We start from the raw sequence: 115,343 nt of genomic DNA, 5'->3' as shown, positions 1-115,343 counted from the left end.
TCTTTTTACAGATAGGTTGTAGTTATAGTTAACACCACCTTTGTTGTCTGCATGACCAACTATAGACACGTTGTATGAAGCATCTTTAGTCATATCTGTAGTTAATTGATCTAAGATTATTTTAGCATTTAAATCAAGCTCTGCACTATCATAAGCAAAATATACTTTTCTTTCGCCTTGAATAGGGTTAGCCACTGGCTTAACGTCTTTAACAACAACAGGACAACCGTTATCTGTACCTTTTACCTCAGGACAGTTATCTTTATTATCAGGGAAACCGTCACCATCAGTATCTGGACAGCCACCAAATTCAACAAGACCTTTTACTTCAGGACATAAATCGTCTTTATCAGCAACACCATCACCATCTGTATCAGGACATCCACCAAGACTAGCTAATCCTGCAACTTCTGGACAAACATCATACTCGTTTGGTACACCATCTCCATCACTATCATTATTCACTTCTTCCTTAGCGTTTCCATTTCCTAATTTATACACGATACCTAAGCTATGTGCAAAATGTTTTGGTAAGTAATCTTTAAACGCATGCTTGTAAGTGGTTTGTAAGTTTAATCCAAAATCATCATTGATACTATATTTTAAACCAACTGCACCATTAACAGTACCTGCACCAACTAAATCTGAACCGTTAGCTGCATAAGATGTATTATAAGGACCTTCTTCAATCCAAGTATAACCACCACCAACTGCTAAAAATGGTTGTAAATCGTTTTTACCAAATGCATAGTTAATCATACCATCTAAACCGTAATACTTAAGGTTATCTACTAAAACACTTTCATCTGCACTACCTAAATCACCCCATTTAGTTAACTCATTTAAAGTCCCTCTTGCAGTAATAGATAAGTTTTTATTGAAATTTTTAGTTACACCAACATATACACCTAAATTCCAGTGATCGTTAAGGTTAAAAAATTCGTCAAAATAATCACCTTGTGGCGCATTTTCTCCAACAGGATAAACATCAATAGCACTTACACCAGTTTCAAAAGACCAACGTTTGTCGTTTTTAGAATCTGTAACTGACATGTCAGCACTGTTTTCTTCCTTAATAGTATCTTGATTTAAGCTATAAACTAAACCTAAACTGTGTGCCCAATGTTTAGTTAAATAGTCCTCAAATGAGTGTTTATATGAAGTCTGTAAGTTAATACCAAATCTATTAGAAACGTTATAACGTAATCCTAAAGCTCCATTTACAGTACCAGCACCAACTAAGTCTGATCCGTTAGCAGCAAAAGAAGTGTTGTATGGACCTTCTTCAATCCAAGTGTAACCACCACCAACTGCTAAAAAAGGTTGTAATTTACCTTTACCAAAAGCATAATTGATCATAGCGTCTAAACCATAATATTTAAGGTTATCCACTAATACACTTTCATCAGCAGCACCTAAATCACCCCATTTGCTAATTTCGCTAAAAGTACCTCTAGCAGAAAGTGATAAGTTATTATTAAAGTTTCTAGTAATCCCAACATAAACACCGTAATTCCAGTGATCGTTAAGATTTAAAAATTCGTCTAAATAATCTCCTTGAGGAAAATCTTCTCCTACAGGATAAACATCAATTGCAGTAAAACCAGTTTCAAAAGACCAAGTCTTTTCTGTGTTTTGTGCAAAAGAAAATTGCATACTAAATACTAGTATAAGTGTTAATGATAAAATGTTGTAATACTGTTTCATATTCAAATTATTTTTTATTTTAAAAATTAATTAAGCCGGCAAATTAACAACAATTGAAATCAATAAAAGACAAAAATTTTAATGAAATAATTAGCTGTCAAAACCCACAATTATCGAAATAATAATGTTTTTGAATTAGAGTATAGAATCGTTAATTAATTATGTTTAAATATGGTTTAAGTCCAATGTTTTTAGTGCTTAGCTAGTAAATGCATAAAAGTTAAATTACTCATAAAACCGAAAAAAAGTGTTTGCATTATTAGTAGGAAATTCCATTCAAACGATTAACAGTAAAAAAGTCCGTTGTAGTAAAAATCTTATCAAATTTAAAATATATTTTTTTGATTAAAATTTAATTTTTGACTGTGTAAAACGTTTAAAAATATCAGTTTTAGTATTTCAAAATCTGTTAAAAAACTATATTCGCAGCATGTGGATGTATTTAGGTTTATTAGCAGCTCTTTTTTTAGGATTACATAATTTGTGTAAAAAGCATGCAGTACAAGGTAATGAGGTTTTTCCCGTACTTTTAGGTACTATTGGCTCTGGCTTTTTATTTATTCTTCCGTTTTTTATTGGTTCTGTTTTTTTTCCAGAGGAAACCAAAAACTTAGGATTTTATATTACTAGTATTCCTTGGCAAACGCATGGTTTTATATTTATCAAATCAATGATTATGGCTGCGTCATGGATATTAGCCTATCAAGCGTTAAAACACCTACCCATAACTATTGTTACACCAATCCGATCCGCAGGTCCTTTTTTTACTTTTATTGGTGCCATAATTATTTATAACGAAACGCCTAAGTTTTTACAATGGATAGGTTTTTTCTTATCATATTTTCTGTTATCCTCTACTCTAGAATTGGTAAAAAAGAAGGTATTATATTTAAAAGAAACAAATGGATCTTTGCTATTATTGGAGCAACATTTTTAGGTGCTTCTAGCGGTTTATATGATAAATTTTTGATCCAGAGTTTAAGCCTTAACCCTCAAACGTTGCAATTTTGGTTTTGTTGGTATACCATCCTAATTTTAATAGTTATTTTATCTATTACGTGGTTTCCGTATAAAGCTAAACGACAAGCGTTTAAATGGCGTTGGACTATTATTGCTGTTGGTATTTTATTACAAGCAGCAGATTATTTTTACTTTAAAGCACTACAAGATCCTGATGCATTAATCATGTTATTATCTGCTATAAAAAGAAGTCAACTTATAATTGCAGTTGTAATTGGAGGTATTGTTTTTAAAGAACATAATAAACGCAAAAAACTAGTTCCTTTATTTGGGATATTATTAGGGGTCTTTTTGATTTTATATTCTTAAAACCAAAAGTGGTTTATAAAAACACAATGGTATTAAATAGATTTTATAGCTGCTTGTATTTGTATTCTAGCCATATCATAAACTAACTTAGAGCTTGAGGTATTAATAACAGATAACTCTGTGCATGCTAAAACTACAATTCCATTTTTGGTATACTTATTAAGCAAATCATTAAAAATATTTAATTGCTTAGGATTTGCATCACCATTATAAACAGCAATTCTTATATTATCTATTAGTTGCATATCTGCATCAGTAGCCTTAATAATATTAATGTTTCGCGCAGTAAATTGAGATGTTACGTAGTTGGACTGCATGGTATATAATGTGCCAAAAATGGTGGCATTAACATGATTACTTCTAGTAATTTTGGAAATTGTTTCTTGTATAGCGTGTATTACATTGGTTTTAATTTGTAGCCTATCTATAGTTTCATGTAAGGTAATATTTGGAACTATAATATTGTCTACTTTTAAAGCTTCAATTGTATTTAAATGCGTTTTTACAATAGTATCTAAGGTATTGGACGTATTTGGTAACAGCTTATTTATTGCATCAAAATCTACATTTAACAGTGTAAAAGGACATGTGCTAAATTCACCATATTTTTTGTTATACATAGCATTAAGCGTTTTTATGTAAAACAATGTAGAATAACTTCCAAGTCCCAATACGCCTAATGTGCTCATTCTATTTCAAGGATGTAGTTAGCAAAATAGTTGTTACTATCGCTTAATTTATTTTTTATAATGAATTGAGTATTGGTGATAATATTATTTAGAATTTCATCATTATATTTTCTCGAAATTTCTAAATGAATTTTTTCGTTTTTAACAAAGCTGAACGTTTTATTTATCGCTTTAATATGGACGTCTTGATTTATGGTACTTGTTATGTAGCTTTTGGCAATACCTTCTTTTTCATTATAAGTTGGTGTGTGTATAAAGTTGTTTCTGTTAAAATCGGCATCTAATTCTTTATTAATTCGGTCTAATAAATTTAAATTAAAAGCTGCTGTTACACCTTGACTGTCATTATAAGCAGGCAAAACAATGTCTTGAGATTTAATTAAATCTACTCCTAAAAAAAGTTTGTCTCCTAGGTTTAGATTAGCGCTTAGGTTTTGCATAAAAATTGATGCAATAGCATCATTCATATTACCAATATTAGATCCTAAAAATAGAATTACCTTAGGATGTTTACTATGCTTTAAAGACTCTAAAACCTCAAAATAATCACCTTGTTTTGTCTTAACAGAAACAGCAGGTAATTCTGTTTTTAGGGTACTTTCTAAATTATCTAATGCGTTTTGAGAAATATCAATAGGAAGATAACTGTAATCAAAACCTTCTTGACTTAGCAATTTAAGGAGCTCTTTAGTTTTTGTACCATCTCCAGCACCTAACTCTATCAATTCAAAATAAGTGTCTTTCTTTAATTTTAAAGATGCTATAATATTAGACGTTTGGTTTTTAAAAATATCATGCTCTGCTCTAGTCAGATAATATTCTGGCAAACCCATAATTTGGACAAAAAGGGCATCACCTTTTTTATCATAAAAATATTTTGAAGGTAAGTTTTTATGTTGTGCGCTTAAACCGTTGTTTACTGCGTCTTTAAATTGTTGTATCATGTATTATTTTACTAATCTAATTCCTGTGTATTGCCAACGCTCTAGTGGGTTGAAAAAATTTCTATACGTATTCCTGCTATGGTTTTGAGATGTCGCTACAGATGCGCCACGTAATACCATTTTGTTACTCATAAATTTTCCGTTATACTCACCTACTGCTCCATTTGCTTTTTCAAAATTAGGATATGGTAAATAGGCACTTGCTGTCCATTCCCAACGTTTTCCCCAATGCAATGTGTTAGACGCTACTTCCCATTCAAACTCTGTTGGTAATCGCATCCCTTTCCATTCTGCGTAAGCATTAGCTTCATAAAAATTAATGTGACCTAAAATAGCATTTTTGTCTACTGGTTGTAAACCTGCTAAAGTATAGTAATGCCAAATTTCATCTATTTTAAACCAATATAAAGGTGCGTTTATGTTGTTTTTGTTTACCCATGACCAACCTTCATCCAACCAAAGGTTGAAATCGGAATAACCTCCAGCTTCCATAAATGCTATATAATCACCATTTGTGACTAAAAAATTATTTATTTCAAAATCATTAATAAACACTTTATGTACTCCTAGTTCGTTATCATAACAAAAATCCTGTCCTTGGTAACCAACTTGATAGATTCCTTCATTAATTTTGGTTGTGTCCAAAGCTATATTATGATCTTTTAAAAGATTATAATCTTTTTTATAAACCGGAAATAGTGGATTGTGACCAAACATATATTTTACATCAGTAATCAGTAATTCTTGATGTTGCTGCTCATGATTTAATCCCAAAACAATTAAATCTGTTAATTCCTTATTAGAGTTTTGATCTAAAAGTTTTAATACATTTTTATCTACATAATTCCTGTAATCTAAAATATCGCTAGTAACTGGTCTAGACATATTACCTCGATTAGACTGCAAAACACGTGTGCCTAATGTATTGTAGTAACTATTAAATAGAAAGCCATAATTAGCGTCAAACGTTTTATAATTGGGTAAAAAAGGTTTTAAAATAAACTCTTCAAAAAACCAAGTCGTATGTGCTAAGTGCCATTTTGGAGGACTAGCAAATGCTACAACTTGAATTGAATAGTCCTCAACATTTAAATGACTACAAAACGATACTGTTTGCGATCTGACCTGTTTAAAATGTGCTGTAATACTCATATATATTTAATACATCATGATGTTTTGAATTGTGCTTTTGGTGTCTACTATATTTTAAATTAGTGCATTAAAGTCTTACCATGATACTCAAATTTAAATAAAATGATTGTAACAGACTATTTATAATATGGACATTATGACTTATTAACTGTGGTTAAGTCGACTTTAGCGTTATTACTTACACACTATTTGAATTTTAACTATTATTTTTAAACGCTTTAATTATGGAAAGTGTAGATTTATGTGGTCTTCCGGAAGCTTTAGCGTAATCTGAAGACACGTTGTAAGCATCATTTAATATGCCTTCATAAATTCCTGCAATAACAGTTCCTATAAAGTTACCTAATGCTGCTTTTCTTTCTTTAGCATAATCTTCAACTGTAACAGAGTTAAATATAAGATTTGTGCCATAAACTTGGTTTATATATGTTGCCAATTGACTTTGTGTGATAGCCTCTCCAACAAGATTGTAAATTTTATTATTATGCTTGTCTTGGGTTAACATTTTTGCATAAGCAAACCCTAGCTCATCCCTACTGGTATACGTGCACTTGCCAGACGCTGCACAATTAGTAATTTTGCCTTCTTTTGCATAAGTATCGATATATTCTAAATCGGGCTCAATGTAAATTCCGTTTCTACCAATAACCCAATCCAAACCTGAGTTTTGCACATCTGTTTCTGTTTGTCTATTAGTTTGTACTATAGGACTAAAAGCATTTCCAGTTTCTGCACCAACAATACTTGTGTAAACAATTTTTTTAACACCATTTTGTTTTGCTGCTTCAATAACATTTTGGTGCTGAATTATACGTTTTTCTGGTGCATCCATACCAGAAACTAACAATAAAACATCTATACCTTTTAAGGCATTTACAAATTGTTTTTGATTGTTGTAATCTCCTTCTCTGATTGGTACACCTAAAAATTTTGCTTTTTCTGGTGTTCTTGCAATACCTACAATATTGTCCTTTCCTATTAATTGAATAAGATTTTTAATTATTGAAGTCCCTAACTTACCACTTGCGCTTGTTACTGCTATTTTCATTATAAATTTATTTTGCTACCACTTTCTAATATTTTACTACTTGAAATAATAACTACGTGCTAATTTTAATGTTTTACAACTACTTTTTTAAATATTAGTACATGGTATTATTGTGAGCCGATTTTTCTGGTATTTGCTGAATGCTATCCCAATGCTCCACGATCTTTCCTTCAGGATTAAATCTAAAAAAATCCATAGTGACGTATTGGTCATTATCTGGCCAAATTTGATGCGTATGTAAAGCTACTAAATCCCCTTCAGCAACACTTCTGACAAAATCCATAGACTTTACAGGATATTCTTTTTGCATGCGATTAAAATAATCAATAAATGCTTGAGGTCCATCTGCAACCATAGGATTATGTTGTATATACTGTTCTCCAACATACAGTTCTACTGCTTTTGTTGGATTGCCTTCATATGCCATTTTATAGAAAGCAATAGCATTCTCTTTGTTTTTTTGAATATCCATAAGTTGTTTAGTTTTTAAATTTTAATGCTTCTATCTCTTTTTGTAAAGCTTCTGCTTTATCCTTAAATTTTTGCATTGCTTTTTTAAGTTGCTCTATTTTTTTAAAAGCATCCTCATCTTGAACTGCTTCATACAATTCAACAGTTTCTTTAACTTTATATTTTGCTTTTGCACCACAAGTTGGGCATATTTTTATGTCTGACATTAGATTTTTTTTAATTATTAATAGATTTAATTTATTTAAATAATAAAAGGCCACCATAGGTAACCTTTTATATTTGCTATCAATCATTTTTTATTACTTTACTAAGTAACGAGACATTTTCATAGTGCTACCATCAATCATGTTTGCAAATTTTGCTACAGATTCATCTTTCATAAATTTTGTCATAGAAGCTTCTGCATCTTTCATTGACTTCCATTTGGCTACGACCAAAAACGTTTTTGTTTCTTCGTTGTATGCACTTTCTCTACTTATATAACCAGGTTGTTTACTTGTGTAATTAGTGTCTACTTTTGCGTCTTCAATCCAGTAGTTTTCTGTACTTACTGAGGCTTTAATTTTATAAGTTGTTACTTCAATAACATAAGAATTTTTGTCGTTTTCTTTTTTTGAAAAACTTAATAAGGTAAAGCTTGTTAATAGAATTAATAGATATTTCATAATTTTGTTATTTTTTGGTTCTTACTTGTTTACAGGTCTTTATGTGAACAAATTTAAGATTTAACAAGATTATGTTAAAGATGAATATGAGTGTAAAAATGGTAAATATCGAACCTAAAATTACAAATAGTTCTTTTTGAATTTATTTGGTGTAAACCCTGTATGCTTCTTGAAGTATTTTACAAAGTTTGTAGACTCTTCAAAGCCCAATGAATAAGCTAATTCTGTACTTTTTATTTCAGAGTTTATAAGTAATCGTTTAGCTTCTAACACCACAAATTGATCTATAAATTGCTTTGCAGTAATAGCTATTGTAGCTTTACATATAGTATTTAAGTGTTTGTAGGTAATATTAAGCTTTTCTGCGTAAAAATCTGCATTTCTACTAGTTTTAAAATGAAGGTCTAAAAGAGATTTGAAATCTAAAAAAGTATTAAGCTGTTTAGATTGTTTTAAATGAATTGTTTGATATTGTTTTAAGCGTTCTAATTTTGAAAAAATTATATTATGAAGGGATTTGTACGTGTTTTCTTGATTATAATCTTCTTTCTGATTATGGTATTCTTCAAATAATAATTCAATATAATGAACCACATTAGAGTCTTTTGGTACTTGAATAATTGGAGAAAACAAGTGCGCATTAAATAATCTAATTAATTCATTTTTTGGTAACGCATTAATTTGTTTTAAAAGATAATCTTCAGTAAACAACAAGATGTAACCTTTAAGATTTTTAGTAAACTGAAAGGCATTAATTTGACCTTTAGATATATGTATTATCGTATTTTTTTTAACCGTGTGCCATACAAAATCCACCAATTGTTTACTTTCTCCTGCAGTATACACTACAATCATATTAAAAGCTACTTGGTGTGCTTTTTCCGGATGATGACTTACAACTTGATCTTTTCTATTAGCAAGGTTTTCAATAGATAAAATTTCAATTCCGCTATTATTTGGTTTTTTAGAATTAAAAACAATTTGAGGAATATCCTTTGGCATTACATTTTAGTATTAAAATTTTCTAATGCTTTTCTAATATGTTCGCTGTCCCAATGGTTATCAAAATCTACAATACCTCTTTTAAAATCTGCATCTAACAATTCTTCTTGTTCTTTAAGCTCTTTTCTTGCTTTAAATATATAATCTTCATCACGTTTAGGTCCTTTTGCCAAGCGTCTTAAACTGGTTTCGTCGTATTTAATAAAGTTTTTAACCTGTCTATTAAGGGTGTATTTTCTAAATCCTAGCTTATGCAATACATCACTAGCTAATGATAAAGAAGTGTCCAGTGATTCTCTATAAAAATTTTCAAGTCCAAGGTTTAACAATTCGTACGCATCTTCTCTATTTTTAGTACGAATCATGAGCTGTATATGTGGATATTTTTCGTTTACAATTTTACTAATAGCCTTAGTTACACTTAATTTGTTGGTAGCAATAATTAATATTTTAGCCTCCGCAATTCCTGCAGATTCTAATAAATCTAAACGTGTTGCATCTCCATAATACACTTCAAATCCCATTTTACGTAAAAAATCAACACGATTTGAATCCTGATCTAATACTGTAGCTTCCACACCATGTGACCTTAAAAAGCGACCAACTGTACTTCCAAAATTACCAAACCCAACTAAAATTATTTTTTGAGATTTTGCAATATGGTCCATAGGTCGTTTAATTGATTCTTTAGTACCTACTTTTGGGAGTATAAAGCGCTCGTTAATTATACTTAAAATTGGTGTTAATCCCATACTTAGAGCTGTAATAACTAAGAGCATATCCATTTGTTGTTGCTCCAAAATATTAAGTCCAAAAGCAAAAGATAACAATACAAAAGCAAATTCTCCAACTTGTGCTAAACTGAAAGTTAAAAGTAACTTTTGATCTATTTTTAGATTAAAAACACGACCTGTAATAAATAAAACGACAGCTTTTAATACCACAATTGCTATTAAAACGCCTCCAATAGTAAGCGGACTTTTTGCTATTACTATAAAATTAATAGAAGCTCCAACTGCCATAAAAAATAAACCTAATAGTAAGTTTTTAAAAGGTTCTAATGTACTTTCTAATTCATGTTTAAATTCACTGTTAGATAGTACTACTCCACCTAAAAAAGCACCTAAAGCAGGACTAATACCTACTAACTCCATAATAAAAGATATACCAAAAACAATTAAGAATGCTGCAGCTATAAGTAATTCTCTTACTTCCGTTTTAGCAACTTTTCTTAACATGGGCACAATTATATAGCGTCCTAAAGCAATAATAACAACTACCGATAGAATAATAGCTATTGTTTGCAACCCAAGTGGTAAACTCTCTATTAGGCTTAAAGATTCACTGTGATTATTGGTTTGTGCTTCTGTTTTAGAATTAGATAATAAAGGCATTGCACCAATCATAAAAATCACGATTATATCTTGAAATAATAAAATAGAAAATGCGGAAGTCCCAAAGGTAGTATCCATCAATCCTTTTTCTTTTATGGTTTGCATAGCAATAGCTGTGGACGATAATGCTACAGCCATAGCAATTACTAATGCGACTTCCCATTTATATCCTAAAAAGGTGAATAGTAAATAGGTTAACAACATGGTGCCACCTACTTGTATTCCTCCCATTCCGAGTATGGTTTTACGCATATTCCAGAAGTTTTTAGGTTCAATTTCTAACCCAATAAGAAATAGCATCATTACGACACCAAATTCTGCGAAATGTAAAATATCTTGACCTTCTTCTCCAATAAAACCTAATACATAAGGTCCAATTAATACACCTGCTAATAAATAACCAATAACAGAACTTAACCCTAATCGTTTAGCAATAGACACGCATATAATCGCTCCTGCTAAAAACACTATGGCTTCAAAAAGTAAACTTCCAGTCATATTTTAAGTGATTTTAAGTTGTGGAATGTCATTAATAAATGATTTTTTCTCAAAATCATGTAGCGTTAAATCGGCTTGAAGCAAATCTATTAATTTACCATAATTAATTTTGTAATCATTTAATTTTTCATCGGAAAGATTATGAGTTCCCATTACTGCAAATGGCGGTAAATAGGACATGCCACATAAATTTGCAGTTTGCTCAAAGGGTCTTAAAAATTGCTCAACCGTGAAGCTGTTATATCCTGCTGAACAATACACTTCTTTGGATCCACCAGTTGTTATGGCATTTAAACACGTTTTATTGTGCAAAGCTTTTCCTTCTGGACCATAAGCCCAATTAAATTCTAAAACCATATCAATCCATTGTTTCATTAAAGGCGGACAACTATACCAATAAAACGGATGATGCCATATAATAATGTCGTGATCTTGTAAAAGTCTCTGCTCTCTAGGTACATCTATATGAAAATCGGGATACTCATCATACAAATCATGAAGCGTCACATTTTCTTTATCTTTTATATGGTTGATTAAAGCCAAATTAGCTCTAGATTTTTCAAATTTTGGATGAGCAAAAAGAATTAGAATTTTTTTCATATTTTGAAATAACTTCAATTTAAGATTTAAAATTACAGTTTTAGTATATTTTAGGTAATTAAATTGAAAGACAACTTTATACCTTGAATAATCATACCTGTTCCTATTATAGCTATAATTAATCCCATAATTTTTCCAATAACAGAAATTACATTATTACCAAAAATTTTGACAATTATATCACTTAACCTAAAAGTGAAATAAGTTAATAAACTCATTAAACCAAAAATAGAAATCACTAATATTATATGTACAGTTTCTACATTTGCGACAAAATTCATAGCAGTTACAATAGTTCCTGGTCCAGCTAATATTGGAATTGCTAATGGTGAAACAGCTATGTTTTCATCTATATCTACATTATCTATGGTTTTTACATTGGATGTTTTAGATTGTAACATATCAAAACCTATGAAAAAAATTAATATGCCTCCAGTAATTTTAAAAGCAGGAATACTAATATTGAATAACTCGAAAATATACTTACCTAAAAGTACAAAAACAGCAACTATAATAAATGCTATAAAATTTGAACGTCTGTTTATATCATGCTTTGTTTTTTTATCTGCACCTTGAGTTAAGGATAAAAAAACCGTCATGTTTGAAATTGGGTTTGTTATTGCAAAAAATGCTGTAAAAACAGCAATAGAAAAGGTAATTAGGTTATCCATTTAGTTTGAAATTAATCGTACAAGAACTAGAATATCTTTTAACAAAAAAATAAATTTTCTATAATTTAACAATTAAATTTAACTTTTAAACCAAACTGTTGGTTATATCTAACAAGGTTTCAATTTTAGCCTCATCATAAGCATCTGGATGTGCTGAAGCAAAATGACCAATACTTTCACCTTTATCATTATCAAAATACTTACCAGAAGCGTCCTTATAAGCATCAGATGTTGCTAAATCGTATAAAATATTCACACCTTTTTCTGCTGGAGACCAATGTTGGCCATAAGCTTCTTTTGCCATTTTAGTGTTTAATAACGATCCTGGATTTACAGCAATTGTTGTAATATTTGGGTGTTGTTTTGCAAAATGGAAACTCCACATGGTTAATGCTAATTTACTTTGCGCATAAGAATCGCTTGCGTTAATAGAAACCTCTCCTGTTAAAATACCTTTCTTCACTGTGGATTGAGCAGCAGAACTTAAATTTACCATTCTTGTTTCTGTTCCTTTTTCTAAAACTGGTAAAATATTTTCAGTTAATACATAAGGCGCCAAATAATTAACAGCCATTCTAATATCTAAACCAGCATCTGTTTTCACTGAAGCGGTTTTAAAAATTCCTGCATTGTTAATTAAAATATCCAAACTTGGGACTTCGCTTTTAATTTGTTCAGCAAGTTGTTTTACAGCATTTAAATCTGAAAAATCTGCAACAAATCCTTTTACATTCTCGTTGTTTGATGCTTCTTTAATTTCTGCAACTACGTTGTTAACTTTAGCTTCACTTCTACCGTGAATATAAACTGTATTGCCTTCTTTGGCTAATTTTAGAGCGGTTAGTTTACCTATTCCGTCTGTACTTCCTGTGATTAATATTTGTTTATTCATGATGTTTATATTTTTTTATTGATAAGAATTCTTATTCTATCTTTTTTCTATTACAAAGTTACTATGAATTTGATTGCTTTATAAGTAGTAAAAATGGTTGTTTAGGTAATTTTCAAGGTTTGTTTTATAATAACAAAAAAAATGCCTCTAAAAAGAGGCATTTTAAACTACTAACCAACTAAATGGATTTTATAAAAACCCATAAATTTTTTAATTCTCAACGACTACTTTTCCAATAGCTTTTCCGCTTGCTAAATGTGCATAAGCATCGCCAACTTGTTCTAATGAAAATTGATTTTCATCTACAATTGGAGTTAAGTGACCTTCGTTAGAAATTTTAGCTAATTTTTCTAAAATATTACCATGATTTTCTCTATTGAAGTTATGTAACATTGGAATTAACATAAACACCACGTGTAACGATGCACCTTTAAAATGCAACGGAGTTAAATCTATTTCTAATAAAGAAACTGTTGTAGAAATGTGTCCGTTTAAGGCAACCGCCTCCATAGAGTTAGTCAGGTTTGGACCACCAACTGTGTCAAAAACCACATCAAAACCACCATCTGTATATTTAGCAGTATAATCTGCTACTTTTTCAGTCATGTAATCAATAAACGTAGCACCAAATTTTTCAACGATTGCTTTTTGATTATCTCCAGTTCCTGTTGCAAAAACTTCTGCTCCAAAGTACTTCGCTAATTGCACTGCTAAGTGACCAACACCACCAGAACCACCATGTACTAATACTTTTTGTCCTGCTTTAACTCCTGCTCTAGTTAACCCTTCATAAGCTGTAATCGCTACTAACGGTAAAGCTGCAGTTTCACGCATAGTCAAGTCTTTTGGTTTGTGACCAATTAAACTACTATCTGCAACAATGTATTCTGTTAATGTACCAGGTAAATCTGCTAATCCACCAGCACAACCGTACACTTCGTCTCCAACTTTATAACCCTCTACTCCTTCTCCAACAGCTTCTACTGTTCCTGAGAAATCCATACCTAATAAGGCTGGTGCAGCTGGTGATAATGGTAAATCTGATCCCATATTTTTAATCATCATGTCAATAGTATTCACACTAGATGCTGCTATTTTTACTAATACGTGATTTGCTTTTACTTCTGGTTTTGCTATTTCTGATACTTCGAAATTTCCGTTTTCTCCGTAGTTGTTTATAAGCATTGCTTTCATATCTATCTTCTTTTATTTATTATAATTTTTATTAATTTACTGCTTGAATATCTATTACCATTTGTTCCCAATTCTTTTGGTTCTCATGGTCAAATTGCGCACCATTATCATCTGCATATTGAAAACGTTTTACAGCTGGTGTTTTACTTGTCGCTTGAAATAATTGATACGCTTCTTCTTTTAAAGCTTCTTTAATTGGTAAATCTATAGATGCGTATACTGCACGTTTAGAAGCTGCAATAGAATCTGCTGGAAATTGAGAAATACGTTGTGCTAAAGCATCTACATAAGCACCAATTTCATCAGCATCTAAAGCTTTGTTTATGGTACCGAATTTTTCAGCTTCATCTGCATCCCAATCTCTTGCACCTAAAATAATTTCTAGTGCTTTTCCTAAACCTGCTTGTCTTGCCATACGAGAAGCTCCACCACCACAAGGTAAAATGCCCATACCTACTTCCATTTGCATAAACTTCGCTTTTCCTCTAGCTGCAAAACGCATATCTAAGGCTAATGCCATTTCGTGTCCACCACCTCTTGCAAAACCTTCAATTTTTGCTATGGTTGCTTGGGGTACATTGCTTAATCTTTCTAATATAGCTTGTAAGTCTAATAACTGAATTTCGTTTCTTGGAACTGCTTCTGTAGATAAATCTTTTAATAAATCGGTATCATAATGACATACCCAATATCCTGGATTAGACGATTCAAAAACTACAACTTTTACGCTTCTATCACGCTCTAATCGTAAACATAAGCTGCTTAAATCGGCTAACATTTCTTGTCCCTGTACGTTTACTGGTCCGAAGTTAATGTCAACTGTTAAAATTCCTCCGTTTTGTTTTGCTGTAAATGTTTGAAAGTTCTTGTAGTCCATAATATCTTATTTTAAATTGTTTTGTGTGTGTATTAATTACACTGCAAATTTAAAATAGAGATCAAGGTTTTATTTGGTAGAAAACGAAGCGGTATTAGTAAAAAATAAGGTTTCTGTATGAAATTATACTAAACTTGCCCTAAAAGCACTTAAACCTGTGCCTTTATAGCTTTGAAAGGTTTTGTTTAAATGGCTAGAATCTGTAAAACCAAGTTCTGATGCGATTTCAGAATATTGCAAATCGGTATATTTTAATCTAGTTTCAACAAGCTTTAATTTATAATTGATGATGTACTTTTTTAAAGAAACATCTGTATGTTTTTTAAAGTATTCACTGATGTAATTATCTGCCATATGAAATTCTTCTGCCAAACTTTTAGTAGATAGTAAGTCAGAATTATAGATATTAGAATGGATATAATTGATGATTTGTTGAATTTTAGAAGATTTTATTTCTTTTACAGAATCTGATCCATTGATAAACTGAATATTTCGTGCAATTAAATGTAAAATAACGGACAATGAATTCTGAATAATAAAAATATCGAAAGAGTGTTTGTTTAAATATTCGGTAGCCACCATATTTACTAAAGCGACTAGATGCGAACGATCTGCTTCGGTTTCAAACTGCATTTCACGAAGTTCGTGACTTTCACTATTTAAGATTTCTTCTATTTTACGAAACCAATCGTTCACAGGAAGTGTTTCGTTTTGTGAAGTCGTATTTCTGAAAAAACTCTTTAAAAACTTAATAGCTACAGTTGTTGTTGCTGTTTCGGGATTAACAATATAAATATCATCAGGAATAAATACAAAAATGCTATTGGCTGAATAATTTACCGTTTTACCATTAATTTTTATGGTTCCTGATCCTTTTTCAAAATAAACAATTTCAAAAAAACGAATGGTTGTGTATTTACAAAACTCAAAAAAAGTTTGTTCCTGATATTTCGCAATCACAATGTTTTCGATAATCGTTCTGGCCATAATATTTTTATTATAAAGTTACAACTTATTTAAAATAGAAAAAGCCACAGTTTATCGTGGCTTTTTCCTGCTATTAATCAATAATTAGGGATTCAATTATTAATATATTTATTATCTAAATGAAACACCTTCAGCAATTGGTTTAAACCTAAAAATATAAAAAGGTTTTGTAGATAAATCTTTACCATCATTAAAAGGAGCTCCTCTGTTTACTTGCGCTGCAGAAACGTACATATAGCCATCAACATGGTTGTAACTTACACCGTCTGGCCATACCATATTTTTATCTTGTACCATTGTTTTTACACTACGGTCTTTGGCTAAAACTACAGCAACACTTTTGGTTTCTAAAGCAGTTAAATATAAGTTACCTTCTTTATCGATAGACATTCCGCCATTGTTTGGTTTGTCTGAGTAGGTTTCAATTTTGCTATCTAAATCAGCATCTGTGAAATCTTCATTTACTAAATCCAATGTTTTAATTCTATAGATTTTTGGTCCGTTTAACGGTCCGTAATAAATGTATTCAAAATCTTTATCTGCTGTAATTCCGTCATTACCAACCAATAAATCCTTACCGTTTACTGCCAAATGCTTACCATCAATTATTGTTGGTGTGTTTTCTGGTAGTGTAGATCTTGTGCCTTCTAAAACACGACGCGTTTTACCGGTTTTCATATCTACGATAATAAAAGCTGCTTTGCTCCCATCACCACCATTACCAATACCTTCATCTGCAATAATAAAATAACCATTCTTGGTATCTACCACCATATCATTAGGTTGCGCAATGGCTGGCACACTAGATTCTGGTAAGTAATATATGCGCTCTAATTTGTCGGTTTTTGTATTCCAACCTACAATTTTAGGCGTTACGTTATTACGCTGCGCCATATCTATCATCCAGATTACACCATTTTCATCATTACGAATTCCTAAAACATTACTCAAGTAATTATCGTCGGTATCTCTAGGTGTGTTCCATTGCAAATTAGGGAAAGGTCTAGTTATATTTGTCTTTTTATCAAACTTTACTACTCTAATTTCTGGTCCAAAAAATGGATGATGACTGTACACTAAATCGCCATCATTGGTGAAAGCAATATTACCTACTGCTTGGTCTACGGTTGTATACGTTTCTACTTCCGTTAACGTATTTTGTGCTTGTATTGCCATAACCGAAGTGATTAAGCTAAGTAGTAAACTTATCCTTTTCATAATTACTTGACTTTAAAATCTCCGTTACTACGAATGTAAATCACAGTTTCTTGATCTGTAGTAATAATAGATTTAGAATCTTCTTCGACTCCAAAATAAGATCCAGGCGCTAATTCATTTTTATCTCCTTTTTTAGAAAACTGGTGTGTTAATCCTCCAGAAATAACAACAGCTCTAAAATTTGGACTCAAATTTTTAATTTTTCCTTTAAAACCTGCTGGTAATCTTAAAAGCGTTGCACGCAGTTGATTCTTTTCGTGACTTCCCCATAAAAAAGCAGTTTCTACATTACTTTTTGAAGCTACCCATTCTATATCGTTGGCATTTAACCAAACCATATTCGATTTATCTACATTTACTGGACGCTCTCCATTATCAAAAGCTTCTGAAGTTGGTTGTACCAAATACGGTCCTTCTTGAATATCTAAAAACGCCATATTTTCCTGATCATCTGCAGCAGTTATATGTGCTTCACCTGCTGGTTGTTGCCAATAGGATCCTGCTGGCAACCATTGTTTTTCGGCTTGTTCATCATCATTATGTAATAAACCGTGAATTACTACTCCACGATAGGTAATGTTGTGAATGTGTGGTGGCGAAGAAAATCCTTTGTTGAATTTCACTAAAAAACCCGCAGGTTCGTTTTTGGTACGATCTCCCCAAAGTTTTCCGGCAGCTGGACTTTTATCGCCTCGTAGCGGATTTAACCAACCCCATTCCACATTGTCTGCGGTTACTACTTCGTTGACAGATTTAATATCGTCTGTTGTTGGTGTCTGCGCGTTTGCAAAAATTCCAGTGACTAATGCTAATGCGAGTAAGATATTTTTTTTCATTTTGTTCTATGTTTAAATTAATGATGTCAGTTCGAGTGAAATTCTTTTTCAGAATTTTGTATCGAGAATTTTTGATTTTATGACTTCTCGATACAAATTTCTTATATCTTCAATCAAAATATATTTTGATTTTCAATAACTCAAAATTCACTCGAAGTGACGCGCTAATCTTGTTTTTCTGTCTTTTTTAAATAATCTGGTAGCTCTTTAGATAACCAATCTTCACGCACAGGAACGTGCACATCTAAATCTACAGTTTCTTCTAAAGCCCAAAATTCGTGAGGTACATTTTCAGGAAAAACAATCACTTCTCCTGCTCCAACTTCTACAAATGTTTCTTTTCCGTCAATAATGGTTTTTATTTTAACCTTACCAGACATAATATAAGTAATTTGCTCGTTTGGGTGTTTGTGCCAAGGAATATGTGCGTCTTTTTCTAAATTGAAAATCGTCATTTGTCCTTTTTCTCCGTGAAACCATTTGCGTTTTATGCCTTTCCCTATGGTTTCCGATGCCATATCGTCAAAATTGAAATGTTGCACTTTTGAAGTGGCTACAGAATCTATTGTATTTACTTGTGCATTTGCAGTATTACTGGCAAATATTGCAGTTACAGCTAGTGCTGCTAGTGTGTTTTTCATTTTTATATTTATTAAATACGTCAGTTCAAAAGATTTTTTTAAAGTCATTAGTCTCGAAAAGCAAGCGTGTACCTAAGTTCTCGATACATTTTTATTTCCATTCTATTTCAATAAAAACACTCGAAGTGACATTGTTATTTATTGATAGTTAGTTTGTCAGTTCGAGTGAAATTCTATTTTCAGAATTTTGTATCGAGAACCATTTTTATCTATTAGGCTTCTCGATACAAATTTCTCGTACCTCAAAATTCACTCGAAGTGACGTAACATTGTTATTTGACTCATAGAGCCTAGAATCCTTCTAAAACAATTTTACCTTTAGCTTTTCCTGTTTCTAAAAAAGCGTGTGCTTTTCTAAGGTTTTCAGCATTGATTGTTCCGAAGTTTTCACCTAGGGTTGTTTTAATGGTTCCGTTATCAATTAATTGGGAAGCTTTGTTTAAGATATTGTGTTGCTCAATCATGTCCTCCGTTTGAAACATAGCACGTGTAAACATTAACTCAATATGCGTAGAAACTGCTTTACCTTTGAAAGGCATCACGTTTAACGATTTTGGATCGTCAATAAATCCAAATTTACCTTGTGGTTTAATCAGCTTTACAATTTCATCTACATGATGCTCTGTAGCATTTAAACTAACAACATATTCTGGTGCAGGAAGGTTGTATTTCTCAAACTCTTCGCTCAACTTATTTCTGTGATTGATTACAGTATCTGCACCCAATTCTTTTAACCAAGACGTCGTTTCTTCACGAGAAGCCGTACCAATAATGTTTAATTTTGTCAGCTTTTTAGCTAATTGTACTAAGATAGAACCAACTCCACCAGCAGCACCAATTACTAAAATAGATTTGTTGGCATCGTCTTTAGACACTTGCAATCTATCAAACAACATTTCGTATGCTGTAAGTGTGGTTAATGGTAAAGCAGCAGCTTCAGCATAGGACAAGCTTGAAGGTTTTTTGCCAACAATACGCTCATCTACAACTTGAAATTCTGCATAACTCCCTTGACGTGTAAAATCTCCTGCATACCAAACTTCATCTCCAACATTAAACAAAGTAACATCTTCACCAACTTCCTTTACAACTCCAGTAGCATCCCAACCAATTACTTTCCAATCATCACCTTCTACAGGCATATTGGCACGTACTTTATAATCTGCTGGATTTACAGAAATCGCTTTAATTTCAACAAGAATATCTCTTCCTGTAGCTTTTGGTGTTTCTAATGCTATGTCTTGTAAAGAATTTACATTATCTATTGGTAAATTCTCTTTATATCCTATTGCTTTCATCTGACAAAAAATTTGAAATTATATTATTGTGAAAGTTTCGCTTTCTGGTAATCTAGATTTTGGTGTTTTATCCGTAGCATTGAAATCAGATTCTGCATGATATCCTAAAGACACAGCGACTAATGATGTATATCCTTTTTCTCTTAATCCGAATTCTTCATCTAACGCTTTTACATCGATTCCTTCCATTGGTGTCGCATCAATTCCTAAACTAGCAACACCTAATAAAAAACTACCAATATTTAAATACACCTGTTTTTCCATCCAATGTTGTAGGTCTTTTAAATCATACTTGTGAATACCTGCAAAAGTTTTGACAGCACCTAGAAAACCATTTTTGATATCTTCATTAGGGAATCTACCATCCTTATCTTCCCTATCTGCAATATGTTGGTAATACTCATCATCTGCATCAATTTTTGAACAAAATAAAACTACAGCTGAAGCATTAGTTACTTTAGGTTCGTTAAAACTGAAAAAGCCTTGTGTTCCTTTTGCAACACGCGCTTTACCTTCTGTCGTTTCAGCAACTATAAAGTGCCAAGGTTGTAAGTTGACGCTTGAAGGACTCATTCTTAGTAGGTTTTTGATTTCAGCCATATCTGCATCAGATATCTTTTTGGTTGCATCGTACTCCTTAGTTGTGTATCTCCAGTTTAAAATTTCTTTTAAATTCATTTGTATGTGTTTTTATGAGTTGATTAATAATTACTCTGCAAAGGTATATACACATACTTCTTTTTTTAGTGTACAAAAAAAGGTAATACAGGTACAAAAAGAGGTTTTTTAAGGGTTTTTTCTTAAAATTTTCATAAAACGGGTAATAAACAAGGTTTTTTTACGCTTAAACGTACATTAAGTAAATGTTAAACCTTTATTAATACAATGTTTAAAAATTTTAAACAATCCACCTGAATGTAAGATTTATCCTAGGTGATATTTGTTTTGCTGTTTTTGGAATTTTATGTTTCCAATTTTCTTGTGTAGCGCCTTGCATTAATAGTAAACTGCCATTTGCCAAAGGAATATCTACACGTTTTAAATCCTTACGAGAGACGTGTTTTAGCTGAAAAGGTCTTGTTGCACCAAAAGTGACAGAAGCAATAACAGTATTTTTACGTTGGGCTCCTTTATAATCTTGATGCCAATCTACACTGTCTTTTCCGTCACGATAATAATTAAGCAAACAACGTGTAAATTTGATGTCGACTTCTTTTTCAATTCGGTTTTTTATGAATAACAAATCGTCATTCCATAAGTGCATTTTACTTTTGGTGTTGGTGTACTTAATGTCTTTACTAATATCACCATACCAAGCGGTAAGCCTTGGATAATCTACCAATTTACCGTGAATCGTAATCTGTTCTTGTTGCCAAGGTGTGTTTTTCAGTAAATTTTTATATAACGTATTGCTTTCTTCTATACTGAAGAAATTTTCGAATAAAATAACATCTGCTCCAGGTAAATCGTATACTCTTTTATGGACTTCTTCTGTAGAAAATAAATTTGTTTGATTGAATAAATCCATAATAATCTTATTCTAAATTATTAGCTTTTAGTCGTTTTTTCCTTAAATCCTGTATAAAAAAGCCAAACATAATAATGATAAAAAATGAAAACGGTAAGGACGTTATAATTAATAAACGCTGCACAGCCTCTAGAACATTGACATTGGCTTTAATGTTTCCTAAAAGGATTAAAGCAATGGTTGCTAATAAAATGAAAACAGACCAAATAACACGATGTGTTTTACTTGGATTTTTAGAGCCTTTATCTGTAAACATACTCAACACAAATACAGCAGAATCGACCGAAGTGATTAAAAAACTAATTAATAAAAATATAGAAGTGATGTTTAAAAATGTAGCAAATGGATACTGCTCGAAAAACACAAAAATAGATGAGAATACATTCCCGAATTCGTTATTATATGTTCCCCAAGTTTCAATTAAATTGAATGCTGAAGCGCCAAAAACAGAAAACCAAAAGAAGGTTCCGATAGACGGAATAATTAAAACACCTAATAACAATTGCCTAATAGTTCTTCCTTTAGAAATACGTGCAATAAAAATGCCTGTAAAAGGTGCCCAAGCTAACCAAAATGCCCAATAATAAAAGGTCCAACCGGTTAAAAACTCTAAACCAGGATTGTAATCTCCAAGCGCCAAACTAATTGGTACAAAGTCAATAATATAATGGTATGTTACTGTAAAAAAGGAAACCAAAATACCTTTAACATCACTAGTAAAAAAGATGAAAAACAGAATAACCAAAGTGACAATAATATTTAATTTTGAAAATATTTTAATCCCTTTATTTACACCTTGCCAAGCAGAATAACAGGCAATTGTTGCGATTAAAACACAGAGAATTATGGTTGTAGTTATCCCAAAATTAGCATTAAAAACATGATTTAATCCGCCATTAATTTGTGTGGTTCCTAAGCCAATTGCTGCTATTAATCCAAAAATTGTGGTGATAATCGTTATAATATCTACACTTGCTTTTAAGGGTTTATTTTTAATACGATCTTCGATGGTGGCACTAATTCTGACTTTCTTTTTTTAACATGCAAAGCATAACCAACAATAACTGCAAATAGTCCGTAAAATGCCCAAGCTGTAATTCCCCATTGATAGAATGTAAATTCTAGCGCAAGCGTTTCATTAGGTAAATTGGATTTAAAAGGTGGGTTTTGTTGCATAAAAACAGGCTCTTGCACTGCTCGTAACAAAATACCAGATCCCATTCCTGCACTGTATAACATGGCAATCCAAGACCAAAGCGAGTATTCTGGTTTGGTGTTTGGTTTACCTAGTTTTATTTTTCCGTATTTAGAAAAAGCAACCAATAACAATGCTAAAACACAACCAAAACCTAAGTATAAATAGAAATATCCAAAATAATTTCTAACCCATAATGAAGCGGTTTCAATTGCATGATAACTTGCTTCTGTAGCAAAAAACACAATTAAAGTGCAAATAAAAATGATACCTACAGAAATAGATAAAATAGAATGTTTTTGAATGTATTTTAAAAACAAATGGATATTTTTTTGTAAAAATAGACATTTCTAGGTGAAATCGATTCTAGAAATTCAAGGTTTTAAGGTAGATAAAAAGGAAAATTATGTATCTAAAAAGGTTTGAATAGTGAATTAATAGTTTTTAAATCAATAATTCTCTAGATTTGTACTTGATTATCCATAAAACATATCATTATGCAAGTATTAGAAGCCTATAAACCTTTTGAAATACAAGAAATAGAATTAACAGAATGGAAACAACGTCCTGTTAAAAACAACTTTTTTGAATTGGTTTTAATTAAAGATGGCGAAGGTACGCAGTGTATTAATTACAACGATTACAACTATACAAAAAACAGCATGTTTTTGTTACCACCATTAAAATGCCATTCTTTTACTATTGAAAAACCGACACGTTTTGTGTTTTTAAAATTTACAGATTCGTTTTTTAAAAATGTAAACAGAATTACTATTGATAGAAACGAATGGTTTAAAGAAGCTGCTTACATACTCTCTAATTACAACCAATTACCAGGAGATATTATTAAAAATGAAATGGACAGGAACCATTTAAACAGCCTAGTAACTATGATTTTACAAGAATCTAGAAATTATGGTGAAGAATCTGTTAACCTAGTAACTAGTTTAATGACAAGTGTTTTAGAGTTGTTAATACGAAATATAAAAAAAGGAAGTTATTTTGAAGTTCCTAAAAATAATTCGGATGATAGGATTACAAAAATGCTAACTTATATTAATGAAAACATTGATAAAACTGAATTGCTTAAAGTTGAAAATTTAGCCGATGTTTTTATGATGTCTTCTACTTACGTAAGTGAATATTTTAAGAAACAAGTAAATATGTCTTTAAGAGAATATATTATTAAAGCGAAGCTGAAATTAGTTGAAATACGCTTGTTAAATTCAGATTTCACATTAACACAAATTGCAGACGAGCTTGGTTTTACAGATGTTAGCCACTTATCTAAAACGTTTAAGCGTTACGCAGGTACTTCTATACGTGAGTTTAAAAATAATGGTGAGTATATGTTGTTAAAACGCGGTAGTTGCGCGCCAACTATTAGAGCCTAACGAGTAGTTAAGCTATTAATTCCATTTTTTTAGATTCGCGTATTAAAGCAGCAGCCAAAACGGTTGTTGCATCAATAATTAAGCTGTCTTCAATTTTTTGATATTGAATAGCAAGCGGAATTTCAGTACATCCTAAAATTACAGCTTGTGCGCCTTTTCTAGATAAATAAGTTGCTGCCATACTTAGGTTTTCTTTTGCTTTTTCGTTTACCGGATTTGAAAATGCTTTAATTCCGTAAGATGTATCATAAATTGAAGGATGCACAAATAAATCCTGAATATCTTCGGAAGGTTGAATGACTTCAATATTGTATTTTGCTAGAACTTCAGGATAGACTTTTGCTAAAATAGTTCCTGTAGTTCCTAAAACACCAACTTTGGTAATTTCTGGATGCTTTGTAGAAATATGAAGCCCAACTTCTTCTATTAAATTAACTAAAACACAAGATTCTGGTATACTTTTTTCAATTAAACTTAAAATTGGTTTAGCGTGTGCTGTATTGCACGGAATAGCAATAATAGACGATCCACTAGCGATTAAAGACGCAATAATTTCTGCTATAGCAATACCAGGATTTATTTCAGTTTCGCCTAAAAGATATTTAGTTCTGTCAATAATTTTATGAGGCACAGAGAGCATTGACACTGGTAAATGATCTTGATCTGAAGTCGCTTCGGTTAAATCGTATACCTTTTTAATTAAGTCAATACCAGCGTAACTACCTACACCACCAACTATACCAATCATTTTGTTTATCATCATAAGTTCTTCTTATAAATTATAAAAGAATAAGACGCCAAATTAAAGCTGTTTAAATCAAATTTTATCTAAAATAAATATTAAACTTTAAATTTATTTAGTTTTAGACTGATTATAAATTAACAAAACAGGTATATGTTGATAATCATTTAATTATATTTGAATGTAATCTATTACATTTTGTAATGTTTAAAATTAAACCTTCTTTTTTTGACATCCTTTTTTTATTGCTGTAATAGCAGTATTGATTATGAGTGTCTCACTTACATCTAAAAAAGATTTGATTTATATCTCTCCTATAGTTATTCTAATTTTAATTTGTAAATATGTAAGTGTTACTAAAAAGAAAGCCGATCCTAAATTTTTACTAGCTTTACTGGCTTTTCTGGTTTTAAATATAATTAGTTTTTACGCTTTTAATAAATATTTTAATACCATTAGCTTATTAACTTCAGGATACCTTATACTTTTTACCTTGATTTTAAAAAAGTATTTAATAAAAAGTAAATTAAAATCTTATCTGTCATTATCTGTTATACTTGGCGTTTTTTTAGTTGGATATGTAATTTATGCAGTGGTAGATTTATTGATTGATCAAATCCCGAATTACAACATAATATTCATGTTTATTTGTGCGTTGTGCTTATTTATTTATGCGATCACTTTTGCTATGATTTATATTAGTGATAATTACCCTACTGGTACAATTTTGTTAGCCTCAGGTGTAGCCACAATTTTCAACCTTGGCTTATCTCCAATCAATGAATATTTTCTTTATAACGAAATTTTCACCTTATTAATATTGTTTTGTCATTACTTGTCGCTTTATCTTTTTATGACATTTATTTTAAAAACTAAAGTTGTCAAAGACAATGATATTTCTAGTAAATATTTTTAATTATAAACAACTGTTTTTAAAACTATTACACAATCCTACTTAACTAATCACTTAATATAATCGAACTTGTGAAAACAGTAGTTTTTAATCAGGTTTTCAACATAATTTATCTCTTATATTTTTATAAATTTTAACGTATTTTAATATTTTGGTATAGCTTTATGCTATACATTTGCCGACTTAAATAAATTATCAAGAATCTCAATAAAAGGAGATAGCAACCTGCAATAACAAGCAAGGTGCTAAATAGATAAGCCAAGTATTTGGAACAAATGTTAAATCATATGTCTTTTATTTGCTGCTATTTCCTTTTAAAAATGAAAAGGAAACATGGCAAAGTCAAAATCAATTACTCCAAAATTTTCAGCATTAATACCATTATTCGTATTTGTATTTACGTTTTTAGGTGTTGGAATTTATCAAAACGATTTTTACGCATTACCAGCTCCAATTGCTGTTATAGTAGGTATAATTGTGGCATTTTTAATGTTTAAACAATCCATAACCTCTAAAATAAATACGCTGCTTAAAGGTTGTGGTGATGATAAAATATTAACCATGTGCCTAATCTATTTATTGGCTGGTGCATTTGCAACTATAACTAAAGCTACTGGAAGTGTAGACGCTATTGTAAATCTTGGATTGGATTATATTGCTATACAATACATCTATTTTGGCGTGTTTATAATAGCAGGTTTTTTATCTGTATCTACAGGTACATCTGTTGGTGCAATAGTTGCATTAGCTCCAATTGTGATTGGTTTTGCAGATAAAAGCAATGTAGATTTAGGGATATTATGTGGTGCATTACTTGGTGGTAGTATGTTTGGAGATAATCTTTCGGTAATATCAGACACAACTATTGCAGCAACACAGTCATTAGGTTGTAAAATGAGTGACAAGTTTAAGCAAAATATTAAAATCGCTTTGCCTGCAGCTTTAATCACTATAGGTATTTTAATTATACAAGGTTTTGGATTAAAAGCTGTACCGACAGATGCTATTACCTACACCTACTCCATTATAAAAATCACGCCTTATCTATTGGTTATCCTACTTTCTATTATTGGTATAAATGTATTTGTAACGTTGCTATTAGGCGTTATTGCTGGTGGACTATTAGGAATTATTTATGGAGATTTCACATTAATAGAGTCTACTAAAATCGCATACAACGGTTTTACCAGTATGACTGAAATCTTTTTGTTATCTCTATTAACAGGTGGATTAGCTGCTTTAGTGGACAAAAATGGAGGGATAAACTATATTCTTAGTAAAATTAAAACTTTAATTCAAAGTAAACGTTCTGCACAACTAGGTATTGCTGCATTGGTTGGTACAATTAATATGGCAATTGCTAATAATACAGTTTCTATTATAATAGCTGGTCCAATCGCAAAAACAATCAACGATCAATATCATTTGGACAACAAAAAAACTGCTTCTATTTTAGATATTTTTGCTTGTATTATTCAAGGAATCTTGCCTTATGGCGCACAAGTCTTAATGATACTTAGTTTTGCAAATGGTAAAATTGATTATCTAGATTTAGTTGCAAACACCTGGTATTTAGCGTTGTTATTCATTTACACAATCATTTATATTAGCTTTAAGCCTTTACGTTTACGCTAGTGTTACTATGATTTGATCTTTTGGTTTTATACTTAAATCATCATAAATTAAATCTTTGTTAAAAAAAGAATGAACATTCATTTTTGCATATCTTTGCACAAGAATTTAAACAGAAATGGCAAAACTTCAAAAAAGTATAGATAAACGTAACGCATTGGTAAAGGCGACAATCGAGTTGGTTAACAACAATGGTTTTCATGCGACACCAATGAGTAAAATAGCAAAAATGGCTAATGTCTCACCTGCTACAATCTATTTGTATTTTGAAAATAAACAAGATTTAGTAAATAAGACTTACGTCGAAGTTAAAGCAGACTACACAAAATATGCTTTTGAGACTTATAAAGAAGATATGCCTATTGAAGCTGGCTTTAAACTAATTTGGAACCGTATTGCAGACTTTAAATTAAAAGAAAGTGAAAACGCAATGTTTTTAGCACAATGTGATAACACTCCAATGATTGACGAGATAAGCAGACAAGAAGGTATAAAACACTTACAACCACTGCTGGACCTTTGGGAACGCGGAAGACAAGAAGGTATTATTAAACCTTTATCTGATTATTTACTGTACGCCTATGCTATAAATCCATTATCGTTTTTAATGATTACCCAAAAACGTGGTGTTTTTCAATTAGATAAAGCCCATTTAGAAGAAGCCTATCAATCTGCTTGGAGCAGCATAAAAGTTTGTAATTAAAATGAAAAAAACAGCAATTATATTAGGTGCAACAGGTTTAACTGGAGGTATTTTACTTCAAAAATTAATTGAAGACAAAGACTACTCCAGCATAAAATTGTTTTCACGATCTAAAATAAAAGGATTACCTAGTAAGGTAACTCAATACATTGGAGATTTATTAAAACTAGAAGATTTTAAAGACGATTTTACTGCACATCAAGTGTTTTGTTGCATTGGTACAACTAAAAGTAAAACACCAGATAAATCACTTTACAAAAAAATAGATTACGGGATTCCGGTTGCTGCTGCAAAGCTTGCTAAAGCTAATGGTATAGATACATTTGTAGTTATATCTGCAATGGGAGCCAATGCAAAAAGTAACATATTTTATAATAAAATTAAAGGCGAAATGGAGCAAGATGTCCTAAATCAAGACATCAACCGAACCTTTATTTTAAGACCTTCATTAATTGGAGGCCAACGAGAAGAAAGACGTACGCTTGAAAAAATAGGAATCTCAATTTTTGAAGCATTAAAACCGCTATTTATAGGTTCCTTAAAAAAATATAAAATTATTGAACCAGAAACTATTGCTCAAGCCATGTTAAACCTAGCTAATAGCACCAATCATGCTAATACTATTATAGCATCAGATGCAATACAACGCATTACTAAAAACAACTAAAACAAACATTGAATATATGGAATTATTAGATAAATTAAATTGGAGATACGCAGCTAAAGCCATGAATGGCGAAAAAGTAGCAGAAGATAAAATAGAACGTATTTTAGAGGCTGCACGCTTGGCTCCCACGTCTTCAGGATTACAACCTTTTGAAATATTTGTGGTAAAAAACCAAGATATTAAAGAGCAAATTAGACCAATTGCTTGGAATCAATCTGTAATTACAGACTGTTCTCACCTTTTAGTATTTGCTGCTTGGGACCATTATACACCAGAGCGTATTAATTATATGTTTGATTTAACCAATGATATTCGTGGTTTTAAAAACGAAGGTTGGGAAAATTACCGACAAATGTTATTAGGTATGTATCCTCAAAAAGATCCAGAAGAAAACTTTATTCACGCATCAAAACAAGCTTACATTGCATTTACTGAAGCGTTAACTGCTGCAGCTTTTGAAGGTGTGGACGCAACGCCTTTAGAAGGTTTTGAGCCAGATGCTGTAGACAAAATTTTAGGCTTACGCGAAAAAGGATTACGTAGTGCTGTTTTATTACCAATTGGTTACAGAAAAGAAGAGGAAGATTGGTTAGTAAATCTGGTTAAGGTTAGACGACCTATGGATGAGATTGTAACCGTTATTGAATAATATAAAACTTAAATGAAATTGAATATGAAAACGATAGTATTAAAAAGCAGACCTGAGGGACAACCTACACTTTCTAATTTTGAATTTGTCCAAGACGATAAATCGTTAACCATAGCTGATGGAGAGATTTTATTAGAAGCAGCTTATGTTTCGGTAGATCCTTATTTAAGAGGACGAATGAATGATGCAAAATCTTACGTTCCACCTTTCAAATTAAACGAGCCTGTACACTCTGGTGTTGTGGCTAAAGTTTTAGATTCTAAAAACAAAAAATTCCAAGTTGGAGATTACGTTTCTGGCATGCTAAATTGGTCAACACAACAAGTGTCTAATGGTGAAGGTTTAAATAAAGTAGATCCTGAAAAAGCTCCTTTAAGTACCTATTTAGGTATTTTAGGTATGACAGGTTTAACTGCTTATTTAGGATTAACCGAAATAGGAAAGCCTAAAGCAGGCGAAACCATAGTAGTCTCAGGAGCTGCAGGTGCTGTTGGTAGTGTTGTTGGACAAATAGCAAAAATATTAGGCTTACGCGTTATTGGAATTGCTGGTACAGATGAAAAAATCGAAATGCTAAAAAGTAAATTCGGTTTTGATGAAGGTATCAATTACAACACCACAAAAGACATGAAATCTGCAATTGCTGAAGCTGCACCAAACGGAGTGGATGTGTATTTTGATAATGTTGGAGGACCAATTTCGGATGCGGTTTTATTCAGTATAAATCAATTTGCAAGAATTATAATTTGTGGTGCCATTTCGGTTTACAATGAAACCGAATTACCTACTAGCTTAAGCGTACAGCCATTTTTAGTAAAAAACAGTGCCTTAATGCAAGGTTTCATTGTGTCTAATTATGCCGAAAAATTCCCAGAAGCCATCCAAAAATTATCAGGTTGGTTAGGTGAAGAAAAATTAACCTATACCGAAACTATCGTTGATGGTTTTGATAATATTCCTCAAGCTTTTATCGATTTATTCGAAGGTAAAAACAAAGGAAAAATGATAGTAAAAATATAATAACCAAAAGAAAAAGAAGATGAACAATTTTGAATTTAAAAACCCAACCAAAATTATTTTTGGAAAGGATACGATAGAACAATTAAAAAATGAAATTCCTTCAGACGCAAAAGTATTATTACTTTATGGTGGAGGAAGTATTAAGAAAAACGGAATTTACGATCAAGTAAAAACTGCTTTAGCAGACGTTAATGTTACTGAGTTTGGAGGTATTCCTGCAAATCCAGAATACGCAACATTAATGGACGCTTTAAAAGTTATTAAAGATCAAGACATTACGTATTTACTAGCAGTTGGTGGTGGATCTGTAATTGACGGAACTAAATTTTTATCTGCAGCTGCTGTTTACGATGGTGATACACCTTGGGATATTTTAACTAAAAATATCAGAACTGAAAAAGGAATGCCATTTGGAACTGTGTTAACCTTACCAGCAACAGGATCCGAAATGAATTCTGGAGCAGTAATTACACGTGAAGAAACTAAAGAAAAATTAGCAATGGGAGGACCTGGTTTATTTCCAGTGTTTTCAATATTAGATCCACAAGTAATAACGTCTATTCCAGAACGTCAATTAGCAAATGGTTTAACAGATGCTTTCACACACGTTTTAGAACAGTATATGACGTATCCAATTGGAGCGTTATTACAAGATCGTTTTGCAGAAAGTATATTACAAACTTTAGTAGAGGTTGCTCCAACAGTACTAAAAGATCCTACAAATTACCAAGCAGCATCTAACTTTATGTGGAGTTGTACTATGGCATTAAACGGACTTATACAAAAAGGAGTACCAGGAGATTGGGCAATCCACATGATGGGTCACGAGTTAACAGCTTTATTCGGAATTGATCATGCACGTACGTTAGCTGTAATTACTCCAAGTCATTACAAATATAATTTTGAAGCTAAAAAAGAAAAATTAGCACAATATGGAGAACGTGTTTGGAATATTACTGAAGGTAGTACAGACGATAAAGCCTATGAAGCTATTGCTAAAACCGAAGCATTTTTCCATCAGTTAGGTATTGATACTAAATTATCTGACTATACTAAAGACTATGAAGGTACTGCTGAAGAAGTTGCTAAACGTTTTAAAGCTAGAGGTTGGAAATTAGGCGAGCGTCAAGCTTTAATGCCTGAAGATGCAGAAAAAATTGTAAAAATGGCATATTAAACATACTATCATTTTTGGGTGTAGTTAAAGTGCTATAACAGCAAAAATTCTAAGGTTTTTAACTGCACTCAAACTGATATTATTATTATTATTAAATATACTCAGTAATATTAAAATGAATTTAATAAAAACATTAGCCTTAACGCTAACCATTGTTACAGCAACTAGCTGTAAGGATAAAACAGCTTCTAAAAGCGTTTTAGAAGTAAAAACAGAAACTAAAAAAGAAAAAACTATGAACGTATTATTTGTATTAACATCTCACGATAAATTAGGAGATACAGGAAAAAAAACAGGATTTTGGGTTGAAGAATTCGCAAATCCATATTACACATTAGTAGACAAAGGTGCTAAAATTACTATTGCTACTCCAAATGGAGGTGCAGCTCCAATAGATCCAAGTAGTGACTCACCAGATGCTGCTACTGAAGATACTGAGCGTTATAACAAAGATGAAGCAACACAAGCATTAATTGCTAATACACATAAATTATCAGACATGAATGCTGACGATTTTGATGCTGTATTTTATCCAGGAGGTCATGGACCATTATGGGATTTAGCAAACGATAAAACGTCAATCGCTTTAATCGAAAAATTTAACACACAAGAGAAGCCTGTAGCATTTGTATGCCACGCTCCTGCTGCATTAAAAGATGTAAAAGGAACAGATGGAGAACCATTAGTAAAAGGTAAAAAAGTAACAGGATTTACAAATACAGAAGAAGATGCTGTTGGTTTAACAGAGGTTGTTCCATTTTTAGTGGAAGACATGCTAAGTAAAAATGGTGGAATCTACTCTAAAAAAGAAGATTGGGCAGCTTACGCTATTCAGGATGGTAATTTAATTACTGGACAAAATCCAGCATCATCTGAGTTAGTTGCTGAAAAATTATTAGAAAGCTTAAAATAAGCTTCGCTTTAAATATTAATAAAAAAGGTTGTCCATTTGGACAACCTTTTTTTGTTTGTAATTTTATGCCAAAATAAATCTATTAGATAACTTAACCTTTTCAGTCCTTTGTTTAAATAGATCTTAAATTTAGCGCATAAAAAAAGGCTGCCTTTTTAGGCAACCTTTTTCTTGAATTGTACTGAATATATATCTTAGATAACTTTTACGTTAACTGCGTTTAATCCTTTGTTTCCTTCTTGTAAGTCAAATTCAACCTCATCACCTTCTCTAATCTCATCGATTAATCCAGAAATGTGTACAAAATGATCTTTGTCTACTCCTTCTTCAGTAATAAAACCAAATCCTTTTGTGTCGTTGAAAAACTTTACTGTACCTCTACTCATTGTAATGTAATTTATTTATTAATACTTAATATTATGCAAGTATAGTGCCATTAATTAGATAATGAGTTATAATTCTCATTTATTATTTGATTTTCAATGAAATAAAAATTAATATTTATGTAAAAAAACGAAATAACTAATCGTCATCTTCATCAAAACCAGGCAATTCCAAAGCTTTTACAGATTGTATTGCATTTCCAGCAATACCTTTAATAGAGCCATACATATCTATGGTATTGGTCACTACTTTCTCGATTTGCTTCTCTCTTTGCTTCCAAATACGTTGCATCGATCGTTTTTCACTCTCTAAATCAGACTTCATTTGTGTAAAACCTTCCACAATTGCTTCAATTTGCATTCTAAAGGTGTTACTAGTTAGGTAATCATATAGTAAATCCATTTTATCACCTTTATTTTCTTGTGTGATAATGGCGTTATTAACTTGTAAAATCCCTTCTCTTAACACAGCACACAACCCTTTAAACTCGTCGTAATTACAAATCCAAATACCATCCTTTAAACCCATTCGGTCCATATCTGATGGCATGACCTCAGTCACTAATACACCAATATTGGCTCCTCGATCTCTAATGTCTGCTTTAAATTTTTCTATCCAGCTAGGCTGAAAATCTTTTGTACGTTTACTCTCGTAGTAAATAGTACCACAGTTTTGTTCTGTTCTAGTATGTACAATTTGGATACAATCTCCACCTCTGGCACCTTTTTTAATTTCCTCGATAGTATCTAACGGAAACTGAGCTGCTAACCACTCCTCTATTGCTAACTCTTGCACTTCACCTTGCAGTTGCATAGAGCCTTGCTCCTGCTTACGTTTCATTTCTTCGGTTAGCTTTTTCTGGTCTTCCAATTGCTTTTGCATTTCTTTAAAACGCAATTCGTTTTTGTCTTCCTCAGATTTTTTAATCTTCTCTTTTTCAGCTACTAGAATTTCGTTCAGCTTTTTTTGTGCTTCCGCCTCAGCAGCTTCTTTAAGTTCGCCTTTTTCTCTTTTAAGCTTTTCAATTTCTGCTTTAGATCGGTTTAACTCTTTAACCTGCTCAGACTTTTCGTTTAATTCCTTTTGTAAAGCTGCAAACTGGTCAGATTGCTCTTCCTTTAACTTAAGCTTTAGCTTTGCTTCAATTTCTTTTTTATCTTCTTTAAGCTGATTTTCTAAACGTTCTTGAAATAACACGTTCTCGCGCTTTTTCTTTTGTTCAAAATCTAATTTTTCTTGTTTTAATTGCTCTTGCTGACTCTCGTATCGTTTTTTCTCGGCAGCAATTTGCGACTGATACTTTTGTTTTATTTCCTCTTCTAATTGATGCGATAAAATATCTTGAACATCTATGGAAGTCCCACAATTAGGACATTTTATTTGATTTTCGTTTTTCATTTTAATTCAATTTTTCTCTTAAAATAGAAGTATATAGAGATTTTTTTCTACTTATAAACCACTAAAAAAGACTATAATTATGATACAATAAGAACTACAATAATTATAGTTGTTTAGAAAAATTAAAACTACAAAATACATAGGGATTTAAACAAAAAGGATTGAATTAAATTTTAAACTAATTCCTTCTGATTTTTAAATGTGAGTGATTCATGTTATCCAAAATTTCACATTAAACCAAAAAAAAGACCAAGCTTTTCAACTTGATCTTTAGTATACAATAGCTGTAACGCTATTATAATTTATTTGCTATTATTCAACATTATAGATTTAGAATTTACAAACTCTCTGATACCAAATCCACCATGTTCACGTCCATAACCAGAGTCTTTAATTCCTCCAAATGGCATGTTTGGATGTGCTAATCCGTAAGAGTTAATGTTTATCATTCCAGTATCAAAATGGTCTTTTGCTAATTGGATGGCTTTGTCTTCATCTTTACTAAAAATTCCGCCTCCAAGTCCAAAACGACTGTCGTTAGCTATGCGCATAGCATCTTCGTTATCTTTTGCTTTAATTAGTGAAGCAACAGGTCCAAATAGCTCGTCACTATATGCTGGTTGTCCTGGTTTTACGTCACCTAAAACGGTTGAAGGATAATAATATCCTGTAACCTCAGGTATTGTACCACCACATAAAATGGTTGCTCCATTAGTAACACTGTCTTCTACTTGTTGGTGAATTTTGTCTCTTAAATCTTTTCTAGCCATAGGTCCTAATTTTGAGTCTTTGTCCATAGGATCGCCAAAATTAATGTCTTTCATTCCTTTAACAAACGCGTCTTTAAACTGGTCGTACACCTTGTCTACCACCACAAAACGTTTTGCTGCTACACAAGTTTCTCCGTTGTTATACGTACGTCCTTGTATGCTTGTTTGTACTGCTAAATCAATATCGGCATCGTCTAATACTAAATAGGCATCATTACTACCCAACTCCAAGACTGTCTTTTTTAATGCTTTGGCTGCTTTTTGTGCTACGTACTCACCAGCTTTAGAACTTCCTGTTAGCGTTACACCTCTAACTGCTTTATGTTCGATAATTTTATCAGATGTTTCGTGATCTATAATTAAGACTGTAAATAGGTTTTTTGGTAATCCTGCTTTTTCAAAAACGTCTTTAAGTTTTAGTGCAGAACCAGTCACGTTTTTAGCGTGTTTTAACAACACTCCGTTTCCTGCCATAAGATTAACTATCGCATAACGAATGGCTTGATATAATGGAAAATTCCATGGTTGAATACCATAAATAACGCCTAAAGGTGCTTGTTGGATGATTCCTTTTCCACCATTTTCCATGGTACGTACTTCATCTTGTAATTGTTTGATACCTTCAGTTGCTGTGTATTCACAAATTCCAGCACAAAGCTCGATTTCGTCATGACTTTGGCTAACTAATTTACCCATTTCTTGAGTCATTAATTCGGCATATTCATCTTTAACCTCCAATAGCGTTTTACCAACTGCTTTAATAATGGTTGAACGATCTTCTAACGATTTTAGTTTCCAATCTAAAAAAGCTTCATAACAATTGTCCACAGCTTTAATAGCTTGGTCTGCTGTCATGTATTCGTAATGTTTTATTGTTTGTTCTGTTGCTGGATTAATCGTTTTAAATCCTTTATCTGTGGTATTACTCATGTAAATTTATATTTAAGTTAGTGATACGCTTAGCAATGTCCAAGTCGGACTGTAATATGAATAAGCGTGCTTTTAAAATGCCTTTAATAAAAGGCTAATCGTGTTGTAGGATTATTTTTTTAATCCTAAGGTTTTAGGCTTCTCCTCTAGCAGGATAATCTGCTTTTAGTATGTAGTCAATACCACCTAAAACATCATTAAAACTTGGTCTTCCAAATGGCATGGATTGGATAGATTCCCAATACACGGTTTGATCTGGAGTTATTAAAAATAGTCCAGGTTCTGTAAATAATTCTGGTTCGTCTTTAATTCCTGAAGAAATAAATAATCCCCATTTTCTAGCTTCGTCAATTGAAAAATCGTAGCCTAACGGAATGTTTGAAATGTCCCATTCTTTATGTGTTGCTTTTGCGACGTCCTCTGTATCCGAACTAATGGCAATAACATTAACACCACGATCCGTAAACTTGTCTAATTTTTTTTGAAGTTCTTCTAACTGACTTTTACAAACAGGACAATGTTTACCTCTATAAAATAATACTAACGTGAAATTTTCTGGCGACTGATCGCTTAATTTCCATGCTGTATTGTTTACTAATTTGATTTGTAATTCTGGTGCTTTTTCTCTTGGTTTAATCACAGCTTTTATGTTTTTATATTAATTAAATAGTGATGTGTTTTAAACACTAATTTTTAATTAATGGTTTGCATTTGTTTTACACAAAGGTCAGAAAAAAGGTAGCTTTACTTGTTACACAATTATTGTTGTCCTTTACAATATTGACACATTAGTCCACTATTACGCACCTAATATTAATCCTTAATAAAGGTATTAGCATAGGTTTTTGTAAAATGTGCACCATACAATAGTATTAAGCTAGTATAAGACACCCAAAGCATAATTAATATTATAGAACCTGCTGCTCCATAGGTGGATCCTGGTTGCATGGTATTAAAATATATAGCTAAAAGATATTTACCTAATAAGAATAGTAGTGTGGTTAACAATGCACCTACCCTAACCGACTTCCAAGAAATGGTTGCAGATGGTAAAAACTTAAACATAGCAGCAAATAATACGTAAATGAATCCAATAGAAATTATAAAGTCAAAAGCAAACAGGTATTCCACGACATTATCCGGAAGAAAGCGTTGTAATTGATTGCTAAACGTACTTAATAATGAGGTTAGTAAAAAACTAGTTAGCAGTAAAAAACCAATAATTAATATAAACCCAAAGCTTTTAAGACGACTAATAAGGGTTGCTATAAACCCATTGGCATAATCCGCTTCATTATCCCAAATTTTGTCAAAAGCAGCTTGAAGCTGAAAAAACACTCCTGTTGCACCATATAATAAGGTTGCAATACCAACAACTGTTGTAAACAACGATGTGGTTTCATTACCACGACCAACTATCATTAGTCGAATAGTTTCGGCAGTGTCAGGACCTATGGCTTTAGCGATTTCATCTAACAATTCACCTTGTACAATATCACGTCCCCAAACAGATCCAACTAAATTTAATATGATTATAATTAAAGCTGGTAAGGATAAAATGGCGTAATACGCAACGATTGCGCTACGTTGGAAGGGTTCGCTTTTATACCAAGACTTAGCTGTGGTAAACAACAGTTTTGGTAAACTTGCAAGTTTAAATGTTTTTGTGGTTGTCATGATGGTATTTGGTTATAAAACTACAAAAGCCCAACATGGTTAGTTGGGCTTTATTAACTATAGGCAATACTAATTTATGATTGTTCCGTTTGCTCTAAACTCGACATCCTTATTTTTACCTTTTTGTTTAAACTCTACGTCATAGAATTCGCCTTTTGACGCACTATCAACATGCTCTACTTCGGTAATGTCTTCACTACCATATTCGTTTTTAATAATGTCTCTGATAGCTTTAGGCAAGTCGTCTTTTTTAATACTAGATTCGGTTTCAATCCAATTTCCGCTAGGACTAAAATCTGCTCTATATTTTTCGCCATTTTGTTTAAATTGAGCTTCATAGTTTCCGTTAGCATCAACCTCCCAATCTGGATTATTTTCGTTTGGATACTTAGCTTCAAATGCTTGTTTAACAACCTCTGGAGTTTGTCCTTTAACTGTATTTTGACAACTAAACGCGATAAGTGCGATTAGGGCAAATTTTATGTTTTTAAATGCTTTCATAATTTATTGGTTTATTAGGTTAATAGATACGACTTCAATTTCGCTGTAGATGTTATCCTCTGTACTTTGTTTTACAGTTAAATTAAAGGCTTTACCAACGTGTTTATTGGCTTCTAGATTATAATTATTTAAGGTTTTACTTGCGTTAATATCTTCAATAATAATTGTGTTATCTTTTATATCTGTGAAGTAAAAAATTCTTCCATCATAGCCATCATAAACGACTTGTTTTGTAATACCTCTATCATCAATAGTATTAACAGCATTAGAGTTTACTACTATTGTGGAAGCAAAAAATAGACTGAATAATATGCTTATTAGCTTCATAATTTTAGTGTTGAATGGGTTACTAATTGTTATACTACAAAGATTGATATAAACACCACTTAATCCATTATACAATTATCTTAGACCTTTACAATATTTACATATACAGTAATTGTAAAGCATAAAAAAAGCACAATGATTACATTGTGCTTTTAAGTACTATATACAGTGAGTGGTTATATTTTGTTTCCGTATATATCCAATTGTACCACAGGTTTCCCTAATTTTTTAACTTCCTCAAATTGAGTGGCTTTGTCACCAACTACTAGATATACCATTTCAGACTCGTTTAAATATTGGTCTATAATTGCTTGGTAGTTTTCCAAACTCATAGATAATAATTCGTCTTGATCTGTGTCTAAAAAATTGTCGTCTTTATTGTATTTACTAATGCGTCTTAAAATACCTAATTGTGCGCCTAAACTTTCATAAGCTCTAGTATTACCTTTAAGAATTTTGTTTTTGGTTAACTCGACTTCAGTGTCTGTGAAGCTATCTTTATAATCTTTAACCATGTTTTTAATGATTTCTAGAGACTTTAAAGTTGCATTGGCACGAACACTAGATCTAATAGCAAAAGGACTAACAGCTTCACGATTTGTAATACCAGAATACGCACCATAAGTATAACCCTTACCTATCCTTAGGGTCTGAAATAAGCGACCACTTGATCCACCACCTAAGATTTCGTTTGCAAAATCAAGATTGTTAGCGTTTTCGTCTTTTCCAGATAACGCTAATTTACCAATATATAATACCGATTGTTTAGCATCAGGAACGTCTACAAAATATAGTGTTCCGCCTGTATTAGTTGATTGAACCGCTAATGTTGGTACATTTATAGTCTCTCCTTCCCATGCTTTTAAAGGACTTAAAGCAGCTATGGTTTGCGTTTTGTTAATCGCTCCAGCAATATGGAATGATGCCTTTTTAGGAGATAAATTTTTATAATAAGCTTTTAAATCCTCCATTGTAATGTCCTTGGTACTTTGTAAAGTTCCAGAACTATTAATTCCAAAACGGTTATCCTTACCATACATTAATTGGTCAAATATATTAGATGCAATTGCATTTGGATTGGCTTCGCTACCTTTTAAACTGGTTTCTAACGCTTGTTTTAGTCTACTAAACTCACTAGCATCCCAACGAGGTTCTAAAATAATCTCTTTAACTAGTTTTATAGTCTCGTCTAAATTTTTAGTTAAACACGATCCTGTAATATGAAAATCCTCATTTGCACTATACATATTAATATTAGCACCTAATAAACCAATAGCCTCTTCTAAATCTGCAGCAGTTTTTGTTTTTGTCCCTTGCATCATCAAATCGCTAAATAAATTAGACACACCTTCTTTTCCTTGTGGATCTAATAATTGTCCACCAGGAATTGTAATATCAAACTGCACTAAAGGGACTTCGTTATTTTCTATACCATATAAAGCCATTCCGTTTTCTAACTCACCTTTCCAAATAGCAGGTGCTTTAAATACCGGAAGTTTACCAAAATCAGGTTCGCTTCTATCAAATTTACTAGGCGTTTTCTCGTAAACCGCTTCTTCACCTTGACTCACCTCCTCGTTAGCGACGTCTTGTTTAACCTCTTCAATCCAAACCGTTGCTTCTTTACTTTCAGCTACAGCTAAATCTAATTGCCCTTTAGGTACAACGCTAGTCATTACAGCATGTTTACCTTTTAAGTACGTATTGTACACACGCATAATATCTGCTTCTGTAACAGCATTAGTTAATTTGGCACGTTCTGTAATAAAACTAGGATCACCATTAAACTCGTTATCCTGAACTAATTGAAATGCTTTATTTAACACAGTACTTACACCTTGATATAAATCTGTTTCTAATTGAGCTTTGATGCGTTTTAAATCTGCCGAATTTACTCCGTTAGTTTCAAAGCGTTTTAAACCATCATCAATAGCAGACTTAACTTGATCTAAATCTGTTCCTGCATTAGCACGTACTCTAAAAACAAACTCGCCTGCTAATTCACTGCTATTTTGATAAGTGCCAACGTTAGGTGCTAATTTTTGTTCTTGAACAATCACATTATATAAAGGTGATTTTTTACTTCCGCTAAGTAATTGACCTAAAATATCCAATGCATAAGTGTCTTCATGATAGTTTTTAACTGTAGGATACACTAGTCTTATTTCTGGTAGTTTAGCAAAATTGTCTTCAAAGTATAACGACTTAGTTTCGTTTAATACAACAGGTTCAAAGTTTTGCTCTTCAACTTCTGGTCCACTTGGGATTTCGCCAAACCATTGTTCAACCAATTTTTTAGTTTCGGCAACATCAATATCTCCTGCAATAACTAAAGAGGCATTTTTTGCACCATAATACTGTTGGTAAAAGGCTTTAACATCATCGATAGTTGCTGCTTGCAAATCTGGTAAAGCACCAATAACTGTCCAACTATAAGGATGTCCATCTGGATATAGGTTTTTTCTAATAATCTCGTCTGTATAACCGTAAGCTGCATTATCAACACGCTGACGTTTTTCGTTTTTAACCACTTGCTTTTCGCGCTCTAAAGCAGCTTCTGTCACAGTGTTAATCATATAACCAAAACGATCTGAATCAATCCACATGATTTTTTCAAATGCGTCTTTAGGAACAACTTCATAATATACAGTATAATCATTAGAAGTTCCACCATTACGACTTCCTCCCCATTCTGGTATCATTTTACGATTGGCTCCAACAGGAACATTCTCTGAGTCGTTAAAAGACATGTGCTCAAAAAAGTGAGCAAATCCTGTTTTACCTGGTTTTTCTCGGTTAGAACCTACATGCATTAAGGTAGCAACAGCTACAATTGGGTCAGAATGGTCTTCATGAAGGATTACTTCTAAACCATTTTTTAAAGTAAATTTTTCATAATTGATTTTAAAACCTTCGGTTTTTGTAGTTTCAGTGGTACCTGAATCTTTGCAAGAGATTACTGTTAAGGACATTAGCAGTAAAGCAATTTTAATTGTACGCATTATTTAAAGTTTTTTTGATTGTGGTTTAAAGATAATCAATAATTTTTTGTCTTAAATTTTTAATAAATTAAATGGAAATGAAATTGAATTTAATTATCTTTAAGTAATCTTAAAATCTAAATATATGGATATCAATTTTGAATATGACAAGGTAAAAGCAAGTGAGGCTTTAGAGGAATTTACCACTGAAAAAATCCAAAAACTTTTTAATAAATATGAATTTATAGTACGTGCTGATGTATTTTTTAAATTAGAAAATACTAATGACGATAAATCTGGTAAAATTGCAGGTATTAGACTTAGTGCTCCTGGTCCTAGATTATTTGCTGAAGAAAGCAAAGAGACTTTGCACAAAAGTGTTAGTGAAGTTGTCAATCAATTAGAAAGACAATTAGCCAAACGTAAAGGAAAAATGAATACGCATTAATTAATGCTAAAATGTATATAAAAAAAAGCGACTTAATAAAGTCGCTTTTTTTATGCATTATTATTAAACAGATAACTGTTTAAACTTAATACCTAAAGTTGTTTCTACCTTTTTAAGATCATTATGCTCATTACCTAAAATTAAGGCAATAGATTCTCCTTTTTTACCAGCACGTGCTGTACGACCACTTCTGTGTGTGTAATACTCAGTATGTTCTGGTAATTGATGATGAATTACAAATGCTAAATCATTAACATCAATACCTCTAGCAGATACATCTGTAGAAATTAATAATTGTAAGGTTGTATTTTTAAAAGCACGCATGACTTTATCACGCTCTTTTTGTTGCATATCACCTTCTAAAGCACCAACGTTAAATCCTTCGGTTTCTAATTGATGTCTTAGTGCTTGTGCACCAGCTTTTGTTTTTGTAAAAATTATTCCACGTTGGTTTTCTCTGTCTTCTAAAAGTCTAATTAATGTAGAAGATTTTTCGTGCAACGTCGTTTCAACAAAATAATGAGATATATTTTGGTTTACTACACTACTTCTGTCTATCTCTAGTCGTATAGCTTCGTCAGCTATGTAACGCTTAACAATATCCTTTAAATCGTTAGACATTGTAGCACTAAATAACCATGTGTTTTTTTGACCAGTAACGCCTTTTAAAATAGTAGTTAAATCATTTTTAAACCCCATGCTTAGCATTTCATCTGCTTCGTCTAAAACAATTGTTTTAACTTGAGATAAATCTACAGCCTCACGCGTCATTAAATCTACTAATCTACCTGGAGTAGCCACTATAATGTGTGTGGTTCTAGCAACGTTACGTAACTGAATGTCTATTTTTTCACCACCATATACACCTTCCAAAAATATTTTAGAGTTGTTATACTTGGTGAATTTAAATAGTTGTTTTTTAATTTGCTGAACCAATTCTCTAGTAGGCGCAATTATTAACGCTTGTACAGCATCTTTTTTGGGATTAATTTTATGTAGTAATGGCAGTCCAAAAGCAGCTGTCTTTCCTGTTCCTGTTTGTGCTAAACCAATAAAATCGGTTGATGATTTTAATAACATAGGAATCGCTTGTGCCTGAATTTCGGTTGGCGATTTAATCCCTAATTCCTTAAGAGATTTTATATAGTTTTTATCTAAACCAAGGTCTTTAAAAGTCATAATTAAATAGTAATTAGTCTGTGTTATTAATATGTTTTTACAAAAGTAAGCAACTGCAAACTGCGACTGAATACTGTTACATTTAAGATTTAATCTTCTGGTGGAAAACCATTGATTTCTTCAAAAATCTCATCAAAATTAGTACGTAAATAGGCGTTTAATTTTTTACGATAATCGTCTTTTAACCATTCTACAAAGTTAAACGTACTTTTACTAATACACTTAGTATATCTAGAAATACGGTAATCTATATCGTCACCCAATAATTTAGCTAAAGCTAATGCATCCCATAAATCCTCACTATTTTCTGTACAAATATGTGCGTGATGTTGGATGGAGCGCTCTAATACAACTTTAGAGCTTTCTCCTGCTCTAATACTATCAATGTAGCATTTTTTAATATCAAAATACACATGGTCAGATTTTTTAAATTGCTCGCGCAAATCCTCTGGCATTTCATATCTAAAATTGTTTTCAAGTTCTTCATCACTTAAAATACCATCTAAATAATAATTTGGAGAACGGAAAATTTTGTGCCAATCTAAGTCACTTCCCCAAGGTCCAAATCTGTGTAAGTTGTTACCTAAATCGATAACTATAAACTTATTTTTATTTTTTAATATACGCGATCCACGACCAATCATTTGGTAGTATAATGTCAACGACTTGGTTGCTCTGTTAAGCATGATACAGTCTACTGTTGGCTCATCAAAACCAGTGGTTAAGATACTTACCGATGTTAGTATGGCATCTGGCGTTTCTTTAAACCATTTAAGTATGGCTTTACGCTCTTTTTTAGTATTATTATTATCTAAATGTGCTACAGGATATCCAGCACGTCTAAAGGTATCATATACGTGTAATGATGTATTAATACCATTATTAAATATTAATGTTTTTTTACCTTTACAACGTTCTTCATAAGCTTGTATTAGCTTAGTTAGCATATCTGTATTGGTATATAAATCTTCTGATGATTTTACGGTATAATCACCATTAGCTCCAACCACTAAAGAGGTTAATCCAACGTTGTATGAAAATATTTCGGCACGTGCTAAAAATTCATTCTCAATTAAAGATTGGATGGTTTCTCCAACGATTAGCTCGTTATAATTATCCTTCATTGGAAGGTTAATATTACTACTTAAAGGTGTCGCAGTTACACCAAGAATAAACGATTTTTCAAAAAACTTAAATAACTTAGTAAAACTATTGTAATGTGCCTCATCAATAATTACTAGTCCAATGTCTGAAATATCTAGCTTATTATCTGTTAAACGATTATTAAGTGTCTCCACCATTGCTACAAAGCAATTAAAATCACCTTGATCACTTAAATCTGCTTTACTATCTACAATTTTATTACTTACACCAAATTCTGAAAGCATATTTGATGTTTGCTTACATAATTCTATCCTATGTGTCATTACTAACACTTGTTTTTTGTGGTGTTTTAAGTATTGTCTTACAATTTCAGAGAAAATAACTGTTTTTCCACCACCTGTAGGTAGTTGATATAATAGATGATAATCTTCAGGCGCTTCTTCAAAACATTTAAAAATCTTATCGATTGCTCCTTTTTGGTAACTATAAAGACTTTTTCCTTCTGTACGTTCTTGTAATTCTAGAGTTTTAGTAGACATTAATTAATTGCAATTTTTAAATTTTAAGATGTGCAAAAATACAACGATTTAAAGGGTTTCAACGACTATTCTTCAAAAAAATTATTATACCTATTTTTACACAACCATATGAGCGATAAAACCGATAACTTTCAGGCCCAATTTAGTGGCTTTTTTAATACACCACATTTATTTTTTTCTGAAATAAATACTATGCAACCTTTTGTTAAGCAATTAGATAGATCTTTTGTTTTTAATAGAAAGGTTAGACCTAATATTAGGTTAGGACAACGTGTAGAACAATTTGTGTTTGAGGAGTTAAAGCATTTTGATGACATTTCTGTTTTGTCAGAAAATATCCAAATACAGGAAAATGTTAACCAGACTATTGGCGAATTGGACTGCATAATATTAAATAATTCGGAACCAATACATTTAGAAATTCAGTTTAAATACTATCTATATGATGCCAGTTTAGGAAGCACTGAAATAGACTGTTTAATTGGACCTATGCGTCGAGATAGTTTAATTGAAAAATTAAATAAACTTAAATTAAAACAACTACCACTACTCTATAATACTGCTACAAAACCTTACTTAGATAAATTACAATTAAATGTCGATACCATAAAACAGCAAATATATTTTAAGGCGCAAATTTTTGTGCCTTATGGAAGTAACATTACGTTTAAAACGTTAAACAACACCTGTATTTATGGCTTCTATTTTAATTATAAAGATCTAATTTTGTTTAAGGATTGTAAATTTTATAAGCCTCAAAAAACCGATTGGTTATTAGACGTGAATAGTCATGTTAATTGGTTGACTCTAGATCAAATAGAGCCACAATTAATCATATATCAATCCGAAAAATATTCACCTTTATTATGGCTAAAGTTTCCTAATGGTCAAATAACAAAATGCTTTGTGGTCGCATGGTAATTTGATTTATTAGAGTAGTTTTGTAGCCTTAAATCTTTTTCCCTAACTAATATTAGTAATTAATCCGGTTTCTTATTTTTTGAAAACACACAAATACATCAGGCTTTTAACAGTTGCTTTGTTATTACTTATTCAGATTGTTTTTTTATCCATGATAATTAAAGAACAATACACAGCAAATAATGTATTGATTAGTACTGCAATTATAGTAGTTATCCTATCTACCTTTTTTGGTTACCGCTATTTAGATTTACATCATCACAAGTATAATTATGAAAGGTTGTCTGTTGTAATTTGGGTTCCGATAGGTGCATTACTGTGTTATATAATTAATATATACCTTGGTTTGGGTAGTGTATTGGCAGCAGGAATTATTGGTGTTTTAGCCTCATTTACACCAAAAATAAATAGCCAATCCAATTATCTAAAAAAACTACCAACAGTAATATATTGTGGTGCTTTTGTTGGCATGTCCAGCGCACAAATAACACCATCTATAAGTTTTGTAATTGCTGCAGGTAGCATTACTGGGTTGTTATATATGCTGTCTAAAAACTTGTTTCTTGGAATTGGAGGTAAACTTGGTGCTTTAGCTTTTGCAGGTGTCATTATTGTATCATTAATACACTGGTTATATTTATGAATGTTATACTTATAATATTAGCTAGTATATTAGGAGCTACTGTAACGTTTTACGTAAGCGAACAGTTAAAACAAGGTCCAGTCAGGGCGTCTGCCTTATTATCTTTAATAATTGGTTTGTTTTTTTACTGCTTTCCTAATGTATTAAATGTGTATCTCACTCAAAATATTCCGTTAGTATTTATTGGAGCCTCATTTATTGGAATGGCTTCTCCAAAAGGTAAAAACAACTATTTATTGTTAGCTTTTGCTGGCCTTTTATTTAGTATAGTTTTCATAAATAAAAGCGCTTTTTTTAAAGGTTATGGTGGTGCTTTAGGCACATTAGCTTTTATTGCATTAATAACAACACTGTTCTTTGCACATTTGCTTACTCATAAATCTAAAATGCTATCTAAATTTAAATGGATGAAAAATAAAGTGTTTAAAAATGAAAATAATTAATTGTTTTACGCAATCGTCTTATTAATCACACGCACTTATTAAATAGTCTTTTAATTTTATTACATTGTAGGTCATTAATGTTTTAATTGAAATTTTAAATAATGAAAAAACTAGTATTCTTTACTCTTTCCTTACTACTGCTAGCGTCATGTAAAACAAATCAAAACGGAAGTAGCGAAACAACACAAGTTGCCTATCAAAAATCCCGTTTGTATGATCAGGAAAATAATAGAATAAGTGAATCTAAATTTTACAATCAACTATTAAAAAACCAAGATTTATCATGGGCTTATGTGTCCAATAAAACAAAATTTGATAAACAATTAGTACCTGCTCAAAAACATGGTGTAATATCAAATAAAGCAACTATAATAAAGCAATTAAACAATACATTAAATATTGATATTGCTAGTGACAAACCTATAGTGATTATTTATTACCCAGGAAAAGACCCTTGTAATTCTAGTGGGTCTGCAACAAAACAAACAAGAGCAAAAGCACAACAAGACTTTGAAGATAAATTACACACATTAGCACAAATAAAACCTATCTATTTGTATAAAAGTATTGATGGTTTAGCGGATAAATATGATCTATCTAAATGGCATCAAGATCCAGATGGTTTAATCGAAAATTTATTTTTTGAATACCATTATCCATGTTCTAGTTATTTAGTGATTTCAAAAGATGGCGAATTTACAAGTAACTTTGGAGAAATTATTTATTCTGAAATATTAGCAACAACCAAAAGGCTTAATCAATAGTTAATAACTACTAACAAAACCCTTTTATTTAGTTAACTTATTCACTTATTTTGCGACTTTAAAAACTGAAAATTAAAGCCTAATTTTGGCGCTTTAATATATTAGCGCAATACACTAATCCTTTGCGCTTTAATAACTAATAGACCTTATAAAATGAAAGTCTGTATTGCCGAAAAACCATCTGTAGCTAGAGAAATAGCTCAAGTATTAGGTGCCAACTCTAAACGTGATGGTTATTATGAAGGTAATGGCTATGCAGTAACCTATACTTTTGGTCACCTTTGTACCTTAAAAGAACCAAACGATTATAAACCGTATTGGAAAAGTTGGGATTTAAACAACTTACCAATGTTACCAGAAAAATTTGAAACTAAAGTCACCAAAGATTCTGGGATACAAAAGCAATTTAAAATTGTTAAAAGCCTTTTTGACAAAGCAGATGTGGTTATAAACTGTGGTGATGCAGGAACAGAAGGAGAATTAATCCAACGTTGGGTTATTGATCAAGCTAAGTATAAAGGCGAAGTACAGCGTTTATGGATTAGCTCTCTTACAACCGAAGCAATAAAAGAAGGTTTTGAAAAACTAGAACCAAGCAAAAAATACGACAATCTATATTACGCAGGTTTTTCGCGTGCTATTGGAGACTGGCTACTTGGTATGAATGCTACCAGACTATATACAGTCAAATATGGTGGTTACAAGCAAGTATTAAGTGTTGGACGTGTACAAACACCAACTTTAGCAATGGTTGTAAACCGTTGGAAAGAAATTGAAAACTTTAAGCCTCAACCCTATTGGGAACTGCAAACCATGTATCGCGATACCTTGTTTAGCTATGAGGAAGGTCGTTTTTTAAAAATGGAAGATGGAGAAAAGTTAGCTAATATTGTAAAAGCACATGACTTTGAAATCGTCTCTATTACCAAGAAAAAAGGTAATGAATATGCGCCAAAATTATTTGACTTAACAGGATTACAAGTGTATTGTAATACCAAATTTGGATTTTCTGCAGATGAAACCCTTAAAATTGTTCAAAAACTGTATGAAATGAAGGTGGTTACCTATCCTAGAGTAGATACAACCTACTTACCCAACGATATTTATCCAAAAGTACCAGGTATTTTAAAAAACCTAACACAATACGCGACTTTAACAGCTCCTGTTTTAGCTAAAAAAATTAAAAAATCTAAAAAGGTTTTTGATGACGCCAAGGTTACAGATCACCATGCCATAATCCCAACTGGTGTACAAAGTAATTTACAATATAACCAACAACAGGTATATGATATTATTACACGACGTTTTATTGCTGTGTTTTACGACGATTGTAAAGTGGCTAATACCACAGTCATAGGAAAAGCCGAAACCGTAAACTTTAAAACCACTGGTAAAGAAATACTTGAAAAAGGATGGCGTGTTGTATTTGAAACTAAAAATAGCACAACAAAAGAGCAAGGTCTATTACCTACTTTTGTTAAAGGTGAAAAAGGACCACATGAACCTAGTTTTTTAGAAAAGCAAACCAAACCGCCTAATCAGTTTACAGAGGCAACACTACTTCGTGCTATGGAAACTGCAGGAAAGCAAGTGGACGATGACGAGCTGCGTGATTTAATGAAAGAAAACGGTATTGGTAGACCATCCACACGTGCAAATATTATTGAAACACTGTTTAGACGTAAGTACATAAAACGTAATAAAAAACAAGTATTACCAACCATTACAGGCATCCAATTAATAGATATTATTAGTAACGATTTGCTTAAATCAGCCGAGTTGACTGGTCTTTGGGAGAAACAATTAAAGGATATTGAAAAAGGCGAATATTCTGCTGCTGCTTTTATTAAAAACATGAAGCATATGGTAGATCAATTAGTCTATGAAGTACGAAGCGAAAAACTTGAAGCTAAAATAAGCTACACTAACAATAAATCAGAAAAATCCACCAAAACAAAATCTAAAACCAAAACTGGTACTAAAGGTATTGTTGGTAAAGCTTGTCCTAAATGCAAACAAGGACAAATTTTAAAAGGAAAAAAGGCTTATGGGTGTACCAATTATGGTAAAACATGTGATTTTGTATTACATTTTAGTTTTGGTGAAAAGAATATATCCGAAAACCAATACAAACGTTTATTGGACAAAGGATCTACCGTTAATTTAAAAGGTTTTAAAGTCGAAGGTGCAACTGTTGAAGGTTTGCTGCGTTTTGATGATAATTTTAAACTTAAATTAGAACCTAAGCAAAAAAAGCCTGCAAAAACAAATACAGCTTCAGAGACTAATCCATGTCCTAAATGTAAAAAAGGAACGATTATAAAAGGAAAAACAGCTTATGGTTGTAGTGATTATAAATCGGGTTGTGATTTTAGATTTAGCTATGACTTAATTCGCGAAAAAGCTAATGGACAACAACTTACAAAGGATTTAGTTTTCAAAATTTTATATGGACACTAAGCACAAACACTTTAAAATATACAAACCTTATAGAATGCTAAGTCAGTTTTCTAGCAATGCTGCTAAAGAACAGAAAAAGCGATTTTTAGGAGAATTGGGTGATTTTCCGGAAGGCATTATGCCTATTGGTCGTTTGGACGAAAAAAGTGAAGGTCTACTCCTACTTACCACAGACGGTAAACTAAGTGACCATGTTAACCAATCCGGAATTGAAAAAGAATACTACGCCTTAGTAGATGGCGACATTTCCGCGAAAGCGATACAACAATTATCCGAAGGTGTAGAAATAGGATTTAACGGTAAAAAATATATTACAAAACCTTGTAAAGTCACAAAATTAAAGGAATTACCTGAGTTACCAGAACGTTCCAAAAAAATAAGAGATGCTAGACATGGTCCAACATCATGGGTCTCAATAACTTTAACGGAAGGTAAATTTAGACAAGTCCGCAAAATGACTAGTGCTGTAAATTGTCCAACCCTACGTTTGGTGCGTGTTAGAGTTGGAAATATCACTCTTGACAACATGCAAGTTGCAGATGTTTTGGCAATTAAAAATCTAAACCAACTACTTTAACGTATCTTTAGTTTTTATAGCAAGAGTAATTGTTAAAAACATAGTACTTTTGTTTTAAATATTAACCTATTTCATGATACAATACGCACATTTTTTTTACGATTATTTTAGAGATTTAGGACTAACTAGAGTTACATCTAAGTACTTAAATATGTTGGTGTTATTGATTTTAACACTAATCTTTATTTTAATTTTAGATCTATTAGTTAGAAAGGTTTTAAGGCTGATTTCGGCTAAAATTGCATCACGAACAAAATCAAATTTTGACGACTTATTAATTACTAATCGTGTCCCTAGAAATATAGCGCATATTCCAGCTTTATATACTGCAATAAAAAGTATTCCGCTAGTATTTAATGACTTTGCTAATCTGCATTTGCTTTTTGAAAAATGTATGCAAGTGGCAGGAATCGTTTTAGGGCTTTGGATTGTAAGAAGTATACTTAACACTTTAAAAAATTACTTTAAAACTTTACCTAGTTTAAGGGATAAACCAATAGATAGTTACATACAAGTTTTTATGATATTTGCATGGATACTTGGTGCTGGATTGGCTATGACTGTTCTGGTTGGAGGAGATTCTCTATGGAAGTTTATCACTGGTTTTGGAGCTGCAACTGCTATTATATTATTAATATTTAAGGATACCATTTTAGGTTTTGTAGCAAGTATACAAGTGTCTATAAATGATATGGTTCGTATTGGTGACTGGATTACTTTTGAAAAATTTGGTGCAGATGGAGATGTTATTGAAATTAATTTAGCAACGGTTAAGGTTCAGAATTTTGATAATACGATTACGACTATACCAACGTATGCTTTAATATCAGACTCGTTTAAAAACTGGAGAGGAATGACAAACTCTGATGGTAGACGTATCAAACGACATATGTTAATCAAGCAAACGTCTATCAAATATCTAAATAATGAAGATATTGAACGTTTAAAAGAAATTGAAATCATATCCACTTATCTAAGTACCATGCAAGACAAGATTAATAATTTTAATACATCTCATGGTATAGATAAATCTTCATTAATTAACGGTCGCAATATGACTAATATTGGTGTTTTTAGAAAATTTATACAGACGTATTTAGAGCAACATTCTGCTATTAATAATAACATGTTGTTAATGGCAAGACAACTACAACCTACCTCTCAAGGTGTGCCTCTAGAGATTTACTGTTTTAGTAAAGACAAACGTTGGGAAAGTTATGAGTACGTTATGAGTGACCTTTTTGACCACTTCCTTGCTGCTGTACCTTACTTTGATTTAGAACTTTTTGAATTGCCTAGCAACAGTACTTTTAAGTAAATTACTTTTATAATTTTTAGAAAAAGTTAATAAATAGTTAATGTGATTTCATTTGTAATAGTATTACTATTATCTTTGCAATCAAATAATTATTTATGCATAGTTTACTTTCAAATTTAAAAATTAATATAAACGACAAAATTTACCTTAAAGATCCAGAATCTTCTGATTTAGGTAAGCGTATTGTTGAAAACAGTATCCAATTAATTGATGAGATTGGATTTGACTTATTTACGTTTAAAAAATTAGGTACTAAAATTGGATCTAACGAGAGTAGCATTTATCGTTATTTTGAAAGCAAACACAAACTACTAATCTATCTTACCTCTTGGTATTGGAGCTGGTTAGAGTATCAATTGGTTTTTGCTACTAATAGTATTGCAAATCCAAAACAAAAAATTGAAAAAGCTATTGAGGTCCTAGCACAATCTGCAACTTTAGACTCTAATTTCTCTCATATTGATGAGGTACTTTTAAAACGTATCGTAATTAACGAATACTCTAAATCATACCTAACTAAAGAGGTTGATAACGAAAATAAGGAAGGTTATTTTCTAGTATATAAAAGACTGGTTACACGACTGCATGATATGGTATTAACCATTGATAAGGATTATCCTTATGCCTTTAGTTTATCAAGTACTGTTATTGATGGTGCATTGCATCAGCATTTTTTAAAAGACCATTTTACAACTATATCTGATCTTAAAAAATCAGACGATCCAACTAACTATTTTAAAGATTTAGTTTTCAAAACCCTTAACATCTCAACAAATGAGTAAAAAAATCTTAACTGCTTGGCAACGCTTTATTAGCCTACTTAAATTAGACAAAAAAGACGTCAGACAAGTGTTTTTCTATGCCATTTTTGCAGGATTAGTAAACCTATCGTTACCGCTTGGAATACAAGCTATTATTAATTTATTACAGGCAGCTCAAGTTAGCACATCATGGATAGTATTAGTCGTATTAGTGACTTTAGGTGTTGTTTTTGTTGGTGTACTACAATTAATGCAAATAAGAATTATAGAAAATATTCAACAAAAAATATTTACAAGAGCCTCTTTTGAGTTTGCTTACCGTTTTCCTAAAATGAAAATGAGCGAATTAAATGGTTATTATCCACCAGAATTAGCTAATCGTTTTTTTGACACAATAAATGTGCAAAAAGGTATTGCCAAAGTAATGATAGATTTTCCGGCTGCAGTATTACAAATTGTATTTGGATTAATGTTATTATCCTTTTATCATCCCTTTTTTATAATTTATGGCGCTTTACTTTTAATCTTAATTTACGTAGTATTCAAGTTTACTGCAGAAAAAGGGCTAAGAACAAGTATCGACGAGTCTAATCATAAATACAAAGTAGCACATTGGTTACAAGAGATTGCTAGATCTATTGTTAGTTTTAAATTATCTGGTAAAACAAGTTTAGCACTTAATAAAAATGACAAATTAGTTACTAATTATTTAGAAGCTCGTGAGAGTCATTTTAAGATATTGGTCGTGCAATTCATTCAGTTAATTGGTTTTAAAGTTCTAGTAACTGCAGGATTATTAATGATTGGTGGTGCTTTAGTACTTAACCAACAAATGAATATTGGTCAATTTGTTGCTGCAGAAATTATTATTCTATTAGTAATTAATTCTGTTGAAAAACTAATATTAGGACTAGAAACTTTTTATGATGTTTTGACTTCTATTGAAAAATTAGGTAAAGTCGTTGATAAAGAATTAGAACCTCAGGATGGCGAAATTTTGGACGTAGACCATAATGACTTTAATATAGAATTAGATAATGTGTCTTACAGTGTTAAGGACAGAAAAAAGCCAATTTTACAAGATGTTTCTCTAAAAATTAATGCAAAAGACCGCATCTTAATTCAAGGTAATAGTGGTTCTGGCAAATCTAGTTTGTTAAAATTAATAGCTGGAGTAATTAGTCCAACAAATGGTAGTGTTTATGTCTGTGACAAATCGCTGACTAGCTTAAATATAAATAGTTACAGACAAAATATTGGTCAAACTCTAGTTGAAGAGACCCCATTTGAAGGCACCCTTTTACAAAACATAACCTTTGGAGATACAGACATTACAAGCCAACAGTTGGATTGGGCTATACAAAATGTAGGCTTAAAAGACTTTGTAAAACAGTTACCAAATGGTTTAAATACAATGATTTATCCAGAAGGAAAAGGCGTATCCTTTACCATATCTAAAAAAATCATGTTAGCTAGAAGCATCGTTAAAAACCCTAAATTACTAATGCTAAAAGAGCCTCTTGATCAATTTGAAGCTAAAGAAGCACAACAACTAGTCAATTTTTTAAGTCAACCAGAACATCCTTGGACACTTATAGTAGTTAGTCAAAATAATATTTGGCATTCTAAATTAGACAAAGTTATCATTTTAGAAAAAGGTCAAATAATTAACACAAAATAGCATGTTAAATATTTCAACAAATAGCGTCAATAAAAATGTTGACATCAGTCGATATACTTCGGTACAAAGGGCATTAACCAGAAGACATTACAAGCATTTTAATCGTTTACTTATCATCTTTGGAGTAATTGGTATCATTATATTGTTTCTTCCTTGGACCCAAAATATAACAGCTTCAGGTTTAGTAACCACTTTAACGCCTGACCAACGTCCTCAAACCATACAATCACCTATTCCTGGACGTATTGAAAAATGGTTTGTTAAAGAAGGGGACTTTGTAGCTAAAGGTGATACGATTTTATTTATTTCGGAAATAAAAAACGAATATTTTGATCCTAACTTGGTTGAAAGAACAAGTCAGCAAATAAAAGCTAAATCATCATCAGTACAATCTTATGTTGGTAAAGTCAATGCTTTAAACAATCAGATTTCGGCTTTAGCCAATGAAAGAAAATTAAAACTTGAACAAGCCGAAAATAAGTTGTTACAATCTAAATTAAAAGTAAAAAGTGATAGTATAGATTTTGAAGCTTCTAAAACTAATTTAGGCATCGCACAAAAGCAATTTGAACGTACACAGCAATTGCAAACCGAAGGTTTAAAAGCAGTTACAGACGTAGAAGAAAAACGTTTAAAATTACAAGAAACTCAGGCTAAATTAATTTCGCAAGAAAACAAATACTTAGCTGCTCAAAACGAGATTATTAACGCTAAAGTAGAGTTAAATCGTATTAGTGCTGAGTATTCTGATAAAATATCAAAAGCACAAAGCGATAAATTTACTGCAGAATCAAGCGGTTTTGATGCAGAAGCACAAGTCACAAAATTAGAAAACGATTTTACTAATTACTCGATGCGTAATGATATGTATTATATTAAAGCTCCTCAAGATGGCTACATAAACAAAGCTATTAAAGCTGGTATTGGTGAAACATTTAAGGAAGGCGAACAATTGGTTGGTATATCACCTTCAAATTTTGATATTGCTATTGAGACGTTTATAAACCCAATAGATTTACCTCTAGTACACGAAGGCGAAGTTTTTAGGGTTCAGTTTGACGGTTGGCCTGCAATTATATTTAGTGGCTGGCCTAACGTGTCCTACGGAACATATGGTGCAAAAGTTGTAGCAATAGAGCGTTTTATTAGTCCTAACGGGAAATTTAGAGTGCTTTTAGCTCCTGTTGAAAATGAGCACAAATGGCCTGAAGCTATTCGCGTTGGTTCTGGTGCCAGAGCTATTGGATTATTAGAAGATGTGCCAATTTGGTTTGAATTATGGAGACAATTAAATGGCTTCCCTCCTAACTATTATCAACCAACTGATAATAAAACAGCTAAAGCAGACAAAAAATAAATATGAAAAAAGTTATTTTATACATAACAATTATTATCCCATTTGTACTGCATTCTCAAACGTTGGATAGTTTAAGTTATACCGAATTTTTAGGCTATGTTAAGCAATATCATCCTGTTGCTAAACAAGCCGATTTATTACTTGATAGTGGTCAAGCTTCTTTAATGAAAGCACGAGGTGGTTTTGACCCAAAGCTTGAAGCCGATTTTAATGAAAAAGATTATAAAAACACCGAATATTATGAGCGTTTAAATGCAACATTTAAAGTCCCAACTTGGTACGGAATAGAACTTAAAGCTAACTTTGAGGAAAACACAGGCTATTATCTAAACCCAGAAAACACAGTCCCTGAGGATGGATTATTTAGCGCAGGAATTGGATTTTCTTTAGGACAAGGGTTATTGATAAACAAGAGAATGGCTGACGTTAAAAAAGCTAAGTTTTTTAAAGAGCAAACTCAAGCAGAACGTAAATTACAAGTAAATCAAGTCCTTTATGACGCATCAATAGCTTATTTTGATTGGTTACAAGCTTATAATGAAACTAAAATTTACGAGCGTTTTTTAGCTAATGCTAGCATAAGATTTAATGGTATACGATCAAGCGTTTTAGCAGGAGACAAAGCAGGTATTGATAGTTTAGAAGCTGGTATTGTTGTTAAAAACAGAAAGCTTGAACTTGAACAAGCAAAAGTAAAATTATTAAAATCGCGTTTGGAGGCTTCTAACTTTATTTGGTTAAACAATACGCCTGTTGATATTAATCAAACCGTAAGTCCTGTGACCACTTTGGAAGCAGATATTGACCTAGTTTTAGGCATCAACACTATCCAAGGTTACAATTTAGATAACCATCCAAAATTATTAGCTTTAGGTAGTAAAATAGATGGTTTAGATGTGGATAGACGATTAAAAGCTAACAAACTTTTACCGGTTATTGATGCTCAATATAATTTTTTGTCAGAAACTCCAGATCAAGTAAATACGTTTAATGCTGCATCATATAAAGCAACGATAAATGTTGCATTTCCTTTATTTTTAAGAAAGGAACGTGGTGATTTAAAATTATCTAAACTAAAATTACAAGATGCCCAATTTACATTTGCAGACACCCAACTTCAAATAAAAAACAAAATTGAAGCTATTACGCAAGAGTTAGAGTCTTACAAGACTCAAAACCAATTAATTAAAACAATAGTTGCGGATTACAAAACGTTGCTTAACGCAGAAGAACGTAAATTTAGCTTTGGTGAAAGTTCAGTGTTTTTAATAAATAGTAGAGAAAATAAATTGATTGAATCTCAAGTAAAAGCAATACAATTAAACAATAAATTTTATGCTACAAAAGCTAAATTATTTAATAGTTTAGGTCTAGTACCTAATTAAATTATTCGTCGTTTTTTGGATTTGGATCAGCTTCAGATTTGTCTTCTACCTGAGATTTTAACTTAAGCACACTACCCTCTTCTTTAACAACAACAATGGATGCTTTAACACCTGTTGCTAGATTCCATTGGTTTGAAACAATAACATTCCCATCTTTATCCAACACCTGAAACTCTGCTGTATTTGGTCCAGAAGTTCCTTGGTTTAAAGCCTGGAAATCTATTTTATTAATACCTTCATCTAAAGATATTAATAAGCCATTAAACCCTGAAGTTAATGTCACACTTGGTACCATAATATCATCATTTAAAAAGACACGTATAGCATCGCCATCAGGATATTGATGATCTCTGTAGATTATGTTAACAACTTTAGCTGATGTTTTATATTCTCCTAAAAATTGATTAACTAAGCTTCCATTATTAGATTTTTCGTCGTCTTCCTTAAACTTAAGTTGCTTTTTTAATTGTTTATTAAACAATTCTGCTGGATTTCTAAAGTTATTATCCTCTTCAATCATCGAGAACTCTTTTTTAGGCTTAACAGCAGTTTGCACCTCTTTAGGCGCAATAATTTCATTGTTATTTGCAGCATCAGGTTTAACTGTTTCTGCTTCTGGAGCAGGCTCTATAATTAATTCTGGATCATCTTTAGGGTCTTCAGATTCTATTGCAGGAATGGCAAAACCATTACTCTCACTATCTATTTGGGCATAACCCAATAGTGAAACGCTAAAAAGAATAAAAAAGAAATGTAAAATTTCATGGTATTATTATCTATTATTCATCGAAAATAAACCAAAAATCATACCTAAATGCTAAAAATATATTAATACTCTAATAATTTTAGTAATTCACCTTCAAATTTATCTCTAGAAAGGTATTGATCTTCTAATTGATTTATAAATGGTATTGGTGTATCTAAACTAGCGACACGCTTAACAGGAGCGTCTAATTGCTCAAAACAATGCTCCATGATTAGTGCAGATATATCACTTGCTATTCCACCAAATAACGAGTCTTCTTGTAATATAATAGCTCTACCTGTCTTTTTAACTGACGCATAAATAGTATCTGTATCTAAAGGTTGTAAAGTTCTTAAATCAATAACATCTGCTTTGATATTTGGATGTTTTTCTAGTGTATTTAATGCCCAATGTACTGCTGCACCATAAGCTATTACAGTAACATCGTTTCCTGATTGTAAGGTTGCAGCTTTACCAAACGGAATTGTAAAATAATCGGTTGGAACCTGTTGTCTAATACTTCTATATAATGCTTTATGTTCAAAAAACAAGACAGGATTTGGATCGTTAATAGCAGTAGCTAAAAGTCCTTTAGCATCATACGGAAACGCTGGATACACCACTTTTAAACCAGGTGTTTTTGTAAACCAAGCTTCATTTGTTTGACTATGAGAATGGTCCTGCTGCAACACCTGCACCACATGGCATTCTTAAAACTACATCTGCATTTTGGTTCCAACGGTAATGTGATTTTGCTAAATAATTAACTACAGGATTAAAACCTGAGGTCACAAAGTCACTAAACTGCAACTCCACCACACTTTTAATTCCTGCAATACTTAAGCCCATTGCAGTTTCGATAATAGCAGATTCACAAATTGGAGTATTACGTACTCTGTCTTTTCCAAATTGCGCTACAAAACCATCCGTTATTTTAAACACACCACCATATTCGGCAACATCCTGACCCATAATTACTAAATCATCATGACGCTCCATAGATTGTTTTAATCCTTCAGATATAGCATCAATTAACCGTAATTCTTCAGTATTACTATTTTCTTTAAATTCTTGATATTCAAATTTTTGAAACACATCATTTAATTCATTGCTTTCAATAGGCGTGATTGGAGTTTCCGCGTAAGCGATATCTAAATTATCATTAATTTCTTTAATTATTTCTTCTTTTAAATCTGCAATAATTGTGTCATTTAAAAGCGATTGTTGTATTAAATACTCTTGAAAATTCTCGATAGGATCTTTAGCTGCCCATTGATCCATTAAGTCTTGTGGCACATATTTGGTACCACTAGCCTCCTCATGTCCACGCATTCTAAAAGTTTTAAACTCGATTAAAACAGGACGCGGATTTTTACGCATACTTGTTACAATTTCATTTAATTTAGTATAAACTTCTAAGATATTATTACCATCAATTATATGGCTTTCCATACCGTAACCAATAGCTCTGTCTGCTAAATCTTTACAATTATATTGCTCTGTGGTTGGTGTAGATAAACCGTATCCATTATTTTCTATACAAAATAATACTGGTAATTGCCAAACAGAAGCTACGTTTAACGCTTCATGTATATCACCTTCACTTGTTCCGCCTTCTCCTGTAAATACAGCAGTAACTTGATTTTTATTTTTAAGTTTTGATGCTAATGCAATCCCATCTGCAACGCCAAATTGAGGTCCTAAATGGCTAATCATTCCCACAATATTAAACTCTTGTGTTCCAAAATGAAAGCTTCTGTCACGACCTTTAGTAAAACCATTAGCTTTTCCTTGCCACTGCGAAAATAATCTGTGTAATGGAATGTCTCTAGTCGTAAAAACACCAAGATTTCTGTGCATTGGTAAGATGTATTCTTCCTGATCCAAAACCGAGGTTACACCAACAGATATTGCTTCTTGACCAATACCAGAAAACCATTTACTAACCTTACCTTGACGTAATAAAATTAGCATTTTTTCTTCTATTAATCTTGGTTTTAGCATACGCTTGTAAAGGTTTAAAAGCGTAGTGTTATCTAGAGTTTTTTTATCAAAAGTCATTATGGTCTTTTCTAATACTGCTGTTTTCATAAATAGCGTTTGTCAAATATAGAATAATTGCTTAAAAATAAATGAGCACTTTAAAAAAATATGACTATCATTTTTCCAATGTTTTCGCTACATTTGTATATATTACACTTATAAAATAATAAAGATGAATAGCATACCTAGCGTTAATTTAAAGGATTTTACATCTGGAGATCCTGTTAGAAAACAAAAATTTGTTGCTGAGATAGGGAAAGCCTATGAAGAAATTGGGTTTGTAGCCTTAAAAGGACATTTACTTGATGAAGCCTTAGTTGACGATTTATATAAAGAAATAAAAAACTTTTTCTCTTTACCATTAGAAACCAAACACAACTACGAAATTCCTGGAATTGGAGGACAACGTGGTTACGTGTCTTTTGGAAAAGAAAGTGCAAAAGGTAAAAAAGAAGGAGATTTAAAAGAGTTTTGGCATTTTGGACAATATGTTGAAGATGATGCTGAACGTGCAAAGGAATATCCTGAAAATGTTACGGTTAATGAGTTGGCTCATTTTAATGAAGTCGGTAAAAAAGCCTACCAAAAATTAGAAGAAACTGCTAAATACGTGTTACGTGCTTTAGCGTTATACTTAGGTTTAGAAGAAACGTATTTTGATAATTATATCCACAACGGAAACTCAATTTTACGTCCTATCCACTATCCTCCTATTACACAAGAGCCTGATAATGCTGTACGTGCTGCTGCACATGGTGATATTAATTTAATCACATTATTAATGGGTGCACAAGGTCGTGGATTACAAGTGCAAAACCATAAAGGCGAATGGATTGATGCTATTGCAGAACCAGACGAATTAATGATTAATGTTGGTGATATGTTATCTAGACATACCAACAACAAATTAAAATCTACAATACACCGAGTAATTAATCCGCCAAGAGAACTTTGGGGAACTTCACGTTATTCAATTCCTTTTTTCATGCATCCTATTAGCGAAATGAAACTAGATGTTTTAGATAGTTGTGTAGATGATGCTAATCCAAAACAATTTGAAGATATTACTGCTGGAGAATTTTTAGACGAACGTTTAAGAGAACTTGGGCTTAAAAAATAAGTTAACAGGCATTAGACTTTAGTTGATAATCATTGACTAAAGTCTACATATCTGTAAACGGAATACTACTACAATGGATTTAAAAGATCAATTAAAAAATCTTTTTCCAGATCACGAGTCGGAAAATATCGAAGAACAAGAAGACAATAGTGCTATCTGGCTACAAGACGACCCTATACTTTGTAAATACGAAAAACGTAAAGGTAAACCTATTACAATTTTGGAAGGGTATACTGGAGCTACAGAAGATTTTAAACTTTTGGCCAAAGAGCTAAAACAAACTTTAAGTGTTGGTGGAAGTTTTAAGGATGATAAAATTATTATCCAAGGTGATTATCGCGATAAAATAATGGCTATTCTAAAAGATAAAGGCTTTAATGTTAAACGAGTTGGAGGTTAAAATGAGTCAAACTAGTCTACATATTACCAATGGATCTAATGTTACAGATGTCCTTAAAAAATTAAATTTTGAAGGCGACATGTTGACTTGGCACGAAATGCTGTGTGAAGGTCCTACCCTAAAAGACTTTGACACACCTAAGTTTTTTGAAATTAGACAAACGTTTCTAGAAAACACCTATGATGTCGAGTATGATATAGATAGTATCAAGACTGAGTTTAATAAACTAAACGATGTCTCTAACTACAGCCAAATTATTTTATGGTTTGAATATGACCTATTTTGTCATATTAACTTAATAGCTGCTATTAGTTTAATTAAACAAAAAGGAATAAAGTTACCTTTATATTTAGTTTGTAGTGGTCGTATTGAAGGCGAAAAGGACCTAAAAGGACTTGCGCAATTATCTGAAAAACAACTATTAAAAGAGTTTGAAAATAAAATCAAATTAAATGTTGATGATATTGCAACTGCACAAAAAGCATGGCGAATATATTGTGAGGAAGACCATAATTTATTAAAAGAGTTAATTGTTAGACCTTCTAGTTTTAAATATTTAAGCAATTGCTTAAAAGCACATTTACGTCGTTTTCCGGATACAAGAAGTGGTTTAAATACCTTAGAGTACAATACTTTAAAATTAATTAAAGAATACAAAATTAAATCACGCCATCACCTGCTTGGATACTGTTTACATTATCAAGGCTATTATGGTTTTGGGGATTTACAATTAGAACGTATGATTGATAGGTTACACCTATTTTATGACGAAACTGAAGAGACATTGACGCTTAATAGAAATGGGCATTTAGCATTAGAGCATCAAAAAAACTTCTTTAAAATAATTGATACCAATTTTAGATTTGGAGGCGTTAATAAAGCGGACTACCAATACAATAAAACAGAAAATAAATTAATACATACCATATAAATGGCTATACAAGAATCAGAATTAATTTTAAATCCTGATGGTAGTGTTTACCATCTTAATTTAAAACCAGAGCATATTGCAGATACAATTATTACTGTAGGTGATCCTGATCGTGTTTCTGGAGTAACAAAATACTTTGATTCGGTTGAGTTTACAACTCGTAAAAGAGAGTTTCATACTCAAACTGGAATGTATAAAGGTAAACGTATAACCGTTATATCAACTGGAATTGGAACTGATAATATCGATATTGTGTTTAATGAGTTAGATGCATTGGTTAATATAGATTTAAAAACCAGAACCATAAATAAAACACACAAGTCTTTAGATATTATTCGTATTGGTACCTCTGGTTCTATTCAAAAAGACATTGCTATTGATACCTTTGTAATAAGCGAAAAAGCTTGTGGATTTGATAGTTTACTTCATTTTTATAATAGTAAACACATACAACAAACTGATGTAGCAGATGCTTTAGTTGCGCATACAAATTGGGCTTCAGAAAAATCAAAACCCTATGTCGTAGCAGTAGATAAAGACTTAGCTGCAAAATTAGAATCTGATCAAACCACTAAAGGCTTTACAGCAACAAATGTTGGTTTTTATGGACCACAAGGTCGTGTATTAAGATTATCCATTCAGGATAACGATTTAAACAATAAACTTGCTAGTTTTAATTTTAACAATCAACCCATTACTAATTTAGAAATGGAAACTGCCGGAATTTACGGTTTATCTAAATTATTAGGTCATCGTGCAGTATCTATGAATGCTATTATAGCCAATCGTGCTACAGGAGAATTTAGTAAAGATCCTAAAAAAGTAGTAGATCAATTAATTACATATACGTTAGATAAAATAGTTAGTTAAGATGAAACAAATTAATATTGGTGGTGTACCAGAACATTTTAATCTAGCTTGGTATTTAGGTTTAAAAAATGGCGAATTTAAAGAGCAAGATATCAACTTACGTTGGAAAGACTATTTTGGAGGTACTGGAGCCATGTGTAAAGGCTTAAGAGATGGTGACATTGATATGGCAGTAATCCTGACAGAAGGAATTATTAAAGATATTATTGATGGCAATAAGTCTAAAATTGTACAAGTTTTTGTAAAAACACCATTAATATGGGGAATTCATGTTGCTGCAAACTCTGACTATAATAAGATTGAAGATTTAAAAGGAACTAAAGCTGCTATAAGCAGATATGGTTCTGGATCGCATTTAATGGCATACATTAATGCAGAAAATAACGGTTGGGATTTAGAAAAAGATTTAGATTTTGAAGTTATAAAAAACCTTGAAGGTGCTGTAGAGGGTTTAACCCAAGGTAAAGCAGATTACTTTATGTGGGAAAAATTTACCACAAAACCATTAGTAGATAATGGTACATTTAGACGTGTTGACAACTGTCCTTCACCTTGGCCTTGTTTTGTTATAGCTGTTAGAGAAGAGTTTTTGAAAACCAATAAAGACGATGTGAAGGCTATTTTAGACATAGTTAATGCTACAACCCAAGAGTTTAAAGATATACCAAGTATTGATCGTATGATTGCTAACCGTTACGAGCAGGAATTGGAAGACGTGCAAGAATGGTTAGGCTTAACAGAATGGTCGCAAGAAAATATTTCTAAAAAAACAGTACAAAAAGTACAAGACGAATTGTTTGCATTAAATATTATTCCTGAAAAATGGAAGTATGAAGATTTAGTCGCAGATGTATAAATTATAAAAACGCCTCATATAACATGAGGCGTTTTTATTTATACTTTATCTCAAATACATTAGCACAATCATACACAGCTCCTCACTTTAGCTAAAGAGAGGTGGTTTCGGTTTAACCGAAATCGGAGTGTTTGACATAAAACGCGAAGCAGTTTTTAAATCAATAAAGAGCAAACTCCTCTTTCTTCCAATTTCTTTTAAGTAGAAATTAAAATTCATTCTCCAATTAAAATCAAGAAGACAGCTTCATCACAACAACTTCAACTATAGTAATACTCTCAAATAACAACTAAAATCACAATCACACTCAACTCCTCACTTTAGCTAAAGAGAGGTGGTTTCGGTTTAACCGAAATCGGAGTGTTTGACATAAAACGCGAAGCAGTTTTAAAACCAATAATAATCAAACGCCTCTTTCTTCCAATTTCTTTTAAGTAGAAATTAAAATTCATTCTCCTCTTAAAATCAAGAAGACAGCTTCATCACAACAACTTCAACTATAGTAATACTCTCAAATAACAACTAAAATCATAATCTTACACAGCTCCTCACTTTAGCTAAAGAGAGGTGGTTTCGATTTAACCGAAATCGGAGTGTTTGACATAAAACGCGAAGCAGTTTTAATTCAGTTAAAAATTAATATTATTTTTTTTTGATTATTTTCAACAAATGTTTCGACAAAAAATACATAATAAAACAGAATTAAAACAAATCAGATCAATATTAAGACAAAGCCTAACTCCTGCTGAAGCCTATTTATGGACAAAACTAAAAGCAAGACAATTCAATAATATAAGATTTAATAGACAGCATAGTATAGGTTATTACATTGTAGACTTTTATTGTGCTGAACATAAATTAATAATTGAGTTAGATGGTGAAATCCACAACCTTCCTGAACAAGTTGAAAAAGATAAAATAAGAACTAAATATCTTGAACAATTAGGTTTTACAGTTTTAAGATTTGAAAATAAAATGGTTTTTGATTTTTTACCATCTGTATTTATGGCAATTAAAGAACATGTTGTTCAGGATGTGTAAATACTTAAACTCCTCTTTCTTTCAATTTCTTTTAAGTAGAAATTAAAATTCATTCTCCTCTTAAAATCAAGAGGAGAGCTTCATCATAACAACTTCAATAATAGTAATACTCTCAAATAACAACTAAAATCATAATCACACACAGCTCCTCACTTTAGCTAAAGAGAGGTGGTTTCGGTTTAACCGAAATCGGAGTGTTTGACATAAAACGCGAAGCAGTTTTTAAATCAATAAAGAGCAAACTCCTCTTTCTTCCAATTTCTTTTAAGTAGAAATTAAAATTCATTCTCCAATTAAAATCAAGAGGAGAGCTTCATCATAACAACTTCAATAATAGTAATACTCTCAAATAACAACTAAAACCACAATCACACTCAACTCCTCACTTTAGCTAAAGAGAGGTGGTTTCGGTTTAACCGAAATCGGAGTGTTTGACATAAAACGCGAAGCAGTTTTAAAAAACTACAACAATTATAAATCTACCAATCTATCAAATCCAACCCATCAGATACTAACAAACTGTTAGTCTGACTAAAATGTTTATTACCAAACCAATACCCACGATTAGCACTTAAAGGCGAAGGATGTCCAGAGGTTAATATATGATGTTTTGTACCATCTATTAACTTCGCTTTTTTCTTAGCAAATCCTCCCCAAAGTAAAAACACAACATTTTCTTTTTGCTTGCTAATAGTCTTGATTACAGCATCTGTAAAGGTTTCCCAACCTTTGTTTTGATGGCTACCTGCTTCATGTGCTCTAACGGTTAATGTGGCATTTAGCAAAAACACGCCTTGTTTAGCCCAAGGCTCTAAATTTCCGCTTGACGGATAAGGTTTACCTAAATCTGTTTCAATTTCTTTAAAAATATTTACTAAAGATGGTGGATGCTTTACACCATTATTAACACTAAACGACAATCCGTTAGCTTGGTTGTAATTGTGGTAAGGATCCTGACCAATAATAACGACTTTTAAAGCCTTTAAAGTACAGGTGTTAAAAGCATTAAATATTAAATTTTCTGGTGGAAAGCAAGTTTCAGTTTTATATTGACTGTCTACAAATTGGGTTAAATCTTTAAAATAAGGTTTATCAAATTCGGTTTGTAAATAATTTTTCCAACTTTCATGGATAGCGACGTTCATATGTTGTTTATTTTTGTGGCGTTGACTTGTAATAGTATGCTAAAAATAATACTATCTTTAATAACACTAAACCAATATAAAAAATATTAAATAACCATTTAAAGCTTAACTTTTAGTAATCTTAAAAACTATTTTAATTTATTTGAAATAGTGTTTGATTTTCAAAAAGTTGAATAAATAATACATGAAAACACTTAAATTTCCTTCTGCACAAACCATTTTACTAATTATTGCTGGATTAGTAACGCTATTAACCTGGTTAGTTCCTGCTGGTAAGTACCAAACTTTGGGTTACGACAAAACATCTAATCAGTTTACTAGAGTTAGTACAGAGCAATCGGTTACCTTACCTGCTACTCAGGAAACGTTGGAGACTTTAAATATTAAAATTCCGTTAGAAAAATTTACAAATGGTGACATCTACAAACCTATTAATATTCCAAATACCTACCAACAGCTGGAAGCCAAACCACAAAGTTTTTACGACTTTGTAAAGTCGCCAGTTAAGGGTATTATTGAGGCTTCAGACATTATTTTTCTTGTTTTAATTATTGGAGGTTTAATTGGTATTATTAATAGTACAGGAGCTTTTGATGCTGGTATTGGATGGTTAGCAAATGCTTTAAAAGGTCGCGAGTTTATACTTATTATATTAGTGACTGTTTTGGTAGCTGCTGGAGGAACAACGTTTGGTTTTGCTGAAGAGACTATTGCCTTCTTCCCTATTCTAATTCCTGTGTTTTTAGCAGCAAAATATGATGCTATGGTTGGTATTGCTTGTATCTTTTTAGGAAGCTCTATTGGTACCATGTGCTCTACTATAAATCCTTTTAGTACTATTATTGCTAGTGATTCGGCTGGAATTAGTTGGACTACAGGATTATGGATACGTATTTTTATGTTGTTTGCCTGTCTGACTATTGCTTTAATTTATATTATTAGATATGGTAAGCGTGTACAAAAAGACCCTTCAAAATCTATTATTTATGATCAACAACAGCAAATTGCTGCCTTATTTACACAAAATAACTCAAAAACGGTAGCCTTTACTACTAGATTAAGATTATCCTTAATTGTATTTGCGCTTTGCTTTATAATCATGATTTATGGTGTTGTCGCTTTAGAGTGGTGGTTTGTGGAAATGACTTCTACTTTTTTAGTGGGATCCATCATAATTGGTATTATTGCTAAGATTAAAGAAACCGATTTTATAGACACCTTTGTAAAAGGTGCAGGAGATTTATTAGGTGTTGCCTTAATTATTGGTATTGCACGTGGTGTAACCGTAATTATGGCAGATGGTTTAATTAGTGATACCTTATTACACTATGCTAGCGGAATGACACAAGGTATGAATAAAGGTGTTTTTGCTAGTGCCTTAACTGCTATTTATGCTGGTTTATCCTTTTTTATACCAAGTAGTTCTGGTATGGCTGTACTAACTATGCCAATCATGTCGCCTTTAGCAGATAGTGTTGGTATTGGTAGAGAGATTGTGGTTAATGCCTACCAATTTGGTTTAGGATTATTTTATTTTATTAATCCAACAGGTTTAATTTTAGCCTCATTAGCAGTTGTTAAAGTTGGATTTAATAAATGGCTAAAATTTATAATGCCATTATTTATCATCCTTATTATCTTTACTTTAGTAGTCATGACAGTGACTAGCTACATGTAATCGCTTTAATAATCAGATATAATTAATTATCTGTTTTAAAGCAGATATTTTAAATTATCGTATTATAAGCAGATATATTTGCATATCGTCTTAAAAACAGATATCTTTATAAAAAATAGTAGTACTATGATTGCAGTTTTAACAGGAGATATTATAAATTCTAGACAAGGTAATGTCTTGCAATGGTTGGATACTTTAAAAAAAACGCTTAATCAATATGGTCAAGAGCCACACGATTGGGAAATTTTTAGAGGAGACAGTTTTCAATTAATCACCACACCACAAGTTGCATTATTAGCTGCTATACATATAAAAGCAGCCATTAAAGAAAGTAAATTATACGATGTCAGAATCGCAATTGGTTTAGGAGAGCAAACCCATAAGGCTAAAAAAATAGCCGAATCCAATGGACCTGCTTACGTTAACTCTGGTTTAGCTTTTGAAAACCTAAAAAAGCAAACACTAGCCATAAACGCAAATCAACCAGATTGGGACCAACCCTTAAACATCATGCTAAATCTAGCCTTATTAACCGCAAATAACTGGAGCAGCACTGTTGCCAATGTTATTGTAACGGTTATGGAGCATCCCACAAAAAACCAAAAAGAAATAGCAACACTATTAGGCAAATCGCAAAGTAATATAAGCGAAGCCTTAAAACGAGGTGGCTATGATGAGGTCATGCAACTAAACACCTACTACCAACAACAATTACAAAAATTATGATGTTATTAGTCCTAAAATTAGTCCTAGCACACGCAATTGGCGATTTTGTCCTGCAACCAGACCAATGGGTAAAAGACAAAAACATAAAAAAGCACAAGTCCAAATACCTATATTTTCATGTGCTAATCCACGCCTTAGCATTACTAATATTACTACAATTTAATACCAACTATTGGATAGGAATAATCAGCATAGTCGTCTCTCATTACATAATAGATGTCATCAAACTTAATCTAACCAAAAAAATAAACCCAAGATTACTATTTATATTAGATCAAATAGCACACCTAATAGTCATTGCAATAGTCGCATTAAGTTACACGCAATATAGCTTTGACATCAACACATTATACTCTAAAAACGTCTTAGCATTACTACTATCCTTAATAGCTATAACTAGTATCGCATCCGTAATCATGCGCTTAGTCATGAGCAAATGGATCCTGGACGAGGACGATGCAAACGACTCTTTAGAAAAAGCAGGAAAATACATTGGTATACTAGAGCGATTATTTGTGTTTGGCTTTATAATCATCAATCAATGGAGTGCTATAGGACTATTAATAGCAGCAAAATCCGTGTTTAGATTTGGCGATTTATCCAAAGCCAAAGACCGTAAATTAACCGAATATATTTTAATAGGTACACTACTTAGTTTTGGAATAGCCATAAGCGTTGGACTACTCTACAATTTTATAATAGCCTAACCACAAGTTAATAGTATAACGCTTTCGCGGAAATAAAGCCATAAGCCATAATTGAAACAACTTCATAAAATAACGATATTGTAATAAGTTAGATATCAAATGTTTGAAAGTCGGACAGGTTTAACAACTATAATAATTCATTTTTTCCTTTTTTGATTCCTTATTTATTTGGTAATTTCGATATAACAATTATTTGCTAAAAACAATCAACCAAAACAATAAAATGAAAACAAAAATTACTTTTACCTTGCTTTTTTTAATTGCTAGCATTAAACTAGTTGGTCAAGAAGAAACCCAATTATCAAACAAAGATGGCGTTAAAATAACTTATCAATTATTATTAGAAGACCAAGGAAAGAAAAAAGACAGCTACCTACTAATTGTAAATGCCACTAATACAAGTGATAAAGATTTATATTATAAAGTAGCTTTAAATCAAAATCAAAATGGCCAATTTGAATTACCATATGCACCTAGTGAAAGAGGTTTTACAAAAATTACAGTCAGAAATTCGACTGGACTTTTTGGAGACGGACAATCCATAATAGGAAATGAAACAAAATTAATGACAACCGATAATGAGTTGTTATTTAAAATAGGCAAAGGAGATATTTATAGTCAAGAAACTACTTTTAAAGTAAAAAAAGGTATAAAACCTTTATTAACAAATTTATTCAATAAAACACTTCAAGTACTAGAGGATTTTGACCTAAAAATTAGTCAAGATATGCTAGATGGAAATTACACATCTAATTGTGGTGATTTAAAAGTGAACATTGCAACACAAAATTCTGAAGAAAAAGGAGAACACTTAATACAAACTACAAATGGGAAACAATTTGTATGGTTACAAACAACCGAATCTACTTTTGAAAGAGAAAATAACACTGGATATACCTTAGTATTTAATAAAAAAAATAACACTTACACTTATGCCACTTCAGATGGTATAACTTGTACTTGGACTAAAAATTAATAATCAAACAATTATTTAAATAAAAAAGTACAAACCCTTACGTTTGTGCTTTTTATGTTTATAACTATTTACTTAAATTAGCTACCTAACCTATTCAAGTTACCGTAAGCTAAACAAAAGCGCTATAATTTGCTCAATACAACAACCCAATGATTATAGATCAAGAACAAATATTTAAAGACGTACTTTCTAAATTAGAAGGTAAAATTAACGAACAAAGTTTTTTTAATAAGTTCTTGGAGTTATACCCAGAAGTTTGGAAAAAACATAAAACAAACTATTCAAAGTTTAACCGAAGTAAACAATTTGGACAAACCATTCCGCTACCAAAACCTGAAGTTTCTTTGCGTAAAGCCATTAGATTGTGGTTACAAAAACAGTAAACAGATAAAACCCAATTACACATAATATGCAAAAAGTCATTTTTATAGTATTGTTTCTAATAACAACCAATAGTTTTAGTCAAGAGTTAAATTGTTCAGCATTTAAAAACGGAACATTTACTTACACAGATCCAGATTACGCAGACTTACTAACTATCAGGACAGACTCTATACAAATAGACACTTACCCAAAACTAAATTTAGAAATGACCAGCACTGTGACTTGGCTTTCGGATTGTAAATATCAAATGGTTTACACTAAAGTTAACGATCCTAAAATGCAACCCATAATTGGTGTCAAATATGTTATTGAAATCATTGAGATTAACGACAATAAAATTATATGTCAAACCGACTCTGGAGACGTTATAGTAAAACAAGAAATGATTAAGTTAAAATAGTAACCTGAAATAGCTAAAATGACCAAAAAAAACATCCTTCAAAATCCGACAAAAACTAACCTGATCGGTTTTACTTTATTATGGATGGTATCTGTAATTTTAATTACTTTAAGTGTAACAGACTTATTTACAGAAAGCGTTTTTCAAAAAAGATATATTCCTATTTATATTATAGTTTTAGCGTCTTCTAGAATGGTAGCTAAATTGTATTATAATTACTTTAAAAATTAAAAGATCTAATCTATCGCTACTTTAGGTGTTTCTTGTACCAGATATTTATTAATAAGGAATAATCAAATCTTAAAATGATAAATAACTATTTAAACTATAATTTAAAATCCCAACGCAATTCCGTAAATTTGTAATGCTAAAAAAAGAATAATTAACGCTTATTACCAGTTTTTCGTTGTCACGAAAAATAATATAGATGATAAACATTCACGAAAAGACATTACAAGATTTAGAGTTTTCTACCGTTTTAGAGCAAGTAAGCGAGTATTGCGTTACTGCTTTAGGTAACCAAAAAACACTAAGTATTTTACCATATAAAGACAAAGAAACGCTACTTAACGCATTACAGTTAACCAATGAGTATCTATCGTCTTACTATAATGATAATCGCATACCTAATCATGGTTTTGACACCATTACTAAAGAGCTGCAATTATTAAAAATAGAAAACACCTATTTAGAAACCCATAGTCTTAAAAAACTAATTTCTATATCCTTAACCGCTAACGATATTGTCAAATTTTTAAAAAAGTTTGATACCTATTATCCAGGTTTACACCAATTCAGCACACAAATTGAAGTTACTACTGCTATTATTGAAAAAGTGGATAGCGTTGTAGACCGTTTTGGAGATGTAAAGGACAATGCTTCGGTATTATTACAAAGCATCAGACAACAAATTAATAAGTTAAAAGGTAAAATTAACTCTAGCTTTACCTCTGCCTTAAACCAATATCATAATCTAGAATATTTAGATGATATTAGAGAGTCTGTGGTGGACAACAAGCGTGTACTAGCTGTAAAAGCAATGTACAGACGTAAGGTTAAAGGTGCCATAATGGGAGGAAGTAAAACAGGAAGCATCGTTTATATCGAGCCTGAAACCACGTTACAACACACCAGAGAACTTAATAATTTAGAATACGAAGAAAGCGAAGAAGTCGTGCGTATCCTAAAAGAAGTGACCAATTACATTCGTCATTACTTACCGTTATTAGAGTTATATCAAACCTTTTTAACCGAAATGGATGTGATTTCCGCGAAAGCGAAATATGCTAAATCCATGAACGCTATTTTACCCGAAATTAGCGAAGACAGAGCCTTATACTTGCGTGATGCCTACCATCCACTACTCTATTTAAACAATTTAGAGAAAAAAGAAAAAACGTTTCCGCAAACCATTGGACTTAAAGAAGACAGTCGCATTATTGTGATTTCGGGACCAAATGCTGGAGGTAAATCCATTACATTAAAAACCGTTGGTTTACTGCAAGTCATGTTGCAATCCGGTTTTTTAATTCCTGTGCATGAGCGTAGTAAAGCCTTTTTATTTGATCGTATTGTTAGCGATATTGGAGATAATCAATCCATCGAAAATCATTTAAGCACCTATAGTTACCGTTTAAAACAGATGAATTATTTCTTGAAGAAAATTAACAAGAATACGCTGTTTTTAATTGACGAATTTGGTACTGGATCTGATCCAGAATTAGGAGGAGCTTTAGCTGAAACTTTTTTGGAAGAATTTTATGCTAGAAAAGCCTACGGAATTATTACCACACATTACGCTAACCTAAAAATGTTGGCTAATGAAAAGGACGAAATGATTAACGCTAACATGATGTTTGACGAGCGTACCTTGGAACCAATGTACAAATTAGCATTAGGTCAAGCTGGTAGTAGTTTTACGTTTGAAGTCGCACAAAAAAATGGAATTCCGTATAGCTTAATTAACCGTTCTAAAAAGAAGATTGAACGCAGTAAAGTCCGCTTTGATGCAACGATAGCCAAGCTGCAAAAACAACGTGCTAAGCTTGAAAAAACAAGCGAATCGCTAAAGGTTAATGAAAAGAAAAAACAATCTGAAGCTGATAAATTAGAAGAAATCAATGCTAAGGTTCAGAAAAAACTAGAAAACTATCAAGAGTTATATGACAGCAATCAGCGACTGATTTATTTAGGTCAGAAAATGAATGATATTGCAGAGAAGTTTTTTAACGATAAGAAGAAAAAAGAGTTAATGTCAGAGTTGTTTAGATTAGTACAAATTGAAAACTCTAAACGAAAAAAAATAACTGCAAAACAAGCTAAAGCCGAAAAAGCTAAAGAGAAGCAAGTTAAACAGGAAGCCGAAAAAACAGTAGAAGTCATCCGTAAAAAGAAGAAAGACGCTAAAGAAAAAGAAAAAAATAAACCTGTAGCACCAAAAGCAATCTTAAAAGTTGGTGATCGCGTAAGGATGAATGATGGTCGTGCTGTTGGTACTATTGATAAGTTTGAAAAAGGCAAAGCAATTGTAAACTATGGTATGTTTACCACTAACGTCAATGTGGATGTTTTAGAGCTTGTTGAGGCTGTTAAAAAGAAATAGTAATATAATAATATAATAAGTAACATAATGCTCCACATCGTCACTTCGAGTGGTTTGTGAGGCACGAACAAATTGTATCGAGAAGCGCATTAAATCAATAAAGGCAAAAGAATAAGTTCTCGATACACTCCTCCTACGTTGAAGCACTCGAACTGACATGATATGATTACTTTAAACTAAAATGTAATTAACTCATCTAATTAAACCTTACAACTCAAAAAGCCACAACGTCACTTCGAGTGATTTGTGAGGCACGAGCAAATTGTATCGAGAAGCGCATAAAATCAATAAAGGCAAAACAATAAGTTCTCGATACACTCCTCCTACGTCGAAGCACTCGAACTGACGTAATGTGATTACTCTAAACTGAAATGTAATTAACTTATCTAATAGAAATATAACCTGCAACTAAAAACGCACTACGTCACTTCGAGTGATTTGTGAGGCACGAGCAAATTGTATCGAGAAGCTTAACAAACAATCTATATCAATCAAATAATACGTTTATATTTTATATATTTAAATATGAAATTATCGTATGTCTATATATTAAAATGTTCAGATAACACCTATTATACTGGTATTACATCAAACCTAAGTAATCGATTAATTGAACATCAAAACGGTAAACATTTAAAAAGTTATACGTATTTCAGGCGACCTATTGAGTTAAAATTTTATGCTGAATTTACAGATATTAACATCGCGATTGCTACAGAGAAACAAATTAAAAAATGGTCTAAATCAAAAAAGCTAGCTTTGATTAATAATGAATTTGATAAGCTTCCAAATTTAGCAAAGAAGACTTTTAAATGAAATTTTAGATGTTGAGAAAAGTTCTCGATACACTCCTCCTACGTCGAAGCACTCGAACTGACGTGATGTGATTACTCTAAACTAGAATGTAATTCAATTATCTAATTAAACTTTACAACTCAAAAAGCCACTACGTCACTTCGAGTGATTTGTGAGGCACGAGCAAATTGTATCGAGAAGCTTAACAAACAATCTATATCAATCAAATAATACGTTTATATTTTATATATTTAAATATGAAATTATCGTATGTCTATATATTAAAATGTTCAGATAACACCTATTATACTGGTATTACATCAAACCTGAGTAATCGATTAATTGAACATCAAAACGGTAAACATTTAAAAAGTTATACGTATTTCAGGCGACCTATTGAGTTAAAATTTTATGCTGAATTTACAGATATTAACATCGCGATTGCTACAGAGAAACAAATTAAAAAATGGTCTAAATCAAAAAAGCTAGCTTTGATTAATAATGAATTTGATAAGCTTCCAAATTTAGCAAAGAAGACTTTTAAATGAAATTTTAGATGTTGAGAAAAGTTCTCGATACACTCCTCCTACGTTTAAGCACTCGAACTGACATGATATGATTACTTTAAACTAAAATGTAATTAACTCATCTAATTAAACCTTACAACTCAAAAAGCCACAACGTCACTTCGAGTGGTTTGTGAGGCACGAGCAAATTGTATCGAGAAGCGCATTAAATTAATAAAACAATAAGTTCTCGATACACTCCTCCTACGTCAAAGCACTCGAACTGACGTGATGCGATTACTCAAAACTAAAATGTAATTAACTCTTCTAATAAAACCTTACAACTCAAAAAGCCACAACGTCACTTCGAGTAATTTGTGAGGCACGAGCAAATTGTATCGAGAAGCGCATTAAATCAATAAAGGCAAAAGAATAAGTTCTCGATACACTTCTCCTACGTCGAACCACTCGAACTGACGTGATGTGATTACTCTAAACTAGAATGTAATTCAATTATCTAATTAAACCTTACAACTCAAAAAGCCACAACGTCACTTCGAGTGATTTGTGAGGCACGAGCAAATTGTATCGAGAAGCGCATTAAATTAATAAAACAATAAGTTCTCGATACACTTCTCCTTCGTCGAAGCACTCGAACTGACGTGATGTGATTACTTAAAACTAAAATGTAATTAACTCTTCTAATAAAACCTTACAACTCAAAAAGCCACAACGTCACTTCGAGTGATTTGAGAGGCACGAGCAAATTGTATCGAGAAGTACATTAGAATAATAACAGTAAAACAATAAGTTCTCGATACACTTCTCCTACGTCGAACCACTCGAACTGACGTGATGTGATTACTCTAAACTAGAATGTAATTCAATTATCTAATTAAACCTTACAACTCAAAAAGCCACAACGTCACTTCGAGTGATTTGTGAGGCACGAGCAAATTGTATCGAGAAGCGCATTAAATTAATAAAACAATAAGTTCTCGGTACACTTCTCCTACGTCGAAGCACTCGAACTGACGTGATGTGATTACTTAAATAGACTACTTACCAAATAACTTGTACATAACCCAAGCTGGTCCAACTAATAAAAACTGTAAATCATCAATAAAACTAGGTTTTTGACCTTCTACCTTATGACCATAAAATTGACCAATCCAAGCTATAATAAATAACGCTAAAGAGAAATAAACTAAAGGAACATATTGCGCAATAACATAATTAAGTACAAGACAAAAAGCCGAAAACAATAACATTTGTATCCCAACCTTTACAGACAGTCTAAAATAAAATAATACCAAGGTTATAACTAATAAAACAAATGCCCAATTAGCAATGATAGGATGCGGTAAAATATTATTTAAAAATCCACTAGGTATAGACATAAACAAACCAACAACACTAAAAAATATAGCTGGCACACATATAAAATGTATAGAAATGTTTGTCGGATTTTGATGACTGACAGCATAACTATCAAACCATTGTTGTAAAGTTCTCATATAATTGATTTTTGTAAATATATTAATTTATTTTTGTGATATGCAAAATTTACCAAACGACAAATCGCTTATTCTTTTTGATGGTGTATGCAACCTTTGCAACACATCAATACAATTTGTTATAAAACACGATACAAAAAACAAGTATCTATTTGCTCCTTTACAAAGTAATATTGGTCAGTCTATTATCCAAAAATATAACTTGGATACAAGCAATACAGACTCTATACTACTCTATTCCAATACTAAAGGCTTAAAGGTAAAATCTACTGCTGCTTTAGTAATAGCCACACACTTGGGATTTCCGATAAATATGTTAGGTGTTTTTTTTATAGTGCCTACATTTATTAGAAATTGGGTGTACGACTTTGTAGCTAAAAACCGTTATAGATGGTATGGTAAAAAAGAAGCTTGTATGATTCCTACTCCAGAATTAAAAGCTAAATTTTTAGATTAATAAACTTTGACTCATTCAAAGGTATGCTTCCCTCATTAAAAACACCTGTTTACTCAATTACAATTTTATAACACTAGCTAGTCTATTAACTTTGAGTATGAGGTTGGTTATAGCCTCAAAACAGTTACGTTAACTCAAGCCTAACTTCTGTTAGTTAGGAATAGATTGCGTTTTAGTTTAAGGAATGTCTAACCTTAAATTAGCATAGTATTATACTTAGGACAAAAAACTGTTTTGAGGCTTTTTAATTTTGCCCTAAAGATTAATCAAAATTTTCTAAACTAGGCTTTTAGTATTTTTTTTAATAAATTATAAGCAGCTTTTTCCATTTGATCCATCTCACCATCTGCAAAAGCCATAAGTTTTATATCTGCAAATAGATCTGCAAAATCATTGCGATAATAATCATGAGTTTTAACTGCTTCAATTATATTTTGAATACTTTGATAGTCGTTATCTTCTTCAAATTTTTCGTGTACACGATTATAAACGTCTTTATTAACTCTAGAAAGAATATAATTTTTTTCTTTTTTAGTTTCGTCTAAATCTGAATGTGCTATAAATATTAAAATATAGGCTAACAATTCATCCTTAGTCCATGTATTTGGTTGTTTCATTATTGAAGATTTTAAAGTTCCGTATTCTGTCCACGATCCATCGTAAACACTATTATTATAACCTATAATTGTTGCTGCCAAGCTTAAAACAGATGCTGTAATACCAGAACCACAGCTAAATACCAAGCGTTGATTCTGCTTTAAAATAGTCTCAAAAATCAGACGTAACTCCTCTTTAGACTTAAGCTTGTAACCCTCTAAAATAGCATCGTGTGGTAAATTTATCGAGTTTGGTATTGTACCAGATCTTAAACCTGCTCTAGGTTCTGTTACTTTACTAGTAAATCTATCATTTGATCTAGCATCAATAATTGTAAAATCTGAATCTTTACTAATAGCTTCAATCGACTCAAAGTATACAACATTATTTGGATTGTATTTAGCTGTAAAATTGCCAGATTTAAAATCTATTTTATATTTATTTTCTGTAGCATAACCGCTAGCTTCCCATTCTGGCAAACCACCATCTAAAACCGCTACTTTATTATGTCCAAACGTTTTAAAAAGCCACCAAGCTCTTGGACTAGAATAGATGCCTAAAGCATCATAAACCACAATAAAACTAGTGTTATTAATTCCAAGTTTTTGGGCTTCTGTTTCAAATTGTATCTCTGAAGGTATTGTATTAGGAAATGTTGCGTTAACATCACTAAAAGCGTTTTTTATATCAAAAAAACGGGCTTTTGGAATATACTTTTGATTCGGTTTTAAAGATTGACTTCCTACTTTTGGAATAGACGCATCTAATACGATTAGCTGGTCATGATTAATGTTAGCCTTTAACCAATCTACCGAAACAATAGTATCAAATCCATCCATAATTACTTTATTATTTATATGTATTAAACCATTAAGCGTATTAAAATTAGTAGTTTATTTTACATTTTCATAATTATCATCCCATTCTTTAGCCTTAGGATTATCATGTAATTTACCTAAAGACTTAGCTACTAACATAGATACAGTCGCATCTCCTGTTACATTAACTACCGTTCTACACATATCTAATGGTCTGTCAACCGCAAAAATTAAGGCTAACCCAATAGGTAGTAATTCTGCAGGAAATCCTATAGCTTCTAATACAATAACTAACATAACCATACCAGCACTTGGTACTGCAGCACTACCAATAGAAGCTAATAAAGCAGTACCTACAATAACTAATTGATTTGTAAAAGTTAGTCCTTCAGGCCAAATAACTTGCATAATAAATACAGCAGCAATACCTTGGTATAAACTTGTACCATCCATATTAACTGTTGCTCCAACTGGTAAAACAAATCCTGCGACTTCTTTATCAACACCTAAATGCTCCTCTACACGCTCCATTGTTACTGGTAATGTAGCAGCACTACTTGATGTAGAAAAGGCTAATAATTGCGCTGGACTAAATTGTTTTAAAAACCATAAAGGTGATTTTTTAGTAACCACTTTGACTAGCATTAGGTAGAAGCAAATCATTAAAAATAAACCAAATACTACGCATGCTGCATAACCCAATAGTTTAACCAATATCGTGGTATCATCAAATGCGATAATTACATTTGCCATTAGTGCAAATACTGCATAAGGAGCAAACAACATAATTAAATCCACCATTTTCATAACCACTTCATTTAAAGAATCAAAGAAATCAATTAATGGTTTGGCTTTTTTCTCCGGAATTAATAGTAAGCATATACCCACAAATAAAGCAAAGAATATAACTTGTAACATCGCTGGCTCTGCAAACGAATTAAATATATTACTAGGAAAAATATCTACTAATGGTTGTAATGGACCAGCTTCTTTAGTCACTTTGGCTTTACCTATCATAACATCTGCATTACCTTGGTATGCTGTTTTGATGTTCTCGATTGTATCTTGAGGCATTCCTTCGCCTGGTTTAATAATATTAACGATACTTAAACCAATAACTATAGCTATAACAGTTGTCCCAATATAAATACCTATGGTACGTAAGCCCATAGATTTAATTTTAGAGATATCTTTTAGGTCAGAAATTCCTTTTATTAGTGATGCTAATATTAACGGAACAGCAATCAATTTTAATAAATTAATAAAAATAGTTCCAAAAGGTGCTATCCAATCTCCAACAAAACCTCTACCTCCATCAACGCTATTCATTAAAAATCCAAAAATGATACCTAATACCATTCCTATTATAATTTTCCAGTGTAATGCAAGTTTTTTCATATCTTTTGGTAGTTGTTCCTTTTAAAAAGTACTTTTTTTAAGTTATTAAATTAGTTTTTCTTCCTATTGTTTTATGTCTCCAAACTTCGTAAAGATGACATGTTGTATGTTCTTGATTTGGATTATCTAATGGTAATTGCGTTTGTATTATTTTTGCTTTATCATAGTCCGTTATTAAACCATAATCATTTAAATCTGAAGGTAAAAATGTAGTATCAAAACCTCCTGCATTTGATAAAGCACTAGTATCTCCAGTAACGTCAATTAAGTCATAGCCTACAAAATCAAAATATGCTGTTAAGTTAGCTTTTTCACTATTAGGTTGTTTGACTATTGCTAACAAATTAAAATATTGCAACGCTTTTACTTTTTCAAGCACATAGTCTAAATCATTAAAATAAAACATGACCATGCCTTGATTTGTAATAATATGATCCCAATCCTTTACCGAATCTAAATCAGGCATAAAAGACAACCTATTTAAGTTACCATCTAAAGATACTAATTCTGTTAGATGTGTCAAATCAGAATAAGCTATAAAATCGACCCAACTAAATCCCATTTTGCTTTCAGGATCAAAGGTATTTAAAGCAGTATAATAAATTTGAGGGTCCATTTAAATATTATAAACTAAGTTATTAGACTATATTTTATTTAAGAATATGTCTTATTGATCAATAAATAATCCGCTAATACTAAAGCTGCCATAGCTTCTACAATAGGTACAGCTCTTGGTACCACACAAGGATCATGTCTTCCTTTTCCTTGCATTTCTACTATTTCACCATCTCTATTAATGGTTTCATATTTTTGTATTAAAGTAGCCACAGGTTTAAATGCAACTCTAAAATAAATATCCATTCCGTTACTAATACCACCTTGTATACCTCCTGATAGGTTAGTTTTTGTGCTTCCGTCAATATTAAATAAGTCGTTATGCTCGCTACCTTTCATTTTAGCACCACAAAATCCGCTACCAAATTCAAAACCTTTAACAGCATTAATGGATAACATTGCTTTACCTAATTCGGCATGCAGTTTATCAAAAACAGGTTCGCCTAAACCAATTGGTACATTTTGAAGCACACAAGTTACTGTCCCTCCAATAGTATCACCTTCTTTACGGATTTGTTTAATACGTGTAATCATTTTTTCAGCTATAGCTGAATCCGGACAACGCACAGCATTGCTTTCAATTTTAGTAAAATCTAAATCTTGATACGGTTTGTCTATAAATATGTCTCCAACTGAAGACGTAAAAGCATTAATTTTTACATTTTTTAAAACTTGCTTAGCAATTGCGCCTGCAACGACACGACTAGCAGTTTCTCTGGCAGAACTACGACCTCCTCCTCTATAATCTCTTAAACCATATTTTTTTTCGTAGACATAATCTGCGTGACTTGGTCTATAACTATCTTTGATGTGCGAATAGTCATGAGATTTTTGATTAGAATTTTCGATAATAAATCCAATTGGCGTACCTGTTGTAACGCCTTCAAATATTCCTGACAAAAATTTAACTTCATCTGGCTCTTTACGCTGAGTTACAATTGCAGACTGACCTGGTTTACGTCTATTCATTTCCGTTTGGATAGCCTCCAAATCTATTTCAATTCCTGGAGGACATCCATCAATAATTCCTCCAATAGCTACACCATGAGATTCTCCAAAAGTGGTGAGTTTAAATAAGTTTCCGAAGCTATTACCTGCCATAAATAAATTAATTTACGCTAATGTAATCATAAATAATAGTCAAACAAAACCAATATAATTTCAACTTATAAAAATTGGTAATGATATCTTAACAATTAGCTTATAATTAGATAATTATGCAATAATGTTAGATTAACACTACAATTTGATATTTGCATTAGTAATCAAGAAACTAAACCGTATTGAAATTAAAAAGAAAAGTTGAAGTTGTAGTCATATCAGATGTCCATTTAGGTACTTATGGTTGTCATGCTAAACAATTGTTGACTTACTTAAGTAGCGTTGATCCTAAACATTTAATACTAAATGGTGATATTATAGATATCTGGCAGTTTAGCAAACGTTATTTTCCTAAATCACACATGCAAGTTATAAAAAAGATAGTGTCTTTAGCTGCAAAAGGTACCAAAGTGACTTATATAACTGGTAATCATGATGAAATGCTGAGAAAATTTACAGACTCAGAGATTGGAAATATATCCATTGTCAACAAATTGGTACTAGAATTAGACGGTAAAAAAGCATGGTTTTTTCATGGTGATGTTTTTGACGCGTCCATACAAAGTGCCAAATGGTTAGCTAAATTAGGCGCTTACGGTTATGACCTTTTAATATTAATTAATAAAGTCTTTAATTGGATATTGGTAACTTTAGGTAAAGAACGCTATTCGTTATCTAAAAAAATAAAAAGTAGTGTCAAAGGTGCTGTACGCTTTATTAGTAATTTTGAAAAAACTGCTACAGACTTAGCCATAGAAAATGGTTATGATTACGTTATTTGTGGTCATATCCACCAACCAAAAAATGAAATAGTTGAAACTAAAAAAGGCACCACAAACTACTTAAACTCTGGAGATTGGGTAGAAAATTTTACAGCTTTGGAGTATCAATTTAAACGTTGGAAATTATATAGATATAGTGAGGATAAATTATCTGCTTTTTTTGCTGATGAAGACATTAAAGAGATGTCAGAGCAAGAATTGATTGCAGCTATAACCATTATGAAGCCTTTTAAAACATCTAAGTAAGCGTTAATTTTGGAGTTTGTTATAGTTTGTGTTAATTTGTTAAAAATTACATACCTATGACTTTTTCTAAATTTGCATCTTTAATAATTTTAAGTATTATTTTAGTTGGCTGCTCTAGCGACTCTATCGATGATAGTCCTGCGACGTCACAACAACAATTTGAAGGCGATTTTTTTCCTTTAAACACATTAAATTCTTGGGATTATAATGTTGTAAATACCGACAATAATACTGGCTTAGATACACCAAGTGAAGATGAATTAATGGTTGAAAGCCAATCCTCAAACGGTTACACATTATCTGTTAACCAAGGTGGAATCGCTAACGGAACCATGAGTGGTATATTGACTAGTGGCGAATTATCTAGAACCCAAACGACTTTAGCTGCTAACGGTACGGTAGCTTTACCTATTGATGGTTTTGATTTTCAAATTGAACTTGACAATGCATTATTATACAATACACAAGCAAATAACGGAACGCAATTATCTATACAAACTGGGTCCTTTACACAAGATTTAGAAGGGTATCCTGTAACCATAAATTACACTTTAAAAAGTAAACAATTACAAAACTTAAATAGCCTAGATGTAAATGGTGTAACCTATAATACAGTGACGTCTTCTAATATTAGTTTAGAGTTATCTGTGACCACTGAAGTTACCATTATAGTAGCTCAAACCATTTCAATATTAGACACACAACAAGTCCTATCTGTTAATAGTTTTTATGCTGAAAATATAGGTTTAATTAAAGCAGAAGCTAATACTAATTATCAGCTAAATTCTGAAACTGCCACATTATTAAATCAATTAGGTGCAGATTTAGGCGCTTTACAAACCTCACTTTCTATTACTAATACACAAGTTATATCAGATTATAACGTATCAGAATAACTATAGCAAAGCCTTTTTTAATATAGTAACTGGATGGTATGCAACGCGTTGTGTACCATCTTTTATTTGATGCCTACAACTTGTACCATTAGCACTAATTATTGTAGTTTCAGGTGCTTTTCTTACAGCAGGAAATAATGTTTGTTCACCTACTTGCATACTTATCTCATAATGCTCTTTTTCGTAACCAAAACTACCAGCCATACCACAGCAACCACTAGGTATTATAGTTACTTTATAATTTTTTGGAAGATTTAAAACATTAAAACTATGGATTTGGTTTGATTGTGCCTTTTGATGGCAATGACCATGAAATTTAATCACTTCTGCTTCAGATGTAAATTGATCTGAAGTAATGTTTCCTATAGCAATTTCGTTAGATAAAAAGGCTTCAATTAAAAAGGTGTTTTTGGCTATTGCTTCCGCAGAAATTTTATCCTCAACTAGTCTTGGATATTCATCTTTAAAAGTTAAAATTGCTGAAGGTTCAATACCTATTAAAGGCGAATTTTTAGTGATTATATTTTTGAATAAACTAACGTTTTTTTCGGCTACTTTTTTAGCTTGATCTAATAACCCTTTAGATATAAAAGCACGTCCTGATTCCGCGTTATTAATTAGTTTAACATCATAGTTTAAAGCATATAAAAGTTGGATAGCATCTTCACCTATGTTAGCATCTAATTGATTAGTAAACTCGTCATTAAACAAATAAACTGTTTTTATTTTTTTATATACAAAAGTCTTATTTTTATATGATTGATATACTCTATCTAAAGTACTACTTGATAACAAAGGTAAACTTCTTTGTTTAGCAATTCCTAGACTTTTTTTAATTAATGATGCAGTAATCTTATTAGAAAACATAAAATTAGTGATGCCTTTTACTGGTCTACCAAATTGATTTAATTGATTATTAAATGCAAATAATTTAGTCCTAATTGAAACGCCATTTTCCTTTTGATATTGATACAAAAATTCTGCTTTTAAACTAGCAACATCTACACTACTTGGACACTCACTTGCACATGCTTTACAACTTAAACATAAATCAAAAACAGACTTTAATTCTGTGTGATTAAACTTATTTTTTTTATCAGAATTTGTTAAATATTCACGTAGTGCATTTGCTCTTGCTCTTGTTGTATCTTTTTCGTTTTTAGTTGCTCTGTAACTTGGACACATAGTACCACCAAACTCAGGTAGTTTTCTGCAATCACCAGAACCATTACATTTTTCTGCTTCTCTTAAAATACCTTCCGACTTAGAAAAATCCAGAAGAGTTGTAATTTTAGGCACCTCTTTATCTGGTTGGTATCTCAAGTTTTTATCCATAGGATAAGCATCCACAATCTTTCCTGGATTAAAAATATTTTTAGGATCAAAACTTGATTTTATTTGTCTTAATAATTGATAGTTATTACTACCAATCATAAGCTCAACAAACTCACCTCTAACAATACCATCACCATGCTCTCCACTAAAGGATCCATTATACTTTTTAACTAAATGCGCTACATCTGTTGTAATTTGCCTAAAAAGCTTAACGTCATCGGATTGTTTTAAATCTAAAATTGGACGCAAATGCAATTCTCCTGCTCCTGCGTGCGCATAATACACAGCTTTTTGGTTATAATTAGCCATTAATTGTGTGAAATCTGCTATATAATTAGCTAAATCAGGTAATGCAACAGCAGTATCCTCTATACAAGCTACTGCTTTTTTATCTCCAATCATATTACCCATTAAGCCCAAACCTGCACTTCTTAGATTATTAGCCTTATCAATTTGGTCTTCTATTAATATAGGGTAAGCATAGCTTGCTGTATTTGATTTAGATATATTAATTAAGTCATTAGCTTGTTGTTTTGCTTGCTCTAATGTTACTCCTCTAACCTCACACATAAGAATTGCTTCGGGATCACCTTGAATAAAAAACCGATTGTCTTGTTGCGTTTTATTATACTTGGTTAAGTCTAAAATGGTTTTATCCATCATTTCGCAAGTATATAAGTCATGCTCCATTACTGGCTGTACAGCATTTAAACACTCTTTAATAGAATTAAAATGCATAGCAACCATAATCCTATTTGCAAGAGGTAAATCATCTAATTGTAATGTTATTTGCGTAGTAAAAGCTAAGGTACCTTCGCTTCCTGCAAGTAATTTACAAATGTTAAACGTTTCATCTTTGATTAATTCATCAATTGCATAACCTGTATTACGTCTATGGATTTCTGGTTTTGGAAAGTGCTTTATTATTTCCGCTTTAGCGTTATCATTAAATAAATTGCTTTGTAATTGTCTATATATTTGCCCTTCTAAAGTATCAAGTTTTAATTTTTCTTTGATACTAGTTTTAGTAAGTCCTTTAAAGGTAACTAAGCTACCATCACTTAACACCGTTTGTAACTCTAGCACTTTATCTCTGGTAACTCCATATTTTATTGATGTCGTACCTGACGAATTATTACCAACCATTCCACCAATCATACAACGATTTGAGGTTGATGTATTTGGACCAAAAAACAATCCAAAAGGTTTTAGATAATTATTTAAATGGTCGCGAACCACTCCTGGTTGCACAGTTACCGTTTTGTTTTTTTGTCAAAAGAAACAATAGCGTTAAAATATTTGGATACATCTACTATTATACCTTCTCCAACACATTGTCCTGCTAGAGATGTACCTGCAGTCCTAGGTATTAATGCTGTTTTATTTTGTGTAGCAAACTTTATTAGCAATTTTAAATCGTCACTATTTTTGGGGTAAGCTACAGCTATAGGTAGCATTCTGTAAACCGAAGCGTCTGTAGCATAAATAGATTTGGTTAAATCATCATAAAACAAATCACCTAACAAGCTGTTTTTTAGACTATTTAAATCCATAAAACTAAATAAAACTAAAATTAAGTTAAAAAAAACGGTGTTTTAGCGCATTAATAATACACTTTATCGATAACCGTTATTAAGTTATCTAACAAAAATACTAAAGCTTATTAGAAAAATATCTTTGTATTAGTAATTATTAACTTAAAACAATAAATAAATGGCAACAAATCTATTAAATCTATTTAAAGATCAATTATCTGATGATGTACTTGGTAACGTTTCTTCACTTTTAGGAGGAGAACAAAAGGACACCATCCAAAAAGGACTTATGGCTGCAGCTCCTGCTTTGTTGGGAGGAATAATGGACAAAGCCTCTTCGCCTGAAGGTGCTAAATCTATTTTTAGCATGTTAGGAGACGGAAGTACTGTTGACAACTTAGCAAGTACAATTGGAGTTGGTGGCGCACAATCGGAAGGGTTTTTAAACAAAGGATTAGATTTTGTCAAAAATATATTAGGAGAAAAAGCTTCAGGAGTTATAGACTTGGTAAGCTCTGTATCTGGAATGGGTAAAGATTCATCTTCATCTATTTTAAATGTTGCAGGTTCTGTTTTAGGAGGAGTCTTAGGAAAGCAAAAAGCTTCAGGGATGGATTTAGGAAGCTTTGTAGGTTTACTATCAAATCAAGGTAGTTTTCTTGATAAGTTTGCTCCTGCTGGATTAGCTTCATTATTAGGTCTAAGTTCATTTTCAGGAATTTCTGATAAATTAGGAAGCTTGGCTAGTGGTGCTTTAGGGTTTGCTGGCAACACTGGAAAAGCTGCTGTTGATGGTGCTGGTAAAATTATTGGTGGTGCTGCTGGAATAGCTGGAGATGCGGGAAAATCCGTTATTGGTGGTGCAGGTAAAGTTGTAGGAGGAGCTGCAGGATTAGCTGGTAATGCAGGTAAAGCTGCTTTTAGTGGAGCAAGCAAAGTTTCAGGAGCTGCTGCTAACACAGCTAATAATGCTGTGAAGTCGGGAGGATCTTTACTAAAAAAGATTTTACCTTGGGCAATCGGTATTATCGGATTGTTACTAGCTTTCTTTTTAATAAAAGGATGTGATAGTGAAAAATCTATAATGGATAATGTAAAAGATGCAGCTAATGAAACTACAGGAGCAATTAAAAATACTGCTAATGGAGTAACTGATGCTGCAGGAAACGTTGTAGATGCTGCTGGTAACGCTATTGGTAAAACAGTAGACGCAGCAGGTAATGCTGTTGATGCAGCTGGAAACACAATTGGTAATGTTGCTGGAGGAATAGTTGATGCTTCTGGAAATGTAGTCAATGCTTTTGGTGAAGCTATTGGAAACTTTTTTAGCTCTGATTTACCTAATGGAACAAAATTAAATATACCTGAAGGCGGATTTGAAGATAACTTTTTAAGCTATATCAAAGACGGAAAAATGGAACCTGGTAAATACTACGCTTTTGATAGATTATATTTTAATACAGGATCTTCATCTTTAGATGCTAATTCTATGAATCAAATTGAAAATGTAGCAGCAATTATGAAAGCTTACCCTAAAGTAAATATCTTATTTAGAGGTCACACAGACAATACTGGATCTGTAGAAGGAAACAAAAGTTTATCTGCTAGTAGAGCATTATCTGTTAAAAATACATTAGTTGAAATGGGAGTCGCTTCGGCACGTATAAATACACAAGGTATGGGATCTATTGATCCTATAGCTGACAATGCAACTGCAGAAGGACGTGCTAAAAATAGAAGAATTGATGTTTCTGTTGTAAAATAGAGAATTATAGTTAGTTAGTTTTAGTTTACTAAAGACTGATAAACACCTGTTTATCAGTCTTTTTTTTGTTAATAAAATTTATATTTTTAACAAAAAATAAGTTAACTTGATAATATATTAGAGCGTTATAATCCTTAATTGGATTTTAAACGTACATACATTAACTAATAAATTAATTAACATGAAAAAATACTTTTTATTTGCTTTTGCAATTTTTGGATTTGCAACAATTACTTACGCTCAGGATATTTCTGATAATGCTATTGGTTTACGTTTAGGAGATAGCGACGGGTTTGGAGCAGAAGTATCTTACCAACGTGCTTTAGGTGATAATAACCGATTAGAAGTAGATTTAGGATGGCGTTCTGGTAGTGCTTATGATGGTTTTAAACTTGCTGGTTTATACCAATGGGTTTGGGTATTAGATGGTGACTTTAATTGGTACGCTGGAGTTGGTGGTGGTGTTGGATCATATAGTTTTGACAATAGCGCTATTGATGATGAAACTTTTATTTTTGCTGCTGGAGATATTGGAATTGAATATAATTTTGATATCCCGTTACAATTATCTTTAGACTTTAGACCAGAATTAGGCTTTGGAGATTACAGAGATGATTTAGATTTTGATATCGCATTAGGAATCCGTTATAGATTTTAAATCAACACTTAATTCATATATAAAAAAACCACCTATTAAGGTGGTTTTTTTAATACTATTATTTTAAAACCTTACACTTGTTTAGTGTTTTTTGATAGATAGCTTCATATTGTGGTACAATCTGATGAATATCAAAAGTTTTAGCCTGCTCCTTAGCATTTGCTTTAAACTGTTTTAAAACTGAATCGTCTTTAAGTATTTTTATAGCGTTTTTACTCATACTTTCTACATCACCAACATTACTTAAATAGCCGGAAAAACCTTCTTTATTTACTTCAGGAATACCTCCTGTATTACTAGATATTACAGGTACTCCTGAAGCCATCGCTTCTAAAGCTGATAATCCAAAACTTTCGGTTTTACTTGGTAGTAAAAACAAATCGGAGAAGCAAAGTATCCTATCAATTTCATTACTATTTCCAAAAAAGACAACCTTATCGCTTATACCTAATTTTTCGCATAAACGCTCAGCAGGTTCTTTTTCTGGACCTTCACCTACCATCATTAATTTAGCAGGAATTTCTTTTTGAATATTATTAAAAATATTTATCACATCAGGAATACGCTTCACTTCTCGCATATTACTAATATGTGTAATAATTTTTTCATCATCGTTAGCCATCATTCCGCGTTGACAGTCCGTAAAATTATGACTAAACTTATTAATATCTATAAAATTAGTGACTACGTTTATTTCATTTTTAATATCAAATAAACGCAATGTATCATCTTTTAAGCTCTGCGATACTGCAGTTACAGCATCTGATTTATTAATACTAAATGTAACAGCTGGTTTATAAAACGGATGACTACCTACTAGTGTAATATCTGTTCCATGTAACGTGGTTACGATAGGTAAATAAATATCATCTTCTCTTAACATTTTTTGAGCCATGTAAGCTGCGTATGCATGTGGTATTGCATAATGTACATGTAAAACTTCTATTTGATGAAGCTTAACCATATCTACCAATTTACTAGATAATGCTAACTCATAAGGTTGATAGTGAAACAAAGGATATTCAGGTACATTAACTTCATGAAAATGAACATTATTACCTAATAACTCAAGTCTAACAGGTTGATTATATGTAATAAAGTGAATCTCGTGACCACGTTTTGACAACTCCAATCCTAACTCTGTTGCTACTACTCCACTTCCTCCAAATGTTGGATAACAAACAATTCCTATTTTCATGTAATCTTTATAGTTTTATAACTTGGTCTATATAATTCAAATAACTTTACAATTTAATCTATAATAGCTTCGTAAATTGCTGCCTGAATATTGGTTCTAATATCTTCTCTTAATAATGTATTTGGTCCTTTAGACGTTGGATAAGTCCTATTAGCCATAAATACATACACAATTTCTTGTTCCGGATCTGCCCAAGCATAAGTCCCTGTAAATCCTGAATGACCAAAACTAGTCATACTTACACAACCGCAAGTTGGTCCAGCATCTCCTAATTGTGGCTTATCAAATCCAATACCTCGTCTGTTGTTACTTTCGCAATAATAACAGGTATTAAATTTATCTAAGGTTTCATTTTTAAAGTAACGTTTACCACCATAAAAACCTTTTTGTAAGTACAACTGCATAATCTTAGCAATATCATTAGCATTACTAAATACGCCTGCATGACCACCAACACCATCTTGCATTGCTGCTCCCATATCGTGCACGTAACCTTGTACAGTTTGGTAACGGTAATAATCATCATTCTCTGAAGGTACAATTTTAGTATCACTAATTTTATCGTAAGGATTGTACATTGTATTATTAGCACCTAATGATTTATAAAAATGATCCGCAGTTAACTCATCTAAACGTTTACTATAATGAGATTCTATATATTGCTTTAAAATATAATAAGGCAAATCACTATAGCGATATTTTAATCGTGATAATAGCTCTGTATCTTTAATAATAGTATTAATGGAATCTTTATAGTCATCTCTCATGTAAAGCTCTGGAGCAATTTTTACTGTAAATCCCTTACTTCTAGTTTTTCTATAATATTTAGCCGAAGGTTTGCTGGTTTCTGGATCTAAAGTTTTGTAATAAAAAGGAATCCATGGTTTTAATTGGGCATAATGTGACAACATCTTTTTTAAAGTCACATTTTTTTTATTTGAATTTTTATAAGACGGTATAATCTCTGAAAGTTTAGTATCTAAAGACACAATACCTTGCTCTTCTAACTCCATTAATAAAGGTAATGTAGCTACAATTTTAGTTAAAGACGCGATGTCATAAATATCATCAGATTCTACTTTAGTCGAACCTTCATAAGTATGTTTACCAAAGGTTTTATTATAAATTACTTTACCTTTTCTAGCAATAACTAATTGTATTCCTGGTGTTATTTTACCATTGACAGCATAGTTGGCAATCGAGTCAATTTTTTTAAGTGCATAGCTAGACATGCCAACTCGCTCTGGTATTGAATAACCCAAACGCTCTAAAGAATTGGCTTGCTTACCATCACCAACGTTAAAAAACTCACCTGCAGAAACTGGTAAAGTTCCTTTTGCAGGAATAGCTCCAAATATTAATTGAGCCGATTTTTCTTGAGCTATTTTACTATTTTGATAACTCACAATAACGCTTTCTATATTTGTTACTGTACTTAAATCTAATAAGGCGTATGGCTTAGCAAATATATCTAGAACAACATTATTAGTTCTAGCTATTTCTTGCAACCAAACTAACTCTTTATTTGTAAATTTATAATCTTTCCATGGACTGTCATTTGACTTATGAAAACCAACGATAACGGTATTATAAGATTGAAGCTTTGTAATAAGCTCATCTAAATTATCTGCAGCAATTTCATGAACTTTAGTGTATTTTTTCAACTCTTGATAAAACGTACTTCCAGAATCATCACCTAAGTTAACATAAGCGATTTTTTTAGTTTCAAGATTTCTAAAAGGTAACTGATTAGTTGTATCTCTTGCTATGGTAATTGCATTTTCCATTAACATTTCATACAACGCATCATCTTTAATTCTATTTAAATCAGAAACTAAATTATACGTTCCAATTGGCTTGTAGTCATTTAACCCTACTTTGTATTTAGCCATTAATATCTTTTTAACAGAATGTGCTAATCGCGCTTCTGTAATTTCATTTGCATTATAAGCCTCAATAAATTTATTTATGGCAGTAGGAACATCTCCAGACATAAGCATAACGTCATTACCAGCTTTAAAAGCTGCCAAATCGATATCTCCAGGAGCACTAAAATTAGAAGCTCCTTTCATGGTTAATGCATCTGTAAAAATTAAGCCTTTAAAACCTAAACGCTCTTTTAAAATAGACGTCACTATATTTTCTGATAACGTCGAAGGGTATCCATCTCTAGATTCTAGACTTGGTATATTAAGATGAGCTACCATAACACTAGACAAACCTTCTTTTATTAGCTTTTTATAAGGATATAACTCAACCGAATCAATACGTTTTTCGTCAAAACTAACTGTTGGTAATGTTTTATGCGAGTCTGCTTCCGTATCTCCATGACCAGGAAAATGCTTTGCGTTTGCTAAAACACCAGTACTCTGCATTCCTTTCATAAAGGCTAATGCCTTATCTGTAACGTTATCTCTATCTTCTCCAAAAGATCTGTTACCAATAATAGGATTATTTGGATTAGTGTTAATATCTACAACAGGAGCAAAATTAAAATGTACACCAATACGCTTACAATGTTCACCTAACTGACGTCCTGTTTGCTCTATTAACTGATTGTTTTTAACAGCACCAAGCGTCATATTCCAAGGAAAAGCATAAGTAGAATCTAATCGCATGCTCAAACCCCATTCTGCATCCATACCAATTAACAATGGAATTTTAGCAGCAGCTTGCAACTCATTATTAAGTTTTGCTTGTCTAACAGGACCTCCTTTTGAGTAAATTAATCCTCCAATTTTGTTGTCTCTAATTAAATTTACAACATTAGTATTTTCTTGTTCTGATTGACTAGAAAACACCTGAACCATATATAATTGTCCTATTTTTTCTTCTAAAGACATGTTGTTATACAAGCTGTCAACCCATTGTTGTTGGGCTACAGGGTTTTTATCTAATAGAGGGTTAGGCGTATCTTGTGCAACCATGACACAAGTAAAACATAAAAATAAGACGAGGGATTTTAAATATTGCATATACTGAAATTGACTATTATAGTTACACTTTAATGTACAACTAAAAACTATGCCAAATTAGTATATTTATCCCTATTATTAAAAGACTTTAAGATAGATTTATTACCTAATTACAAACCGTTAATCCATAACAAATTTAAAACCTAATCCATAACAAATTTAAAACCTAATCCAAAATAATTAGCACTTAGTCCTGTATTACGTTGATAATTATTGTACTTAAAATCTATACTTTTTAATCCTAATTCCCAGATATGTGCAGAACTAAAAATATCTGTATAACTTATACCAAAACCATACTGGTTGGCACTAAATTTAGATAAATCATAATCTGATGTGTAAAACTGTTCTGTAGATAGGTTTTGCTCATAAGGTGCAAAGTAGTCTGCTTCGGTTTGATCATAATATCTAAACGATGGATATAATGTAAATTTTTGCGAAATCTTTATTGGGACTTCTATACTAGCTGTATTTGATTTAATTCCCCAATCATCAAAATAATATCTATAATAAGTTCTAACGGTAAAAACTTCATTTAAATAATAATTAAAGCGAAATCCTACAGGAATTTTTATTCTACTGTCTGGTAACCGCTCTATATCATCTGCTAATTGAAATACATCAGTATTACCTGATGATGTGTAATTAGGAATACTAGCTGCATTACCTACGTAATAATTGTCTACATCTGAAAAATATACACGTTGTAGTGGATTTGCTAACCAGCCTTGTTGATTAACAAGATCCAAAAAGACAGAAAATTGTGCGTTTTTACTAAGGATTTGAGAAAAACTTAATGATAAAGAATAGGTGTTTCTACCCTTATCCTGAATGGATTTATAATTAACTGGATTATACGCTAATGATGTGTTTCCGTTTTGATCAATTATATTTAAATTACTAAATAAACCCTGTGTTAGATTTCCATTATTATCTTCAAAAGATCTTAACTCTATTGGGTAAACAGGATTCCATGTATCTAAATACACTTTAGCACTTACACCTATTGTCGTATTTTTTTCATTAAAAAGTTTAGTCAATCCACCACCAAAACCTAATGAAAAGTAATCATACTCAGAAGCCAAAGATAGATCGGCATTCCAAATAGTATTTCTATCGTCAGAACTATGAGAGTAATCTGCATTAATATTTGCCCAAACATCACTAGCTGAGGCACCTGACGAAGTTGACCATGGTGTTGCACCATCTGAATCGTCAAAGGGATCTGTATTACTTGAAGATGCTGAAGTATATGCTGAAATTCCTGCATCTATAGTTAAAACGTCATCTTCATTTAGAGGTATACTAACGACTATGGTTGCTGTTGCATCTGTCAATTCTTCAGTACCTATACCACCTGTAACTGAGGCATTATTACCGTCTTGACTGTAATAACTTGATAAAAAATCAACCTCAGTTGTTTCTAAAACACGTTTTTTGTAAACTAATGTAGAATCTTGTTGAGACCATGCACTTCCAAAGCACAAAAACATTATAATTATTATATTATTTTTCATTTTTTGCTTATTAATTACAACCACATCCACCACCTGACTTACCTCCATTAGCACCTGAAGCACCTTCACGATAGACTTGAAAGGCTGTTTCAAAACGATCAATTTTTTTTGTGTTAATGACATATCTGGATCACTTAAATTTACTTTCTCATATTCTTTTACTACTACACACGAGCTAAACGAAAAAATAAGAGTAACTAAAATAATTGCTTTTTTAATCATGTTTTAAGTTATTTAATGCTATGTTTTTAGAGGTAATAATGGTATTGTTTTCATCAATAATAATGCACTCTACTCCTTTTAATTGATTTACAAAATCTAAACCTGTGTCTTTTCCCATAACAAATATTGAAGTCGCTAATGCATCTGCCAATTCTGCTGTTTTAGTAAAAATAGTAACACTTAAAATTCCTGTTGCAGGATACCCTGTTCTTGGATCTATAATGTGCGTGTATAAGATGTTATTAAATTTTACATATTTTTCATAATTACCAGAAGTGACAACTGCGCTATTATTAACTGGTAACCACGAGAAAATTTTTTCTTTATTTAGTGGATTTATTATGGCAACTTTCCAATCATCTCCATTAGGTTGTTTTCCCCAAGTATTTAAATCACCAGAAGCATTAATAATTCCAGAGATTACACCTTTTGATATTAGCAATGCTTTTGCTTTGTCTGCAGCATAACCTTTACCTATAGCTCCAAAACCAATTTTCATGCCTTCTAATTTTAAAAAAACTGTTTGTTGATCTTTATCTAATATTATATTTTGATAACCAACCTTATCTACTGATTTTTTGATAGCTTCTTTGGATGGCATTTCAGTCATTGTACCATCAAACTTCCATATTTGGTCCATAGATGCGTAACTAATATCAAAAGCACCATTGGTTAATTTAGAGATTTTTAAAGCTCGATCTATTAAATTAAATAACTCCAAATCAACTTTTACTGCTTTGATTCCTGAATTTTTATTAATTAAAGACGTTTGTGAATTTGGGTCCCAAGACGATATTAATTTTTCTATTCTAGAAATTTCAGAAATTGCTATATTAATAAAAGTGTCTGCTTGCTTTTGGGAGTCTGCTACTACTGTAATATCAAAACTACTTCCCATTAATTTAAGTTTCTTATTATAAGTGTCTTGGCTAAAACCAAAAACACAAAATAATAAGACGACTATTAAAATGTTAGTTTTCAAAAGCTATTAGTTTTTTGTAAAAGTCTTCAGGAGTTGATTTTTCATAACCTAAACTACCTAACACATTGCCTTTAGCGTTTAATACAAGTATGAAAGGGAAATAACCGTTTGGGTTGTATTTTTCTGCAAGCTTATTATTATGTTCTTGTAAATCTAGAGGTAATTTATTTTGTTTTCTTTTAGGAAAATCTGCCTTGAGCATTACAAAGTGATTTTTAGCTAAATTTTGAAACTGTAAAGTACTCCAAATTTCCTTGTCCAATTTAATACAAGGCGCACACCAATCAGAACCTTGAAAAACTAATATTATATTTTGATTATTTTTAGTAGCCAAACTTTTTGCCTTATCTATATCAGTATGCCAATCTTGAGCAAAAGATTGTATTGAGAATAATAGGGTAACAAATAAAATAACTTTGATTTTAGACATAACTAATTAATATAAATTTACCCATAAATAACGTGATAATTAATTGCTAATTGTGTAACATATGTTACTTTAACCTTAATTTTTAAAAAAATATTTAAATACTAATTAACTAATAATCAAACTATAATTAACAAATTTAAGTAAGTAAAATAGTTATAAAAATAAGATACCTTAAGAAATAAAAGTAAGTGATTAATTTAAAAATCTGTTGTGCCAACTTTCGCTAGCTGGTACTTCCCAACTTTCGTTTAATTCTTCAATGTTAGTAACTAAGTTATTAAATACAATTGTGTTTTTAGATACCGCTTTTTGTTTAGCCATTTTTCTAAAATCGGTTAATGTTTTGTGCGCCACAAATTCACCTTGCTTATAAGACACATTCATTTTGTCTAACAAGTCTACATTGTACTCTTTTTCTAATTGCTGAATAAACGTGACAGAAGCATCAATACTACAACCTGTTGCTTTATTTACCTCTTGGTCTAAAGCTAAAATTATAAAACGCTTATATCTAATATCATAGCTAGCTTTTAAGTCGCTACCATGAGCAGTCCAACTTTCGATAAAAATATCTAACTTAGCTTTTATCTCTTCTAATTCGGTATCCGAAAATGAGCGATTAGATTGATAAATCCATACTCTTGATGTTTCTGGTAATGTGCTAAAATCTACTAACATGTTATAATTATAGTTATTCTATTAAATCTATATGTCTGTCGTGGTATCCTAATAAATATAATACACCATCTAATCCTATACTAGAAATAGCACTTTGTGCATTATTTTTCACTTTTGGTTTGGCATGAAATGCAATCCCTAAACCTGCTAAATTTAGCATAGGCAAATCATTAGCTCCATCTCCAACTGCAATGGTTTGACTGATATCTATGCCTTCTTTATTTGCTATATCTTGTAAATATTCGGCTTTTTTATTACCATCTACAATCTCTCCAAGATAGCCACCAGTAAGTAAACCATCTTTTATTTCTAATTGATTAGCGTATACATAATCAATACCTAATTCTTTTTGCAAATAGTGTCCAAAGTAAGTAAAACCACCAGACAAAATTGCTGTTTTAAAACCGTATTTTTTTAAAGTATCTATTAAACGTCTTGCACCTTTAGTAATTGGTAAGTTGATTGCTACGTCATGTAAAACGTCTTCACTTAACCCTTTTAATAATTGCATGCGTTGTTTAAAACTTTCGTTGAAATCAATTTCGCCTTGCATAGCAGACTCTGTAATTGCCTTTACTTCTGCTCCTACTCCTGCTAGCTCTGCAAGCTCATCAATAACTTCGGTTTGTATTAATGTTGAGTCCATATCAAAACACACCAAACGTCTGTTACGTCTATAAATATTATCTTCTTGAAACGCTATATCTACATCTAAATCATGAGAAATTTGCATAAATTTTTCTGTAAACTCCGCTTTGTTTTCAATTTTACCTCTAATGGATAGTTGTATGGATGCTCTTGGATATTCTTCTTCTTTAACTAATGAAGTACGTCCAGTTAAACGCTTGATAGCATCTATATTTAGGTTTTTTTCTGAAATAACTTTAGTCACCTCAGATATTTGTTCTGCTGTTAGTTTTTCTCCTAAAATGGTAATGATGTATCTATCTTTACCTTGTAGTCCTACCCATTTTTCGTAATCCTCTAAAGATATTGGTGTAAATTTAGCTTTAACACCTAACTCATAAGCTTTAAATAATAGATCTTTTAATACTGCTGCGGAGTTGTTACCAGATTCTATCTCAAACATAAAACCCAATGACAACGTATCGTGTATATTAGCCTGACCAATATCCAAAATTTTGGCACCATATTGCGATAAAACGTTAGTTAAACTAGAGGTTAAACCTGGTTTATCTGGTCCTGATATGTTTAAAAGAAATATCTCGTTGGTCATTATTAAACTGCTATTAAAAAGCGACTAAATGCTACTTTTTATTTAATTTCTTTTTTTCTGTTCTGTAAGACATGTAGCCATTAAATAAAGCGAATAATACAAAATGGATTATAAATTTTAAGACCGAAAAAGGCACCTCTTTATAGTAATCCCATCCAGCCATTAATAGGGCAAACACCAATCCTGAGATTAAACCTGTAAGTATAAATTTTTTGATATCCATTATAGGTCTTGTGCGTTAGCAATTAGCTCGGCAATATCCATAACCTTAATTGTGCTTTCTTTTTCTTTGACTTTTACACCATCAGACATCATAGTCATACAGTAAGGACAACCCGTTGCAATTATATCTGGATTAGTCTCTAAAGCATCTTCTGTTCTTAACTCATTAATATCTTTATCTCCTTTTTCTGGTTCTTTAAACATCTGCGCACCTCCTGCGCCACAACATAATGCTGTAGATTTGCTACGTTTCATCTCGATTAAATTTGCATTTAATACAGACAACACGTCTCTTGGTGCTAAATATTCTGAATTTGCACGACCTAAATAACATGGATCATGAAACGTGATACGTTTACCATTAAAGTTGCTATTCTCTATTTGAATAACTTTATTGTCTATTAATTGTTTGATAAATTGTGTGTGGTGTAACACCTCGTAATTACCTCCTAATTCTGGATATTCGTTTTTTAAACAATTAAATGAATGCGGATCGCAGGTTACAATACGTTTTACGTTATATGAGTTAAGTAACTCAATATTCATCATGGCTTGCATTTGAAACAAAAACTCGTTTCCTGCACGTTTTGCTATATCACCAGTTGAGCTCTCTTCTGTACCTAAAACTGCAAAATTTACTTTTGCTTTGTTTAATATTTTTACAAAAGCTTTGGTGATTTTTTTTGCTCTGTCGTCATAACTTCCTGCTGATCCAACCCAGAATAAAATATCAGGAGTTTTACCTTGGCTCATCATTTCTGCCATAGTTGGCACTATAAGTTGTTCGCTCATAATCTGTTTTATTTAATTGCTGAAAAATCGGTTTTAGCTAATCTTATATAAATGGATAAAATCTTAATTCCGTTTTCCTTTTTATTTTTTGGATCGTTTTGCTCTAAGCTTGCTAACTTTAGTGCTTGTAACCCTAATTGTTTTGTTTGTTTGTCTGTACAATAGTCGCATAATACTTTTTTAAGTTTTATGTCTTGTACTGCTCCAGACTTGTATTTTATTTGTGTTATAATTTTAAATTGAAGTGAATCTTTTTTATAATCTTGTGCGTTTAGTTGTGTTAAACTAAAACTACTGATTAGTAATATTAAAACTTTATACTTCAATTATATACGTTATATTTTTTTATGCGTTACTAATAAACCTACACCTATCCCTAAAAGCATTCCTGATATTAATCCACCTAAAAAACCAACCTTATATTTATCTAAAATTAAGAATGATAACACACCTAAAATTGTAGCTATAATGCCAATTATTAGTCTTGTTTTTGATGGTATATTTAATATCAAACTCATGTTTTGGTTTGCGTTAGCGATAGTAATGACATCCTTTTTTTGCTGCCATATATGGCAAAAAAAGATATAATGGATAGCGCGACCCTTGTGGTAACGCCCAAATTATACTACTCGTCTTTCCAGTTTAAACGGTCCATTTGGTTGTAAGGCCAAGGTGCACCATTGTTTTCTATATTGGTCATCATGTTATTTAACTCGGTTGGTGCAGCACTTTGCTCCATTACTAAGTATTGACGCATTTCCATGATAATGTTTAATGGATCAATACTAACTGGACAAGCCTCTACACAGGCGTTACAACTTGTACAAGCCCAAAGTTCTTCGGTTGTAATATAGTCGCCTAATAATTGTTTACCGTCGTCTACAAACGTCCCTTTATTGGCATCTATATTTTTACCTACTTCTTCCAGACGGTCTCTGGTATCCATCATTATTTTACGTGGTGATAGCTTTTTACCAGTTAAGTTTGCTGGACACTCACTTGTACAACGTCCACATTCTGTACACGTGTAGGCATTTAAAAGGTTTACCCATGATAAATCTTGTACATCACTTGCACCAAACTTTTCTGGCATTGCTGCTTCTGTACCTTCTGCAGGTGCTGCAAATGGATCTACGTTTGGATCCATCATTAACTTAACCTCTTTAGTTACTGTTGCATTATTTTTAAATTGTCCTTTTGGTGTTAGCTTACCATAATACGTGTTTGGAAATGCTAAAAGGATATGTAAATGCTTTGAAAAGTATAAGTAGTTTAAAAACACTAATATACCTACAATATGTATCCACCATGCTGCACGCTCTATGGTATGCAATGCTGCTTCTGATAATCCACTAAATAATGGTGCTATAAATTGACTGATTACGTTACCTGAATTATAGTCTTGAAAGACTGTATCTGTTGCATTCATTACTAAAAATAGACACATTAATACGACTTCAAAATACAATATAATATTACCATCAGACTTAGGCCAACCCTTCATCTCTGACTTCATGAAACGTTTTAGTTTAATAACGTTACGTCGCGTCCAAAAAATGATAACTGCTACTAATACTAGTACTGCCAATATCTCAAAACTTCCTATTAAAAAACCGTAAAGTGCTTCTGGAAGTAAGCTATGACCAATCCTGTGTGTACCAAATAAACCATCAATTATAATTTCTAAAACTTCGATGTTTATTATTACAAATCCTACATAAACTATAACATGTAAAAATCCAGAAATAGGACGTTTAACCATTTTGCTTTGTCCTAAAGCAATGTATGCCATGTTTTTCCAACGTTGTGATTTGTTGTCTGATACGTCAACGTCTTTACCTAGTTTTATGTTTCTGACTAATTTTTTTACATTGTTTGCAAAGTAGCCAATACCTGCAAAAAGTATTATTGCAAAAATTATGTTAGGTATGTATTCCATAGGGTTAGTTTAGTTAGTTTTATTTTGTATTAATCTTTAAGCTCATTTCCTTCTGCATCGTATTGTTTTGGTTTTTTACCAAATAATGAAAAGTGTACGTAACGTTTAGGGTTTAGTTTCATGTCCTCTAAAAGTTGCTCCATTTGTAAAGCTGCGCCTTCTAGGTTTGTATATAAACCATCGTCTTTAAGTAGTTTACCCAATGATCCTTCTCCGTTTTTAACGTTTGCCATCATGGTATTTACACTAGATAAGGTTGCTTGCAAATCTTCAACCGTTTTTGCTATATCTACTTGGTTTAACTTTTGGCTCATCTGGTTTAGATTGCCACTAGTTTGATTAAAGTTATCCACCATTGTAGTTATGTTTTCGTCATTTTTTTTAACTACAGAGTTAATCGAATACGCTAATCCTTTGTAAGATTTTAAGGTAGCATTTAATTCGGCTAACGTGTTTTGTAATCCATTTTCAGATTTGTCTGCGATAAGACCATTAAGGTTACCCATTAAAGTGTCTACCGTTTTTAATGTTCCGTCAAGGTTAGTACTTAATTGAGAGAAATCACTGGTAAGGCTAGTTACTAAACCTTCCTCTACGTCTGACTTGATTAAATCGCCATCTTTAGCCATTTGATTGTCTTCTGCAGGTTTTATTGCTAAGGCATTACCACCCATTAAACCTGTTTGGTACATGCTAATTTTACTGTTTTTAGAAAACTGTAATTGTTTGTCTACAGAAAAAGCAACTCTTGTTTTACCCGTTTCAAAATCATATTTGATTTCTTTAACCTTACCTACCGTATTCCCTTTTATGGTTACTGGAGCAGATACTGCTAATGAGTTATAATCAAACTCTGTATAATACGTATTGTTAGAATCAAATATATTATTCCCTTTTAGATAACTAAATCCAAAAATGAAAAATATTATTCCAAGAATAACTAATATGGCTGTTTTAACTTCTAGTGATAGTTTCAAGATATGAAATTTAGATTGGTAACAAAATTAGAAAATAATTATAAAAGAATGGGTCTAATTAGACTCGGTTTTTAATGCTTCTGAAAGTTTGATTTGTTTACCATCTTTAAAAGCAACAATATAAGCGTCCTTATAACCTTTATTTTTAGCTTCTATTTGTAGTTTTTGAATCTTATTATAGTCTGAAGTATAACCGTAATAATATTTATAAAGACCACCTGATTTTTCTCTAGAAATATCTTGTAATCCTTTAAAATTATAGGCTTTAGGCTCTAAAGATTTTGAGCTAGCTGCTATTTGAATTTTAAAAACAGTGTTTTTAATTGTTTTTTCCTCTGTCGAAATAGTGTCCACAATAGGTGCTTCCATTACAATACTGCCTACATTTTTATCAATTTCGGTTTTATAATCCAAAATTGCATCAGATATAGATTTAGATAAATCTTTTTGTCCTTTAGCCGAGTTTAAATAAGCACCTTCCGCTGTATTAGTAATAAAACCAGTCTCTACCAATACACTTGGCATAACCGTTTGATGTAAAACTATAAATCCAGCTTGCTTTACACCTCTGTTTTTTCTTTTCAATTTATTAGTGAAAGAACTTTGAATTAAAGAGGCTAATTTTATACTTTGATCTAAATATTCTTCCTGCATTAATGATAACCCAATAAACGATTCTGGTGAGTTTGGATCAAAACCATTATAGTTTTCTTTATAATTTTCTTCTAAATAAACTACTTCGTTTTCTGCTTTAGCAACTTCAAAATTAGTTTTATTACGATGTATTCCTAAAACATAAGTTTCGGATCCTGAAGCTTGTGTATTATGAGCATTACAGTGTATGGATACAAAAAGGTCTGCATTGGCATCATTAGCTATCTTTCCTCTTTTAAATAAATCTACAAAAACATCCGTTTTTCTGGTATACACCACTTTTATATCAGAATTTTTTTCTAAGATTTTTCCAACACTTAATACAATATTTAAGGCAATATCTTTTTCTTTCAAACCTGTTTTAGCATGTTTTCCTGGGTCTTTTCCTCCATGTCCAGCGTCCAATACTACAATAAACTTACCATTACTACCTTGTGCATGGCTAGTTTGAAAGCTATTAAATGTTAATACTATTATAAAGGATACTATAAGTTTAAAAATGTTCGTTTGCATAGATGTTATAACCAATTTATTTTGCGTTTAGTATGATTTATAAATTTTAACGAATATTAAAACATTCACAAAAAAATATATGTAGTTTTGTCAATTCAAATACCAAGCCATACTTTTACAAAAATACATTTAAAAGCGTTGCGTACACATAGTCTTAACATACTTTTTACTTTGAGTTTTACAGTGTTTATTAACACTCTAGGCTTTGCGCAAGGAGAAATCCCTAAAAAGGGCGTTGATTTACCTGCAGTAAAAACAACCGAATTACAAGTCAATACAATAATTGACACTACAAAAACTGACAAAGATATTCCTTTACTGTCAGAAAAATCTAGCGATAGCACTACTGTAGATACCATAAAAGTCAAACCTTTATTATCTAGTACTGTTTCCTATAAAGCTACGGATTACATGTCTTATAAGAAAAAGGAATCCAAAATGCATCTTTATAACGAAGCTGAAGTGCTTTATGAAGATATGGAAGTTACTGCTGGTCATATTATTTTAGATTTTAATAAAGATTTAATTTATGCCAAAGGTATTATTGACGATTCTACTAAATTATACAAACAGCGACCTGTATTTAAACAAGGCGAAAATGTAATAGAACCAGATTCTATTGTATTTAATACGGTTACTAAACAAGGGTTAATATATAATTCTGTTACCGAACAAAATGGTGGTACATTAATAACAGAAACTACTAAAAAAGTAAATGACTCGGTTTATTATTTAAAAAATGCAAAATTTACAACTGCTGAAGATTTAGAAGATCCAGAATACTACTTTTTAATTAGAACAGGTAAATTAGTGCCTGGTAGTAAAGTTATTACTGGACTAACTAACTTATTTATATATGATGTCCCTACACCTATAGGATTACCTTTTGCCTTTTTTCCTTTAACTAAAAAACAAACGTCAGGAGTTATTTTTCCTAGTTTTGGAGAGGATGGTAATCGTGGGTACTTTTTACAAAATGGTGGGTATTATTTTGCTATTAGTGATTATTTTGATTTAGCTTTATTAGGTGATTATTATACCAATGGTAGTTACGGTTTAAGGGTAGAAAACAAATATGCACGACGTTATAAATTTAGAGGTAACCTAGCTTTTAGATATGAAAACTTAATTACTAGTGAGCGTGGTTTTCCGGATTATGCAAAAACAACTATATATAATTTACGTTGGTCACATCAACAAGATGCAAAAGCTAATCCAAATGCTAGATTCTCGGCTAACGTTAACTTAGGTAGTCAAAATTACTACCAACAATCTATCAACCAAATCAACTTACCTAGTACACAAAATAATACGTTAGCGTCTTCTATTGCTTATTCCAAAACATTTCTGGGTGAGCCTCAGGTTAATATAAACTTGACTGCATCGCATTCTCAAAACACCCAAACAGGAGCTATTAACATGACCTTACCAACTTTTCAAGGTAGTATTGGTCGTATTTTCCCGTTTGCACCTAAAGAAGGTACAAAAAAGGGAATGCTACAAAATATAAACGTACAGTACAATTTAAGAGCAGAAAATAGAATTACCACTACAGACGAATTTTTCTTTAAAAGTGAAATGTTTGATGATGCTAAAATAGGTGCACAACACTCGATTCCACTATCAACCAACTTTAAAGTATTTAAATATTTTAGTATGAGTGCAAGTGCAAACTTTAACGAAGTTTGGACATTAAACACTGTAAACAAATATTATGATGCAGATGAAGAAGAAATTGTAACAGAAGATATTAATGGCTTTGACAGCTTTAGAACTTATAATTTTTCTACGAGTTTAGGAACAACAATTTATGGTATGTTTAACTTTGATAAGAAAAAACAAGGTAAAAAGCTACAAGCAATTAGACACGTAATAAGACCATCTATTAGTTATAACATTAATCCTGCATTTGATAATTATTACGATACAGTAGAAGTTATAGATGCTGATGGTACTACACAATCAGAATATACACGTTTTGAAAATAATCTTTTTGGAACACCTAACAACAACTACTCTAGTTCTATTGGAATTGGAGTTTCAAATAACTTTGAAGCTAAGGTGCGCGATAAGGACTCCACAGTAGTCGAACCTAAAAAGATAATACTACTTAACAACTTAAACTTTTCAACTTCTTACAACGTTGCTGGTGACTCTTTAAACTGGAGTCCGATTAGAGTTACAGGAGGTACACAACTGTTTAATAATAAAATGAATATAAACTTTGGTGCCACTTTAGATCCTTACGCCTTAGATAATAATAATGTTAGAATCAATACGTATAACATTGACAATAACGGAAGTTTATTTAGAATGACAAGTGCTAACCTAACCATGGGTTATTCTTTTGATAGTAAAGGATTAAGTGCTTCTAGAGATGAAAATGAAAATTCAAGAAACGAACGCTTATTAAGTGGAGGTCGTGATGATGATTTATTTGGTGTCTCGCAGGATTTTGCGGACTCTAGATTTTTAGATGATGATAAAGATGAAGATAAAGAGGAAGAACCAAGTGAACTTTACAACTATGGAATTCCTTGGAATTTTAGATTAGCCTATGCCATAAACTACTCCAATAATACACGACAAAACGAAATTTCATCACACTCGTTAATGTTCTCTGGAGATTTAGATATTGCACCACGTTGGTCTATTGGAGGATCATCAAGTTATGATTTTAAAAACAAAGGATTTGGTTTAACACAATTACGTTTTCAAAGAGATCTTTTAAGCTGGCGAATGAATTTTACTTGGGTTCCTTTTGGTACTTATAACCGTTGGAATTTCTTTATAGGAATCAAGTCTAGTATATTACAAGATTTAAAATACGAGCAACGTCGTAAACCTGATGAAGGTTTATAAACTAACTTTAAGCTAATACATCACTTTACTTTTATGAAAAAGATAATTACAACATCAAAAGCACCTGCTCCAATTGGACCTTACAATCAAGCAGTTTTAAGTGGCAATACCTTATACACTTCTGGACAAATAGCTTTACATCCTGAGACAGGAGAGCTTGTCATGGATGATATTAAAACAGAAACAAAACAAGTCATGGAAAATATGAAAGCAGTATTGGAAGCTGCAGACATGACTTTTGAGCACGTTATAAAAACGTCAATATTTATAAGTGACATGCATAACTTTGCACAAATAAATGAAGTTTATGGTACTTATTTTAAAGATGAAACTGCTCCTGCAAGAGAGACAGTAGAAGTTGCTAATTTACCTAAGTTTGTTAATGTAGAAATTAGTATGATTGCTGTTAAATAGCTTTAATTAAAAGCTCTGCAGTTGCTAAGTTTGTAGCTAAAGGTACATCGTGCACATCACACAGACGCATTAACATTAATACATCAGGCTCATGTGGATGTTTTTCAAGAGGATCTCTAAAAAACAATACCATATGGCATTTGCCCTCTGCTACTCTAGCTGCTATTTGTGCGTCTCCACCCATTGGTCCAGATAACATCCTTAACACTTCAAAACCTGCTTTTTTAACTTTTTTACCAGTAGTTCCTGTAGATATTAAAGAGATTTCTTTTTGAAGTAATATCTTTTTATGTTCGTTTAAAAACTGAACCATTTCAGCTTTTTTACCATCGTGTGCAATTATAGCTATCTCCATTTATTTAATATTATTGGTATGAAAGGCAACTAAACCTTCAATTGGCCTTCTTTCAAAATTTCCAACTTTAAAATTTAGCTCGTCAGCGACTGCTTTGATTTCTTTTTGACAGAAAAACGCTATAGAACCAGCAAAATGTACAGGTACCGTTTTTAATTCTTCCTTATACTGCAAAATCATATTTTTAGCAAAACGTCTTATTCCTGATTTTATTAATTCTACTATATATTTAGAATCTTTGTTTAAAATCATAAACTCAGCAAATTGCGCTAAATAGGCATTTGGATTGGGTTGTTTATATAGATTATACTTAATGTAATCTGCCTCAAGGTTAAACTTATCTGCAAATGCAATTCTGATATCTTCTGGCATATGATTGTAGTAATAGTCGCGTAACAACTCTTTACCATAATAGTTTCCTGAAGCATCATCCATAATACTATATCCTAATGATTTAACACGTTGGTGTAATTTATTACCATCAAAATAACTACAATTAGATCCTGTCCCTAAAATACAAACTACAGCAGCTTCTGTTGGATTATTAATGGTTGCATAAACTGCAGCCATAGTATCCTCGTCCACTAAAACATCTGCATTTGGAAAAAACTCTTGCAGAATAACTTTTAACATTAGTCTTGGATTTTCTGTACCACAACCTGCTCCATAAAAAAACATGCGATACAACCTCTTGATTATCCTTTAATGCAGGACTATTTTTTAAGATTTTTTTATTTTCTTTTCGCTTAGTATTGCAGGATTTAAACCTTTAGTACGAATTTTTTCTAATAATTGGTTTCCGTTTTTATCAACTGCTATCCAATCACATTTTGTAGAGCCACTATCAACAACTAAAATCATATTTTGAAATATTTATGGTAAGATAAAAAAAGCACAGTAAAAAAGATTAATAAAATCTATTTACTGTGCTTAAATTACATAATGTTACACGTATTATAGTGTATTAATTTTTTGAGCTAAGTCAACTAATTTATTAGAATATCCAAACTCATTATCATACCATGATACTAATTTGAAAAACTTAGAGTTTAACTCGATTGCAGAGTCTGCATCAAAAACACTTGTTTGCACTTCGCTAACAAAATCTTGAGACACTACTGCATCTTCAGTATAACCTAAAACACCTTTCATGGCACCTTCCGAAGCTTTTTTCATAGCTGCTTTAATGTCTTCTAAAGATGTGTCTTTTTTAGTTCTAACCGTTAAATCTACTACAGATACATCAACTGTTGGTACTCTAAAAGCCATACCAGTTAATTTACCATCTAATTCTGGAATTACTTTTCCTACTGCTTTTGCAGCTCCTGTAGATGTTGGAATAATATTATTTAATGCACTACGACCTAAACGGTAATTTTTACGTGAAGGTGCATCCACAGTAAATTGTGTAGACGTTGCTGCGTGAATTGTAGTCATTAAAGCTTCTTCTATTCCAAAGTTATCTTCAATTACTTTAGCGATTGGCGCTAAACAGTTAGTTGTACAAGACGCGTTAGACACGATTGTATCAGCTGCAGTTAATTTATCGTCATTTACACCCATAACAAACATTGGTGCATCTTTACTTGGTGCAGAGATTACTACTTTTTTAGCACCACCTTCAATATGGTAGTTAGCTGTTTCTAAAGTTGTAAAAATACCTGTACATTCTGCAACTACGTCTGCTCCTGCTTGATCCCATTTTAAGTTTTTTGGATCTTTTTCTGCTGTAATACGAATCGTTTTTCCGTCAACAACAAGGTTTCCGTCTTTTACTTCGATAGTACCATCAAATCTTCCGTGTACAGAATCGTATTGTAATAAGTAAGCTAAGTGATCTACATCTAATAAATCGTTAATTGCAACAACCTCTACGTCACTACGTTTTACTGTCGCTCTAAATACGATACGACCAATTCTACCAAATCCGTTAATTCCTAATTTTAATGTTGACATATTATTTTTTTTATTTGTAATCAGTTTATATTATGTGGTCATGATATCTGACACACGTATCAATTCTTCGTTAATTTTTGATTTTCCTTTTACAGCTTGTTCTAAAGGCGTTAATTTTATAGTATCGCTTAACAATCCAACCATATAATTAGATTTACCTTCTAGAAGACTTTCTACTGCCTTAACACCCATTCTACTTGCTAAAACACGATCAAAACATGATGGAGATCCACCACGTTGCATGTGACCTAATACAGATACACGCACTTCGTATTCTGTCATGTTTTCTTCAACGTAATCTTTAAGTTCAAAAACATTTTTACCAATTTTATCACCTTCAGCTACAACTACAATACTAGACGATTTACCAGATAATTTACTACGTCTTAAAGACTCTAACAATCTATCTAAACCTAAATCCTCTTCAGGGATTAAAATTTCTTCTGCTCCTGCTCCAACACCAACATTTAATGCAATATGCCCAACGTCACGACCCATAACCTCGACAAAAAATAGTCTGTTATGAGAACTTGCTGTATCTCTAATCTTATCAATAACTTCTACAACCGTATTTAAAGCGGTATCATAACCTAATGTATGTGATGTACCATAAATATCATTATCTATAGTTCCTGGTATTCCCATTACTGGGAAATCAAATTCTTGATTAAAGATTAGGGCTCCTGTAAATGTACCATCTCCACCTACTACTACTAAGGCATCAATGTTTGCTTCTTTTAGAGCATTGTATGCTTTTTGACGTCCTTCTTTAGTACGAAACTCTTTAGATCTTGCCGATTTTAAAACAGTACCACCTTTATTAATAATACCCTTTACGTTACGTGCTGTTAATTCTTTGAAGTCTCCTTCTATCATTCCTTCATAGCCACGATATATTCCTGCACATTCTATGTTATAGTATGCACAAGTTCTGGCTACAGATCGGATGGCTGCATTCATCCCTGGAGCATCTCCTCCAGAAGTCATTACAGCTATTTTTTTTATGGTTTTTGACATGTATTTTTTATTATCAAAGTAAAATTACTAAACAAATATTATATATGACATCGCTTTTAACAAAATTTTGCAATAAGCGCAAAACTATAACGTTTTCGTTAATAACTTAATAAAATACAGGCTGTTAAATGAAGAAAAATACAGAATTGATAATCTGTTATTCCTCTTCTTTGATAATCATATTTTGAGGAAAGGGAGCATTGTTTTCAGATTTTTTTCTGGAGTTTCGTCCTCCAAAATAACACCTTCGTTATCCTCTTCGTCTACTTTTGAAGGGTTGAAAATTTTTCGCATTAATTCGCCAAAAGTATCAAACGAAACACTATAAGATAAACCAACACCTTGTGTGTATCCAATTTCTTCTCCAAAGTTTCTGATACTGTTTTCGCGATTAAACACTTTTGCGGTAAGTGTACCTTCTTCGTTTAATAAAAAGTCTACTTGAACGTCTCCTGCAATAACAGAATCACCTAAACCACCAACAGGAACACCAACCTTACCATTAATTAATACACGATCAGATATTTTGGTTTGCAATGTTAGACCAACACGGTTGTCTGTTTGATATTCTGGGTTATTGGTTCCAGCTTCAAAGTTTACACCAATATCAAATTTACCGTCACCACTAGATAATAGGTTATTAACTAATCCATTTAATCGCTCAGTTAATGTTCCCGTAAAATTAATATCGTTTAATCCACTACTAAACGCACCAGTTGCAATTAAAAATAAGGCTTGACTTTCTTTTTCTTCATTTGTATCAAGCCTATAATCAAGCTCTGATTTAATAGTCGAACTTGTAGTTGGAAAGTCAAATTGGTAGTTAATTTCTGGCCTTTCTAATCGATCAGATAAAGCTAAAGTAAGCTCTACAGGAATGCTTCTATTAATTGGACTATCTAATAATGGTGATGGATTGGCACGTGTTAAATATTTAGCCTCAATGTTTATTATAGCGTCTAATGGCTTACCATTCCATGCTAGTGTACTTGTATATGGCTCTACAATAAATTTTTTCTGAATAACGCCTCCATAAAAGAAGTTGTAAACGCCTTCATAAACCACAAAGTCACCATACATATTAAATTTATTATTGGTATTTATTTCAATTAATAAACCACCAACACCACGTCCTTTAATTGTACTACCAGAACTTTTATCGATTACTATTTCTATTTCAGCTTCTTCGGTTACATCCAATTCAAAATTTAAATCTAAACCAGTGTCTGTTTGATTTTCCAAAACAATACCTTCTTTTTTGGCTTGCTTTTCTTCTGGACTTAAAAAATGAATGATTGAATTATCACCAAAGGACTCGTTATCATTTAATGGTATTTTAAAGACTGTACCTTTTTTAGTTTCACCAATAACATTGATGCTTAAACTCTCGGTTGGTCCAAAAATTGAAGCTGATCCACCAATAAATCCTGTACCATAATATAAAGACTCCTCTGTTTCTTTAGTATCTAATACTAATAAACGTTGTGTTTCTAGGTTTAAATCTAATTTCCAATTTGAAAAATTAGTGTGACTAATACTTCCGTCTAAAACACCTTTTGAGTCTTCTTTTGTATCTGTAATATTTATGGTATTAAATATAAAACTTTGATTTTTTAAAGTTACAGAAGCTTTATCTTGAAAAGCATAATCTACATTTAAATAAGGCACACCTAATCCACCTTTATCTATATTTAATTGTCCGTTAAAATTAGGTTTATCTAAACTACCTACCACTTTAGCTGTTCCAAAAACATCTCCTCTGATATCGCTTAAAACGCCTTCTAGGAAAGGGTTTAGTATTTTTAAACTAAATTTATTAAAATCCAAATCCACATCAATATAGGCATCATCTGCAGCAATATTTATATTACCTTTTGCTGTAAATGAATTGGTGTCATCATCCTTAATCTTGGCATCTACAATGTAATTAGATAATGTAGCGTTACCTGTAATTTTAGCATCAAAAGATCCTAAAAAAGTGTCGTTGACTTCTAAATTATCAATGGTTATTGCAGAATTTGGTAAATAGTTTCCGTTTTGTTGTAAAACATCAAGATTACCATTAATATTACCTGCTAAGGTAAGACCATCAAAATCGGGAACAATTTTATTTAAATCGACATCTTTAAAATTTAATTTTATGTCTTTGTAAGTTGAGTCTTTTATAGTTCCGGCTAGTTTAATTTCTTCATTTTCATGATTCATAACTAACTCTTCAATTTTAAAATCTTTAAAATCTCTGTCAAATATTACTTTATTTAACTTGTTTTTTTCTTCATTAACATACCATTTATTACCCTTAAAAGTAACATCACTCTTTTTAAAACCTACTACAGATTGGTTATCTTTATTGATAGTATGATAAAAACTTAGGTTATAAAAATCGTCATTACGTTTACCTCCTTTAAACTCTGATCTCATAAACAAAGTATCATTTAAAGTCACGTTAATTAAGTTAAATTTGGACACGCTGTAGTGCTTGGTGTACACGCTATCAACTTCTACGTAAGTATTAAATAAAGGGTTATTATTATCTACTTGCACCTCAATTGCATCTGCAAAATAGTCTAACAATTTAATCTTAGGAGATTTAAACGTTAGTTTAAATGCTTTTTCGTTACTCTCTACACGACCTTTAATAAAAGTGTTTGCGCCTACTTCTACTTCTGGTAAAAAGACTTCAATAATTTTATTATAAATTTTAAAATTAAAGTCTACATATTGATTACCCTTAATTTTATTAGGAACGTAATTGGTGTAAATACTTTTAAGCGAATTTTCAAAAAGTAGCCCTAAGTCATTAAATTTAAAGTTTCCTTTTAATTGTCCTTCCACAATTTCTGGAGAGTTTACTTTAATAAATCGCTCGTTGTCCAAAAACTCTGAACTAATAGCAAAATCCTTAAATGTGTAGGTGTCGTTCTCATTTTTATACACTGTATTTTTAAAATTGATACTACCAACTGCATCATCGATATTATTAGCAGTCATTTTCATGTCCACTATACCTTTAAACTCTGATTGTTGGTCTCTGTTATAAAAATTAAGTGCTTTTAAGTTGGCATAATCAACTTTGGCTTCAAAATCAAAAGTTCTAACATTTTTAGATAAATCTGCTAATCCATTAAACTCTAGTTGTAAATTTTTGTCGTTAGCAACTAATTTACCATTAAACTTACTTTGTTTGTATTGACCATTAACTACAATACCTTGGTAAGTATATTTGTTATAATTTATACTGTAAATGTCACCTTTTAGTTGAGTTTTTAAATTTTCTTTTTTAAAACCAACACCATCAACATCTACATTTAACGAGGTGTTACCTAAATTGGGATCGTCCAACATTTTACCCAAATTAAACTCGTCCAAAATAATATTACCTTTATAGGATGCGTAATCAATATTATCAATGTTAGACATCTCTAAATTGGAATTTACGTAACCTAAAGAGGTGCTTATCTCTAGATCTGCTTTTATCTTTTGTGTTGTAATATTAGTGTTTCCAACCACCTTAAAGTTTCCTAACTTATCAAATATGGTTGGTATTGATTGCCCTAATACATTAGGTAGCAGTGCTTTTAAGTCTTTATAATTTGAGGATAAATTTTCAAAATCACCTTGCATAGCAAAGTTATTATCTTCAGCATTAAATAGGTTTTTAAAATTAAGTGTTCCGTAAATTTTAGTGTTTCGACTGGTCTCTAACTTTAAATTTTGAGCAGTTAAATTGTTAAGTGTGCCATATAATTTTGTCGAAAAATCTGCTCTTTGGTTTATACCAAATTCGTTGTAAAACACATTTAATTCGTCTAATAAAACGCTTCCTTCTGTAAAATTAGCCTCTACTTTAACTTTGTCTTCAAACTCTTTAAAATCTGCTCTGTTATAACTAAATATTAAATCTCCTTGCAGATAAGACTGTGGTGTTTTTAAATTTAAGTCATCAAAACGCATTTGAGATAATGTATACGAAAAATTAGAGGTTAGATTTTCTAATTTTAAACCACGACTATCTACAAATTGCATGGTATTTATTCTGGTTTTGACATCACTACCATCAATTACAAAATTGGTTCCATTTAAATTTATACCATGAAAATTTAGTATCTCTGGTGTCTCCTTATTATAGTTTATAAAATTAAACGTTCCGTTAGAAATTGTTACATCACTAGAGGATAATAAAAAGGTGCTTTTTTCTGGTCTAGGATTGTCGTCGTCAAATCTAGCAACAAAAACATCAAGATTAGTATCTGTTTCGTCCTTATAAGTAACGATATTAAAAATAAAATCTTCTAAATCAATGTCTGCAAAATTTAATTTTCCTTTATATAAATTTTTAAAATTAACTATGGATGTATTTAGCTGGCTTGCACTAATTAATGTATCCTTTTTATAATCTCTAATTAATACGCCTTTAATCTCAACTTCTCCATTAAACTGTAAACCAATCTTTTCTATATTAATATTAGTTTTATATTGCTCATTTACCCAATTAGTGGCAGATTTACCTAAACGCGTTTGAACCGCAGGAATAGATAGAACTAACACCACAATGACGAATAACAATAGCAAAATAGCTATCAGTTTACCTATTATTTTGAGAATTTTTTTGATATTACTTTTAAAGTTAAAAATTATACGGAATACCTTACTTTTGTAATTATTATAACAAATGTAATTGAGTTGTTAAACATTTCATCAAAATTAACAATTATTATGCCTAAAAATAACTAATGACTTCACAAAATATTTATATACTCGGAATTGAAAGTTCTTGTGATGATACAGCTGCTTCTGTTATCCTAAACGGAAAAATATTAAGCAACGTTATTGCCAGTCAAAAAATACATGAAGCCTATGGTGGTGTTGTACCAGAATTAGCCTCTAGAGCGCATCAACAAAATATTGTCCCTGTAGTAGATCAAGCTTTAAAGCAAGCAGGAATTACTAAAGACCAACTTAGTGCAATTGCTTTTACAAAAGGCCCAGGATTAATGGGTAGCCTACTTGTAGGTACATCATTTGCAAAATCGTTAGCTTTTGGATTAGATATCCCTTTAATTGATGTAAACCATATGCAAGCACATATATTGGCGCATTTTATTGAAGAGGACGGTTTTAAAAAGCCTCCATTTCCATTTTTAGCCATGACTATCTCTGGTGGACACACACAGATTGTAAAAGTCAAACATTACTTTGATATGGAAGTTATTGGAGAAACTATTGATGATGCTGTTGGAGAAGCTTTTGATAAAAGTGGTAAAATATTAGGGTTAGGATATCCTGCTGGTCCACAAATAGACAAACTTGCAAAACTAGGTAACCCTAAAGCCTTCCCTTTTACTAAACCTAGAGTGGATGGACTTAATTTTAGTTTTTCAGGTTTTAAGACTGCTGTGTTGTACTTTATCCAAAAACAAGTTAAACTTAACCCTAATTTTATAGCAGAAAACCTTAACGACATCTGTGCATCTATACAATATACTATAATTGGTATTCTGACAGACAAGTTAAAAAAAGCAGTTAAATTAACAGATATTAAACATATTGCCATAGGTGGTGGT

General features: G+C 31.7%; 107 protein-coding genes, 4 pseudogenes and 1 riboswitch (2 of these 112 running past the window's edge). Of the genes and pseudogenes, 46 read left to right on the top strand and 65 right to left on the bottom strand.

Going from position 1 to position 115,343, the window contains the following annotated elements:
• On the bottom strand, positions 1-1,707 hold the 5' portion of the coding sequence (locus AC0L3M_RS04080; RefSeq protein WP_473431930.1) for an OmpA family protein. Its footprint begins 156 nt before the window's first position; only the first 1,707 of its 1,863 coding nucleotides appear in the window; its start codon is at positions 1,705-1,707; its stop codon lies beyond the left edge, outside the window.
• A gap of 430 nt (positions 1,708-2,137) precedes the next feature.
• Here AC0L3M_RS04080 and AC0L3M_RS04075 point away from each other — a divergent pair.
• Positions 2,138-3,036 (top strand): annotated as a pseudogene (locus tag AC0L3M_RS04075) (EamA family transporter).
• 32 nt (positions 3,037-3,068) lie between these two features.
• Here the strand turns inward: AC0L3M_RS04075 and AC0L3M_RS04070 are convergent.
• The 23 genes from AC0L3M_RS04070 to AC0L3M_RS03960 all read right to left on the bottom strand — a co-directional run bounded on the left by AC0L3M_RS04070 (position 3,069) and on the right by AC0L3M_RS03960 (position 23,156).
• The gene (locus AC0L3M_RS04070) at positions 3,069-3,725 is read right to left on the bottom strand and encodes an aspartate/glutamate racemase family protein (RefSeq protein ID WP_473431929.1); all 657 of its coding nucleotides are present in this window, start codon (positions 3,723-3,725) and stop codon (positions 3,069-3,071) included.
• Positions 3,722-4,669: an L-histidine N(alpha)-methyltransferase gene (locus AC0L3M_RS04065; protein ID WP_473431928.1), complete on the bottom strand. Its 948-nt coding sequence runs from the start codon at positions 4,667-4,669 to the stop codon at positions 3,722-3,724. Before AC0L3M_RS04065 ends, AC0L3M_RS04070 begins: the two co-directional genes overlap by 4 nt.
• 3 nt (positions 4,670-4,672) lie before the next feature.
• Positions 4,673-5,821, bottom strand: a complete 1,149-nt coding sequence (egtB, locus tag AC0L3M_RS04060) for an ergothioneine biosynthesis protein EgtB (RefSeq protein ID WP_473431927.1) — start codon at positions 5,819-5,821, stop codon at positions 4,673-4,675.
• A gap of 196 nt (positions 5,822-6,017) precedes the next feature.
• Positions 6,018-6,869, bottom strand: a complete 852-nt coding sequence (locus AC0L3M_RS04055) for an SDR family oxidoreductase (RefSeq protein ID WP_473431926.1) — start codon at positions 6,867-6,869, stop codon at positions 6,018-6,020.
• A gap of 94 nt (positions 6,870-6,963) precedes the next feature.
• Positions 6,964-7,341: a nuclear transport factor 2 family protein gene (locus AC0L3M_RS04050; RefSeq protein ID WP_473431925.1), complete on the bottom strand. Its 378-nt coding sequence runs from the start codon at positions 7,339-7,341 to the stop codon at positions 6,964-6,966.
• 7 nt (positions 7,342-7,348) lie between these two features.
• Positions 7,349-7,546 (bottom strand): hypothetical protein, encoded by a 198-nt coding sequence (locus AC0L3M_RS04045; protein ID WP_473431924.1) that lies wholly within the window; start codon positions 7,544-7,546, stop codon positions 7,349-7,351.
• Positions 7,547-7,639: 93 nt separating this feature from the next.
• Positions 7,640-8,005 (bottom strand): hypothetical protein, encoded by a 366-nt coding sequence (locus AC0L3M_RS04040; RefSeq protein WP_292945470.1) that lies wholly within the window; start codon positions 8,003-8,005, stop codon positions 7,640-7,642.
• A 120-nt stretch (positions 8,006-8,125) separates the two neighbouring features.
• Entirely contained in the window at positions 8,126-9,007 is an 882-nt protein-coding gene (locus AC0L3M_RS04035) for a helix-turn-helix domain-containing protein (protein ID WP_473431923.1), read from the bottom strand.
• The gene (locus tag AC0L3M_RS04030) at positions 9,007-10,899 is read right to left on the bottom strand and encodes a monovalent cation:proton antiporter-2 (CPA2) family protein (RefSeq protein WP_473431922.1); all 1,893 of its coding nucleotides are present in this window, start codon (positions 10,897-10,899) and stop codon (positions 9,007-9,009) included. The genes AC0L3M_RS04035 and AC0L3M_RS04030 overlap by 1 nt, the downstream gene beginning before the upstream one ends.
• Before the next feature lie 3 nt (positions 10,900-10,902).
• A complete protein-coding gene (gene kefF / locus AC0L3M_RS04025; protein WP_473431921.1) occupies positions 10,903-11,499 on the bottom strand; it encodes a glutathione-regulated potassium-efflux system oxidoreductase KefF in 597 nt (198 codons plus the stop codon).
• A gap of 50 nt (positions 11,500-11,549) precedes the next feature.
• Positions 11,550-12,170 (bottom strand): MarC family protein, encoded by a 621-nt coding sequence (locus AC0L3M_RS04020; RefSeq protein ID WP_292945482.1) that lies wholly within the window; start codon positions 12,168-12,170, stop codon positions 11,550-11,552.
• An 85-nt stretch (positions 12,171-12,255) separates the two neighbouring features.
• Complete coding sequence (locus tag AC0L3M_RS04015) at positions 12,256-13,062, bottom strand: SDR family NAD(P)-dependent oxidoreductase (protein WP_473431920.1); 807 nt, start codon at positions 13,060-13,062, stop codon at positions 12,256-12,258.
• 210 nt (positions 13,063-13,272) lie between these two features.
• Entirely contained in the window at positions 13,273-14,256 is a 984-nt protein-coding gene (locus tag AC0L3M_RS04010; protein WP_473431919.1) for a zinc-dependent alcohol dehydrogenase family protein, read from the bottom strand.
• A gap of 31 nt (positions 14,257-14,287) precedes the next feature.
• Positions 14,288-15,133, bottom strand: coding sequence for an enoyl-CoA hydratase/isomerase family protein (locus AC0L3M_RS04005; RefSeq protein WP_473431918.1), 846 nt, complete (start codon positions 15,131-15,133; stop codon positions 14,288-14,290).
• A 123-nt stretch (positions 15,134-15,256) separates the two neighbouring features.
• Positions 15,257-16,120: an AraC family transcriptional regulator gene (locus AC0L3M_RS04000; RefSeq protein WP_473431917.1), complete on the bottom strand. Its 864-nt coding sequence runs from the start codon at positions 16,118-16,120 to the stop codon at positions 15,257-15,259.
• Between the two features lie 111 nt (positions 16,121-16,231).
• On the bottom strand, positions 16,232-17,338 hold the full coding sequence (locus AC0L3M_RS03995) for an L-dopachrome tautomerase-related protein (protein ID WP_473431916.1): 1,107 nt from the start codon (positions 17,336-17,338) through the stop codon (positions 16,232-16,234).
• Positions 17,339-17,340: 2 nt separating this feature from the next.
• Positions 17,341-18,174 carry a DUF4437 domain-containing protein gene (locus tag AC0L3M_RS03990; protein WP_473431915.1) on the bottom strand — a complete coding sequence of 278 codons (834 nt, stop codon included), beginning with the start codon at positions 18,172-18,174 and terminating at the stop codon, positions 17,341-17,343.
• Positions 18,175-18,338: 164 nt separating this feature from the next.
• Positions 18,339-18,815 (bottom strand): cupin domain-containing protein, encoded by a 477-nt coding sequence (locus tag AC0L3M_RS03985; RefSeq protein WP_473431914.1) that lies wholly within the window; start codon positions 18,813-18,815, stop codon positions 18,339-18,341.
• Between the two features lie 290 nt (positions 18,816-19,105).
• Complete coding sequence (locus AC0L3M_RS03980; RefSeq protein WP_473431913.1) at positions 19,106-20,113, bottom strand: zinc-binding alcohol dehydrogenase family protein; 1,008 nt, start codon at positions 20,111-20,113, stop codon at positions 19,106-19,108.
• 18 nt (positions 20,114-20,131) lie between these two features.
• On the bottom strand, positions 20,132-20,791 hold the full coding sequence (gene nfsB, locus AC0L3M_RS03975; RefSeq protein WP_473431912.1) for an oxygen-insensitive NAD(P)H nitroreductase: 660 nt from the start codon (positions 20,789-20,791) through the stop codon (positions 20,132-20,134).
• A gap of 220 nt (positions 20,792-21,011) precedes the next feature.
• On the bottom strand, positions 21,012-21,641 hold the full coding sequence (locus tag AC0L3M_RS03970; protein ID WP_473431911.1) for an alpha-ketoglutarate-dependent dioxygenase AlkB family protein: 630 nt from the start codon (positions 21,639-21,641) through the stop codon (positions 21,012-21,014).
• A 7-nt stretch (positions 21,642-21,648) separates the two neighbouring features.
• Complete coding sequence (locus AC0L3M_RS03965) at positions 21,649-22,593, bottom strand: BCCT family transporter (protein WP_473432470.1); 945 nt, start codon at positions 22,591-22,593, stop codon at positions 21,649-21,651.
• A gap of 26 nt (positions 22,594-22,619) precedes the next feature.
• Entirely contained in the window at positions 22,620-23,156 is a 537-nt protein-coding gene (locus AC0L3M_RS03960; RefSeq protein WP_473431910.1) for a BCCT family transporter, read from the bottom strand.
• Between the two features lie 177 nt (positions 23,157-23,333).
• Here AC0L3M_RS03960 and AC0L3M_RS03955 point away from each other — a divergent pair, with 177 nt between their 5' ends.
• A complete protein-coding gene (locus tag AC0L3M_RS03955) occupies positions 23,334-24,230 on the top strand; it encodes an AraC family transcriptional regulator (protein WP_473431909.1) in 897 nt (298 codons plus the stop codon).
• Positions 24,231-24,237: 7 nt separating this feature from the next.
• Here AC0L3M_RS03955 and AC0L3M_RS03950 read toward each other — a convergent pair whose 3' ends face one another.
• Positions 24,238-24,993: an aspartate/glutamate racemase family protein gene (locus AC0L3M_RS03950; RefSeq protein ID WP_473431908.1), complete on the bottom strand. Its 756-nt coding sequence runs from the start codon at positions 24,991-24,993 to the stop codon at positions 24,238-24,240.
• Positions 24,994-25,240: 247 nt separating this feature from the next.
• On the opposite strand from AC0L3M_RS03950, the gene AC0L3M_RS03945 reads away from it, so the two are divergent.
• From AC0L3M_RS03945 to AC0L3M_RS03910, 8 genes are all read left to right on the top strand, one after another.
• Positions 25,241-25,888: a hypothetical protein gene (locus AC0L3M_RS03945; RefSeq protein ID WP_473431907.1), complete on the top strand. Its 648-nt coding sequence runs from the start codon at positions 25,241-25,243 to the stop codon at positions 25,886-25,888.
• A 184-nt stretch (positions 25,889-26,072) separates the two neighbouring features.
• Positions 26,073-26,171, top strand: a riboswitch (SAM-I-IV-variant riboswitch).
• 47 nt (positions 26,172-26,218) lie between these two features.
• Positions 26,219-27,520: a Na+/H+ antiporter NhaC family protein gene (locus AC0L3M_RS03940; protein WP_473431906.1), complete on the top strand. Its 1,302-nt coding sequence runs from the start codon at positions 26,219-26,221 to the stop codon at positions 27,518-27,520.
• Positions 27,521-27,635: 115 nt separating this feature from the next.
• A complete protein-coding gene (locus AC0L3M_RS03935) occupies positions 27,636-28,220 on the top strand; it encodes a TetR/AcrR family transcriptional regulator (protein WP_292945518.1) in 585 nt (194 codons plus the stop codon).
• A 1-nt stretch (position 28,221) separates the two neighbouring features.
• The gene (locus tag AC0L3M_RS03930; protein WP_473431905.1) at positions 28,222-28,887 is read left to right on the top strand and encodes an NAD(P)H-binding protein; all 666 of its coding nucleotides are present in this window, start codon (positions 28,222-28,224) and stop codon (positions 28,885-28,887) included.
• Positions 28,888-28,903: 16 nt separating this feature from the next.
• Complete coding sequence (locus AC0L3M_RS03925; RefSeq protein WP_292945522.1) at positions 28,904-29,536, top strand: NAD(P)H-dependent oxidoreductase; 633 nt, start codon at positions 28,904-28,906, stop codon at positions 29,534-29,536.
• 24 nt (positions 29,537-29,560) lie between these two features.
• Complete coding sequence (locus AC0L3M_RS03920) at positions 29,561-30,556, top strand: NADP-dependent oxidoreductase (protein WP_473431904.1); 996 nt, start codon at positions 29,561-29,563, stop codon at positions 30,554-30,556.
• Between the two features lie 19 nt (positions 30,557-30,575).
• Positions 30,576-31,733, top strand: a complete 1,158-nt coding sequence (locus AC0L3M_RS03915) for an iron-containing alcohol dehydrogenase (RefSeq protein WP_473431903.1) — start codon at positions 30,576-30,578, stop codon at positions 31,731-31,733.
• Between the two features lie 115 nt (positions 31,734-31,848).
• Complete coding sequence (locus AC0L3M_RS03910) at positions 31,849-32,646, top strand: type 1 glutamine amidotransferase domain-containing protein (RefSeq protein WP_473431902.1); 798 nt, start codon at positions 31,849-31,851, stop codon at positions 32,644-32,646.
• A 194-nt stretch (positions 32,647-32,840) separates the two neighbouring features.
• Here AC0L3M_RS03910 and AC0L3M_RS03905 read toward each other — a convergent pair whose 3' ends face one another.
• From AC0L3M_RS03905 to AC0L3M_RS03870, 8 genes are all read right to left on the bottom strand, one after another.
• Positions 32,841-33,032, bottom strand: coding sequence for a cold-shock protein (locus AC0L3M_RS03905; RefSeq protein ID WP_145001677.1), 192 nt, complete (start codon positions 33,030-33,032; stop codon positions 32,841-32,843).
• A gap of 136 nt (positions 33,033-33,168) precedes the next feature.
• Positions 33,169-34,428 carry a DUF2130 domain-containing protein gene (locus AC0L3M_RS03900; RefSeq protein ID WP_292945535.1) on the bottom strand — a complete coding sequence of 420 codons (1,260 nt, stop codon included), beginning with the start codon at positions 34,426-34,428 and terminating at the stop codon, positions 33,169-33,171.
• Between the two features lie 302 nt (positions 34,429-34,730).
• Positions 34,731-36,128, bottom strand: coding sequence for an NAD-dependent succinate-semialdehyde dehydrogenase (locus tag AC0L3M_RS03895; RefSeq protein WP_473431901.1), 1,398 nt, complete (start codon positions 36,126-36,128; stop codon positions 34,731-34,733).
• A gap of 133 nt (positions 36,129-36,261) precedes the next feature.
• Positions 36,262-36,768 carry a peroxiredoxin-like family protein gene (locus AC0L3M_RS03890; protein WP_473431900.1) on the bottom strand — a complete coding sequence of 169 codons (507 nt, stop codon included), beginning with the start codon at positions 36,766-36,768 and terminating at the stop codon, positions 36,262-36,264.
• 173 nt (positions 36,769-36,941) lie between these two features.
• Entirely contained in the window at positions 36,942-37,805 is an 864-nt protein-coding gene (locus AC0L3M_RS03885; protein ID WP_473431899.1) for a YihY/virulence factor BrkB family protein, read from the bottom strand.
• 69 nt (positions 37,806-37,874) lie between these two features.
• Entirely contained in the window at positions 37,875-38,306 is a 432-nt protein-coding gene (locus AC0L3M_RS03880; RefSeq protein WP_191098651.1) for a PepSY-like domain-containing protein, read from the bottom strand.
• Between the two features lie 3 nt (positions 38,307-38,309).
• Positions 38,310-38,633, bottom strand: a complete 324-nt coding sequence (locus AC0L3M_RS03875; RefSeq protein WP_473431898.1) for a hypothetical protein — start codon at positions 38,631-38,633, stop codon at positions 38,310-38,312.
• A 176-nt stretch (positions 38,634-38,809) separates the two neighbouring features.
• Entirely contained in the window at positions 38,810-41,635 is a 2,826-nt protein-coding gene (locus AC0L3M_RS03870) for a M16 family metallopeptidase (protein ID WP_473431897.1), read from the bottom strand.
• Positions 41,636-41,759: 124 nt separating this feature from the next.
• On the opposite strand from AC0L3M_RS03870, the gene hpf reads away from it, so the two are divergent.
• Positions 41,760-42,062: a ribosome hibernation-promoting factor, HPF/YfiA family gene (gene hpf / locus AC0L3M_RS03865; RefSeq protein ID WP_028282178.1), complete on the top strand. Its 303-nt coding sequence runs from the start codon at positions 41,760-41,762 to the stop codon at positions 42,060-42,062.
• Positions 42,063-42,125: 63 nt separating this feature from the next.
• On the opposite strand, the gene AC0L3M_RS03860 is transcribed toward hpf, so the two are convergent.
• Positions 42,126-43,244: a DEAD/DEAH box helicase gene (locus AC0L3M_RS03860; protein ID WP_473432469.1), complete on the bottom strand. Its 1,119-nt coding sequence runs from the start codon at positions 43,242-43,244 to the stop codon at positions 42,126-42,128.
• A gap of 86 nt (positions 43,245-43,330) precedes the next feature.
• Positions 43,331-44,884 (bottom strand): DEAD/DEAH box helicase, encoded by a 1,554-nt coding sequence (locus AC0L3M_RS03855; RefSeq protein WP_145001668.1) that lies wholly within the window; start codon positions 44,882-44,884, stop codon positions 43,331-43,333.
• A gap of 108 nt (positions 44,885-44,992) precedes the next feature.
• Between AC0L3M_RS03855 and AC0L3M_RS03850 the strand changes: the two genes are divergently transcribed.
• From AC0L3M_RS03850 to AC0L3M_RS03800, 11 genes are all read left to right on the top strand, one after another.
• On the top strand, positions 44,993-45,805 hold the full coding sequence (locus AC0L3M_RS03850; protein ID WP_473431896.1) for a DUF1853 family protein: 813 nt from the start codon (positions 44,993-44,995) through the stop codon (positions 45,803-45,805).
• Between the two features lie 79 nt (positions 45,806-45,884).
• Positions 45,885-46,448: a hypothetical protein gene (locus AC0L3M_RS03845; RefSeq protein WP_473431895.1), complete on the top strand. Its 564-nt coding sequence runs from the start codon at positions 45,885-45,887 to the stop codon at positions 46,446-46,448.
• On the top strand, positions 46,445-46,891 hold the full coding sequence (locus tag AC0L3M_RS03840) for a hypothetical protein (RefSeq protein ID WP_473431894.1): 447 nt from the start codon (positions 46,445-46,447) through the stop codon (positions 46,889-46,891). Before AC0L3M_RS03845 ends, AC0L3M_RS03840 begins: the two co-directional genes overlap by 4 nt.
• 101 nt (positions 46,892-46,992) lie before the next feature.
• Positions 46,993-47,655 carry a hypothetical protein gene (locus AC0L3M_RS03835; RefSeq protein ID WP_473431893.1) on the top strand — a complete coding sequence of 221 codons (663 nt, stop codon included), beginning with the start codon at positions 46,993-46,995 and terminating at the stop codon, positions 47,653-47,655.
• 153 nt (positions 47,656-47,808) lie between these two features.
• A complete protein-coding gene (locus tag AC0L3M_RS03830) occupies positions 47,809-50,115 on the top strand; it encodes a DNA topoisomerase 3 (RefSeq protein WP_473431892.1) in 2,307 nt (768 codons plus the stop codon).
• A complete protein-coding gene (locus tag AC0L3M_RS03825; RefSeq protein WP_473431891.1) occupies positions 50,105-50,692 on the top strand; it encodes a pseudouridine synthase in 588 nt (195 codons plus the stop codon). Before AC0L3M_RS03830 ends, AC0L3M_RS03825 begins: the two co-directional genes overlap by 11 nt.
• 73 nt (positions 50,693-50,765) lie before the next feature.
• On the top strand, positions 50,766-52,010 hold the full coding sequence (locus AC0L3M_RS03820; RefSeq protein ID WP_473431890.1) for a mechanosensitive ion channel family protein: 1,245 nt from the start codon (positions 50,766-50,768) through the stop codon (positions 52,008-52,010).
• A 95-nt stretch (positions 52,011-52,105) separates the two neighbouring features.
• Positions 52,106-52,792 (top strand): TetR/AcrR family transcriptional regulator, encoded by a 687-nt coding sequence (locus tag AC0L3M_RS03815; protein WP_473431889.1) that lies wholly within the window; start codon positions 52,106-52,108, stop codon positions 52,790-52,792.
• Positions 52,785-54,452 carry a peptidase domain-containing ABC transporter gene (locus AC0L3M_RS03810; protein WP_473431888.1) on the top strand — a complete coding sequence of 556 codons (1,668 nt, stop codon included), beginning with the start codon at positions 52,785-52,787 and terminating at the stop codon, positions 54,450-54,452. Before AC0L3M_RS03815 ends, AC0L3M_RS03810 begins: the two co-directional genes overlap by 8 nt.
• A 1-nt stretch (position 54,453) precedes the next feature.
• Positions 54,454-55,809: an HlyD family secretion protein gene (locus AC0L3M_RS03805; protein WP_145001659.1), complete on the top strand. Its 1,356-nt coding sequence runs from the start codon at positions 54,454-54,456 to the stop codon at positions 55,807-55,809.
• A 2-nt stretch (positions 55,810-55,811) separates the two neighbouring features.
• Positions 55,812-57,194 carry a TolC family protein gene (locus tag AC0L3M_RS03800; RefSeq protein ID WP_473431887.1) on the top strand — a complete coding sequence of 461 codons (1,383 nt, stop codon included), beginning with the start codon at positions 55,812-55,814 and terminating at the stop codon, positions 57,192-57,194.
• A 1-nt stretch (position 57,195) separates the two neighbouring features.
• Here the strand turns inward: AC0L3M_RS03800 and AC0L3M_RS03795 are convergent, their stop codons facing one another.
• Entirely contained in the window at positions 57,196-57,915 is a 720-nt protein-coding gene (locus tag AC0L3M_RS03795) for a hypothetical protein (protein ID WP_473431886.1), read from the bottom strand.
• Between the two features lie 107 nt (positions 57,916-58,022).
• A pseudogene (locus tag AC0L3M_RS03790) lies at positions 58,023-60,000 on the bottom strand (alpha-ketoacid dehydrogenase subunit alpha/beta).
• Between the two features lie 154 nt (positions 60,001-60,154).
• On the opposite strand from AC0L3M_RS03790, the gene AC0L3M_RS03785 reads away from it, so the two are divergent.
• The 6 genes from AC0L3M_RS03785 (at position 60,155) to AC0L3M_RS03760 (ending at position 65,200) form a co-directional block, all read left to right on the top strand.
• Positions 60,155-61,102 carry an isopenicillin N synthase family dioxygenase gene (locus AC0L3M_RS03785; RefSeq protein WP_145001656.1) on the top strand — a complete coding sequence of 316 codons (948 nt, stop codon included), beginning with the start codon at positions 60,155-60,157 and terminating at the stop codon, positions 61,100-61,102.
• Positions 61,103-61,175: 73 nt separating this feature from the next.
• Positions 61,176-61,502 (top strand): translation initiation factor, encoded by a 327-nt coding sequence (locus tag AC0L3M_RS03780; RefSeq protein ID WP_473431885.1) that lies wholly within the window; start codon positions 61,176-61,178, stop codon positions 61,500-61,502.
• Positions 61,480-62,433, top strand: coding sequence for a DUF1835 domain-containing protein (locus AC0L3M_RS03775; protein WP_473431884.1), 954 nt, complete (start codon positions 61,480-61,482; stop codon positions 62,431-62,433). The genes AC0L3M_RS03780 and AC0L3M_RS03775 overlap by 23 nt, the downstream gene beginning before the upstream one ends.
• Positions 62,434-63,303, top strand: coding sequence for a nucleoside phosphorylase (locus tag AC0L3M_RS03770; protein WP_473431883.1), 870 nt, complete (start codon positions 62,434-62,436; stop codon positions 63,301-63,303). It abuts the gene before it with no gap.
• Between the two features lies 1 nt (position 63,304).
• On the top strand, positions 63,305-64,159 hold the full coding sequence (locus tag AC0L3M_RS03765; RefSeq protein WP_191098636.1) for a substrate-binding domain-containing protein: 855 nt from the start codon (positions 63,305-63,307) through the stop codon (positions 64,157-64,159).
• Between the two features lie 669 nt (positions 64,160-64,828).
• The gene (locus AC0L3M_RS03760; RefSeq protein ID WP_292945616.1) at positions 64,829-65,200 is read left to right on the top strand and encodes an endonuclease domain-containing protein; all 372 of its coding nucleotides are present in this window, start codon (positions 64,829-64,831) and stop codon (positions 65,198-65,200) included.
• Between the two features lie 479 nt (positions 65,201-65,679).
• Here AC0L3M_RS03760 and ung read toward each other — a convergent pair whose 3' ends face one another.
• Positions 65,680-66,345, bottom strand: a complete 666-nt coding sequence (gene ung / locus AC0L3M_RS03755) for a uracil-DNA glycosylase (RefSeq protein WP_473431882.1) — start codon at positions 66,343-66,345, stop codon at positions 65,680-65,682.
• A gap of 184 nt (positions 66,346-66,529) precedes the next feature.
• Here ung and AC0L3M_RS03750 point away from each other — a divergent pair, with 184 nt between their 5' ends.
• From AC0L3M_RS03750 to AC0L3M_RS03705, 10 genes are all read left to right on the top strand, one after another.
• Entirely contained in the window at positions 66,530-68,023 is a 1,494-nt protein-coding gene (locus AC0L3M_RS03750; protein ID WP_292945622.1) for a YfcC family protein, read from the top strand.
• Positions 68,024-68,149: 126 nt separating this feature from the next.
• Positions 68,150-68,749 carry a SatD family protein gene (locus AC0L3M_RS03745; protein ID WP_292945625.1) on the top strand — a complete coding sequence of 200 codons (600 nt, stop codon included), beginning with the start codon at positions 68,150-68,152 and terminating at the stop codon, positions 68,747-68,749.
• Positions 68,746-69,456 carry a DUF3307 domain-containing protein gene (locus AC0L3M_RS03740; protein ID WP_473431881.1) on the top strand — a complete coding sequence of 237 codons (711 nt, stop codon included), beginning with the start codon at positions 68,746-68,748 and terminating at the stop codon, positions 69,454-69,456. Before AC0L3M_RS03745 ends, AC0L3M_RS03740 begins: the two co-directional genes overlap by 4 nt.
• 223 nt (positions 69,457-69,679) lie before the next feature.
• Entirely contained in the window at positions 69,680-70,432 is a 753-nt protein-coding gene (locus AC0L3M_RS03735; RefSeq protein WP_473431880.1) for a hypothetical protein, read from the top strand.
• A gap of 149 nt (positions 70,433-70,581) precedes the next feature.
• Positions 70,582-70,815 (top strand): hypothetical protein, encoded by a 234-nt coding sequence (locus tag AC0L3M_RS03730; protein ID WP_099569299.1) that lies wholly within the window; start codon positions 70,582-70,584, stop codon positions 70,813-70,815.
• A gap of 26 nt (positions 70,816-70,841) precedes the next feature.
• Positions 70,842-71,216: a hypothetical protein gene (locus tag AC0L3M_RS03725; RefSeq protein WP_292945635.1), complete on the top strand. Its 375-nt coding sequence runs from the start codon at positions 70,842-70,844 to the stop codon at positions 71,214-71,216.
• Positions 71,217-71,234: 18 nt separating this feature from the next.
• Entirely contained in the window at positions 71,235-71,447 is a 213-nt protein-coding gene (locus tag AC0L3M_RS03720) for a hypothetical protein (protein WP_473431879.1), read from the top strand.
• A 196-nt stretch (positions 71,448-71,643) separates the two neighbouring features.
• A complete protein-coding gene (locus tag AC0L3M_RS03715) occupies positions 71,644-73,818 on the top strand; it encodes an endonuclease MutS2 (RefSeq protein ID WP_473431878.1) in 2,175 nt (724 codons plus the stop codon).
• 525 nt (positions 73,819-74,343) lie between these two features.
• Entirely contained in the window at positions 74,344-74,634 is a 291-nt protein-coding gene (locus tag AC0L3M_RS03710; protein WP_473431877.1) for a GIY-YIG nuclease family protein, read from the top strand.
• 236 nt (positions 74,635-74,870) lie between these two features.
• Positions 74,871-75,161, top strand: coding sequence for a GIY-YIG nuclease family protein (locus tag AC0L3M_RS03705; protein ID WP_473431877.1), 291 nt, complete (start codon positions 74,871-74,873; stop codon positions 75,159-75,161).
• 1,016 nt (positions 75,162-76,177) lie between these two features.
• Here the strand turns inward: AC0L3M_RS03705 and AC0L3M_RS03700 are convergent.
• Positions 76,178-76,636, bottom strand: coding sequence for an Mpo1 family 2-hydroxy fatty acid dioxygenase (locus AC0L3M_RS03700; RefSeq protein WP_339807702.1), 459 nt, complete (start codon positions 76,634-76,636; stop codon positions 76,178-76,180).
• A 40-nt stretch (positions 76,637-76,676) separates the two neighbouring features.
• On the opposite strand from AC0L3M_RS03700, the gene AC0L3M_RS03695 reads away from it, so the two are divergent.
• Positions 76,677-77,093: a thiol-disulfide oxidoreductase DCC family protein gene (locus tag AC0L3M_RS03695; protein WP_473431876.1), complete on the top strand. Its 417-nt coding sequence runs from the start codon at positions 76,677-76,679 to the stop codon at positions 77,091-77,093.
• 281 nt (positions 77,094-77,374) lie between these two features.
• Here the strand turns inward: AC0L3M_RS03695 and AC0L3M_RS03690 are convergent, their stop codons facing one another.
• From AC0L3M_RS03690 to aroC, 4 genes are read right to left on the bottom strand one after another with little or no spacing between them, the layout of a single operon-like run.
• Positions 77,375-78,529 (bottom strand): sulfurtransferase, encoded by a 1,155-nt coding sequence (locus AC0L3M_RS03690; RefSeq protein WP_473431875.1) that lies wholly within the window; start codon positions 78,527-78,529, stop codon positions 77,375-77,377.
• Between the two features lie 54 nt (positions 78,530-78,583).
• A complete protein-coding gene (locus AC0L3M_RS03685) occupies positions 78,584-79,906 on the bottom strand; it encodes a dicarboxylate/amino acid:cation symporter (RefSeq protein ID WP_292945649.1) in 1,323 nt (440 codons plus the stop codon).
• A 37-nt stretch (positions 79,907-79,943) separates the two neighbouring features.
• Positions 79,944-80,522: a hypothetical protein gene (locus tag AC0L3M_RS03680; protein WP_473431874.1), complete on the bottom strand. Its 579-nt coding sequence runs from the start codon at positions 80,520-80,522 to the stop codon at positions 79,944-79,946.
• 38 nt (positions 80,523-80,560) lie between these two features.
• On the bottom strand, positions 80,561-81,622 hold the full coding sequence (gene aroC, locus AC0L3M_RS03675) for a chorismate synthase (protein WP_292945655.1): 1,062 nt from the start codon (positions 81,620-81,622) through the stop codon (positions 80,561-80,563).
• Between the two features lie 182 nt (positions 81,623-81,804).
• Between aroC and AC0L3M_RS03670 the strand changes: the two genes are divergently transcribed.
• Complete coding sequence (locus AC0L3M_RS03670) at positions 81,805-82,650, top strand: UDP-2,3-diacylglucosamine diphosphatase (protein WP_145001636.1); 846 nt, start codon at positions 81,805-81,807, stop codon at positions 82,648-82,650.
• A 56-nt stretch (positions 82,651-82,706) separates the two neighbouring features.
• Entirely contained in the window at positions 82,707-83,546 is an 840-nt protein-coding gene (locus tag AC0L3M_RS03665; RefSeq protein WP_473431873.1) for a hypothetical protein, read from the top strand.
• Here the strand turns inward: AC0L3M_RS03665 and AC0L3M_RS03660 are convergent.
• Positions 83,547-86,434 (bottom strand): annotated as a pseudogene (locus AC0L3M_RS03660) (FAD-binding and (Fe-S)-binding domain-containing protein).
• Between the two features lie 160 nt (positions 86,435-86,594).
• Between AC0L3M_RS03660 and AC0L3M_RS03655 the strand changes: the two are divergent.
• Both AC0L3M_RS03655 and AC0L3M_RS03650 read left to right on the top strand, forming a co-directional pair.
• The gene (locus AC0L3M_RS03655; RefSeq protein ID WP_473431872.1) at positions 86,595-88,181 is read left to right on the top strand and encodes an OmpA family protein; all 1,587 of its coding nucleotides are present in this window, start codon (positions 86,595-86,597) and stop codon (positions 88,179-88,181) included.
• A gap of 181 nt (positions 88,182-88,362) precedes the next feature.
• On the top strand, positions 88,363-88,839 hold the full coding sequence (locus tag AC0L3M_RS03650; protein WP_473431871.1) for a hypothetical protein: 477 nt from the start codon (positions 88,363-88,365) through the stop codon (positions 88,837-88,839).
• Positions 88,840-88,897: 58 nt separating this feature from the next.
• Here AC0L3M_RS03650 and bshA read toward each other — a convergent pair whose 3' ends face one another.
• The 15 genes and pseudogenes from bshA to AC0L3M_RS03575 form a co-directional block, all read right to left on the bottom strand.
• Positions 88,898-90,037 carry an N-acetyl-alpha-D-glucosaminyl L-malate synthase BshA gene (bshA, locus tag AC0L3M_RS03645; RefSeq protein WP_473431870.1) on the bottom strand — a complete coding sequence of 380 codons (1,140 nt, stop codon included), beginning with the start codon at positions 90,035-90,037 and terminating at the stop codon, positions 88,898-88,900.
• A gap of 53 nt (positions 90,038-90,090) precedes the next feature.
• Positions 90,091-92,964, bottom strand: a complete 2,874-nt coding sequence (locus AC0L3M_RS03640; protein ID WP_473431869.1) for a glycoside hydrolase family 3 N-terminal domain-containing protein — start codon at positions 92,962-92,964, stop codon at positions 90,091-90,093.
• A 191-nt stretch (positions 92,965-93,155) separates the two neighbouring features.
• Positions 93,156-94,529 (bottom strand): DUF3570 domain-containing protein, encoded by a 1,374-nt coding sequence (locus AC0L3M_RS03635; RefSeq protein ID WP_473431868.1) that lies wholly within the window; start codon positions 94,527-94,529, stop codon positions 93,156-93,158.
• Positions 94,530-94,539: 10 nt separating this feature from the next.
• Positions 94,540-94,751 (bottom strand): annotated as a pseudogene (locus tag AC0L3M_RS03630) (DUF4266 domain-containing protein).
• On the bottom strand, positions 94,744-95,733 hold the full coding sequence (locus tag AC0L3M_RS03625; RefSeq protein ID WP_473431867.1) for an FAD:protein FMN transferase: 990 nt from the start codon (positions 95,731-95,733) through the stop codon (positions 94,744-94,746). Before AC0L3M_RS03625 ends, AC0L3M_RS03630 begins: the two are co-directional and overlap by 8 nt.
• Positions 95,723-96,163, bottom strand: a complete 441-nt coding sequence (locus AC0L3M_RS03620; protein ID WP_473431866.1) for a thioredoxin family protein — start codon at positions 96,161-96,163, stop codon at positions 95,723-95,725. The genes AC0L3M_RS03625 and AC0L3M_RS03620 overlap by 11 nt, the downstream gene beginning before the upstream one ends.
• 192 nt (positions 96,164-96,355) lie before the next feature.
• The gene (locus AC0L3M_RS03615; RefSeq protein ID WP_473431865.1) at positions 96,356-96,841 is read right to left on the bottom strand and encodes an ABC transporter ATPase; all 486 of its coding nucleotides are present in this window, start codon (positions 96,839-96,841) and stop codon (positions 96,356-96,358) included.
• A 13-nt stretch (positions 96,842-96,854) separates the two neighbouring features.
• Positions 96,855-98,078: a phosphoserine phosphatase SerB gene (gene serB / locus AC0L3M_RS03610; RefSeq protein WP_473431864.1), complete on the bottom strand. Its 1,224-nt coding sequence runs from the start codon at positions 98,076-98,078 to the stop codon at positions 96,855-96,857.
• A 31-nt stretch (positions 98,079-98,109) separates the two neighbouring features.
• Positions 98,110-98,301 carry a hypothetical protein gene (locus AC0L3M_RS03605; RefSeq protein ID WP_292945685.1) on the bottom strand — a complete coding sequence of 64 codons (192 nt, stop codon included), beginning with the start codon at positions 98,299-98,301 and terminating at the stop codon, positions 98,110-98,112.
• Positions 98,301-99,092, bottom strand: coding sequence for a (Fe-S)-binding protein (locus AC0L3M_RS03600; RefSeq protein WP_473431863.1), 792 nt, complete (start codon positions 99,090-99,092; stop codon positions 98,301-98,303). Before AC0L3M_RS03600 ends, AC0L3M_RS03605 begins: the two co-directional genes overlap by 1 nt.
• A gap of 8 nt (positions 99,093-99,100) precedes the next feature.
• A complete protein-coding gene (locus AC0L3M_RS03595; protein WP_292945691.1) occupies positions 99,101-99,418 on the bottom strand; it encodes a hypothetical protein in 318 nt (105 codons plus the stop codon).
• Between the two features lie 9 nt (positions 99,419-99,427).
• Positions 99,428-99,610: a hypothetical protein gene (locus AC0L3M_RS03590; RefSeq protein ID WP_473431862.1), complete on the bottom strand. Its 183-nt coding sequence runs from the start codon at positions 99,608-99,610 to the stop codon at positions 99,428-99,430.
• A 107-nt stretch (positions 99,611-99,717) separates the two neighbouring features.
• A complete protein-coding gene (locus AC0L3M_RS03585) occupies positions 99,718-101,031 on the bottom strand; it encodes a (Fe-S)-binding protein (protein WP_341586486.1) in 1,314 nt (437 codons plus the stop codon).
• 29 nt (positions 101,032-101,060) lie between these two features.
• Entirely contained in the window at positions 101,061-102,008 is a 948-nt protein-coding gene (locus AC0L3M_RS03580; RefSeq protein WP_473431861.1) for an MlaD family protein, read from the bottom strand.
• A gap of 54 nt (positions 102,009-102,062) precedes the next feature.
• Positions 102,063-103,175 carry an N-acetylmuramoyl-L-alanine amidase family protein gene (locus tag AC0L3M_RS03575; RefSeq protein ID WP_473431860.1) on the bottom strand — a complete coding sequence of 371 codons (1,113 nt, stop codon included), beginning with the start codon at positions 103,173-103,175 and terminating at the stop codon, positions 102,063-102,065.
• Between the two features lie 87 nt (positions 103,176-103,262).
• Here AC0L3M_RS03575 and AC0L3M_RS03570 point away from each other — a divergent pair, with 87 nt between their 5' ends.
• Together AC0L3M_RS03570 and AC0L3M_RS03565 are read left to right on the top strand one after the other, a co-directional pair.
• A complete protein-coding gene (locus tag AC0L3M_RS03570) occupies positions 103,263-106,037 on the top strand; it encodes a putative LPS assembly protein LptD (RefSeq protein WP_473431859.1) in 2,775 nt (924 codons plus the stop codon).
• Positions 106,038-106,070: 33 nt separating this feature from the next.
• A complete protein-coding gene (locus tag AC0L3M_RS03565) occupies positions 106,071-106,451 on the top strand; it encodes a RidA family protein (protein ID WP_145001619.1) in 381 nt (126 codons plus the stop codon).
• Here the strand turns inward: AC0L3M_RS03565 and AC0L3M_RS03560 are convergent.
• From AC0L3M_RS03560 to AC0L3M_RS03535, 6 genes are all read right to left on the bottom strand, one after another.
• Positions 106,444-106,806 carry a methylglyoxal synthase gene (locus tag AC0L3M_RS03560; protein WP_145001618.1) on the bottom strand — a complete coding sequence of 121 codons (363 nt, stop codon included), beginning with the start codon at positions 106,804-106,806 and terminating at the stop codon, positions 106,444-106,446. The genes AC0L3M_RS03565 and AC0L3M_RS03560 overlap by 8 nt on opposite strands.
• Complete coding sequence (locus AC0L3M_RS03555; protein ID WP_473431858.1) at positions 106,807-107,484, bottom strand: N-acetylglucosamine kinase; 678 nt, start codon at positions 107,482-107,484, stop codon at positions 106,807-106,809. It abuts the gene before it with no gap.
• 42 nt (positions 107,485-107,526) lie between these two features.
• Positions 107,527-107,667, bottom strand: a complete 141-nt coding sequence (locus AC0L3M_RS03550) for a hypothetical protein (protein ID WP_473431857.1) — start codon at positions 107,665-107,667, stop codon at positions 107,527-107,529.
• A 93-nt stretch (positions 107,668-107,760) separates the two neighbouring features.
• Positions 107,761-108,762, bottom strand: a complete 1,002-nt coding sequence (gap, locus tag AC0L3M_RS03545) for a type I glyceraldehyde-3-phosphate dehydrogenase (RefSeq protein WP_473431856.1) — start codon at positions 108,760-108,762, stop codon at positions 107,761-107,763.
• A gap of 30 nt (positions 108,763-108,792) precedes the next feature.
• The gene (gene pfkA, locus AC0L3M_RS03540) at positions 108,793-109,779 is read right to left on the bottom strand and encodes a 6-phosphofructokinase (protein ID WP_473431855.1); all 987 of its coding nucleotides are present in this window, start codon (positions 109,777-109,779) and stop codon (positions 108,793-108,795) included.
• Positions 109,780-109,956: 177 nt separating this feature from the next.
• Entirely contained in the window at positions 109,957-114,351 is a 4,395-nt protein-coding gene (locus AC0L3M_RS03535; RefSeq protein ID WP_473431854.1) for a translocation/assembly module TamB domain-containing protein, read from the bottom strand.
• 161 nt (positions 114,352-114,512) lie between these two features.
• Here AC0L3M_RS03535 and tsaD point away from each other — a divergent pair, with 161 nt between their 5' ends.
• Positions 114,513-115,343 carry the 5' portion of a tRNA (adenosine(37)-N6)-threonylcarbamoyltransferase complex transferase subunit TsaD gene (gene tsaD, locus AC0L3M_RS03530; RefSeq protein ID WP_473431853.1) on the top strand. Its footprint extends 192 nt past the window's final position, so 831 of the gene's 1,023 nt are visible here — the first part of the coding sequence; its start codon is at positions 114,513-114,515; its stop codon lies off the right edge, out of view.

This window comes from Olleya sp. KJ81-1 (assembly GCF_055808135.1).
Note: the sequence above shows the minus strand (reverse complement) of the source record. Positions and strands in the feature narration are given on the sequence as shown.

What these genes read in the sequence shown, in the direction of transcription:
- AC0L3M_RS04070 (WP_473431929.1), bottom strand. Translation starts at nt 3,725, where the DNA reads ATGAGCACATTAGGCGTATTGGGACTTGGAAGTTATTCTACATTGTTT.
- AC0L3M_RS04065 (WP_473431928.1), bottom strand. Translation starts at nt 4,669, where the DNA reads ATGATACAACAATTTAAAGACGCAGTAAACAACGGTTTAAGCGCACAA.
- egtB (WP_473431927.1), bottom strand. Translation starts at nt 5,821, where the DNA reads ATGAGTATTACAGCACATTTTAAACAGGTCAGATCGCAAACAGTATCG.
- AC0L3M_RS04055 (WP_473431926.1), bottom strand. Translation starts at nt 6,869, where the DNA reads ATGAAAATAGCAGTAACAAGCGCAAGTGGTAAGTTAGGGACTTCAATA.
- AC0L3M_RS04050 (WP_473431925.1), bottom strand. Translation starts at nt 7,341, where the DNA reads ATGGATATTCAAAAAAACAAAGAGAATGCTATTGCTTTCTATAAAATG.
- AC0L3M_RS04045 (WP_473431924.1), bottom strand. Translation starts at nt 7,546, where the DNA reads ATGTCAGACATAAAAATATGCCCAACTTGTGGTGCAAAAGCAAAATAT.
- AC0L3M_RS04040 (WP_292945470.1), bottom strand. Translation starts at nt 8,005, where the DNA reads ATGAAATATCTATTAATTCTATTAACAAGCTTTACCTTATTAAGTTTT.
- AC0L3M_RS04035 (WP_473431923.1), bottom strand. Translation starts at nt 9,007, where the DNA reads ATGCCAAAGGATATTCCTCAAATTGTTTTTAATTCTAAAAAACCAAAT.
- AC0L3M_RS04030 (WP_473431922.1), bottom strand. Translation starts at nt 10,899, where the DNA reads ATGACTGGAAGTTTACTTTTTGAAGCCATAGTGTTTTTAGCAGGAGCG.
- kefF (WP_473431921.1), bottom strand. Translation starts at nt 11,499, where the DNA reads ATGAAAAAAATTCTAATTCTTTTTGCTCATCCAAAATTTGAAAAATCT.
- AC0L3M_RS04020 (WP_292945482.1), bottom strand. Translation starts at nt 12,170, where the DNA reads ATGGATAACCTAATTACCTTTTCTATTGCTGTTTTTACAGCATTTTTT.
- AC0L3M_RS04015 (WP_473431920.1), bottom strand. Translation starts at nt 13,062, where the DNA reads ATGAATAAACAAATATTAATCACAGGAAGTACAGACGGAATAGGTAAA.
- AC0L3M_RS04010 (WP_473431919.1), bottom strand. Translation starts at nt 14,256, where the DNA reads ATGAAAGCAATGCTTATAAACAACTACGGAGAAAACGGAAATTTCGAA.
- AC0L3M_RS04005 (WP_473431918.1), bottom strand. Translation starts at nt 15,133, where the DNA reads ATGGACTACAAGAACTTTCAAACATTTACAGCAAAACAAAACGGAGGA.
- AC0L3M_RS04000 (WP_473431917.1), bottom strand. Translation starts at nt 16,120, where the DNA reads ATGGCCAGAACGATTATCGAAAACATTGTGATTGCGAAATATCAGGAA.
- AC0L3M_RS03995 (WP_473431916.1), bottom strand. Translation starts at nt 17,338, where the DNA reads ATGAAAAGGATAAGTTTACTACTTAGCTTAATCACTTCGGTTATGGCA.
- AC0L3M_RS03990 (WP_473431915.1), bottom strand. Translation starts at nt 18,174, where the DNA reads ATGAAAAAAAATATCTTACTCGCATTAGCATTAGTCACTGGAATTTTT.
- AC0L3M_RS03985 (WP_473431914.1), bottom strand. Translation starts at nt 18,815, where the DNA reads ATGAAAAACACACTAGCAGCACTAGCTGTAACTGCAATATTTGCCAGT.
- AC0L3M_RS03980 (WP_473431913.1), bottom strand. Translation starts at nt 20,113, where the DNA reads ATGAAAGCAATAGGATATAAAGAGAATTTACCAATAGATAATGTAAAT.
- nfsB (WP_473431912.1), bottom strand. Translation starts at nt 20,791, where the DNA reads ATGAATTTAAAAGAAATTTTAAACTGGAGATACACAACTAAGGAGTAC.
- AC0L3M_RS03970 (WP_473431911.1), bottom strand. Translation starts at nt 21,641, where the DNA reads ATGGATTTATTCAATCAAACAAATTTATTTTCTACAGAAGAAGTCCAT.
- AC0L3M_RS03955 (WP_473431909.1), top strand. Translation starts at nt 23,334, where the DNA reads ATGCAAGTATTAGAAGCCTATAAACCTTTTGAAATACAAGAAATAGAA.
- AC0L3M_RS03950 (WP_473431908.1), bottom strand. Translation starts at nt 24,993, where the DNA reads ATGATGATAAACAAAATGATTGGTATAGTTGGTGGTGTAGGTAGTTAC.
- AC0L3M_RS03945 (WP_473431907.1), top strand. Translation starts at nt 25,241, where the DNA reads ATGAGTGTCTCACTTACATCTAAAAAAGATTTGATTTATATCTCTCCT.
- AC0L3M_RS03940 (WP_473431906.1), top strand. Translation starts at nt 26,219, where the DNA reads ATGGCAAAGTCAAAATCAATTACTCCAAAATTTTCAGCATTAATACCA.
- AC0L3M_RS03935 (WP_292945518.1), top strand. Translation starts at nt 27,636, where the DNA reads ATGGCAAAACTTCAAAAAAGTATAGATAAACGTAACGCATTGGTAAAG.
- AC0L3M_RS03930 (WP_473431905.1), top strand. Translation starts at nt 28,222, where the DNA reads ATGAAAAAAACAGCAATTATATTAGGTGCAACAGGTTTAACTGGAGGT.
- AC0L3M_RS03925 (WP_292945522.1), top strand. Translation starts at nt 28,904, where the DNA reads ATGGAATTATTAGATAAATTAAATTGGAGATACGCAGCTAAAGCCATG.
- AC0L3M_RS03920 (WP_473431904.1), top strand. Translation starts at nt 29,561, where the DNA reads ATGAAAACGATAGTATTAAAAAGCAGACCTGAGGGACAACCTACACTT.
- AC0L3M_RS03915 (WP_473431903.1), top strand. Translation starts at nt 30,576, where the DNA reads ATGAACAATTTTGAATTTAAAAACCCAACCAAAATTATTTTTGGAAAG.
- AC0L3M_RS03910 (WP_473431902.1), top strand. Translation starts at nt 31,849, where the DNA reads ATGAATTTAATAAAAACATTAGCCTTAACGCTAACCATTGTTACAGCA.
- AC0L3M_RS03905 (WP_145001677.1), bottom strand. Translation starts at nt 33,032, where the DNA reads ATGAGTAGAGGTACAGTAAAGTTTTTCAACGACACAAAAGGATTTGGT.
- AC0L3M_RS03900 (WP_292945535.1), bottom strand. Translation starts at nt 34,428, where the DNA reads ATGAAAAACGAAAATCAAATAAAATGTCCTAATTGTGGGACTTCCATA.
- AC0L3M_RS03895 (WP_473431901.1), bottom strand. Translation starts at nt 36,128, where the DNA reads ATGAGTAATACCACAGATAAAGGATTTAAAACGATTAATCCAGCAACA.
- AC0L3M_RS03885 (WP_473431899.1), bottom strand. Translation starts at nt 37,805, where the DNA reads ATGACAACCACAAAAACATTTAAACTTGCAAGTTTACCAAAACTGTTG.
- AC0L3M_RS03880 (WP_191098651.1), bottom strand. Translation starts at nt 38,306, where the DNA reads ATGAAAGCATTTAAAAACATAAAATTTGCCCTAATCGCACTTATCGCG.
- AC0L3M_RS03875 (WP_473431898.1), bottom strand. Translation starts at nt 38,633, where the DNA reads ATGAAGCTAATAAGCATATTATTCAGTCTATTTTTTGCTTCCACAATA.
- AC0L3M_RS03870 (WP_473431897.1), bottom strand. Translation starts at nt 41,635, where the DNA reads ATGCGTACAATTAAAATTGCTTTACTGCTAATGTCCTTAACAGTAATC.
- hpf (WP_028282178.1), top strand. Translation starts at nt 41,760, where the DNA reads ATGGATATCAATTTTGAATATGACAAGGTAAAAGCAAGTGAGGCTTTA.
- AC0L3M_RS03855 (WP_145001668.1), bottom strand. Translation starts at nt 44,884, where the DNA reads ATGTCTACTAAAACTCTAGAATTACAAGAACGTACAGAAGGAAAAAGT.
- AC0L3M_RS03850 (WP_473431896.1), top strand. Translation starts at nt 44,993, where the DNA reads ATGAGCGATAAAACCGATAACTTTCAGGCCCAATTTAGTGGCTTTTTT.
- AC0L3M_RS03840 (WP_473431894.1), top strand. Translation starts at nt 46,445, where the DNA reads ATGAATGTTATACTTATAATATTAGCTAGTATATTAGGAGCTACTGTA.
- AC0L3M_RS03835 (WP_473431893.1), top strand. Translation starts at nt 46,993, where the DNA reads ATGAAAAAACTAGTATTCTTTACTCTTTCCTTACTACTGCTAGCGTCA.
- AC0L3M_RS03830 (WP_473431892.1), top strand. Translation starts at nt 47,809, where the DNA reads ATGAAAGTCTGTATTGCCGAAAAACCATCTGTAGCTAGAGAAATAGCT.
- AC0L3M_RS03825 (WP_473431891.1), top strand. Translation starts at nt 50,105, where the DNA reads ATGGACACTAAGCACAAACACTTTAAAATATACAAACCTTATAGAATG.
- AC0L3M_RS03820 (WP_473431890.1), top strand. Translation starts at nt 50,766, where the DNA reads ATGATACAATACGCACATTTTTTTTACGATTATTTTAGAGATTTAGGA.
- AC0L3M_RS03815 (WP_473431889.1), top strand. Translation starts at nt 52,106, where the DNA reads ATGCATAGTTTACTTTCAAATTTAAAAATTAATATAAACGACAAAATT.
- AC0L3M_RS03810 (WP_473431888.1), top strand. Translation starts at nt 52,785, where the DNA reads ATGAGTAAAAAAATCTTAACTGCTTGGCAACGCTTTATTAGCCTACTT.
- AC0L3M_RS03805 (WP_145001659.1), top strand. Translation starts at nt 54,454, where the DNA reads ATGTTAAATATTTCAACAAATAGCGTCAATAAAAATGTTGACATCAGT.
- AC0L3M_RS03800 (WP_473431887.1), top strand. Translation starts at nt 55,812, where the DNA reads ATGAAAAAAGTTATTTTATACATAACAATTATTATCCCATTTGTACTG.
- AC0L3M_RS03785 (WP_145001656.1), top strand. Translation starts at nt 60,155, where the DNA reads ATGAATAGCATACCTAGCGTTAATTTAAAGGATTTTACATCTGGAGAT.
- AC0L3M_RS03780 (WP_473431885.1), top strand. Translation starts at nt 61,176, where the DNA reads ATGGATTTAAAAGATCAATTAAAAAATCTTTTTCCAGATCACGAGTCG.
- AC0L3M_RS03775 (WP_473431884.1), top strand. Translation starts at nt 61,480, where the DNA reads ATGTTAAACGAGTTGGAGGTTAAAATGAGTCAAACTAGTCTACATATT.
- AC0L3M_RS03770 (WP_473431883.1), top strand. Translation starts at nt 62,434, where the DNA reads ATGGCTATACAAGAATCAGAATTAATTTTAAATCCTGATGGTAGTGTT.
- AC0L3M_RS03765 (WP_191098636.1), top strand. Translation starts at nt 63,305, where the DNA reads ATGAAACAAATTAATATTGGTGGTGTACCAGAACATTTTAATCTAGCT.
- AC0L3M_RS03760 (WP_292945616.1), top strand. Translation starts at nt 64,829, where the DNA reads ATGTTTCGACAAAAAATACATAATAAAACAGAATTAAAACAAATCAGA.
- ung (WP_473431882.1), bottom strand. Translation starts at nt 66,345, where the DNA reads ATGAACGTCGCTATCCATGAAAGTTGGAAAAATTATTTACAAACCGAA.
- AC0L3M_RS03750 (WP_292945622.1), top strand. Translation starts at nt 66,530, where the DNA reads ATGAAAACACTTAAATTTCCTTCTGCACAAACCATTTTACTAATTATT.
- AC0L3M_RS03745 (WP_292945625.1), top strand. Translation starts at nt 68,150, where the DNA reads ATGATTGCAGTTTTAACAGGAGATATTATAAATTCTAGACAAGGTAAT.
- AC0L3M_RS03740 (WP_473431881.1), top strand. Translation starts at nt 68,746, where the DNA reads ATGATGTTATTAGTCCTAAAATTAGTCCTAGCACACGCAATTGGCGAT.
- AC0L3M_RS03735 (WP_473431880.1), top strand. Translation starts at nt 69,680, where the DNA reads ATGAAAACAAAAATTACTTTTACCTTGCTTTTTTTAATTGCTAGCATT.
- AC0L3M_RS03730 (WP_099569299.1), top strand. Translation starts at nt 70,582, where the DNA reads ATGATTATAGATCAAGAACAAATATTTAAAGACGTACTTTCTAAATTA.
- AC0L3M_RS03725 (WP_292945635.1), top strand. Translation starts at nt 70,842, where the DNA reads ATGCAAAAAGTCATTTTTATAGTATTGTTTCTAATAACAACCAATAGT.
- AC0L3M_RS03720 (WP_473431879.1), top strand. Translation starts at nt 71,235, where the DNA reads ATGACCAAAAAAAACATCCTTCAAAATCCGACAAAAACTAACCTGATC.
- AC0L3M_RS03715 (WP_473431878.1), top strand. Translation starts at nt 71,644, where the DNA reads ATGATAAACATTCACGAAAAGACATTACAAGATTTAGAGTTTTCTACC.
- AC0L3M_RS03710 (WP_473431877.1), top strand. Translation starts at nt 74,344, where the DNA reads ATGAAATTATCGTATGTCTATATATTAAAATGTTCAGATAACACCTAT.
- AC0L3M_RS03705 (WP_473431877.1), top strand. Translation starts at nt 74,871, where the DNA reads ATGAAATTATCGTATGTCTATATATTAAAATGTTCAGATAACACCTAT.
- AC0L3M_RS03700 (WP_339807702.1), bottom strand. Translation starts at nt 76,636, where the DNA reads ATGAGAACTTTACAACAATGGTTTGATAGTTATGCTGTCAGTCATCAA.
- AC0L3M_RS03695 (WP_473431876.1), top strand. Translation starts at nt 76,677, where the DNA reads ATGCAAAATTTACCAAACGACAAATCGCTTATTCTTTTTGATGGTGTA.
- AC0L3M_RS03690 (WP_473431875.1), bottom strand. Translation starts at nt 78,529, where the DNA reads ATGGATGGATTTGATACTATTGTTTCGGTAGATTGGTTAAAGGCTAAC.
- AC0L3M_RS03685 (WP_292945649.1), bottom strand. Translation starts at nt 79,906, where the DNA reads ATGAAAAAACTTGCATTACACTGGAAAATTATAATAGGAATGGTATTA.
- AC0L3M_RS03680 (WP_473431874.1), bottom strand. Translation starts at nt 80,522, where the DNA reads ATGGACCCTCAAATTTATTATACTGCTTTAAATACCTTTGATCCTGAA.
- aroC (WP_292945655.1), bottom strand. Translation starts at nt 81,622, where the DNA reads ATGGCAGGTAATAGCTTCGGAAACTTATTTAAACTCACCACTTTTGGA.
- AC0L3M_RS03665 (WP_473431873.1), top strand. Translation starts at nt 82,707, where the DNA reads ATGACTTTTTCTAAATTTGCATCTTTAATAATTTTAAGTATTATTTTA.
- AC0L3M_RS03655 (WP_473431872.1), top strand. Translation starts at nt 86,595, where the DNA reads ATGGCAACAAATCTATTAAATCTATTTAAAGATCAATTATCTGATGAT.
- AC0L3M_RS03650 (WP_473431871.1), top strand. Translation starts at nt 88,363, where the DNA reads ATGAAAAAATACTTTTTATTTGCTTTTGCAATTTTTGGATTTGCAACA.
- bshA (WP_473431870.1), bottom strand. Translation starts at nt 90,037, where the DNA reads ATGAAAATAGGAATTGTTTGTTATCCAACATTTGGAGGAAGTGGAGTA.
- AC0L3M_RS03640 (WP_473431869.1), bottom strand. Translation starts at nt 92,964, where the DNA reads ATGGTTGCACAAGATACGCCTAACCCTCTATTAGATAAAAACCCTGTA.
- AC0L3M_RS03635 (WP_473431868.1), bottom strand. Translation starts at nt 94,529, where the DNA reads ATGAAAAATAATATAATAATTATAATGTTTTTGTGCTTTGGAAGTGCA.
- AC0L3M_RS03620 (WP_473431866.1), bottom strand. Translation starts at nt 96,163, where the DNA reads ATGTCTAAAATCAAAGTTATTTTATTTGTTACCCTATTATTCTCAATA.
- AC0L3M_RS03615 (WP_473431865.1), bottom strand. Translation starts at nt 96,841, where the DNA reads ATGTTAGTAGATTTTAGCACATTACCAGAAACATCAAGAGTATGGATT.
- serB (WP_473431864.1), bottom strand. Translation starts at nt 98,078, where the DNA reads ATGACCAACGAGATATTTCTTTTAAACATATCAGGACCAGATAAACCA.
- AC0L3M_RS03605 (WP_292945685.1), bottom strand. Translation starts at nt 98,301, where the DNA reads ATGGATATCAAAAAATTTATACTTACAGGTTTAATCTCAGGATTGGTG.
- AC0L3M_RS03600 (WP_473431863.1), bottom strand. Translation starts at nt 99,092, where the DNA reads ATGAGCGAACAACTTATAGTGCCAACTATGGCAGAAATGATGAGCCAA.
- AC0L3M_RS03590 (WP_473431862.1), bottom strand. Translation starts at nt 99,610, where the DNA reads ATGAGTTTGATATTAAATATACCATCAAAAACAAGACTAATAATTGGC.
- AC0L3M_RS03585 (WP_341586486.1), bottom strand. Translation starts at nt 101,031, where the DNA reads ATGGAATACATACCTAACATAATTTTTGCAATAATACTTTTTGCAGGT.
- AC0L3M_RS03575 (WP_473431860.1), bottom strand. Translation starts at nt 103,175, where the DNA reads ATGCAAACGAACATTTTTAAACTTATAGTATCCTTTATAATAGTATTA.
- AC0L3M_RS03565 (WP_145001619.1), top strand. Translation starts at nt 106,071, where the DNA reads ATGAAAAAGATAATTACAACATCAAAAGCACCTGCTCCAATTGGACCT.
- AC0L3M_RS03560 (WP_145001618.1), bottom strand. Translation starts at nt 106,806, where the DNA reads ATGGAGATAGCTATAATTGCACACGATGGTAAAAAAGCTGAAATGGTT.
- AC0L3M_RS03555 (WP_473431858.1), bottom strand. Translation starts at nt 107,484, where the DNA reads ATGTTTTTTTATGGAGCAGGTTGTGGTACAGAAAATCCAAGACTAATG.
- AC0L3M_RS03550 (WP_473431857.1), bottom strand. Translation starts at nt 107,667, where the DNA reads ATGATTTTAGTTGTTGATAGTGGCTCTACAAAATGTGATTGGATAGCA.
- gap (WP_473431856.1), bottom strand. Translation starts at nt 108,762, where the DNA reads ATGTCAACATTAAAATTAGGAATTAACGGATTTGGTAGAATTGGTCGT.
- pfkA (WP_473431855.1), bottom strand. Translation starts at nt 109,779, where the DNA reads ATGTCAAAAACCATAAAAAAAATAGCTGTAATGACTTCTGGAGGAGAT.